109 protein-coding genes, 3 tRNA genes and 1 other RNA gene (1 of these 113 only partly in view) are annotated in these 111,297 nt (G+C 71.2%); 39 read left to right on the forward strand and 74 right to left on the reverse strand.

The genetic code is table 11. The features are described 5' to 3' along the window. Positions 1-241: 241 nt before the first annotated feature. Positions 242-1,306: an IS110 family RNA-guided transposase gene (locus tag ACTMMA_RS10585; protein WP_441188427.1), complete on the forward strand. Its 1,065-nt coding sequence runs from the start codon at positions 242-244 to the stop codon at positions 1,304-1,306. A gap of 14 nt (positions 1,307-1,320) precedes the next feature. Further along, positions 1,321-2,352 carry a Gfo/Idh/MocA family protein gene (locus tag ACTMMA_RS10590; RefSeq protein WP_441190094.1) on the forward strand — a complete coding sequence of 344 codons (1,032 nt, stop codon included), beginning with the start codon at positions 1,321-1,323 and terminating at the stop codon, positions 2,350-2,352. 133 nt (positions 2,353-2,485) lie between these two features. On the opposite strand, the gene mutM is transcribed toward ACTMMA_RS10590, so the two are convergent. From mutM to ACTMMA_RS10635, 9 genes are all read right to left on the reverse strand, one after another. Next, entirely contained in the window at positions 2,486-3,382 is an 897-nt protein-coding gene (mutM, locus tag ACTMMA_RS10595) for a bifunctional DNA-formamidopyrimidine glycosylase/DNA-(apurinic or apyrimidinic site) lyase (RefSeq protein WP_441190095.1), read from the reverse strand. 15 nt (positions 3,383-3,397) lie between these two features. Then, complete coding sequence (gene rnc / locus ACTMMA_RS10600) at positions 3,398-4,144, reverse strand: ribonuclease III (RefSeq protein ID WP_441190096.1); 747 nt, start codon at positions 4,142-4,144, stop codon at positions 3,398-3,400. A gap of 17 nt (positions 4,145-4,161) precedes the next feature. After that, positions 4,162-4,356 (reverse strand): 50S ribosomal protein L32, encoded by a 195-nt coding sequence (gene rpmF, locus ACTMMA_RS10605; protein ID WP_441190097.1) that lies wholly within the window; start codon positions 4,354-4,356, stop codon positions 4,162-4,164. Position 4,357: 1 nt separating this feature from the next. After that, positions 4,358-4,966 carry a YceD family protein gene (locus ACTMMA_RS10610; protein WP_441190098.1) on the reverse strand — a complete coding sequence of 203 codons (609 nt, stop codon included), beginning with the start codon at positions 4,964-4,966 and terminating at the stop codon, positions 4,358-4,360. 188 nt (positions 4,967-5,154) lie between these two features. Then, a complete protein-coding gene (gene coaD, locus ACTMMA_RS10615; protein WP_441190099.1) occupies positions 5,155-5,667 on the reverse strand; it encodes a pantetheine-phosphate adenylyltransferase in 513 nt (170 codons plus the stop codon). Between the two features lie 36 nt (positions 5,668-5,703). Continuing rightward, positions 5,704-6,267, reverse strand: a complete 564-nt coding sequence (locus ACTMMA_RS10620; protein ID WP_441190100.1) for a hemerythrin domain-containing protein — start codon at positions 6,265-6,267, stop codon at positions 5,704-5,706. 13 nt (positions 6,268-6,280) lie between these two features. Then, the gene (gene rsmD, locus ACTMMA_RS10625; RefSeq protein WP_441190101.1) at positions 6,281-6,850 is read right to left on the reverse strand and encodes a 16S rRNA (guanine(966)-N(2))-methyltransferase RsmD; all 570 of its coding nucleotides are present in this window, start codon (positions 6,848-6,850) and stop codon (positions 6,281-6,283) included. 4 nt (positions 6,851-6,854) lie between these two features. Continuing rightward, positions 6,855-9,251 carry an ATP-dependent DNA helicase RecG gene (locus ACTMMA_RS10630; protein WP_441190102.1) on the reverse strand — a complete coding sequence of 799 codons (2,397 nt, stop codon included), beginning with the start codon at positions 9,249-9,251 and terminating at the stop codon, positions 6,855-6,857. After that, positions 9,251-11,074, reverse strand: coding sequence for a DAK2 domain-containing protein (locus ACTMMA_RS10635; RefSeq protein WP_441190103.1), 1,824 nt, complete (start codon positions 11,072-11,074; stop codon positions 9,251-9,253). The genes ACTMMA_RS10630 and ACTMMA_RS10635 overlap by 1 nt, the downstream gene beginning before the upstream one ends. Before the next feature lie 205 nt (positions 11,075-11,279). Between ACTMMA_RS10635 and rpmB the strand changes: the two genes are divergently transcribed. Beyond that, a complete protein-coding gene (gene rpmB, locus ACTMMA_RS10640) occupies positions 11,280-11,465 on the forward strand; it encodes a 50S ribosomal protein L28 (RefSeq protein ID WP_441190104.1) in 186 nt (61 codons plus the stop codon). A gap of 67 nt (positions 11,466-11,532) precedes the next feature. Here the strand turns inward: rpmB and thiL are convergent, their stop codons facing one another. Next, positions 11,533-12,717 carry a thiamine-phosphate kinase gene (thiL, locus tag ACTMMA_RS10645; RefSeq protein ID WP_441190105.1) on the reverse strand — a complete coding sequence of 395 codons (1,185 nt, stop codon included), beginning with the start codon at positions 12,715-12,717 and terminating at the stop codon, positions 11,533-11,535. A 48-nt stretch (positions 12,718-12,765) separates the two neighbouring features. Between thiL and ACTMMA_RS10650 the strand changes: the two genes are divergently transcribed. Continuing rightward, positions 12,766-12,999, forward strand: coding sequence for an Lrp/AsnC ligand binding domain-containing protein (locus ACTMMA_RS10650; RefSeq protein ID WP_441190106.1), 234 nt, complete (start codon positions 12,766-12,768; stop codon positions 12,997-12,999). Continuing rightward, positions 12,978-13,457 carry a DUF3515 family protein gene (locus ACTMMA_RS10655; protein ID WP_441190107.1) on the forward strand — a complete coding sequence of 160 codons (480 nt, stop codon included), beginning with the start codon at positions 12,978-12,980 and terminating at the stop codon, positions 13,455-13,457. The genes ACTMMA_RS10650 and ACTMMA_RS10655 overlap by 22 nt, the downstream gene beginning before the upstream one ends. A gap of 18 nt (positions 13,458-13,475) precedes the next feature. Here ACTMMA_RS10655 and ACTMMA_RS10660 read toward each other — a convergent pair whose 3' ends face one another. From ACTMMA_RS10660 to ACTMMA_RS10670, 3 genes are all read right to left on the reverse strand, one after another. Beyond that, positions 13,476-14,618 carry a D-alanine--D-alanine ligase family protein gene (locus ACTMMA_RS10660; RefSeq protein ID WP_441190108.1) on the reverse strand — a complete coding sequence of 381 codons (1,143 nt, stop codon included), beginning with the start codon at positions 14,616-14,618 and terminating at the stop codon, positions 13,476-13,478. A 221-nt stretch (positions 14,619-14,839) separates the two neighbouring features. Continuing rightward, positions 14,840-15,841, reverse strand: a complete 1,002-nt coding sequence (locus tag ACTMMA_RS10665) for an NAD(P)H-dependent glycerol-3-phosphate dehydrogenase (RefSeq protein WP_441190109.1) — start codon at positions 15,839-15,841, stop codon at positions 14,840-14,842. Further along, a complete protein-coding gene (locus ACTMMA_RS10670) occupies positions 15,838-16,584 on the reverse strand; it encodes a lysophospholipid acyltransferase family protein (RefSeq protein ID WP_441190110.1) in 747 nt (248 codons plus the stop codon). Before ACTMMA_RS10670 ends, ACTMMA_RS10665 begins: the two co-directional genes overlap by 4 nt. A gap of 46 nt (positions 16,585-16,630) precedes the next feature. Between ACTMMA_RS10670 and cofC the strand changes: the two genes are divergently transcribed. Together cofC and ACTMMA_RS10680 are read left to right on the forward strand one after the other, a co-directional pair. After that, positions 16,631-17,347 carry a 2-phospho-L-lactate guanylyltransferase gene (gene cofC, locus ACTMMA_RS10675; RefSeq protein ID WP_441190111.1) on the forward strand — a complete coding sequence of 239 codons (717 nt, stop codon included), beginning with the start codon at positions 16,631-16,633 and terminating at the stop codon, positions 17,345-17,347. 9 nt (positions 17,348-17,356) lie between these two features. Beyond that, entirely contained in the window at positions 17,357-17,590 is a 234-nt protein-coding gene (locus ACTMMA_RS10680) for a hypothetical protein (RefSeq protein ID WP_441190112.1), read from the forward strand. Positions 17,591-17,633: 43 nt separating this feature from the next. On the opposite strand, the gene ACTMMA_RS10685 is transcribed toward ACTMMA_RS10680, so the two are convergent. The 7 genes from ACTMMA_RS10685 to clpS all read right to left on the reverse strand — a co-directional run bounded on the left by ACTMMA_RS10685 (position 17,634) and on the right by clpS (position 22,318). Continuing rightward, complete coding sequence (locus ACTMMA_RS10685) at positions 17,634-18,515, reverse strand: HU family DNA-binding protein (RefSeq protein WP_441190113.1); 882 nt, start codon at positions 18,513-18,515, stop codon at positions 17,634-17,636. 250 nt (positions 18,516-18,765) lie between these two features. Further along, positions 18,766-18,838 (reverse strand) — tRNA-Glu (locus ACTMMA_RS10690). Positions 18,839-18,923: 85 nt separating this feature from the next. Beyond that, positions 18,924-18,995: transfer RNA gene (locus ACTMMA_RS10695), tRNA-Gln, on the reverse strand. 47 nt (positions 18,996-19,042) lie between these two features. Continuing rightward, positions 19,043-19,885, reverse strand: coding sequence for an HAD family hydrolase (locus tag ACTMMA_RS10700; RefSeq protein WP_441190114.1), 843 nt, complete (start codon positions 19,883-19,885; stop codon positions 19,043-19,045). Continuing rightward, positions 19,882-21,435: a glutamate--tRNA ligase gene (gene gltX / locus ACTMMA_RS10705; protein ID WP_441190115.1), complete on the reverse strand. Its 1,554-nt coding sequence runs from the start codon at positions 21,433-21,435 to the stop codon at positions 19,882-19,884. The genes ACTMMA_RS10700 and gltX overlap by 4 nt, the downstream gene beginning before the upstream one ends. 36 nt (positions 21,436-21,471) lie before the next feature. Then, entirely contained in the window at positions 21,472-22,056 is a 585-nt protein-coding gene (locus tag ACTMMA_RS10710; RefSeq protein WP_441190116.1) for a DUF2017 family protein, read from the reverse strand. A 1-nt stretch (position 22,057) separates the two neighbouring features. Further along, positions 22,058-22,318, reverse strand: a complete 261-nt coding sequence (clpS, locus tag ACTMMA_RS10715) for an ATP-dependent Clp protease adapter ClpS (RefSeq protein WP_441190222.1) — start codon at positions 22,316-22,318, stop codon at positions 22,058-22,060. A gap of 162 nt (positions 22,319-22,480) precedes the next feature. On the opposite strand from clpS, the gene ACTMMA_RS10720 reads away from it, so the two are divergent. From ACTMMA_RS10720 to ACTMMA_RS10740, 5 genes are all read left to right on the forward strand, one after another. Beyond that, positions 22,481-23,779: a nicotinate phosphoribosyltransferase gene (locus ACTMMA_RS10720; protein ID WP_441190223.1), complete on the forward strand. Its 1,299-nt coding sequence runs from the start codon at positions 22,481-22,483 to the stop codon at positions 23,777-23,779. Positions 23,780-23,935: 156 nt separating this feature from the next. Continuing rightward, a complete protein-coding gene (locus tag ACTMMA_RS10725) occupies positions 23,936-24,517 on the forward strand; it encodes a DUF6318 family protein (protein WP_441190117.1) in 582 nt (193 codons plus the stop codon). Beyond that, positions 24,510-25,403: a hypothetical protein gene (locus ACTMMA_RS10730; protein ID WP_441190118.1), complete on the forward strand. Its 894-nt coding sequence runs from the start codon at positions 24,510-24,512 to the stop codon at positions 25,401-25,403. The genes ACTMMA_RS10725 and ACTMMA_RS10730 overlap by 8 nt, the downstream gene beginning before the upstream one ends. 118 nt (positions 25,404-25,521) lie before the next feature. Next, complete coding sequence (locus ACTMMA_RS10735) at positions 25,522-26,904, forward strand: HNH endonuclease signature motif containing protein (RefSeq protein ID WP_441190119.1); 1,383 nt, start codon at positions 25,522-25,524, stop codon at positions 26,902-26,904. Positions 26,905-27,030: 126 nt separating this feature from the next. Next, a complete protein-coding gene (locus ACTMMA_RS10740; protein ID WP_441190120.1) occupies positions 27,031-27,606 on the forward strand; it encodes an isochorismatase family protein in 576 nt (191 codons plus the stop codon). Positions 27,607-27,670: 64 nt separating this feature from the next. Here ACTMMA_RS10740 and ACTMMA_RS10745 read toward each other — a convergent pair whose 3' ends face one another. The 3 genes from ACTMMA_RS10745 to ACTMMA_RS10755 form a co-directional block, all read right to left on the reverse strand. Continuing rightward, positions 27,671-28,081 (reverse strand): TSUP family transporter, encoded by a 411-nt coding sequence (locus ACTMMA_RS10745; RefSeq protein WP_441190121.1) that lies wholly within the window; start codon positions 28,079-28,081, stop codon positions 27,671-27,673. Between the two features lie 303 nt (positions 28,082-28,384). After that, positions 28,385-28,567 carry a DUF8730 family Cys-rich protein gene (locus tag ACTMMA_RS10750; RefSeq protein WP_441190224.1) on the reverse strand — a complete coding sequence of 61 codons (183 nt, stop codon included), beginning with the start codon at positions 28,565-28,567 and terminating at the stop codon, positions 28,385-28,387. A gap of 130 nt (positions 28,568-28,697) precedes the next feature. Then, positions 28,698-30,092 (reverse strand): rhodanese-like domain-containing protein, encoded by a 1,395-nt coding sequence (locus ACTMMA_RS10755; protein WP_441190122.1) that lies wholly within the window; start codon positions 30,090-30,092, stop codon positions 28,698-28,700. Positions 30,093-30,203: 111 nt separating this feature from the next. Here ACTMMA_RS10755 and ACTMMA_RS10760 point away from each other — a divergent pair, with 111 nt between their 5' ends. Then, on the forward strand, positions 30,204-30,470 hold the full coding sequence (locus ACTMMA_RS10760) for a metal-sensitive transcriptional regulator (RefSeq protein WP_441190123.1): 267 nt from the start codon (positions 30,204-30,206) through the stop codon (positions 30,468-30,470). A gap of 95 nt (positions 30,471-30,565) precedes the next feature. On the opposite strand, the gene ACTMMA_RS10765 is transcribed toward ACTMMA_RS10760, so the two are convergent. Next, positions 30,566-31,870: a homogentisate 1,2-dioxygenase gene (locus ACTMMA_RS10765; protein ID WP_441190124.1), complete on the reverse strand. Its 1,305-nt coding sequence runs from the start codon at positions 31,868-31,870 to the stop codon at positions 30,566-30,568. A 91-nt stretch (positions 31,871-31,961) separates the two neighbouring features. Here ACTMMA_RS10765 and ACTMMA_RS10770 point away from each other — a divergent pair, with 91 nt between their 5' ends. Beyond that, positions 31,962-32,867, forward strand: a complete 906-nt coding sequence (locus tag ACTMMA_RS10770) for a hypothetical protein (protein ID WP_441190125.1) — start codon at positions 31,962-31,964, stop codon at positions 32,865-32,867. A 79-nt stretch (positions 32,868-32,946) separates the two neighbouring features. Further along, positions 32,947-34,155 (forward strand): fumarylacetoacetase, encoded by a 1,209-nt coding sequence (gene fahA, locus ACTMMA_RS10775; RefSeq protein ID WP_441190126.1) that lies wholly within the window; start codon positions 32,947-32,949, stop codon positions 34,153-34,155. A 9-nt stretch (positions 34,156-34,164) separates the two neighbouring features. Here fahA and ACTMMA_RS10780 read toward each other — a convergent pair whose 3' ends face one another. Further along, on the reverse strand, positions 34,165-35,043 hold the full coding sequence (locus ACTMMA_RS10780; RefSeq protein WP_441190127.1) for an RDD family protein: 879 nt from the start codon (positions 35,041-35,043) through the stop codon (positions 34,165-34,167). 51 nt (positions 35,044-35,094) lie between these two features. Then, a complete protein-coding gene (locus ACTMMA_RS10785) occupies positions 35,095-35,712 on the reverse strand; it encodes an HIT family protein (RefSeq protein WP_441190128.1) in 618 nt (205 codons plus the stop codon). A 42-nt stretch (positions 35,713-35,754) separates the two neighbouring features. Between ACTMMA_RS10785 and ACTMMA_RS10790 the strand changes: the two genes are divergently transcribed. Further along, positions 35,755-37,095, forward strand: a complete 1,341-nt coding sequence (locus tag ACTMMA_RS10790) for a M20/M25/M40 family metallo-hydrolase (RefSeq protein ID WP_441190129.1) — start codon at positions 35,755-35,757, stop codon at positions 37,093-37,095. Beyond that, entirely contained in the window at positions 37,092-38,603 is a 1,512-nt protein-coding gene (locus ACTMMA_RS10795) for an MFS transporter (RefSeq protein WP_441190130.1), read from the forward strand. Before ACTMMA_RS10790 ends, ACTMMA_RS10795 begins: the two co-directional genes overlap by 4 nt. 146 nt (positions 38,604-38,749) lie before the next feature. Here the strand turns inward: ACTMMA_RS10795 and hppD are convergent, their stop codons facing one another. After that, the gene (hppD, locus tag ACTMMA_RS10800) at positions 38,750-39,967 is read right to left on the reverse strand and encodes a 4-hydroxyphenylpyruvate dioxygenase (RefSeq protein ID WP_441190131.1); all 1,218 of its coding nucleotides are present in this window, start codon (positions 39,965-39,967) and stop codon (positions 38,750-38,752) included. 109 nt (positions 39,968-40,076) lie between these two features. On the opposite strand from hppD, the gene ACTMMA_RS10805 reads away from it, so the two are divergent. Beyond that, positions 40,077-40,550: an Lrp/AsnC family transcriptional regulator gene (locus tag ACTMMA_RS10805; protein ID WP_441190132.1), complete on the forward strand. Its 474-nt coding sequence runs from the start codon at positions 40,077-40,079 to the stop codon at positions 40,548-40,550. 93 nt (positions 40,551-40,643) lie between these two features. Here ACTMMA_RS10805 and ACTMMA_RS10810 read toward each other — a convergent pair whose 3' ends face one another. The 3 genes from ACTMMA_RS10810 to ACTMMA_RS10820 all read right to left on the reverse strand — a co-directional run bounded on the left by ACTMMA_RS10810 (position 40,644) and on the right by ACTMMA_RS10820 (position 44,418). Further along, positions 40,644-41,291 carry an IclR family transcriptional regulator gene (locus tag ACTMMA_RS10810; RefSeq protein ID WP_441190133.1) on the reverse strand — a complete coding sequence of 216 codons (648 nt, stop codon included), beginning with the start codon at positions 41,289-41,291 and terminating at the stop codon, positions 40,644-40,646. Positions 41,292-41,313: 22 nt separating this feature from the next. Beyond that, positions 41,314-42,582 carry a serpin family protein gene (locus tag ACTMMA_RS10815; protein ID WP_441190134.1) on the reverse strand — a complete coding sequence of 423 codons (1,269 nt, stop codon included), beginning with the start codon at positions 42,580-42,582 and terminating at the stop codon, positions 41,314-41,316. Between the two features lie 81 nt (positions 42,583-42,663). Further along, complete coding sequence (locus tag ACTMMA_RS10820; RefSeq protein WP_441190135.1) at positions 42,664-44,418, reverse strand: DEAD/DEAH box helicase; 1,755 nt, start codon at positions 44,416-44,418, stop codon at positions 42,664-42,666. A gap of 133 nt (positions 44,419-44,551) precedes the next feature. Here ACTMMA_RS10820 and ACTMMA_RS10825 point away from each other — a divergent pair, with 133 nt between their 5' ends. After that, positions 44,552-44,914: a DUF3039 domain-containing protein gene (locus ACTMMA_RS10825; RefSeq protein WP_441190136.1), complete on the forward strand. Its 363-nt coding sequence runs from the start codon at positions 44,552-44,554 to the stop codon at positions 44,912-44,914. Positions 44,915-44,955: 41 nt separating this feature from the next. Here ACTMMA_RS10825 and ACTMMA_RS10830 read toward each other — a convergent pair whose 3' ends face one another. The 3 genes from ACTMMA_RS10830 to ACTMMA_RS10840 form a co-directional block, all read right to left on the reverse strand. Beyond that, positions 44,956-45,531 (reverse strand): YqgE/AlgH family protein, encoded by a 576-nt coding sequence (locus tag ACTMMA_RS10830; RefSeq protein WP_441190138.1) that lies wholly within the window; start codon positions 45,529-45,531, stop codon positions 44,956-44,958. Further along, on the reverse strand, positions 45,528-45,863 hold the full coding sequence (locus tag ACTMMA_RS10835) for a VanZ family protein (protein ID WP_441190139.1): 336 nt from the start codon (positions 45,861-45,863) through the stop codon (positions 45,528-45,530). The genes ACTMMA_RS10830 and ACTMMA_RS10835 overlap by 4 nt, the downstream gene beginning before the upstream one ends. A 104-nt stretch (positions 45,864-45,967) precedes the next feature. Then, positions 45,968-47,386: an NAD-dependent malic enzyme gene (locus ACTMMA_RS10840; protein ID WP_441190140.1), complete on the reverse strand. Its 1,419-nt coding sequence runs from the start codon at positions 47,384-47,386 to the stop codon at positions 45,968-45,970. A gap of 60 nt (positions 47,387-47,446) precedes the next feature. Between ACTMMA_RS10840 and trxA the strand changes: the two genes are divergently transcribed. Beyond that, on the forward strand, positions 47,447-47,827 hold the full coding sequence (trxA, locus tag ACTMMA_RS10845) for a thioredoxin (protein WP_441190141.1): 381 nt from the start codon (positions 47,447-47,449) through the stop codon (positions 47,825-47,827). 477 nt (positions 47,828-48,304) lie between these two features. Here trxA and ACTMMA_RS10850 read toward each other — a convergent pair whose 3' ends face one another. From ACTMMA_RS10850 to ACTMMA_RS10885, 8 genes are read right to left on the reverse strand one after another with little or no spacing between them, the layout of a single operon-like run. Further along, entirely contained in the window at positions 48,305-49,546 is a 1,242-nt protein-coding gene (locus tag ACTMMA_RS10850) for a M20 family metallo-hydrolase (RefSeq protein ID WP_441190142.1), read from the reverse strand. After that, positions 49,543-50,439 (reverse strand): ribokinase, encoded by an 897-nt coding sequence (locus ACTMMA_RS10855; protein WP_441190143.1) that lies wholly within the window; start codon positions 50,437-50,439, stop codon positions 49,543-49,545. Before ACTMMA_RS10855 ends, ACTMMA_RS10850 begins: the two co-directional genes overlap by 4 nt. After that, positions 50,436-51,380: a nucleoside hydrolase gene (locus ACTMMA_RS10860; RefSeq protein WP_441190144.1), complete on the reverse strand. Its 945-nt coding sequence runs from the start codon at positions 51,378-51,380 to the stop codon at positions 50,436-50,438. Before ACTMMA_RS10860 ends, ACTMMA_RS10855 begins: the two co-directional genes overlap by 4 nt. Further along, complete coding sequence (locus ACTMMA_RS10865) at positions 51,377-52,129, reverse strand: glutamine amidotransferase (RefSeq protein WP_441190145.1); 753 nt, start codon at positions 52,127-52,129, stop codon at positions 51,377-51,379. Before ACTMMA_RS10865 ends, ACTMMA_RS10860 begins: the two co-directional genes overlap by 4 nt. Positions 52,130-52,144: 15 nt before the next feature. Then, on the reverse strand, positions 52,145-53,215 hold the full coding sequence (locus ACTMMA_RS10870) for a phosphotriesterase family protein (RefSeq protein WP_441190146.1): 1,071 nt from the start codon (positions 53,213-53,215) through the stop codon (positions 52,145-52,147). Further along, complete coding sequence (locus ACTMMA_RS10875) at positions 53,212-54,213, reverse strand: ABC transporter permease (protein WP_441190147.1); 1,002 nt, start codon at positions 54,211-54,213, stop codon at positions 53,212-53,214. The genes ACTMMA_RS10870 and ACTMMA_RS10875 overlap by 4 nt, the downstream gene beginning before the upstream one ends. A gap of 7 nt (positions 54,214-54,220) precedes the next feature. Continuing rightward, on the reverse strand, positions 54,221-54,955 hold the full coding sequence (locus ACTMMA_RS10880; protein WP_022920498.1) for an ATP-binding cassette domain-containing protein: 735 nt from the start codon (positions 54,953-54,955) through the stop codon (positions 54,221-54,223). Positions 54,956-54,993: 38 nt separating this feature from the next. Next, on the reverse strand, positions 54,994-55,812 hold the full coding sequence (locus tag ACTMMA_RS10885) for a substrate-binding domain-containing protein (protein WP_441190148.1): 819 nt from the start codon (positions 55,810-55,812) through the stop codon (positions 54,994-54,996). A gap of 321 nt (positions 55,813-56,133) precedes the next feature. Between ACTMMA_RS10885 and ACTMMA_RS10890 the strand changes: the two genes are divergently transcribed. Then, positions 56,134-57,132 (forward strand): LacI family DNA-binding transcriptional regulator, encoded by a 999-nt coding sequence (locus ACTMMA_RS10890; protein WP_441190149.1) that lies wholly within the window; start codon positions 56,134-56,136, stop codon positions 57,130-57,132. A gap of 394 nt (positions 57,133-57,526) precedes the next feature. Here ACTMMA_RS10890 and ssrA read toward each other — a convergent pair. Beyond that, positions 57,527-57,893, reverse strand: a transfer-messenger RNA (tmRNA) gene (gene ssrA / locus ACTMMA_RS10895). A gap of 127 nt (positions 57,894-58,020) precedes the next feature. Between ssrA and ACTMMA_RS10900 the strand changes: the two genes are divergently transcribed. Further along, complete coding sequence (locus ACTMMA_RS10900) at positions 58,021-58,458, forward strand: hypothetical protein (RefSeq protein WP_441190150.1); 438 nt, start codon at positions 58,021-58,023, stop codon at positions 58,456-58,458. Between the two features lie 71 nt (positions 58,459-58,529). Here ACTMMA_RS10900 and ACTMMA_RS10905 read toward each other — a convergent pair. Together ACTMMA_RS10905 and ACTMMA_RS10910 are read right to left on the reverse strand one after the other, a co-directional pair. Then, positions 58,530-58,604, reverse strand: a tRNA-Gly gene (locus tag ACTMMA_RS10905). A 60-nt stretch (positions 58,605-58,664) separates the two neighbouring features. Next, a complete protein-coding gene (locus tag ACTMMA_RS10910; protein ID WP_441190151.1) occupies positions 58,665-59,084 on the reverse strand; it encodes a CBS domain-containing protein in 420 nt (139 codons plus the stop codon). A gap of 145 nt (positions 59,085-59,229) precedes the next feature. On the opposite strand from ACTMMA_RS10910, the gene smpB reads away from it, so the two are divergent. Further along, positions 59,230-59,706 (forward strand): SsrA-binding protein SmpB, encoded by a 477-nt coding sequence (smpB, locus tag ACTMMA_RS10915; RefSeq protein WP_441190152.1) that lies wholly within the window; start codon positions 59,230-59,232, stop codon positions 59,704-59,706. A 1-nt stretch (position 59,707) separates the two neighbouring features. On the opposite strand, the gene ACTMMA_RS10920 is transcribed toward smpB, so the two are convergent. From ACTMMA_RS10920 to ftsE, 3 genes are read right to left on the reverse strand one after another with little or no spacing between them, the layout of a single operon-like run. Beyond that, positions 59,708-61,429, reverse strand: a complete 1,722-nt coding sequence (locus tag ACTMMA_RS10920; RefSeq protein WP_441190153.1) for a peptidoglycan DD-metalloendopeptidase family protein — start codon at positions 61,427-61,429, stop codon at positions 59,708-59,710. 11 nt (positions 61,430-61,440) lie between these two features. After that, positions 61,441-62,364 carry a permease-like cell division protein FtsX gene (gene ftsX, locus ACTMMA_RS10925; protein WP_441190154.1) on the reverse strand — a complete coding sequence of 308 codons (924 nt, stop codon included), beginning with the start codon at positions 62,362-62,364 and terminating at the stop codon, positions 61,441-61,443. Next, complete coding sequence (gene ftsE, locus ACTMMA_RS10930) at positions 62,361-63,056, reverse strand: cell division ATP-binding protein FtsE (RefSeq protein ID WP_441190155.1); 696 nt, start codon at positions 63,054-63,056, stop codon at positions 62,361-62,363. Before ftsE ends, ftsX begins: the two co-directional genes overlap by 4 nt. 156 nt (positions 63,057-63,212) lie before the next feature. Here ftsE and ACTMMA_RS10935 point away from each other — a divergent pair, with 156 nt between their 5' ends. From ACTMMA_RS10935 to ACTMMA_RS10945, 3 genes are all read left to right on the forward strand, one after another. Continuing rightward, complete coding sequence (locus ACTMMA_RS10935; RefSeq protein WP_441190156.1) at positions 63,213-64,526, forward strand: type III PLP-dependent enzyme domain-containing protein; 1,314 nt, start codon at positions 63,213-63,215, stop codon at positions 64,524-64,526. After that, the gene (locus tag ACTMMA_RS10940) at positions 64,523-65,821 is read left to right on the forward strand and encodes a D-arabinono-1,4-lactone oxidase (protein ID WP_441190157.1); all 1,299 of its coding nucleotides are present in this window, start codon (positions 64,523-64,525) and stop codon (positions 65,819-65,821) included. Before ACTMMA_RS10935 ends, ACTMMA_RS10940 begins: the two co-directional genes overlap by 4 nt. A 225-nt stretch (positions 65,822-66,046) precedes the next feature. Further along, the gene (locus ACTMMA_RS10945; RefSeq protein WP_441190158.1) at positions 66,047-67,567 is read left to right on the forward strand and encodes a M28 family peptidase; all 1,521 of its coding nucleotides are present in this window, start codon (positions 66,047-66,049) and stop codon (positions 67,565-67,567) included. A 394-nt stretch (positions 67,568-67,961) separates the two neighbouring features. Here the strand turns inward: ACTMMA_RS10945 and ACTMMA_RS10950 are convergent, their stop codons facing one another. Both ACTMMA_RS10950 and prfB read right to left on the reverse strand, forming a co-directional pair. Beyond that, positions 67,962-69,467: an aldehyde dehydrogenase family protein gene (locus ACTMMA_RS10950; protein WP_441190159.1), complete on the reverse strand. Its 1,506-nt coding sequence runs from the start codon at positions 69,465-69,467 to the stop codon at positions 67,962-67,964. A gap of 7 nt (positions 69,468-69,474) precedes the next feature. Continuing rightward, entirely contained in the window at positions 69,475-70,584 is a 1,110-nt protein-coding gene (gene prfB / locus ACTMMA_RS10955) for a peptide chain release factor 2 (protein WP_441190160.1), read from the reverse strand. Between the two features lie 65 nt (positions 70,585-70,649). On the opposite strand from prfB, the gene ACTMMA_RS10960 reads away from it, so the two are divergent. Then, complete coding sequence (locus tag ACTMMA_RS10960; RefSeq protein WP_441190161.1) at positions 70,650-71,192, forward strand: DinB family protein; 543 nt, start codon at positions 70,650-70,652, stop codon at positions 71,190-71,192. Between the two features lie 52 nt (positions 71,193-71,244). On the opposite strand, the gene ACTMMA_RS10965 is transcribed toward ACTMMA_RS10960, so the two are convergent. After that, positions 71,245-72,741: a beta/alpha barrel domain-containing protein gene (locus ACTMMA_RS10965; RefSeq protein ID WP_441190162.1), complete on the reverse strand. Its 1,497-nt coding sequence runs from the start codon at positions 72,739-72,741 to the stop codon at positions 71,245-71,247. A gap of 184 nt (positions 72,742-72,925) precedes the next feature. Between ACTMMA_RS10965 and ACTMMA_RS10970 the strand changes: the two genes are divergently transcribed. Then, complete coding sequence (locus ACTMMA_RS10970; RefSeq protein ID WP_441190163.1) at positions 72,926-73,657, forward strand: arsenate-mycothiol transferase ArsC; 732 nt, start codon at positions 72,926-72,928, stop codon at positions 73,655-73,657. 100 nt (positions 73,658-73,757) lie between these two features. Here ACTMMA_RS10970 and ACTMMA_RS10975 read toward each other — a convergent pair whose 3' ends face one another. The 7 genes from ACTMMA_RS10975 to ACTMMA_RS11005 form a co-directional block, all read right to left on the reverse strand. Then, on the reverse strand, positions 73,758-74,240 hold the full coding sequence (locus ACTMMA_RS10975) for a pilus assembly protein TadG-related protein (protein ID WP_441190164.1): 483 nt from the start codon (positions 74,238-74,240) through the stop codon (positions 73,758-73,760). Beyond that, a complete protein-coding gene (locus ACTMMA_RS10980) occupies positions 74,224-74,625 on the reverse strand; it encodes a pilus assembly protein (protein ID WP_441190165.1) in 402 nt (133 codons plus the stop codon). Before ACTMMA_RS10980 ends, ACTMMA_RS10975 begins: the two co-directional genes overlap by 17 nt. 137 nt (positions 74,626-74,762) lie before the next feature. Beyond that, on the reverse strand, positions 74,763-75,158 hold the full coding sequence (locus ACTMMA_RS10985) for a TadE family protein (protein WP_441190166.1): 396 nt from the start codon (positions 75,156-75,158) through the stop codon (positions 74,763-74,765). Next, the gene (locus ACTMMA_RS10990) at positions 75,155-75,385 is read right to left on the reverse strand and encodes a hypothetical protein (RefSeq protein WP_441190167.1); all 231 of its coding nucleotides are present in this window, start codon (positions 75,383-75,385) and stop codon (positions 75,155-75,157) included. Before ACTMMA_RS10990 ends, ACTMMA_RS10985 begins: the two co-directional genes overlap by 4 nt. A 90-nt stretch (positions 75,386-75,475) precedes the next feature. Further along, positions 75,476-76,408 (reverse strand): type II secretion system F family protein, encoded by a 933-nt coding sequence (locus ACTMMA_RS10995; RefSeq protein ID WP_441190168.1) that lies wholly within the window; start codon positions 76,406-76,408, stop codon positions 75,476-75,478. Next, on the reverse strand, positions 76,405-77,271 hold the full coding sequence (locus ACTMMA_RS11000; RefSeq protein ID WP_441190169.1) for a type II secretion system F family protein: 867 nt from the start codon (positions 77,269-77,271) through the stop codon (positions 76,405-76,407). The genes ACTMMA_RS10995 and ACTMMA_RS11000 overlap by 4 nt, the downstream gene beginning before the upstream one ends. Next, a complete protein-coding gene (locus tag ACTMMA_RS11005) occupies positions 77,271-78,503 on the reverse strand; it encodes a TadA family conjugal transfer-associated ATPase (protein WP_441190170.1) in 1,233 nt (410 codons plus the stop codon). Before ACTMMA_RS11005 ends, ACTMMA_RS11000 begins: the two co-directional genes overlap by 1 nt. Before the next feature lie 217 nt (positions 78,504-78,720). Between ACTMMA_RS11005 and ACTMMA_RS11010 the strand changes: the two genes are divergently transcribed. Next, entirely contained in the window at positions 78,721-82,449 is a 3,729-nt protein-coding gene (locus ACTMMA_RS11010; protein ID WP_441190225.1) for an FtsK/SpoIIIE domain-containing protein, read from the forward strand. Positions 82,450-82,501: 52 nt separating this feature from the next. Here the strand turns inward: ACTMMA_RS11010 and ACTMMA_RS11015 are convergent, their stop codons facing one another. Genes ACTMMA_RS11015 through ACTMMA_RS11025 form a run of 3 tightly spaced genes read right to left on the reverse strand, consistent with a single transcriptional unit; the run spans position 82,502 to position 84,440 of the window. Next, positions 82,502-82,921 carry a hypothetical protein gene (locus ACTMMA_RS11015; protein ID WP_441190171.1) on the reverse strand — a complete coding sequence of 140 codons (420 nt, stop codon included), beginning with the start codon at positions 82,919-82,921 and terminating at the stop codon, positions 82,502-82,504. Next, a complete protein-coding gene (locus ACTMMA_RS11020) occupies positions 82,918-83,595 on the reverse strand; it encodes a GNAT family N-acetyltransferase (RefSeq protein ID WP_441190172.1) in 678 nt (225 codons plus the stop codon). Before ACTMMA_RS11020 ends, ACTMMA_RS11015 begins: the two co-directional genes overlap by 4 nt. Before the next feature lie 53 nt (positions 83,596-83,648). Then, entirely contained in the window at positions 83,649-84,440 is a 792-nt protein-coding gene (locus tag ACTMMA_RS11025) for a GNAT family N-acetyltransferase (RefSeq protein ID WP_441190173.1), read from the reverse strand. A 47-nt stretch (positions 84,441-84,487) separates the two neighbouring features. Between ACTMMA_RS11025 and ACTMMA_RS11030 the strand changes: the two genes are divergently transcribed. After that, positions 84,488-85,105: a PGPGW domain-containing protein gene (locus tag ACTMMA_RS11030; RefSeq protein ID WP_441190174.1), complete on the forward strand. Its 618-nt coding sequence runs from the start codon at positions 84,488-84,490 to the stop codon at positions 85,103-85,105. Here ACTMMA_RS11030 and ACTMMA_RS11035 read toward each other — a convergent pair. The 4 genes from ACTMMA_RS11035 to ACTMMA_RS11050 form a co-directional block, all read right to left on the reverse strand. After that, the gene (locus tag ACTMMA_RS11035) at positions 85,096-85,659 is read right to left on the reverse strand and encodes a P-loop NTPase family protein (RefSeq protein WP_441190175.1); all 564 of its coding nucleotides are present in this window, start codon (positions 85,657-85,659) and stop codon (positions 85,096-85,098) included. The two genes, ACTMMA_RS11030 and ACTMMA_RS11035, sit on opposite strands and share 10 nt — an antisense overlap. A 36-nt stretch (positions 85,660-85,695) precedes the next feature. After that, on the reverse strand, positions 85,696-86,265 hold the full coding sequence (locus ACTMMA_RS11040) for a Uma2 family endonuclease (protein ID WP_441190176.1): 570 nt from the start codon (positions 86,263-86,265) through the stop codon (positions 85,696-85,698). Between the two features lie 94 nt (positions 86,266-86,359). Continuing rightward, positions 86,360-87,883, reverse strand: a complete 1,524-nt coding sequence (gene miaB, locus ACTMMA_RS11045) for a tRNA (N6-isopentenyl adenosine(37)-C2)-methylthiotransferase MiaB (RefSeq protein WP_441190177.1) — start codon at positions 87,881-87,883, stop codon at positions 86,360-86,362. Positions 87,884-87,987: 104 nt separating this feature from the next. Then, the gene (locus ACTMMA_RS11050) at positions 87,988-88,725 is read right to left on the reverse strand and encodes a YoaK family protein (RefSeq protein WP_441190178.1); all 738 of its coding nucleotides are present in this window, start codon (positions 88,723-88,725) and stop codon (positions 87,988-87,990) included. Between the two features lie 132 nt (positions 88,726-88,857). On the opposite strand from ACTMMA_RS11050, the gene ACTMMA_RS11055 reads away from it, so the two are divergent. Further along, positions 88,858-89,412 carry a DUF5709 domain-containing protein gene (locus ACTMMA_RS11055; RefSeq protein ID WP_441190179.1) on the forward strand — a complete coding sequence of 185 codons (555 nt, stop codon included), beginning with the start codon at positions 88,858-88,860 and terminating at the stop codon, positions 89,410-89,412. Between the two features lie 53 nt (positions 89,413-89,465). Here the strand turns inward: ACTMMA_RS11055 and ACTMMA_RS11060 are convergent, their stop codons facing one another. Together ACTMMA_RS11060 and recA are read right to left on the reverse strand one after the other, a co-directional pair. Then, entirely contained in the window at positions 89,466-90,104 is a 639-nt protein-coding gene (locus ACTMMA_RS11060) for a regulatory protein RecX (RefSeq protein WP_441190181.1), read from the reverse strand. Then, the gene (gene recA, locus ACTMMA_RS11065; RefSeq protein ID WP_441190182.1) at positions 90,104-91,210 is read right to left on the reverse strand and encodes a recombinase RecA; all 1,107 of its coding nucleotides are present in this window, start codon (positions 91,208-91,210) and stop codon (positions 90,104-90,106) included. The genes ACTMMA_RS11060 and recA overlap by 1 nt, the downstream gene beginning before the upstream one ends. A gap of 263 nt (positions 91,211-91,473) precedes the next feature. On the opposite strand from recA, the gene ACTMMA_RS11070 reads away from it, so the two are divergent. The 3 genes from ACTMMA_RS11070 to ACTMMA_RS11080 all read left to right on the forward strand — a co-directional run bounded on the left by ACTMMA_RS11070 (position 91,474) and on the right by ACTMMA_RS11080 (position 94,751). Beyond that, entirely contained in the window at positions 91,474-92,256 is a 783-nt protein-coding gene (locus tag ACTMMA_RS11070; RefSeq protein ID WP_441190183.1) for a YwiC-like family protein, read from the forward strand. A 112-nt stretch (positions 92,257-92,368) separates the two neighbouring features. Continuing rightward, positions 92,369-93,640, forward strand: coding sequence for an aspartate kinase (locus ACTMMA_RS11075; protein ID WP_441190184.1), 1,272 nt, complete (start codon positions 92,369-92,371; stop codon positions 93,638-93,640). Between the two features lies 1 nt (position 93,641). Further along, positions 93,642-94,751: an aspartate-semialdehyde dehydrogenase gene (locus tag ACTMMA_RS11080; RefSeq protein WP_441190185.1), complete on the forward strand. Its 1,110-nt coding sequence runs from the start codon at positions 93,642-93,644 to the stop codon at positions 94,749-94,751. Positions 94,752-94,993: 242 nt separating this feature from the next. Here ACTMMA_RS11080 and ACTMMA_RS11085 read toward each other — a convergent pair whose 3' ends face one another. The 5 genes from ACTMMA_RS11085 to ACTMMA_RS11105 form a co-directional block, all read right to left on the reverse strand. Next, positions 94,994-95,530, reverse strand: coding sequence for a hypothetical protein (locus ACTMMA_RS11085; RefSeq protein WP_441190186.1), 537 nt, complete (start codon positions 95,528-95,530; stop codon positions 94,994-94,996). A gap of 32 nt (positions 95,531-95,562) precedes the next feature. Continuing rightward, positions 95,563-96,054, reverse strand: coding sequence for a maleylpyruvate isomerase mycothiol-dependent enzyme family protein (locus ACTMMA_RS11090; RefSeq protein WP_441190187.1), 492 nt, complete (start codon positions 96,052-96,054; stop codon positions 95,563-95,565). 43 nt (positions 96,055-96,097) lie between these two features. Then, entirely contained in the window at positions 96,098-96,271 is a 174-nt protein-coding gene (locus tag ACTMMA_RS11095; protein WP_441190188.1) for a maleylpyruvate isomerase N-terminal domain-containing protein, read from the reverse strand. 95 nt (positions 96,272-96,366) lie between these two features. Continuing rightward, the gene (locus ACTMMA_RS11100) at positions 96,367-96,588 is read right to left on the reverse strand and encodes a DUF3046 domain-containing protein (RefSeq protein WP_441190189.1); all 222 of its coding nucleotides are present in this window, start codon (positions 96,586-96,588) and stop codon (positions 96,367-96,369) included. Between the two features lie 24 nt (positions 96,589-96,612). Beyond that, positions 96,613-97,530, reverse strand: coding sequence for an AEC family transporter (locus ACTMMA_RS11105; RefSeq protein WP_441190190.1), 918 nt, complete (start codon positions 97,528-97,530; stop codon positions 96,613-96,615). Between the two features lie 85 nt (positions 97,531-97,615). Between ACTMMA_RS11105 and ACTMMA_RS11110 the strand changes: the two genes are divergently transcribed. After that, the gene (locus ACTMMA_RS11110) at positions 97,616-99,598 is read left to right on the forward strand and encodes a carboxyl transferase domain-containing protein (RefSeq protein ID WP_441190191.1); all 1,983 of its coding nucleotides are present in this window, start codon (positions 97,616-97,618) and stop codon (positions 99,596-99,598) included. Positions 99,599-100,315: 717 nt separating this feature from the next. On the opposite strand, the gene ACTMMA_RS11115 is transcribed toward ACTMMA_RS11110, so the two are convergent. Continuing rightward, positions 100,316-102,262: an ABC transporter ATP-binding protein gene (locus ACTMMA_RS11115; RefSeq protein ID WP_441190192.1), complete on the reverse strand. Its 1,947-nt coding sequence runs from the start codon at positions 102,260-102,262 to the stop codon at positions 100,316-100,318. Continuing rightward, positions 102,259-104,256: an ABC transporter transmembrane domain-containing protein gene (locus ACTMMA_RS11120; RefSeq protein ID WP_441190193.1), complete on the reverse strand. Its 1,998-nt coding sequence runs from the start codon at positions 104,254-104,256 to the stop codon at positions 102,259-102,261. Before ACTMMA_RS11120 ends, ACTMMA_RS11115 begins: the two co-directional genes overlap by 4 nt. 131 nt (positions 104,257-104,387) lie before the next feature. Here ACTMMA_RS11120 and ACTMMA_RS11125 point away from each other — a divergent pair, with 131 nt between their 5' ends. Then, complete coding sequence (locus ACTMMA_RS11125; RefSeq protein ID WP_441190194.1) at positions 104,388-104,588, forward strand: hypothetical protein; 201 nt, start codon at positions 104,388-104,390, stop codon at positions 104,586-104,588. Between the two features lie 109 nt (positions 104,589-104,697). Further along, positions 104,698-109,758 (forward strand): Lhr family ATP-dependent helicase, encoded by a 5,061-nt coding sequence (locus ACTMMA_RS11130; RefSeq protein ID WP_441190195.1) that lies wholly within the window; start codon positions 104,698-104,700, stop codon positions 109,756-109,758. Between the two features lie 53 nt (positions 109,759-109,811). Here the strand turns inward: ACTMMA_RS11130 and ACTMMA_RS11135 are convergent, their stop codons facing one another. Beyond that, positions 109,812-110,384 carry an LURP-one-related/scramblase family protein gene (locus ACTMMA_RS11135; protein WP_441190196.1) on the reverse strand — a complete coding sequence of 191 codons (573 nt, stop codon included), beginning with the start codon at positions 110,382-110,384 and terminating at the stop codon, positions 109,812-109,814. Positions 110,385-110,422: 38 nt separating this feature from the next. Between ACTMMA_RS11135 and ACTMMA_RS11140 the strand changes: the two genes are divergently transcribed. Then, a complete protein-coding gene (locus ACTMMA_RS11140; RefSeq protein WP_441190197.1) occupies positions 110,423-110,866 on the forward strand; it encodes an NUDIX domain-containing protein in 444 nt (147 codons plus the stop codon). Positions 110,867-110,870: 4 nt separating this feature from the next. Then, positions 110,871-111,297, forward strand: partial view of a DMT family transporter gene (locus tag ACTMMA_RS11145; protein WP_441190198.1) — the start only. 509 nt of this gene lie beyond the right edge of the window; only the first 427 of its 936 coding nucleotides appear in the window; its start codon is at positions 110,871-110,873; its stop codon lies beyond the right edge, outside the window.

Consider the following 111,297-nt stretch of genomic DNA (forward strand, 5'->3'; position numbering starts at 1 on the left):
TCAGTGTCAGGGTGATGGCACCGCACTGGTTGCGGTGGTTGGATCCTGATCACCTGGTGTCTGGCTCATAGGTTCGCTGTCGCTCGCTCGCGGGTTGACCAGCATGGGTTTTGCCGGCACCAGGTGTGACGGACCGGCCGGCGTGACTTGATAGGAGCGTGGTCTCGCCCCGACTGAGATGTGTCCGCCGACCGGTCCAACCGTCCACTCACTGATCAAGGTGAAAGAGGAGGCAACCGCCATGGTTGTTGTTGGAGCCGATGTGCACAAGTCCACCCACACTTTCGTCGCCGTCGACGAGGTCGGCCGCAAGCTGGGCCAACTGAAAGTCGAGGCCACGTCCAAGGGGCATCTGAAGGCGTTGGCGTGGGCCCGGCGCGAGTTCGGGACCGAGCTGACCTGGGCGATCGAGGACTGTCGGCACCTGTCCGCGAGGCTGGAGCGGGACCTGCTGTCCGCGGGCCAGCTCGTGGTGCGGGTCCCGCCGAAGATGATGGCCCAGGTCCGGGCCAGCGCCCGCACCCGGGGCAAGTCCGACCCGATCGACGCACTGGCTGTGGCGCAGGCGTACCTGCGTGAGCCACACCTGCCGGTCGCCTCCCATGACGAGGTGTCCCGGACCGCCAAGCTGCTGACCGACCGGCGAGATGCGCTGGTCAAGACCCGCACGCAGCGGATCAACGCCTTGCTGTGGCGGGTGCACGAGCTGGACCCCGAGCACGCTCCCAAGCCCCGGTCGCTGGACCTGGCCAAGCACCAGGACGCGTTGAAGGCGTGGCTGGTCACCCAGGAGGGGATCGTGGCCGCCCTGGCGCTGGAGGAGCTTGAGGACGTCATCGAGCTCACGGCACGGATCAAGGCCAAGGAGAAGGAGCTGACCGCGCACGCGAAAGAGCACGCCCCCTCCCTGGTCGCGATGGACGGCTGCGCCGGGCTGACCGCGGCCAAACTGCTCGGGGAGTCCGCCGGCATCACCCGCTTCAAGAGCGAGGCCGCGTTCGCCCGGCACGCGGGAGCGGCGCCGATCCCGGTCTGGTCCGGACGCACCGACGGGCGGGTCCGGATGACCCGCTCGGGCAACCGTCAGCTCAACTGCGCCCTGCACCGCATCGCCATCACCCAGGTCCGGCTCAAAGGATCCCTCGGGCAGGCGTACTACGAGAAGAAGAAGGCCGAGGGCATGTCCAACCGTGAAGCCCTGCGCTGCCTGAAACGACGCCTGGTCCGCACCGTCTTCAACCTCCTGACCACCGACCACAACACCCACACCACCGTCGAACCGACTTGCCAAACGGCAGCGGCTTGACATAGGAGAAACCCGTGGACACCACCGTCACCTATCAGCCGATCATGGGCCGCCCGGTCCGGTGGGGCCTCCTGGCCGCCGGCACCATCGCGAACGCCCTGGCCGAGACCATCCGCGCCAGCGAGGGCGGGCTGCTGGTCGCCGTGGCTGCGCGCGACGGGCGGCGGGCCGCCGGGTTCGCCCACCGGCACGGCATCCCGCGTTCCTACGAGGGCTATGACGGGCTCCTGTCCGACCAGGAGGTGGACGCCGTCTACATCTCCTCGACCCATCCCTTCCACGCCGAGCAGGCGCTGGCCTGCATCGCCGCCGGCAAGCACGTGCTGGTCGAGAAGCCCCTGGCCCTGACGGTCAAGGACACCGAGGCGGTCCGCGACGCGGCGCGCTCCCGTGGGGTCCTGGCGATGGAGGCAATGTGGACCCGGTGCCTGCCCCTCGTGCGGGACATCGTCGAGCGGGTGCGGCGCGGCGAGATCGGCGTGCCGAGGTCCTTCACGGCCGCGTTCACGGTGCCCTTCCCCTATGACGAGACCCACCGCCTGTTCGACCTGGGCAACGGCGGTGGGGCCCTGCTCGACCTGGGCGTCTACCCGGTGACGCTCGCCCACCTCCTGCTCGGCCACCCTCATGACCTCCAGGTCCTGGGCTCGGTCGCCCCCACCGGCGCCGACGACCACGTCGCCCTGCAGTGGATGACCCAGGAGGGCGCGATCGCCCAGGTGCTCTGCGACTCGCAGGGTCATGGCCGCTCCCGCACGGTGATCCGTGGGTCGGAGGGCTGGATCGAGGTGCACGGCCAGGTCAACGACCCCGAGTCGTTCACCATCCACCGCAGCGGCGACGACGCCGAGGGCGAGTGGGTGCCTGGCCCGCGCGAGGGCTATCTGCACGAGGTCGACGAGTTCCACCGCTGCCTGCGCGAGGGCCTCCTGGAGTCTCCGCTGGTCCCGCACGCCGACACCGTGGCCATCATGACGATCATGGAGAGCGCACGCCGCGAGCTCGGGGTGCGCTACCCCCAGGAGGACGAGCCGCTACACACGTGAGGCCCACCACGTGGAGGACCGGGCCCATCCGGGCAGCAGATGGCGGCCCGCTCCGCCGAGGCCCTGGCCGAGCTCACCGGCCGGCAGCTGGTGACGCCGCCGGGCTCCTGGGCCGCGTGCCCGCCGCGCGCACTCAGCCCCGCCGCACCCGCGGACGGGGCTGGCAGGTGGGGCAGAAGTGCGAGGAACGGTTCGCGAACTCCTCGCGCCGGATAGGCGTGCCGCACCGCGCGCACGGCCGGCCCGCCTGCCCGTAGGCGTTCAGCGACCGGTCGAAGTAGACGCTCGCGCCGTTGACGTTGACGTAGAGGGCGTCGAAGCTGGTCCCGCCCTGCCCCAGCGCCTCGAGCATCACGTCGGTGGCGTGGCCCAGCAGACGGCCCAGTGCGGGCTTGGTCAGGGCCGAGGCCGGACGGCGGCCGTGCACGCCGGCGCGCCAGAGCGCCTCGTCGGCGTAGATGTTGCCCACGCCGCTGACGACGGTCTGGTCGAGCAGGACGCGCTTGACCTCGCTGTCCTTGGACTTCATCCGGCGTGCCGTGGCGGCCAGGTCGAACGACGGCTCGAGCGGGTCGGGGGCGATGTGCAGGACGGGCTCCGGTATGCCGTGCCCATGGGCGGTCCGCGCGTGCCGGTCCGGGTGCAGCTCGGCCAGCGCGAGACCGCCGAAGGTGCGCTGGTCGACGAAGCGCAGCTGGGGACCGTCGTCGGCGAAGTCGAAGGAGGCATGCAGGTGCTTCTCCCGGGGAGCGTTGGCCGCCTCGACGAGGAGCTGGCCGCTCATCCCCAGGTGGACGACCAGGGCGTGGGGGTCGTCGTGGGGCGGGTCCAGCACGAGCCAGAGATATTTGCCGCGCCGGTCGGCGTCCAGGATGGTGGCCCCCTCGACCCTGGCCATGAGGTCGGCCGGTCCCGCGAGGTGGCGGCGGGCGACGCGGGCCCCGGAGAGGATCGCGCGGGAGATGGTGCGGCCGACGACGTGGTCGGTCAGTCCGCGGCGGACGACCTCGACCTCGGGGAGCTCGGGCACGGGGAGAGCTGAGGCTCAGGCCGGGCCGGCGCCGGGCGTGGCGGTGGGCTCGACCGCGACGACCTTGGCGGCGCGCTCGGTCAGCGTGTTCCACGCCGACTCGGCGGCCCGCTGCTCGGCCAGCTTCTTGTTGCGGCCCACGCCGTGGCCGACGACCTCGCCGTCGACGAGCGCCTCGGCGGTGAAGGTCTTGTCGTGGTCGGGCCCCTCGGACCGGACCTGATACTCCGGCGCCCCCAGGTCACCCTGCGCGGCGACCTCCTGCAGGGAGGTCTTCCAGTCCAGGGCGGCGCCGAGCGAGGCGCTGCGGTGCATCAGCGGGTCCAGGAGGTGGTGGACCAGTGCGGTGGCGGCGGGCAGCCCCACCGACAGGTAGACGCACCCGATGACCGCCTCCATGGTGTCGGCGAGGATCGAGTTCTTGTCCCGCCCGCCGGTGGCCTCCTCGCCCTTGCCCAGACGCACGTAGTCACCGAGCTCGAGCACCCTGGCCACCTCGGCCAGGGCACGGGAGTTGACCACCGCCGCCCGCAGCTTGGCCAGCCGCCCCTCGGGCAGGTCCGGGTGCGCGGTGAAGAGGGTGTCGGTGACGACCAGCCCCAGCACGGCGTCGCCGAGGAACTCGAGGCGCTCGTTGTGGGGCAGCCCGTCGTTCTCGTAGGAGAACGAGCGGTGCGTCAGGGCACGCAGAAGCAGCGCCTCGTCGCAGGGCCCTCCGACGACCTCGGCGAGGTGGTCGTTGAGCTCGGCGGCGGGGCGCATGCGTCGCGGGGGTTCGGTCAGCCCTGGTGCTCGGTGCGCTCGGCGGTCGCGTAGTGGCGACCGTTGTAGGAGCCGCACGAGGGGCAGGCCTGGTGCGGGGTGCGCACGGCCTGGCACTGCGGGCAGGTCGACAGCGCGATCGGCGCGGCCTTCCAGTTGGAGCGGCGGCTACGGGTGTTCGAGCGGGACATCTTCCGCTTGGGAACGGCCACGTCAATTCCTCTTCTCGTCGTCGGTCCGCAGGGAGTCCGAGGCGAGCTCGGTCAGCGCGGACCACCGGGGGTCGATCACGTCATGGTGGTGCTCCGGGTCGTCCGCCAGGCGGGCCCCGCAGTGGGGGCACAGCCCTGGACAGTCGTCCTGGCACACCGGCTGGAAGGGCAGGGCGGTCACGACCGCGTCCCGCACGACCTCTTCGAGGTCCATCAGGTCGCCGTCGAGCTCGTACTGCTCGTCCTCGTCGGTCTGGTCATCCTTGCCACGAGCGCCGTGCCCGGCCACCTTCTGGTGGTGGGCCGCCCGCTCGGGATAGGCGAACAGTTCCTGGAAGCCGACCTCGAGGTCCTCCTCGAGCTCGTCCAGGCACCGCACGCACACCCCGCTCGCCAGGGCCGAGACCGTTCCCGTCGCCAGCACGCCCTCGACGACCGACTCCATCCGCAGCTCCATCTCGACCTGCTGGCCGGGCTGGATGCCGATGACATCGGTGCCGATGCGCTCCGGAGCCTGGAAGGACCACGAGAGCTCCTTCATGGTGCCCGGTCGCCGGACCAGCTCCCGGGTGTCGACCACCCAGGTGCGCTCCTGCTCGTGCGCAGCCATGATTCAACGTCCTCGTGTGCCGTGGGGCTGGGGAACGGTCCGGTCCCATCGCGAGACGTCGCGTGGAATCGAAACCGACGCACCAGCGTAGCCGAGCAGGTGCCTCCGACTCAAACCCGCGAGTCACCGGCACAGGGACCGACCCGGTGCCTGGCTCGAGCCCGCCCGAGCCCGTTCGGGCCTGCCGCTCAGCCCGCCGCCGAACCTCGGGGCTCGAGCTCCTCCAGCGCGGCCAGGACCACGTCCGGCACCATGCCGGTGATGTCGCCGCCGTAGCGGTGCACCTCCTTGACCAGCGAGCTGGACACGTGCTCCAGCGTCGGGTCGCCGGGCAGGAAGACGGTCTCCACGCCGGTGAGGTGCTTGTTCATCCGGGCCATGGGCATCTCGTAGGCGAAGTCGGTGCCGCCCCGCAGCCCCTTGACGATCGCGGTGGCGCCCACGTCGCGGCAGACGTCGACGAGCAGCCGGCCCGCGAAGGCCTCGACCCGGACGCGGTCGCGCAGCTCCTCCGGCAGGGAGGCGTGGATGAGCTCGATCCGCCGGGGCACCTCGAAGGTGCCGTTCTTGGCCGGGTTGTGCAGCACCGCGACCACGACCTCGTCGAAGAGGGTCGCGGCGCGCTCCACCACATCGAGGTGTCCGTGCGTGACCGGGTCGAAGGAGCCGGGGCACACGCAGCGTCGGGTGAGCGTCCTCATACCCCGGAGCCTAGTGGGGCACCGCTCCCCCGCCGGTCAGGACTTCTTCTCCTCCGACTCCTCGGTCGGCAGCAGGCCCTCCTTGTGGGCGCGAGCGACGAGCTTCTTGACGTTGGTGATGGTCCCGGGGTTGGCGTCGAGCTGCTCGCTGCGCACCTGCAGGAAGGCGCTGCCCAGGTCGCGACGGTCGGCCTCGCTGACCTCCTCGCGGGCGGGGTTGAGGATGGTGAGCTCCTCCTCGGTGAGGTGGTGCTGGAGGACCTCGTTCATCTTCTCGACGGCGTCGTCGAACTTCTGCGTGTCCGTGCCCTTGCATTCCAGCAGCGCCAGGAGGGCCTCGTTGATCTCGGCGTGCTCCTCCTCGCCGTGCTCGACCTCCTCCCCCGTGATGGCGTCCTTGTGGCGCAGCCGCGGGTAGACCTTCTGCTCCTCCGCCTCACCGTGCGCGACCAGCACGTCCGCGAAGGCCTGGCGCGCCGACTCACGGTCCGAGCTGGCGTCACGCATCTCGCGCATGAGGGTCTCGAAGAGGCGGTGGTCGTCGAGGATCAGGTCGATGACGTCGCCGGAGGCAGGACGGGGGATCGGGTATGCGGTCATGCCCCCGATCCTGTCAGCGCACCGGAGGTTCGGCGAGGTGGATCGCCGTCTCGCCGTAGGTGCGCGTGTCCAGGTGCTCGAGCCCTTCGGGCCAGGTGGGGCGGGGCGACCTCGAGCTGCGCTCGACGAGGACCAGCGCGTCGGGGCCCAGCCAGCCGCCGGTCACCAGCGCGCCCAGCACCTGCGCCAGGTCAGGGTCGCCGAGCGGGTAGGGCGGGTCCATCAGCACCAGGTCGTAGGGATCGCCCTCGTTGCCCCCGGCCAGCAGCCGCTCCACGGCCCCGGTGCGCACGTCGAGGTCGTCCGCCAGCCCGAGTTCGGTGCCGTTGCGGGTGATGAGCGCCGCGGTCGGGCGGTGCTTCTCGACCGCCAGCAGATGGCCGGCGCCCCGGGAGAGGGCTTCCAGACCGAGCGCGCCCGAGCCGGCGTAGAGGTCGAGGACCCGCGCGCCGTCGAGGTCGAGCAGCGCCTGGACCCTGGAGAAGATCGCCTCCCGGACCCGGTCGGTGGTGGGGCGGGTGGCGGCCCCGCGCGGGGTGGCGATGGTGCGTCCGCCGGCGGTGCCGGCGATGATCCGGGTCACGGGATCAGCCCCTCTCCAGGAAGGCCGCGCGTTCGGCGTCGAGCCGGTCCAGCTCGCGCCGCAGCGCGGGGTGGTCGGTGAGCTCGGGGTCGGACTCCACCGTGGCCCAGGCCGCCTCGTGGGCGGTGACGATGAGCTCCTCGTCCCGGGCGAGGCGCAGGAAGCGCAGCCCGCTGCGCATGCCGCTCTGGCTCGCGCCGAGGACGTCGCCCTCCCGACGGGCTTCCAGGTCGAGGCGCGCCAGCTCGAAGCCGTCGGTCGTGGCGGCCACCGCCTGGAGGCGCTCCCCCGCCCCGGGGTCGCCTTCGGCCCCCTGCGTCACGAGCAGGCAGAGGCCGGGCTTGCCACCTCGACCGACGCGGCCGCGCAGCTGGTGCAGCTGGGAGATGCCGAAGCGGTCGGCGTCCAGGACGACCATCGTGGTGGCGTTGGGCACGTCGACGCCGACCTCGATGACCGTGGTGGCGACCAGCACGTCGATGCCGCCGGCCGCGAACTCGCGCATGACGGCGTCCTTCTCCTCCCCGCTCATCCGTCCGTGGAGGCTGGCGATCCGCAGGCTGCTCGTGGCGGGCAGTGCGTCGAGCGCCCGCGCGACCTGGTGGACGCCGTGCAGCTGCGGACCTCCGCCGCCGGCACCACCGGCGTCCTCGTCGAAGAGGGCTAGGGTCTCCTGCGGCGAGCCCGTGCCCGCGACCGGCAGGTCCGTTGGCCGGTGGTCCGCTGGCCGGTGGTCCGCTGGCCGGTGGTCCGCGGCCCGCTGGTTCGCGGCCCGCTGGTTCGCGGCCCGCTGGTCGGCCGCCTGCAGGTCTGCGACGGAGAGCGTCTCGGTCTGCACCTGGGTCGGGCCGCCCGGCCCGACGGTGGCCCCGTAGGGCAGGTCGGGATCGTCCTCCTCGCCGATACGGGGACAGACGACGTAGACCTGCCCGCCCTTGCCGACCTCCTCGGCCACCCGGACCCAGGTGCGCTCGATCCAGGCAGGCTTGTCCGCCGTGACGACGTGCGTGGCGATCGGCTGACGCCCGGCGGGCAGCTCCCGCAGGGTGGAGGTCGTCATGTCGCCGTAGACCGTCATCGCCACGGTGCGCGGGATGGGCGTCGCGGTCATGACCAGCACGTGCGGGGAGAGCTCGGCCTTGGCCCGGAGCGCGTCGCGCTGCTCGACGCCGAAGCGGTGCTGTTCGTCCACGACGACGAGGCCGAGCTCGGCGAACTGGACGGTGTCCTGGATCAGGGCGTGGGTGCCCACCACGATGCCGGCCTCCCCGGACGCCGCCATCAGGAGGTTGGCCTTGCGCTCGGCCGCGGACTGGCTGCCGGTGAGGAGCGCCACCCGGGTGCCGTGCTCCATACCCCCGAGCATCCCGCCCTCGGCGATCGGGCCGAGCATGGCGGTGATCGCGCGGTGGTGCTGGGCGGCCAGGACCTCGGTGGGCGCCAGCAGCGCGGCCTGACCCCCGCCGTCGACGACGGCGAGCATCGCCAGCAGCGCCAGCACCGTCTTGCCGGAGCCGACCTCGCCCTGGAGGAGCCGGTGCATCGGGACCGTCCGGGCCAGGTCCGAGCGCAGCTCGCCCAGCACGTCCTGCTGCCCGGCGGTGAGCTCGAAGGGCAGGCGGACCAGCAGCGCGTCCACGAGCCCGCCCTCGACGGGCTGGCGGTCCTTGGCCGGGGTGGCGTCCTCGGCCAGCCGGGCGCGGGCCAGCGCGGCCTGGATCACGAAGGCCTCCTGGAACTTCAGCCGCCACCGGCCCTTGCGGTGCTCCTCCTCGGTCTGCGGGCGGTGGACCATCTCGTAGGCCTCCCGCAGGCCTGGCAGCCCGTGCCGCATCCGCACGGTCCTCGGCAGCGGGTCGGGCAGGTCGTCCAGGGCGTGCAGGACCAGGTCGAGCAGGTCGCCGTGGACGATCGGGGTCAGCTTGGGGGTGGCCGGGTAGACGGGGACGAGCCCACCCAGCAGCCAGCCGCCCGAGGACTTCCCGGAGGGGTCGTTGAGGACGGCATAGTCCGGATGGGTCAGCTGGAGGTTGTGCCCGTAGGTCCCGATCTGGCCCGAACAGACCACGCGTGCGCCGGGCACGAGCCGGTCCTGGTGGCCGAAGGGCTTGAAGAAGGTCAGCTGCAGGGTGCCGCCCGACTCGTCCGCGACGGTGACGACCAGCATCTTGCCGCGCCGCGAGCGCATCTGCCTCGTCGTGGCGCTCTGGACGGTGCCGACCACCACGACGTCCTCCCCGTGGGGCAGGTCGCGGAAGGCCTCGGGCCGGCTGGCGTCGAGATACTTGCGCGGCAGGAAGTCCAGCAGGTCACCGACGGTGCGGAAGCCCCGGGTGTCCTCCAGCTTCTTGGCACCGGCCCCCACGATGCTGCGCAGACGGGAGTCCAGGTCGAAGGCCATTACTCCACCCCGAGCAGGTAGGGATAGGTGGGTTGGCCGCCGTCGATCCTCAGCACCTCGATCCCGGGGTGGCGTCCCTCCAGGTCGGCCAGCGCCGGCCCGAGCTCCTCGGCCGTTGCGCCCTCGCCGCCGACCACGGTGAGGACCTCCGCGTCCTCGTGGAGGAGCAGGTCCAGCACCGTGGCCGCCACCGGCCTCAGCTCGTCGCCGACGGCCGCGATGCCCGCGTCGACGATGCCCAGCCACTGACCCCGGCGGCACGGCCCCACAGGGGTCTCCGCGTCCCGCTCGGCCCGGGTCAGCGCGCCCGGGCGGCAGGCGCGCGCAGCCTCGGTCATGTCGTGGACGGTGCGCTCGACCGGGGAGCCGGGGTCGAGCACGGCGAGCGCCGCCAGGCCCTGCACCAGGTGGGCGGTCGGGACGACATGGACCCGCAAGCCCTCCCGCGCCGCCTCCTGGGCTGCCGCGTTGGCGACCATGACGGTGTCGGAGTCGTTGGGCAGGACGATCACGTCCTTGGACCCGCTGGCCCACATGGCGGCCAGCAGCTGCCCGGCCGACGCCCGGCGGCGCGGGCCGGAGGGCACGACCTGGGCGCCGGCCACCGCGAGCAGCGCCTGCACCCCGTCGCCGAGCCCGCACGCCACGACGGTCAGCGCCGGCGAGGCAGGGGCGGCCGGTCCGTCCACGGGGTCCTCGATCTCGGCACCGTCCTTGAGGGAGGTCATCCGCACCTGCTCGACGAGGCCGGCGAAGGTCCCCGCCTCCACCGCCACGCGAGGGTCGTCGGTGTGGACGTGGACCCGGTAGTCCGCCGGCCCGCCGGCGACGACCACCGAGCTGCCGAGCCGGGCCAGGTGGGCGCGGAGCCGCTCGGCCCGGACCGGATCGGTGCCGGTGAGGAGATACATCACCTCGACCTCATCGTCGTCGCCCCCGTGTCCCTCGTGACCGTCGTGTCCCTCGTGACCGTCGTGCCCGTCGTCACCCCCGGGGGCCTCGTGCGCGCCGCACCGCTGGGCACCGTTCGGGTCCAGGGCGCCCGGCCCGGCTCCCCGTGATCCGACGAGCTCACCGGTGGACCCGCTGACGCCGCCCTCCTCGGATCCCGACACGTTCACCTCCCACCAGGTGGGGATGTCGTCCAGGGTCAGGTGCGGCCGCTCCTCGAGCACCGCCTCCAGAGCCTCGATCACCAGGACCAGCCCGGCGCCGCCGGCGTCCACGACTCCGGCGACCTCCAGCGCAGGGAGCTGCCTCGGGGTCCGGGCCAGCGCTTCGCGCGCCCGGTCCAGCGCCTCGCTGACGGTGTGCAGGACGTTGAGCTCGGTGTCCTTGTCCCCCAGCGGGTGGCCGCGCTCCACGGCCTCGCGGGCTCCCTGTCCCGCAGCCCGCGCCACCGTGAGGATCGTGCCTTCGACCGGCTCGGCCAGGGCGTCCCAGGCGGTCTGCGCGGCGGTCTCGAAAGCCTCCGCCAGCTCGGCGGGTCCGGCTTCCTCCACGTCCGGCCCGACCGCATCCGCCAGCCCGCGGGTCAACTGCGCCAGGATGATGCCCGAGTTGCCCCGCGCCGCCAGGAGCATGCCCCGGGCGATCAGCGCGAGACCCTGGTCGAGGCGCTCGGTGCCGGCACCCAGCTCGAACTGGCCCCGCACGAACTCCAGCGAGCCGTCGATCGTGAGGTACATGTTGGTGCCCGTGTCACCGTCCGCCACGGGGAAGACGTTCAGCGCGTCGATCCGCTCGCGGGCGCCGGCCAGGACGAGCCGGGCGGTCACCGCCCAGCGGCGGGCGGTGACGAGGTCGAGCACAGGGACGGGCACTCCCCTAACCTAGCCGTTGACCGGGACGATCCCGTGGACTCTCCACAGGCTCACGGTCTGGTCATGACGCGTCGGGACGGCCTCGGCCTGCAGATTTTGGCGGGGGCGGGGCGTCCGGTACGCTAGTCCGGTTGCCTGGCGGCACTCCTGCAGTAGCCCCGGCACCACCGACCAGTATTCATCGAACCGACACCAGGAGAACACCGTGGCTGCCACTTGCGACGTCTGCGGCAAGGGACCGAGCTTCGGTCACAGCATCTCGCACTCGCACCGCCGGACCAAGCGCCGTTGGAACCCCAACATCCAGCGCGTTCGGGCCATGGTCGGCGCGACCCCCAAGCGGATGAACGTCTGCACCTCCTGCCTCAAGGCGGGCAAGGTCACCCGCTGACCTGTCGGGTCACCCGACCCGCGCACGACGAGGAGCCGGCCATGTGGTCGGCTCCTTTGTTGTGCTCTCAGCCGCCGAAGTGGTCCCAGCCGCCGCTACGCGGGTCGAGCCGGCGACCCATCCACCAGACGCCCGGTGACAGATCAGCGTCCGGGCCGACCATGTCGCCCGTCGCGGGACGTGCGTCCTGACCCGCGGGTCCGGTGACGGCGCCCAGCACGGTCCAGCCCGGGGGCACCGCGTCACGAGAGGGGAAGGTGGCGAGCAGCTCGTGCTCCTCTCCCCCGCGCAGCACCTGCTCCACCGCCTCGTCCGGAGCGAGCGCGGGGGTGAGCTGGGCCGAGAGCTGCTCCACCGCATACCGGTCCAGATGGATGCAGACCCCGCTGGCCCGGGCGATGCGGTCTGCGTCGCGGACCAGTCCGTCGGACACGTCGATCATCGAGGTCGCACCTGCCCGTGCCGCCGCCGGTCCCTGCGCCAGGTCGGTGACCGGGCGTCGGTGGTGCTCCAACGCTCGCTGGGCGGAGGTCTCCTGCGAGGCCGTGACACCCTTCTCGAGCAGGCGCCACCCCGCGCCGGACCGGCCGAGCGGGCCGGAGACGGCCAGCACGTCGCCGCGGCGGGCGCCCGACCTCAGCACCGGACCGGACAGGCCCTCGGGCAGCTCCCCCAGGGCCGTCACCGAGACGGCGAGGGTGCCCGGGACCGCGGAGGACAGGTCGCCGCCGACCACCGGGACCAGCGCCCGGCCGGCGGCCCAGGCGATCCCCTCGGTCAGCTCCCGGGCCCAGGCCAACGGCAGGTCGTCCGGAGCGACGAGCGTCAGCAGCAGCCCGGTCCCCCGACCACCCATGGAGGCGAGGTCGGCGAGGTTCTGGGTCACGACCTTGATCCCGACGTCGCGGGCGGTCGACCAGCCGTGCTTCCAGTCCCGGCCCACGACCATGGTGTCGGTGGTGGCCAGGACAGCTCCCGAACGCACCTGGAGCAGGGCGGTGTCGTCGCCGGGGCCGACCTGCACCCCGTCGACGGGCAGCCCCTCGAGCGCGGCGAAGACCTCACGCAGCACGCCCGCCTCGCCGGCCCCCGCCAGGGAGGGTTCGCCGGCCCCCGCCAGGGAGGGTCCCGAGGGGTCCTGACCAGGGTCGCGCCCTGGGGCCGAGTCCGCGGACTGATCGGCGTCACGATCAGGGTCGGCGTCGCGATCAGGGTCGTCGTCGCGATCAGGGTCGTCGTCGTGGTGCTGCACGCCAGCACGGTAGCCTGCCCACCAGGTCAGCCGCAGAAGGAGTCAACCGTGATCAAGGCCTACATCCTGGTACAGACCGAGGTCGGCGCGTCCGCCGCGGTGACCCGGGCCATCGCCGAGCTGCCCGGGGTCCAGTCCGCCGAGGACGTCGCCGGCCCCTACGACGTCATCGCCGTGGTCACCGCCCCCACCGTCCAGGCCCTGGGCCGCGAGGTGCTGGCCAACGTCCAGGCCGTCCCCCGCATCACCCGCACGACCACATGCACCGTCGTCGAGTTCTGAGACCTCCGCTCGCGCTGACCGCCCTGGCCGCCCCCGCCGTCCTGCTGGCCGGCTGCGGCCAGGACGCGGTCAGGGCCACCCCCTTCGAGCAGTCCGAATCCCCCGCCTGCCAGGCGGTCGCCGAGTTGTGGCCCGCCACCGTCGGTGATCTCGCGGGTAGGATCACCGCCGTGCAGTCCACGGGCGTCGCGGCCTGGGGTGACCCGCCCATCGTGGCCCGGTGCGGCAAGACCCCGCCCGGTCCCACGGAGGACCCGTGCATCGACGTCGACGGCGTGGACTGGGTGGCCACGGAGCTGGACGACGGGACGATGTTCACGACCTACGGCCGGTCGCCGGCGGTCGAGGTGCTCGTGCCGGAGGTCTACGACTCGGCCCCGATGTGGCTGCCGGCCTTCGGTGACGCGGTCGAGACGATCCCGCAGACCTTGGGCGAGTGCAGCTCGGTCTTCGACTAGACGCGCGGTGGACGCGCGTCAGCGCAGGCCGAGCGGGCGCTCCAGCGCCAGGGCGATGAGCTCGTCGATCAGCTCGGGATAGGTCAGGCCGGAGGCGGCCCACACCTGGGGATACATGGAGAAGGGGGTGAACCCCGGCATCGTGTTGATCTCGTTGATCACGACCCGCTCGTCCTCGGTCACGAAGCAGTCGACCCGCGCCAGGCCCTCGCAGCCCGCCGCCTCGAAGGCGGTGGCCGCGATGTGCCGCATCTCCTGCCGCACCCGCTCGCTGACCTCGGCCGGCACCTGGATGCGGACGCTGTCCTCGTCGAGGTACTTGGCCTCGAAGTCGTAGAACTCGTGGCCCCCGCCCAGGACGGTGACCTCGCCGCAGTCGCTGATGCGAGGCGGCTCCGCACCACGGCCCTGGAGCACGCCGCACTCGACCTCGCGACCGACGATGCCCTGCTCCACCAGGACCTTGGGGTCGTGGGTACGGGCCTTCTCGATGGCCGGTTCGAGCTCGTCAGGGCCGTCGACCTTGACCACGCCGACCGAGGATCCTGCCCTGGCGGGCTTGACGAAGACGGGGAACTGGAGGGAGGTGGCCGCGTCGAGGCAGGCCGCGCGGTCGCGGTGCCAGTCGACGTCGGTGATGACGGTATAGGGCCCCACCGCGAGCCCCGCCGAGGCGAAGATCAGCTTCATGATGTGCTTGTCCATCATCGCAGCCGAGGCCAGCACGCCGCAGCCCACGTAGCGGATGTCGGCCAGCTCCAGGAAGCCCTGGATGGTGCCGTCCTCACCGAACGGGCCGTGCAGCAGGGGGAAGACCACGTCGACGGGACCGAGGTCCTCCCTGGTGCCGTCGTCACCGACGACACGCAGGTCGTGGTCCAGACCACCCAGCGGGACGACCACGCGGCGGCCGGTGTTGGGCACCGCGGGCAGTCGCCCGTCGCGGATCTCCAGGGCATGGGGGTCGTCGTCGACGAGCACCCAGCGACCCTCGCGGGTGATCCCGATCGGGACCACGTCATAGCGCTCGCGGTCGATGGCACGCAGCACGCTCGCGGCCGTGGCGCACGAGATGGCGTGCTCGTCCGACCGGCCGCCGAAGACGAGGGCCACGCGGACGCGGGAACCCTCAGGACTGTGGGAGGTGGGCTGGGTGTTCATCGCCGATGAGCCTAGTAGTCCGACGGAGGCCGCGGCGGGAGGGACGCGCAGGGAGCACCGTCTGCGGGCGTCCGCTCCACGGGACCGACCCCCCTCGACACGGCCCCTACGGGTTTGCTCGCTGTCAGCGAGCAAACCCGTAGGGGCCCACGACCTCGTCGAACCGCTGGCGCCGCGCGATGGCCGACCTCGGGGCTCCGGTGGGCGTGGGAAGCCCCGCCTCAGCCCCGCTCGTGCTTGCGGGCCCGGGACATCAGCGCGCCGGTCAGCTCGGCGGGGGTCGCGCGGCCGCCGACCACTGCGGCCACGCCCTGGCAGATGGGCATGTCGACGCCGTTCCGGGCGGCCAGCTCCACCACCGAGCCGCAGGACTTGACGCCCTCCGCCGTCTGGTGCGGCCGGGCCAGAACCTCGGCGATGGTGGCCCCCTCCCCCAGCGCGACGCCGACCTGGTGGTTGCGGGACAGCGGGGACATGCAGGTGGCGATCAGGTCGCCCACCCCGGCGAGCCCCATGAGGGTGGCCGGGTCTGCGCCCAGGGCCTGCCCGAGCCGCGCGATCTCGGCCAGACCCCGGGTGATGAGCGAGGACTTGGTGTTGTCGCCATAGCCCAGCCCCTCGGCCATGCCCACGGCGAGCGCGATGACGTTCTTGACCGCCCCACCGATCTCGGCGCCGACGACGTCGGTCTGGGTGTAGGGACGGAAGTAGGGCTGGGCCACCTGCGCCGCGACCTGCTCCGCCGCGTCGTAGTCGGTGCAGGCCACCACGCTGGCGGCGGGCTGTCGCTGGGCGATCTCGCGGCTGAGGTTGGGGCCGGAGACCACGACGATCCGCTCGCGCTCGATCCCGGAGGCCTCGATGACCTCGCTCATCCGCTGGCCGGTGCCCAGCTCGATGCCCTTCATCAGGGAGACGACCAAAGCGTCGCGCGGGATCTGAGAGCCCCAGTCGCGCAGGTTGTCGCGCAGGCTCTGCGAGGGCACGGCCAGCACCGCCAGGCCCGCCCCTTCGGCCGCCGCCCCGGGGTCGGTGGTGGCTCGCACGCTGGCGGGCAGCTCGATCTCGTGGAGGTAGTCAGGATTGCGGTGCTCCTCGTTGATCCCGCGCGCGACCTCGTCGCGCCGGGCCCAGAGGGTGACCTGCTCCAGCTCCCCGTCGGCCAGGATCTGGGCGAAGGCGGTGCCCCAGCTGCCCGCCCCGAAGACGGCTGCCCGGGTCACTTCTGCCCCTTGGCCCGGCGCCCCTCGCCAGGCTTCATCACGTAGGGCGTCTCCGGCGGGGTCTCGCCCCGCAGCTCGGCCACGAGGTCGGTGATGGCCGCCATGACGCGCGCGGTCGCCTCGACCTGCGCCGCGGGGTCGTCGGCGCGGTCGTAGAGATCGCTGAGGTCCACGGGCGGGCCGGCCTTGACCTTCTGCACCGGCCGCTTGAGCAGGTTTCCGGGACGACGGGCGTAGCGGTCGAGGACCTCCTGGGCACCCCAGGTGCCAATGGGCAGCACGGGCACGCGGCTCGCGAGCGCGAGTCGGCCCACGCCGGACTTGGCCTTCATCGGCCACATGTCGGGGTCACGGGTGAGGGTCCCCTCGGGCATGATCGCGATGCACTTGCCTTCGTCCAGGGCCTGCCTCGCCTCGACGAGGGCCCCACCGGCACGTGAGGTGGCCCGGTGGACCGGCACCTGCTCCAGGTGCAGCAGGGCCTTGCCCAGCAGCGGCACCTTGAACAGCCCGGACTTGGCCAGGAAGAACGGCGCCCGGCCATGGTCGACGAGGAAGTGGGCCATCATGAAGACGTCCACCTCGGAGTAGTGGTTGGCCGAGGCGATGAACCCCCCGGTCGGCGGCACGTGCTCCCCGCCGGACCACTGACGCCGCGTGGCGGCCATCAGCAGCGGCCGGACGGTGCCGATGACGACGTGATAGGACCACGGCAGCTTCTGGGCGATGGGCGTGCGCTTCACGCAATCATCTTGTCACCCGGGGCGGCCGGTGGGCGAGGATGTCGGGGTGAGCAGCGAGCCGGCACCTCCTCCCGGAGCCACCTCCTCGTCCCGACCCGGGGGGTATGGGGTGCGCTGGCACCTCGTGCTCCCCGTCAAGGAGGTCTCCCTCGCCAAGTCGCGCCTGGCCCCTCCTGCGCCCCTCTCCCGCCCGGACCTGGCCCGGGCCGTGGCCCGGGACACCCTCGAGGCCGTCTGCGCGGCGCTCGACCCGGCCCAGCTCGTCGTGGTGACCTCCGACGAGCAGGCCCGACGCGCGGCGGAGGACCTCGGTGCGCACGTGGTGCCGGACCCGGGAAGGGGGCTGAACGCCGCGATCACCGCGGGCTGGCGCGCCGACGTGCACCGCGACGAGGCCCGTCCCGACGGTGATGGTCCGTCCCACGGCTGGGCTGCGCTGCTGGGAGACCTGCCCGCGGTGCGGCCGGCGGACCTGCGCGAGGCGCTGGCGGCGTGCGCCGCATACCCGAGCGCCGTGGTGCCGGACGCGGAGGGGACGGGGACGGTGCTGCTGACCGGGACCGTCGGCGAGCCGCTGCCGCTGTTCGGGCCGGGCTCGGCGGAGCGTCACGCGGCGGCCGGGGCCGTGCGGCTGGAGCTCGACCTGCCCCGGCTGCGGCAGGACGTCGACACCTGGGCCGACCTGGAGACGGCGCTCGAGCTGGGGGTCGGGCGGCACACCGCGGCAGCCCTGGCCGCCGCGGCCCAGGACGGACGCGCATAGGCTGGCGCCATGCAGGCCAGCGTGCACACCTTCGACCCGGACAGCGGCGCGGGCAGCGTGCTGCTCGACACGGGGCGGCTGCTCCCCTTCGACGCCGACGTCTTCGGGGCTTCCGGCCTGCGCCACCTGCGTGTGGGGCAGCGCGTCAGCGTCGAGGCGAGCGAGGACGACCCCGAGACGACCGGGGCGCACCTGACCCGGCTGTGGATCGTCGGGATCGGCGAGGGCGAGCAGATCCGCTGAGGGGAGCCCCTGGGCGGGGAGACCCGTCACCGGGGCGGGCCGGTCAGCCTTTCTTGCCCTTCTTGCCGGACTTCTTGTCGCCCTTCTTGGCCTTGCCCTTGTCCTTGGACTTGGCGTCCTTCGACTTCTTGCCCTCGGAGTCCTTGCCCTTCTTCCCCTTACCCTTCTTGGCGTCCTTGGCGTCGGCGGCCGGGGCGTCGTCCTTCACGCGGGCCAGCTCGGCCTTCTTGGCCGACAGGATCTTCTGGGTGATCTCCTCGCCGCTGGTCATCAGCCGACCGCTGGCCGGGGCCGGGATGGTCGGCGCGGGCGCGGGCTCCTCGACCCGGGCGGCGCGGACGGTCGTGGGCGTGCCGGAGACCCCCTTCTTGCCCGCGGCGGTCTTCGCCGCAGCCGAGGTGGTGCTGGCCACCCGCTTGGCGGTGGTCTTCTTCGCCGCCGAGGGCTGAGCGCTGCGGCGGACGCTGCTGGGAGTCCCGGCCCCGCCGGCCCCGCCAGAGGCCCGGGAACCGCTGGCCCGGGAGTCGGACGGCGCGGACCCGGCCGTGGACCCGGCTGAGGACCCGGCCGTCGCAGCACGACCGGCAGGAGCAGGCACGCTGCCGTCGCTGCCCACCCGGGCGCCGGCCAGACCCTCCTTGGGCAGCTTGGCCGGCTCGGTCACGACATCCTTGAAGTAGGCGCCGGGGCGGAAGCGCGGGGACACCGTCGCGGCGATCGGCACGGCCTCACCGGTGCGCGGGTTGCGGCCGGTCCGGGCCGCGCGCTCGACCCGCTCGAAGGTGCCGAACCCGCTGATCCCGATCGATCCCCCCGCGGCCACCTCCCGCATGACGACATCGGCCAGCGCCTCGACGGCGACGGTGGCTGCGACCCTCCCTCCGAGGCGGGGCGCCAGTGCTTCGATCAGGTCTGCCTTGTTCACGCGCTGCTCCTGTCCGGAAAGGTCGCGGCGACATCAGGGGTGTGTGCCGATGCCCTAACGCTACGCCCCGTAGGAGACACTGTCGATGTGGCACATCACATGCCGCACATCACATCCGGCGAGCCCGCGGAGTCGAGAACGCCTCCGGGACCGGCCCGGGACCCACGGCGCCCGAGCCCTCGGGAGCCAGATGAGCCGGGCAGACGCAGAACGGCCCCCACCAGATGGTGGGGGCCGTTCTCACACGACGTAGCCCCGACGGGATTCGAACCCGCGCTACCGCCTTGAGAGGGCGGCGTGCTAGGCCACTACACAACGGGGCCGTGTGGGTGACGCGTGAAGCGCCGACGAGAAACCGTACCTGATCAGGTGGCCCTCTGCGAAATCGGCCCGGAGACCGATCAAGCGCTGGGGTACCAGGACTCGAACCTAGACTAACTGAACCAGAATCAGTCGTGCTGCCAATTACACCATACCCCAAGGGGTATCTCCGGACCGTTTCCGAGCCGGTGACACGAGGAGATACCTTACCGTGCTCGGGCCGTGGACCCAAATCCCGGGGCACCGGCGTGCAGCAGGGCCGCGACCGCCTCGTCGACGCGGGTGAAGGGCGCCAGGCCACGGCTCTCGGCGAGGTCCAGATCGGCCTGCGAGACCGCATACCCGTCCCTGAGCACCCAGGCTCCCCCGAGGCCGGCGTCGATGGCCGCGACGGGGTCGACGTCGAGCTCGTCACCGACGTAGGCGACCGTCGAAGGGTCCCGGTCGATGAGCTCGCAGCCGTGGTGGAAGACCTCGGGCGCCGGCTTGCCGATGCCCAGCGAGTCCTTGGTCACCAGGGGCACGGACCGGGCCTGGAGCAGCTCGTCCAGGCGGCAGCGGCGCAGCTTGTCCCTGGTGATGTCGACACCGGCGTTGGTCAGGAGCGCCACGGGGATCCCGGCCTCCCACGCCGCCTCCAGCGCGGGCAGGACGTCCTCGAAGACGGTGATGCCGTCCATCAGACCGGTGTCGAAGTGGTCCCGCCAGCGCGCACCGTGCTCGTCCTCGAAGTCCACCTCGAGCCAGGTCGCCAGGTCCGCGACGCGGCGGCTGCGCATCGTCTCCAGGTCGTGCTCCCCGCGGGTGTAGGCGCGGAAATGACCGCCCGGGTCGTCGCGGTAGCGCCTGCCGACGGAGCCCAGGCGGCCGGGATCGGCGTCGGGCCAGACCGCCAGGGTGGCGGCCGTGGCGGCCCGGTGCATGGCCTCTCGCGTCGTCAGGAGGGTGTCGTCGATGTCGAGCAGCAGGCCGGCGAGCCCCGAGGGCGGCAGGACCGCCCGGCCCTGCCGTCCGTGCCGTGCCGTCGGCCGCGGACCGGCCTCGGTCACACCTCGGCCCGCAGGCGACGCAGCCGGGCCAGGGTCTCGTCCTTGCCGAGGATCTCCATCGACTCGAACAGCGGCGGGCTGATCCGCTGGCCGGAGACCGCGGTGCGGAGGGGACCGAAGGCGAAGCGGGGCTTGAGCCCCATACCCTCGATCAGTGCGACGCGCAGAGCCTCCTCGATGCGCTCGGTCTTCCACTCCACTCCCCCGCCCAGGGGGTCCGGCAGCGCACCAGAGATCTCGTCGAGGGCGGCGATGGCGGCGTCGAGGACGGCCGGGGCGTCGTCCTTGAGCTTGGCGCGGGCGTCGTCGGCGATCGGCAGGGCGTCACCGCGCAGGTAGAAGGGCGCCACCAGCGGGACGGCCTCGGAGAGCACCTGGATCCGCGTCTGGATCAGGTCGGCGATCTCCTTGAGGACGGCGAGCTCGCCCATGTCGGACTGGGGCCCGAGGACGCCCGCCTCGCGCAGCACCGGCAGCAGTCGGGAGGTGAACTCGGCCAACGAGAGTCGCCGGATGTGGTCGCCGTTGATGGACTCGGCCTTCTTCTGGTCCCACCGCGCGGGGTTGGGGTTGACGTCACGCACGTCGAAGGCCTCCACGAGGTGCTGCGGCTCGAAGATGTCGCGATCGGGGCCGATCGCCCAGCCCAGCAGCGCCAGGTAGTTGATCATGCCCTCGCGGATGAAGCCGCGGTCGCGGTGCAGGAAGAGGTTGGACTGGGGGTCGCGCTTGGAGAGCTTCTTGCTGCCCTCCCCCAGCACCAGCGGCAGGTGGGCGAAGGTGGGCACGCGCTCGGCCACCCCGATCTCGATGAGGGCGCGGTAGAGCGCGATCTGGCGCGGGGTCGAGGAGAGCAGGTCCTCGCCACGGATGACGTGGGTGATCCGCATCATCGCGTCGTCGACCGGGTTGACCAGGGTGTAGAGCGGCTGGCCGTTGCCCCGCACGATCACGAAGTCGGGCACCGAGCCCGCCTTGAAGGTGACCTCGCCACGGACGAGGTCGTAGAAGGTGATGTCCTCGTCGGGCATCCGCAGGCGCAGCACGGGCTCGCGGCCCTCGGCGCGGAAGGCGTCCTTCTGCTCGTCGGTCAGGTCCCGGTCGTGGTTGTCGTAGCCGAGCTTGACGTCGCGCCCGGCCGCCTTGTGGCGCTCCTCGACCTCCTCGGGCGTGCTGAAGGACTCGTAGGCCAGACCGGCCTCCAGGAGCTTGTCGGCAACCTCGCGGTGCAGGTGAGCGCGCTCGCTCTGCCGGTAGGGACCGTAGTCGCCACCCACACCGGGGCCCTCGTCGTAGTCCAGGCCCAGCCAGTCCAGGGCGTCGACGATCTGGTCCATCGACTCCTGGCTGTCGCGCGCGGCGTCGGTGTCCTCGATGCGGAAGACGAGGGTGCCGCCATGGTGCCGGGCGAAGGCCCAGTTGAACAGCGCCGTGCGGGCCAGGCCCACGTGCGGCGTGCCGGTGGGGCTGGGGCAGAAGCGGGCGCGGACGGCCGGGCCGGTGACCTCGTCGTGCTCGGTCTGGGAGGTGGGGGCGGAGTGAGTGGTCATGATGGGGCCAAGACTACTGGGCGGGTATGGGGCGGCTCACCTGCTCATGAGGGCCGACGTCACCGACTCCTGGAGCCAGGAGAGGAAGTCGTAGTAGGCCATCTTCTGCGCCGTGCCCGGGTCGAGCTCGATCTCGCCGACCAGGGCGGCCTCGAGCTCGGCGTGCAGGCGCTCGGAGTCCTCGTCGGTGCGCAGGCCGAGGCGCTCCCCCAGGATCAGGCGGGCGTCGGTCAGGGCGATCGCCAGGGCACGGCCCTGGTCGAGGTCGAGCTCCACCTTGGGCGGGGTGGCCGCCTGGAGCGCCTCGATCGCGGTGCTGATGGTCGCGGCCTTGCGGGAGCGCAGCCCGTGCTCGGTGAGGCGACGGAACTCCGCCGCCTGCTCGGCGTCGTCGCGGGAGGCGGGCGGCAGGAGCCGGGCCAGGGCCGGGTCCGAGGGCTCCTCCGGGTCGACCTCGTCACCCAGGCCGGCCACGAGGTCCAGGAAGGGGTCGCCGGTGTCCGGGCGCTCGGGGGCGACGAAGTCGCGGGTCAGGCGCAGGACGTGGACGACGACCTCGATCTCCTCGGCGTCGAAGCTGGCGACCAGACGGCCGCGACGCTGACGGAAGGCGGTGGCCATCTCAGTCGTCCTTCTGGAAGGTCGCCCAGAGCCCGTAGCCGTGCATCGCCTCGGTGTCGGCCTCGCACTTTTCGCGGGCGCCGGTGGAGACGACCGCACGACCCTTGGTGTGGACGTCCATCATCAGCGCCTCGGCCTTCTCGCGCGGGTAGCCGAAGTGCGTCTGGAAGACCCAGGTGACGTAGGACATGAGGTTGACCGGGTCGTTCCAGACCAGCGTGACCCAGGGGGTGTCCGCCTCGGGCCGGTCGAGCACGGCCACGCTGCTTCGTCGCTCGGGCGTGGTCTCGGGGCCGTCGGGCGGGCCGGGCGGTCCGGGGGGCGGCGGCAGGTCGATGGGCACCCGACCACTGTAGGCGGACCGGGGTGAGGGATGCGCGGACCCGGCGGTGCCGCATACCCGCAGGACTAGGCTGTGGCCGTGATCACCCCCACCTCGCTGCTGACGGACCACTACGAGCTGACGATGATCCAGGCGGCCCTCGCCAGCGGTCACGCGGATCGCCCCTGCGTCTTCGAGGCGTTCGCGCGACGGCTGCCCGACGGTCGGCGTTATGGCGTCGTCGCCGGGATCGGGCGTGCGCTGGAGGGGCTGCGCGACTTCAGGTTCGGCGAGGAGGAGCTCGCCTTCCTGCGCGAGACCAAGGTGGTCGACGAGCGGACGCTGGAGTGGTTGGCGGGCTACCGCTTCTCCGGGGATATCTGGGGGTATGCGGAAGGGGAGATCTACTTTCCCGGCTCACCTCTGCTCGTGGTCGAGTCGACCTTCGCCGAGGGGGTGGTGCTGGAGACGATGATCCTGTCGATGCTCAACCACGACTCCGCCGTGGCCTCGGCGGCCTCGCGGATGACGGCGGCCGCGGACGGCCGGCCGTGCATCGAGATGGGGTCCCGGCGCACGCACGAGGGGGCGGCGGTGGCCAGCGCACGTGCGGCGTACATCGCGGGCTTCGCGTCGACGTCGAACCTGGAGGCAGGGCGGCGCTACGGCGTGCCGACGATGGGGACGGCTGCGCACTCCTACACGCTGCTGCACGAGGACGAGCGGGAGGCCTTCGCGAACCAGCTCGAGAGCCTGGGCCTGTCGACGACGCTGCTGGTGGACACCTATGACGTGACGGCCGCGGTCGAGCTGGCCGTGGAGCTCGGGGGGCCGGAGCTGGGCGGGGTGCGGCTGGACAGCGGCGACCTGGTGTCGCAGGCCCACGAGGTGCGGCGACAGCTGGACGGGCTGGGGGCGAAGGACACGCGGATCGTCGTGACCTCGGACCTGGACGAGTATGCGATCGCCGCGCTGCAGGCGGCGCCGGTGGACGCCTATGGCGTCGGGACGCGGGTGGTGACCGGGTCCGGCCATCCGGCGGCCGGGATGGTCTACAAGCTGGTGAGCCGCGCGAACGACGAGGGCGTCATGGAGGGCGTGGCCAAGGCGAGCAAGGACAAAAGCTCGGTGGGCGGGCGCAAGTATGCGCTGCGTCGTCGTAATGCCGGTGGCGTGGCCCAGGCCGAGATCATCGGGATCAACGAGCAGCCGGACGACGACGGCGACGACCGGCAGCTGCTGGTGCCGCTGGTGGAGAAGGGCGAGGTCGTGGCTGCCACGGACGCCCAGACCGCCAAGGAGCACCACGAGATGGCGCGGGCGGAGCTGCCGCTGAAGGCGCTGCGGCTGTCCCACGGCGAGCCGGCGATCCCCACGCGCTACCTGGACGACTGGAGCTGAGCCGCAGGGTTTTCCACATCCCTGGGAACGGTTGGATCCTTACCAATCCTTTACCTGTGGACAACGGGATCTTGAGGTTTGCTGGGGCAGACTGGCGTGGACAGATGCCTGCCCGTGGCAGAGCCGGGTGGGCGCCGCTGCCAGGAGGGGTAGTCAGTGAGACTGACCGCGATCGTTGCTGCCGTGGTGAGCCTGGGGGTGCTGGCCGGATGCCAGCCCGAGGCCAAGCCGTCCGCACCGCCCACGAGTGAGCCTGCGCTCACCACGTCGACGCCTGCGGTGACGTCGGAGCCGGCTCCGACGACTGAGGCTCCCGCGCCGACGACAGAAGAGGTGGAGGTGACGAGTGAGCCGGAGGCTGGGGCACCTGAGATGCCTGAGGAGGCGCTCGAACCAACTGAGGCTGGGGCGGATCAGTTCGTAAGACACTGGATCAGCACTTTCAATTACGCCTACCACCATGGCGAGCCAGAGTTGATGGACCCACTTCAAGCAGAAGGATGCGCATCCTGCGAGGGCCTCGCTGGTCTCCTCAAAGAGCCGAGCACGGAGTCCCGTTACCTAACGTTGCACGAGACCACACCGATCGCCTTACCGGGTTCGGCCACAGTTGAAGCCGACATCACGCAGGCGGCTACCGCGAAATCGAAGGAAACCTCTGCGACTGCGGTCTTTGAACTAGTCCATGAGGACGATCGGTGGCTCGTCGCCGAAATCATGGTTGCGAAGAATGCTTGACATCCTTTTTGCTGCGACCGTGATGGGATCCACCGATCCTCCCTGCGACGATGAGGACGGTGGATTCGTCTCGTGCGTCGAAGACGGAGGCGGTGCGTACGTTGGTTTATCGCAGGAGAAGACCTACGCTCTAGCTGCGACCTACCCACCGGGCAACAATGCCGCGAACCCTGTTCTGTGGTACGAGTTTGTGGCGGTGATTGCATGCGACGGGAACACACCTGCGCAACCTCGCCTAGAGATCTGCGGATCCGCAATCCAGTACTGCGAGACGTTTGCCCCCGAGTCCCCTGGGCCCCACTCCCTCGTCTATCGACGTATCGCTGACAGCGAAGGGCCCGTGAGCGGCTGGGATCTCGTAGGGCAGACATGCTTCACGCCTTCGGTTCCAGCCAGGTCCGGCGAACCGGCCCAGGAACTGACGGAGGCGATGATCATCAACGCCTTCCACCGGACCGACTTCGCACTCCCCCAGACCATTCTGGAACCGCCCGGTGGGCGAACGCTGGTCAACCTGCCCGTCTACTTCGAGCTGTCCTGGCCCGAGGCTGGGTTCCAGCCGGACGAGGTCGACACCACGACCCTCGCCGGGCACGAGGTGCGCATCCGACCGACCCTCGTGGGGATCTCCTACGTCACTGGTGACGGGACGACGATCGGACCCACCACGGACATGGGCGGCCCGTATCCGGGAGGCAGCATCACCCACACCTACACCGCCAAGGCTGCCGGGCTGAACCCCTACATCAGCGTCGAGTACGGCGGCGAGGTGAGCGTCGACGGAGGCGAGTGGCGCTCCATACCCGCAACCGCAACGGTCGAGGGCCCCACCACCACCCTTGAGGTGCTCACCTCCAGGAACCGGCTCTACAGCGACAACGGCTGACGATCAGGGTCACCTCCGGAGGATGCCTCCCGGTGGCGGAGGCCGTGTCGGACGATCGCATTTCCGCAGGTCAAGAGCGTGGGACAGGTCTGTCAGTGGTCCCTGGTTGAGTGTCTACATGGAGCCAGAGATCGCACCGCCGTTCGCCTCGGAGGCGGACCGTGCGCTGCTGGCCGCCATCGAGGCGGAGCAGCTGGCGATGCTCAACGACGGCTCATACCCCAGCGACGACGAGCGTGACGAGCTGTGGGCGGAGGTCCGGCTGTCGCTGACCGAGGAAACCCCCGGCCTGCCGGGTGAAGAGGTGTCAGCAGGTCTGGAAGCAGCGTCCCGGGGACTGGGCCAGGCGCAGACCACGACCCGGGAGCGGGCACAGATCTTCGACCAAGGCATCCGGGCCGCCCTCGAGACGATGGGCAGGCTCCGGAGCGACCTCGACGGGGTCGTGTTCGCCATGGCGTGGGAGGCATCGGAGCGGGGGTTGCACACCGAGGTCGGGCTCTCCTTGAGCGACTGGCTCCGGGTCCGCTGCCCGTGGCTGCCGCCCGGAGACGCGGTCAAGGTGGGGCAGATCGTCAACGCCGCTGGCACGCACTGGGGCAGGCCGCTGGCCGAGGAGGTCGCGGCCGGTCGGATCCCGCTGCACCGGGCCTCGCAGGTCGCGCGGACGATGCTGCGACTCGCACCTTCGCTCGACCCGGACCAGCAGGAGGCCTACGCCTCGATCAGCATCACCGCCGCCGGCAACGGAAGCCTCAGCGATCGGGACCTCGGCATCGTGTGCGCCAAGCTGGTCCAGGATCTCCTGGACGCCAAGGACCCAGGCGCCAGAGAGCGGGCCGCTCACCAGCTGCGGTCGGTCACGAGCAGACGGCTCGGCGACGGCTTGACCCGCTTCAGCATCGACGCACCCGATGAGCACGCAGCCACGCTCGAGGGGCTGTTCTCCTCCTCGCTCGCTGCGCCTGAGCCCACGCCCGACGAGGCGGACGAGCGCTCGGCGCCGATGCGCAAGTTCGACGCGCTCATGAAGGTCGTCGATCGTGGACTCTCCAACCCCGGCGGAGCGCCGTCGACCGGGCGCTCGACAGTGATCCTCACGATCCCCTTCGACCCGGACAAGGGCCAGCCCAGCGGACCGGGGATCACCGCTGCCGGGATGATCGTCTCCGCGATGACCGCGGGCCTGATCGCCTGCAAGGGAGAGATCACGCCGGTCTGGCTGTCCGAGGACGGGCAACCGCTCAAACTCGGCAGAGACGCCCGCTACGCCACACCAGGCCAGTGGAAAGCCCTCGTGGCCCGCGACCAGCACTGCTCCTTCCCCGGATGCACCGTGCCCCCACAGTGGTGCGACTCCCATCACATCACCTGGTGGTGCCGCGGTGGCGAGACCGACGTGGATGACATGGCCCTCCTGTGCGGCCAGCACCACACCTTGGTGCACCTCAACGACCTCACCGCGACGGTCTCCGGGGGCTCCGTCATCTGGCACGTCTGACGACCCTGCTCCGCACCCGGCCACTCACCGGTCGGGTGCTCGGCATGCCACAACCCAGCTCCGTGAGCCTCCGGACGTGTGGCGACGGACTCCACTTTCCCCGCGATACCGCATACCCTCCAGAGCATGCGCACCGCACTGATCGTCGTCGATGTCCAGAACGACTTCTGCGAGGGCGGCAACCTCGCGGTCGAAGGAGGAGCAGGTGTCGCCCGCCGCATCACCGAGCATCTCGCGGAGCACGGTGACAGCTACGACGCAGTCGTCGCGACCGCCGACTGGCACATCGACCCGGGCAGCCACTGGTCGGACGAGCCGGACTACCGAGACTCCTGGCCGGTGCACTGTGAGGCCGGGACCATCGGCGCCGAGTTCCACCCCGGTCTCGCCGGCGCACTGGACCACGTGCAGGCGGTCTTCCGCAAGGGTGAGTACGAAGCTGCCTACAGCGGGTTCGAGGGTGTCACCGAGGACGACGGCCGCAAGGTCACGCTGCAGGAATGGCTGGCCGAGCACCAGATCGAGGCGGCGGAGGTATGCGGCATCGCCACCGACTACTGCGTCCGCGCCACCGCGCTCGACGCCTCCGCCGCAGGACTGAGCACCACGGTCCTGACCCACCTCACCGCCGGCGTGGCTCCGGACTCCACCGAGGCCACGCTCGTCGAGCTCGACAAGGCTGGCATCACCGTCGCGTCGTGAGCTTGCTCCCCGGAAGTCGGCACCCGAGAGCCACCGGTCCAGCCTTTACAGCAATGACCTGCCTTCACAGCAATGAGATGAGGGCGCTGACGAGCGTGTAGAGACCGATGGCCACGTTGAGGGCCGCGAACCCGAGGGTGAGCTGTCGCGGTTTGGCACGGGAGGCGACCCGGCCGCCGAGGAGGCTGCCGACGACGGTGGCCACGGTGAAGACACCCACGAGGGAGCAGTCGATCTCGAGCGCCGAGCCCCCGCTGCCCGGACCGAGCCGCGCCAGAAGGGCCGTGGCGCTGTTGATCGCGATGACCAGCAGCGACGTCCCCACAGCCACCGGCATCGAATGACCCAGCGCCAGCACCAGCGCCGGGACCAGGATGAAGCCTCCACCCACGCCGAAGAATCCCGTCAGCAGGCCTACGATCGTCGCTGCGACGAGGACCTTCAGGACACGGGGCAGCCGCAGCGCAGCGGCCACAGGGTGAGCATCGGATCCGGATCGACACCGCCGGCCTCTCCGGAACTGGAGCCACTCGACCTGCGAGAACTCCGCAGCGCCCGGGCGTGTGGCACCAGGGCGAAGATCGAGCTGATCCCACGATGAGCAGCGAGCTGGTGACCGCGACCCCCGGATCGAGGCCCAGGAGATGGACCAGGGAGGGGACCGTGAGCAGCGATCCACCCCCGCCCAGGGCGCCGAGCGTGAGCCCGATGATCAGGCCGAGGGGGACGGCTGCGACCAGCATCGCGCTGCCTCGTCAGGGATCGGGGTCGGCCTGCGTCAGCGACCGAAGAGCTTGCTGAGGAAGCCACCCCCGCTGGCGGCCGCCTCGCGCTTCTCGGCCTCGCTGTGACCGGTGCAGCGGTTGGCCCGGGGCACCCCGGACATGACCTGGTCGACGTGCTGGCCGCAGCCGGCCCAGGTGGTCTTGCCGCAGATCTTGCAGTTGAGGGCTCGGCTAATGATGAATCTCCTTGGATGTGGTTGGTGCGGGTGTGCGGTGGGTGATGGTGACGCCCAGGTTGTGCCTGGGCGTGCCGGACCAGGGGCGGACCTCTCGTCCACCCCGTCCGGCCGGGCCGAGCCCGGCGGGTCAGTCGTTGGGCACCAGGGGCAGGCCGGCGGCCTCGGCGTTGCCGAAGCTGTCGTCGACGGCGACCACGTGCTTGCCTGCCGCGGCGAGGACGGAGGCTGCGACGCTGGCGCGATAGCCGCCGGCGCAGTGCACCCAGAGCTCGCCCTCGGGGACGTCGTCCATCCGGCGCAGGATGTCGTGGATCGGGATGTTGACGGCGCCCTCGATGTGGCTCTCGTCGAACTCCTGCGCCCGGCGGACGTCCAGGACCTGGACGGTCCGGTGGTGGCGCACCTGCGACAGGTCGCCGAACTTGGCGACGTCGAAGCGTCCGAGCTCGTCGTCGGTCCACTCCTCCGGCGTGCCGGTGGCGGCACCCTCGAGCTCGTCGATGCCGATCCGGACCAGCTCGCGCTGGGCCTCGGCGACCTGCTCCGGGGTGTCACCGAGCAGCGTGAGCGGCGTGCCCCACGGGATCAGCCAGCCGAGATAGGTCGAGAACTGACCGTCGATCCCGAAGTTGAGGGTCCCTGTGACGTGCCCGGCGGCGAAGGCGGTGCGGTTGCGCAGGTCGACGACCCACTCCCCCGCCTGGATACGCTCGGCGAGGACGTCCTTGTCCGCCGGCTCGGGCGGGGTCAGCTCCACGCCGTCCGGACCTGCCGAGTTGGCCAGCCCCATGTGGGCGTAGTACGCCGGGTAGGCGTCGAGCCCGGCCAACGTCTGCTCCACCCACGTCTCCTCATCGAGCGAGTAGGCCGGGTTCTGCCGCACCTCCTGCTCGATGGTCGACGCCGTGACGCCGTCGCTGGACCCTGCGGAGCAGAACGAACCGAAACCGTGGGTGGGCAGCACCTCGGCGTGCCCCGGCAGCTCGTCCTTGAGGCGCTGCGCGGATGCGTACTGGTGGTGGACCAGCTCGTGGGTGTGCGCCGGACCGAGCAGGTCGGGGCGGCCGGTCGAACCGAACAGCAGCGACCCGCCGGTGAAGACACCGACCGCCTCTCCACGGGAGCTGAGCGCGTAGGACAGGTGGGTCAGGGTGTGGCCGGGAGTGTGGATGACCTTGATCGTCATCGCCGGGGAGACCTCGATGACGTCGCCGTCCCGCACCCCGACCCGCTCGAAGGACACGGGGTCGTCCGCGTTCACGTGGTATGCGGCACCCGTCACCTCGGCGAGCGCCAGGCCACCGGTGACGTAGTCGTTGTGGATGTGCGTCTCGAAGACGTGCGTGATCCGCACGCCGGCCTCCTCGGCCAGCTGCAGCACCCGGTCGATGTCACGCTGCGGGTCAACCACGACCGCCACCTCACCGTCGTGCGCCAGGTAGCTGCGGTCGCCAAGGCTGGGGGTGTCGATGATCTCCACAGTGACGCCGTGGTCGGCAGGGGCGGTGGTCTGCGAATCCATGTGCTCCAGTGTCCTCTCCGCGGGAAGTTTCTGTCGAACAATACCCCTGGGGGTATCTTCCAGAAGCCTAGCACACGCCCGGCCATACCCCCCTCGGTATATGATGTCGGCATGGTCACTCTGAACCCGGACGACATGACTGCCGTCGTCAACCGCCTCAAGCGCGCCCAGGGCCAACTCGGCGGCGTCATCCGCCTCATCGAGGAGGGCCGCGACTGCAAGGACGTGGTCACCCAGCTCGCCGCAGCCAGCAAGGCCCTCGACCGCGCCGGCTTCGCCATCGTGGCCAGCGGCCTGCGCACCTGCATGGACAACCCCGAAGGCGCCACCCCGGCCGACCAGCAGGCCATGGAGAAGCTCTTCCTGACCCTGGCCTGACGCCTGCCCAGGCGCAGGGCCTGCCCGGACGAGTCCCCCAGCGTCGGACCGCGGTGGCGACGTGAACACTCACGTCGCCACCGCGGGCTGCCTGTTCAGCTGGTCGAGAAGACCTCGTCCTCGCCCGGCCTGTCGCCCTCGGCGGCCAGCCCGCGACCCCACGACCCGGCGTACTGCCCGTCGTCGACCGCGCGCCCGGCCTCGCCCAGCTCCAGCGGCCGGAAGGTGTCGACCATGACGGCGGTCTCGTCGAAGTAGTCGACCCCGATCGACTTCTCCGTCGCGCCCGGCTGTGGCCCGTGGGCGTGCCCGCCCGGGTGCACCGAGATCGAGCCCTTGCCGATCCCCGAGCCCTTGCGCGCCTCGTAGTCGCCGTCGACGTAGAACATGATCTCGTCGGAGTCCACGTTGGAGTGGTAGTACGGCACCGGGATCGCCAGCGGGTGGTAGTCCACCTTCCGAGGCACGAAGTTGCAGATCACGAAGTTGTAGCCCTCGAAGACCTGGTGCACGGGCGGCGGCTGGTGCACCCGCCCGGTGATCGGCTCGTAGTCGGCGATGTTGAACACGTAGGGATACAGGCAGCCGTCCCAGCCCACCACGTCGAAGGGGTGGTAGGGATAGGTGTAGATCGTCCCGACCATCCCCCCGGTCGAGTGCTCACCCCCACCCCGGTGCTTGATGTAGACCTCGGTGTGCTCGGCCGGATCGGCGCCCAGGTCCTCCGCCAGCAGCGGACCCTCCGGGCTGCGGAAGTCCCGCTCGCAGTAGGGGGCGTGCTCCAGCAGCTGCCCGAACTTGGACAGATAGCGCTTCGGCGGCCCGATGTGGCTGTTCGCCTCGATGCAGTAGGCCCGCAGCGGCTCGGTGAAGCCCTCGTTGCCGGCCACCCGCGGGATCCACCGGTGCGTCGTGGCCCGCGGGATCATCACGTAGTCGCCCTGCCCGACCTCGAAGGCGCCGAAGATCGTCTCGACCCTGGCCCCGCCCCGCTCGATGTAGACGCACTCGTCCCCGATGCCGTTGCGGTAGTAGGGGCTCGGGGTGTCCGCGACCACGTAGAGCAGGCGGACGTCGCCGTTGCCGAGCACGAGCCGGCGGCCCGTGACCACGTCCACCCCGGTCTCCAGCCCGGTCTCGGAGGACTCGTCCACGAACAGGTCGTGCAGCTTCAGGTGACGGGGCAGCAGCGGGTGGTTGGCCACGGTGTCCATGTCACCCAGGTCCCACACCTTCGCGTCGGCGATCGCCGAGGGGATGTTGCGGTGGTAGAGCAGGCTGCTGTCGGAGGAGAAACCCTCCTCCCCCATCAGCTCCTCGTAGTAGAGCCCACCCTCGGGCGTGCGGTGCTGCGTGTGCCGCTTCGGCGGCACGTTGCCCATGCTCTGGTAGTAGGCCATGCGTGCTCCAGTCTGCTCGTCTCCGCTGGACGCGTCCGCTATCCGGACGACGGTGTCCTCTCTCTCGTCACGATGCAGTACCGTGCCGAGCATGTCAACGACGCCGGCACCACGCTCCCTGCTGACCCGCCTGGTCGACGACGCCGCCGTCTTTCCGCCCGCCAGCCTGAGCGTCCCGGACGCCTGGTCCGCGCACCTCGCGCTCCGCGCCGGACGGTATGGGGATCTGCTGGGTCCTCTTCTCGTCGCCGCCGCCGGTGCGTCCGACCTCGTCGCAGCAGCGGCGGCCGCGCCGCGGGCGGAGGACCTGGAGACCGGGACCGGTCACGGCGCCCGGCCGATCGAAGTCGGCGTGATCGCCAGGCCCGGCGTGCCGGTCGAGGACCTCCTGTCCGCGGTCAGCACCATCGAGGCCTCCCCCCAGCTCGTCGTCGCCGGTGTCGAGCTCGCCCACGACGCGGAGGGCTCGTGGCGCGCCGCCCTCGACCTGCCGCTGCCGGTCGCGGTCGAGGTGGGCCGGGACGGGGCCGCGCAGGCCGCGGCGCTGGACGGCATCGTCACCGCCACGGAGGCCCGCGACGAGCCCGTGCTGGCCAAGCTGAGGACGCAGTCGACCCCGCAGGCGCCCGTCCCCACCGCCCGTGAGCTGGCGGAGTTCCTGTGCGCGGTGGGCTCACGAAAGCTCTCGTTCAAGCTCACCGGTGGTCTCCACCACGCCGTGGCGGGCGAGCGCGTGCGTCCCGACGGGGGCACCGAGCTCCAGCACGGGGTCCTCAACGTGATCGCGGCGACGCACTACCTCGTGGACGGTGCTGATCTGCCCGGCCTGGAGTCCGTGCTCGCCCTGCAGGACGCCGACAGTCTCGCTGCCATGGCACGCCACCTCGACGAGACGGCCGTGCGGGAGCTGCGCAGGGCCTTCGTCTCCTTCGGCTGCTGCACCGTCACCGACCCGCTCGACGAGCTCACCGACCTGGGCCTGGTCGCCCGCCCCTGACGCGGGGACTTCGGCGACCCTGGCACCCACGACCCAAGACCGACCTGGCACCGTCACCGCATACCGACGAAGGAGCATGATGACCGACGCGCCCCTCGCACTGCCTGCCGACCACCCCTACGGGCCCCACCACCTCCCCTACGGCGCCATCGGCGTCGGCGACGAGGTCCACCTGGCCGTCCGCATCGGCGACCACGCCCTGGACCTCGCCACCGCCGCCGCACGGACTCCCTGGGCCGCCGAGCTGGCCGAGCCCACCCTCAACGCCTTCCTCGAGCTCGGCCCCCGGGCCTGGGCCGGGCTGCGCAGCTGGCTGCAGGAGCGCCTCGGCGACGAGGCCGGCCGGGCCGAGCTGGGCCAGCACCTGCACGCTCTCGACGGGCTCACCCTGCACCTGCCCTTCCGGGTGGCGGACTACGTCGACTTCTACGCCAGCGAGCAGCACGCCTCCAACGTCGGATCGATCTTCCGCCCTGACGGCGACGCCCTGACCCCGAACTGGAAGCACCTGCCGATCGGCTATCACGGCCGCAGCTCGACCGTCGTGGTCAGCGGCACCGACATCGTCCGGCCCACCGGCCAGCGCAAGACCCCTGCCGACCCCGCCCCGGTGTTCGGCCCGAGCATCAAGCTGGACATCGAGGCCGAGCTCGGCTTCGTCGTCGGCGGCTCCACGCCGGTCGGGAGCCGGGTCAGCGTCGACGAGGCCGCCGACCATCTCTTCGGCATCGCCCTGTTCAACGACTGGTCCGCCCGGGACATCCAGGCCTGGGAGTACGTCCCCCTCGGCCCGTTCCTGGGCAAGAGCTTCGCCTCCTCGATCGCCGCCTGGATCACCCCGATGGCTGCGCTCGAGTCGGCCAGGGTCGACCTGCCCGCGCAGGATCCCGAGCCGCTGCCCTACCTCCAGGGCTCCGACGGCTCGCTCTTCGGCCTGGACCTGACCATGGAGGTCCGCCTCAACGGCACGGTGATCTCCCGCCCGCCCTACGCGACGATGTACTGGTCCCCCACCCAGATGCTGGCCCACATGACGGTCAACGGTGCGGCGCTGACCAGCGGCGACCTCTTCGCCTCGGGCACGACGTCGGGCGACGACGTGGCCCAGCGGGGCAGCCTCCTGGAGCTGACCTGGAACGGCTCGGAGCCGCTCACGCTGGAGGACGGCAGCACCCGCACCTTCCTCGAGGACGGGGACACGGTGACGATCACCGCCACCGCTCCCGGCCCCGACGGCACGACCCTCGCCCTGGGCGAGGTCAGCGGCACCATCCGCCCGGCCGGCTGAGGAGCCTCGTCAGCGCTTCCTGACGACGTTGCTCCGTGCGGCCTTGTCGTGGAGAGCCTGACGCTTGTCGTCCCACAGCGGCCAGAGGCCGTTGACGAGCGCGAAGATCGAGCCGATCGTGTTGATCAGCTGCGGCAGGTTCCAGATCGCCGCCCGGATCGCCGACGGGCCCCACTGCAGGTTGCCCGCGGCCTCCCGCAGCCGGACCCGCAGGCCCAGCGCGAGCTTGCCCAGGGTGCCCCCGAGCAGGGTGGTCAGGACGGTCTCGTAGACCAGGCCGAACACGACCGAGGCGATCGTGATCCGGAAGAAGCCCTGGGCCAGGTCCGGCGGCATCGACAGGACGGCCGACGGGTCGGCGATGGCCTCGCCATAGCGTGCCCAGAAGTCCGGGATGCCGCTGATCATCGGTGACAGGAGGGCGACGACGGCGGCGAGGAGGATCGAGTCGATGATCCGGGCGAGCAGCCGCATACCCCAGCCGGCCAGCGGCTGACCGTCGGGCGTGCGGTCACGCGGACCGCCCTGCGTCTGGTAGCCCTGCCCCGGCATCGGCTGCCACTGCTGCTGGCCCCACTGCCCGTCCGCAGGCTGCTGTCCCCAGCCCTGCTGCTGACCGGGCTGCTGCGCAGGCTGCTGCCCGTACTGCTGACCAGGCTGCTGGCCCCAACCCTGCTGGCCCCACTGCTGCTGACCTGGGGCCTCGCCCCACGTCTGCGCGCCGCTCTCGGCCCCCTGCGCGGCGCCGTCGGCCTGCAGGTTGCGACCCGCCTGCTCCAGGTTGGGCTTCTGCTTCGGGCTGACGTGGTTGGTCCACTGCACGCCGTCCCAGTAGCGAAGGTTCTGCTCGTTCTCCGGGTCGTCGTACCACCCTGCTTGCTGGCTCATTCCCCCATCGTCGCACGCCGACGGCTCAGGGGCGCCGGTCTGTGCACACCCTCAGCCTTCCGGCAGCTGTCCACCGACCCGCTGGACGAGCTCGGCCGCCCACAGCCGCGCATCCGCACGGACCTCCTCCGTCGCTCGGCCCGGCAGCAGGTCGTCCCAGTGCGACAGGAATGTCCCCCGCAGCTGGAGCATCCCGGTCGGTCTCGCGTAGAGCCACCAGTGCAGGTGCTCACCGCCGTCGCCCCAGCGCGCCACCTGGATCCGGGGTATGGAGAGGCTCGCCCGGGCGGCGTCCTCGATGGCCGTGAGCAGCTCACCCTGGCGGGCCGCCTCCGCCGCGGTGAGATCACCGAGGTCGGCGTGCCGCCGGGGCATGAGGAAGGCCGCGAAGGGCAGCGACGAGTCCAGCCCGGCCCCGACGTAGAACAGGTCGTCCCACCACACCGCTCCCCCGGCCTGCGGGTCCAGACCGGTCGCGCAGCTGCGGCAGTCGACCCCTCCCGCACCGTGACGGTCGGGCTCGACCTCGGCCGGCGGCTCCAGCGGCTTGGGCGTCAGCGTCCCGGTCCAGGGCCAGCTCGACCACTGCTGCAGGTCGCTCTCCCGATAGCCGTCGGCCTCCAGGGCTGCGGACACACGGGCGTACCACTGGGCTGGTGTCTCTGGCATGGCGTCCACCCTAGGACCCGACCCGCCGGTAACCTCCCGCTCATGGCCAGCCCCCACCAGCACCGGGCCGTGAGCAGCCTCCAGGCTCTCGTCCAGGTCCCGTCCGTCTCCCACCCGGACCCTGCCCTCGTGGACACGGCCGCCTTCGACCAGCTCCTGGACGTCCTGCGCGAGCGCTACCCGCTGATCCACGAGCGCCTCGAGGTGACCCGCCACAGCGGGCACGCGCTCCTGATCCGGTGGGCCGGCTCCTCCTCGGACCGGCCCGTGGTGCTCATGGCCCACCTGGACGTCGTCCCCGTCGAGGGCCAGGGCGGATGGACGCATCCGCCCTTCGGCGCCGAGATCCACGACGGGATGGTCCATGGCCGCGGCACCCTCGACGACAAGGGCCAGCTGGTGACGATATGCGAGGCGGTCGAGGGCCTGCTCGCCGACGGCTTCGTCCCCGCCCAGGACGTGTGGCTGTCCTTCGGCTGCGACGAGGAGGTGTCGGGCGGCTCCGCCCCCGAGGCCGTCCGGCTCCTGCGCGAGCGCGGGGTGCGGCCGTGGTTCGTCCTCGACGAGGGCGGCGCCGTCGCCCACGGCGCCTTCCCCGGCGTCCGGGCGCCCGTCGCGGTCGTGGGAGTCGCCGAGAAGGGCACCACCGACGTCCGCCTCGTCGCCCAGGGCCGTGGCGGTCACGCCTCCACCCCGGCCCGCAGGGGCCCGACCTGGCGGATCGCCCGTGCCATCCAGCGCATCGAGGCCCACCCGATGCCCGCCTCCCTCCCCGACGCGACCGTGGAGCTGCTGACGCGGCTCGCCCCGCACCTGCCTGCACCTCTGCGTTCCCTGATGTCCCGCGCCGACAGGCTCCGCCCCGCACTCACCCGCGCGCTGCTGGCCGCGGGCCCCGAGCCCGCCGCCATGGCCCGCACGACCGTCGCCGCGACGACGCTGCGGGGCAGCCCGGCGCACAACGTGATCGCCACCCGCGCCGAGGCCGGCCTCAACATCCGGGTCGCGGTGACCGACACCGTGGAGGACGTCCTCACCCACCTCCGCAGGACGGTCAAGGACCCCGAGGTGAGCATCGAGGTCCTGGACGCCGGCGCCCCCAGCCCCGTGTCCCCATACCTGGACGAGCCCGCCTTCGACCTGATCACCGGCGCGGTCGAAGAGGTCTTCCCCGACGCGATCGTCTCCCCCTACGTGATGATGGCCGCGACCGACTCGCGGCACTTCACCGCCATCTGCGATCGGGTCTACCGCTTCGCCCCGCTGCGGATGACCAAGGAGCAGCGCGAGAGCATCCACTCCTACGACGAGCGGGTCGGCTGCCAGGACCTGGTCGACGGCGTCGCCTGGACCCGCCTCCTCCTCGAAAGGCTCCCCCGATGACGCACCACGAGAGCTCGGGCCAGGGCCCGGCGTCGACCCGGCCCGACAACTCCCGCGGAGGCCTGCCCGCTCCCGTCACGGGCCTGGCCACCGTCGTCGGCTTCCTGGTCCTGGTCGAGTTCGCCAGCGGCATCCTCCAGGGCTACTACACCCCGATCTACCCCCAGATCGCCGAGCACCTGAGCATCCACGAGGGCGACCTCAACTGGGCCGAGGCGGCCCAGCTGGTCGTCTCGGCCCTGTGCATCCCCCTGCTGTCGCGCCTGGCCGACATGATCGGCCACAAGCGCGTCCTCCTCATCTCCACCGCCGTCACCGCCCTGGGCTCGTGGATCCTGGCCTTCGCCCCCTCCCTGACGACCTTCATCATCGGCTGGGCGATCCAGGGCGCCTACGTCATCTGGCTGCCGATCGAGGTCGCACTTATCCACCGCCGCACCCGCCGCAGCGGCCGCCAGGAGCTGCTGACCCGGCGCGGCGCGGCCGTGCTGGTCGGCGCGCTGGAGCTGTCGGTCATCATCGGCGCCCTCGCCAGCGGCGTGCTCGTCTCGAGCATGGGGATGAACCTGCTCCTCGCCGTCCCGGCGATGGTGGTCACGGCGGTCTTCTTCGTCATCCTCTTCGGCATCGAGCAGGCGCCGGGCGACGACCGCGACGCGGCCTTCGACCTCGGTGGCCTCGCCCTGATCTCCCTGGCCCTCGTCGTCCTCATGGCCGGCCTGGTCCAGCTGAGGCTCTCCGGCCCCGCAGATCTCCTGGCCTGGGTGACGATCCTGGCCTCCCTGCCGGTCTTCTGGTGGTTCGTGCGCTACGAGCTCGCCCACCCCCAGCCGGTCCTGGACGTGCGCATGGTCGCCTCCCCCGGCCAGTGGCCGGTCCAGCTGACCGCGTTCCTCTTCGGCATGCCGGTGCTGGGCGCCCAGCTGCCCCTGTCCACCTTCGCCCAGGCCGACCCGGAGCAGCGCGGCTACGGCCTCGGCGCCGAGCCGGCCTTCATGTCGGTGCTCATCGGGATCTACGTCATCTCGATGGCGGTGGGTGCCTTCAGCCTGCCCCTGACCACCCGGCTCGTGGGCGGCACCCGACGCGCGCTGATCCTGTCCTGCCTGCTCATCGGCATCGGCTACGCCCTCTGGCTGTTTTTCAACGAGCACACCTGGCAGGCCCTGCTCAACATGGCCGTCGCCGGCCTCGGCTCCGGCGCGCTCGTCGCGGCCCTGCCCGCCGCGGCGGCCGCGGCCGCACCGCCGGAGCGCACCGGGATCGCCACCGGCCTGACCAATGGCACCAAGACCGTCGGGGGCGCGATCGCCTCGGCGATCTTCGCCATCGCCCTGACCGCCACCGGCTCGTTGGAGGGCCCGCAGGAGGTGGCGCCCTTCGCGGGCTATCTGACGGTATGGGGCGTCTGCTCGGCGGCCGCCTTCCTCGCCGCCGTGGTCCTCCTGGCCGCCCCGAAGGAGTCCTTCGACGACTCCAGGATCAGGGAGCGACCCACGGTGGTCTGAGGAGACGGGAAGCCCATACCCCCTGGGGTCGGACGTGTGGGGCGAGGGGAGCCCCATACCCCCGCCCTCGGGACGTCGCGGCTCAGCGGGGCGGCCCGCCCCCTTCCGGGGACGGGCCGCCTGGCTGTGTGGCTGGAGGGCTGGCCTCAGAGGTTGCCGCGCTTGTCCTGCTCGCGCTCGATCGCCTCGAAGAGGGCCTTGAAGTTGCCCTTGCCGAAGCCGAGCGAGCCGTGGCGCTCGATCAGCTCGAAGAAGACCGTCGGACGGTCCTGCACCGGGCGGGTGAAGATCTGCAGCAGGTAGCCGTCCTCGTCGCGGTCGACGAGGATGCCGCGGCTCTGCAGCTCCTCGATCGGGACGCGGACCTTGCCGATGCGCTCGCGCAGCTCGGGGTCCTCGTAGTAGGAGTCCGGAGTCTCGAGGAACTCGATGCCGTTGGCGCGCATGTGGTCGACCGTGGACAGGATGTCGTTGGTCGCCAGGGCCAGGTGCTGGGCGCCGGGGCCGCGGTAGAACTCGAGGTACTCGTCGATCTGGGACTTCTTCTTGGCCACGGCCGGCTCGTTCAGCGGGAACTTCACGCGGTGGTTGCCGTTGGCCACGACCTTGGACATCAGGGCGGAGTAGTCGGTGGCGATGTCGTCGCCGATGAACTCGGCCATGTTCACGAAGCCCATGACCTTGTTGTAGAACTCGACCCACTCGTCCATCTTGCCCAGCTCGACGTTGCCGACGATATGGTCCAGGGCCTGGAAGAGACGCTTGGGCTCGCCCTCGCGCTTGGTGTAGGTGGAGTCCTTCTCGACGTAGCCGGGCAGGTAGGGGCCGGTGTAGCCGTAGCCCTCGCCCTTGCGCTGCACGAGTGTGTGGCGGGTCTCGCCGTAGGTGGCGATGGCGGCGATCCGGACCTTGCCGTGCTCGTCCTCCATGTCCTCGGGCTCCTGGAGGACGGTGGCGCCGATGGAGCGGGCGTGCTCGATGCACTTGTCGACGTCCGGGACCTCGAGGGAGATGTCGATGACGCCGTCGCCGTGGCGGCGGACGTGGTCGTGCAGCTGGCTCTCGGGGTCGACGCCGCCCTTGATGATGAACTTGATCGAGCCGGCCTTGAGGACGAAGGCCTTGTGGTCGCGGTTGCCGGTCTCGGGGCCGGAGTAGCCGATCAGGTCCATCCCGAAGGCGGACTGGTAGTAGTGCGCGGTCTGGGTGGCGTTGCCCACCGCGAAGACGATGGCGTCCCAGCCGGTCACCGGGAAGACGTCGGTGGACTCGTCGTAGGGCACCAGGCCCACGAGCTGCTTGAGCTGGTCGAGCTCGAGGTTGGCCTCGCGCTCCTGGTCGGTGAGGACGGCGGTGTCAGTCATACGCCCGAGGGTGGCGGTCCGGGGGTATGTGGTGCAAGTCACCGTGGCCACGGTGATCACCCTGCACAGATTGACCTGCCCTGGAGCAGGTCTGGTAGACAATCTGTCCATGACTGGCGTGATCGACGACCTGGATGCCCGGCTGCTGACCCTCCTCGACGAGGAGCCCGGTATCGGCGTCCTGGGCGCCTCGCGACGCTTGGGCGTGGCCCGGGGGACGGTGCAGAGCCGGCTGGACAAGCTCCTGGACCGTGGGGTGATCCGCACCTTCGCCCCGCAGCTGGACCCGGCCGCCCTGGGCTATCCGGTGACGGCCTTCTGCACCCTGGAGATCCGGCAGGGCACCGGGGGCGGGCCGGTCGTCGACCACGTGCTGGCCATCCCCGAGGTGCTGGAGGCCCACACCATCACCGGCTCGGGGGACCTCATGATCCGGGTGGTGGCCAGGGACAACGCCGACCTGCAGCGGGTCATCGACGAGGTGGTCGCCCACCCGATGGTGGACCGGTCCTCGACGGTGATCTGCCTGTCGACGCGGATCCCGCACCGCACCCTCCCGCTGGTGCAGCAGGCGGCCGGCTGAGGCTCAGCGCCGTGGGGACCCGCATCATCGCGCGGCGCCGACGATGATCGCCGACAGGACCATGCCGCTGACCACCCGGCTGGTCAGGTGCGCCTAGCCGTTGGTCACCGCGCGGCCGATGGCGCCGGCCGCCGCGAGCACCGCGTTGGAGACGGCGTCGTCGAGCGCGGTGGTGGAGACCACCCCGACCGAGGCCTCCAGGCCGGGGACGCCGGGGACCGGCGCGGCCAGCCCGTGCGCGCCCTGCTGGAGCTCCCCGGAGGTGACGACGGGTGCACCGGTCCCCCGGCGCGCCTCAAGGATCGCCCGGCCGGCCGCGCCCAGCGTGAGCGGGTGCCGGCTGCCGACGCGGTAGGAGATGTGGAAGTCGGTCCAGCTGGGCTCCACCACCGCGAGCGCCAGCGCCTGCTCCCCCTCGGCCACGGTGAGGTGGGCGGTCGCGCCGACCTGGTCGGCCAGCTCACGCAGGACCGGTCTGGCCGCCTCGACGAGCATGGGCCGCACCGCCAGCTGGAGCCGGGTCACGCCCAGGCCCAGGCGGACCCGCCCGTCGGAGCCGCGCGTCACGAAGTCCCGCGCCTCGAGCGTCGCGACGAGCCGGTAGACGACCGCGCGTCCCACGCCGAGCTCGCCGGCCAGCTCGGTGATCGTCATGCCCCGGACGTGCCCGGGCGCGCCGAGGTGCAGCAGCACCTGCAGGCCCCGGTCCAGGGTCTGCGCGGTCTCCGGGCGTGGCTCCATCCCGGCAGGGTAGCCGGGCCTCTCAGCCGCGGGGGTCGGACACCCGGGCCAGCACGAGCGGCCAGCCGCTCGAGGTCGCCGATAGACGGACGAGGTAGGGCCGGTCGAAGGTCAGGACCAGCGGGTCCTGCGGCGGGGCCGCGCCCGCTTCCGCCCAGATCTCGGTGACGACGGCAGCGACGGTCCCCTCCTCGTCGACCTTCAGCACGCCCTGCTGGGCGGCCTGGGAGATGAAGAGGGGCTCGGCGCTGCTGATCTGCGGGAGCCCGCCGGGGGCCAGGAGGTCCGGAGCCGCCTCGGAGAGGAAGGGCTCTAGGTCGACCGCGGTCGTCAAGTCGGCCCGGGGCAGGCCCAGCAGCACCTCGGTGGTCGCGCCGTCGCCGCAGCCCAGGTCGGCGACGATGCCGGCGAGCTGCTCCGGTGTCAGGGCCTCGGGGGCCGTGCCCTCCGGCGGCAGGACGAAGTCGGCGACGACCTCCCCGCCCTGGTAGGGAAGCCGGACGGCCCTCCAGCCGTCCACCTCCGCCACGCACCGCCGGGCCAGCTGGTGCATGGTCTTGACCGGCACCACCCGGCCGTCGCCGAGGGTGAAGTCGACGTCCGTGGTCACCTCGGCCTGGAAGGGCCGCTCCCACCGGGCGGCCAGGACGAGGGCGTTCTGCCACACCAGGCGCAGCTCGGGATCGGGCTCGATCGCCGACTCCTTGACGAGCCCGCCGGACTCCCTGCGCACCCAGGCGTCCAGGACCTCCTTCCCCTCTTCCGATCCGAGGTCCGTGGAGGTGAGGCCCACCCCATACCCGGCGGAGAGACGGTCGAGGTAGCCCTGCTCGATCTGGGCCCGGTCGTCGACCGTCACCTGGTTGGCGAGGTGGACCAGGGTCGTCTCCGGCAGCTCGTCCTTGGCGGCCAGGGCCGGGTCTCCATCGAGCGGCTGCAGGTCGGCCAGGAGCGCGTTGACGGCGTCCGTGCGGTCCTGGCCGCTGGCTCCGAGCAACGCGTCGAGCTGCGTGGCGGCCGCCCCGGCGGCCCCCTCGCCGACCATCGAGAGCGCCACCTGGGCGCCGGCCGGCGAGGCGACGGCGTTGCCGGGGTCGGCCGTCCGCAGGATCTGCAGCCCCATCACGTCCGCGGCCGAGACCACCGCCGGCAGGGCCGTCGCCGACCGGGGATCCACCTCCGTCCTCGGCTTGGCGCCGGTGAGGTCCTCGCCCGCCGCGCGCCCGCAGGCGGAGAGAGCGAGCATGGACACCGCCCCGAGGACGAGGAGCCGTATGGTCGTTCGCTTCATGCGCGTGAGACTACCGACGGGGGCCTGCGGTTCCGTCTTTCGTCGCGCTCTTCGCGTCGAGCCCCGACCCGGCGCTCGGCGTCATCGCCGACCGACGAACCAGTTGCGGATCTTCTCGATCCTGGCCTGGACCTGCTCGGAGGACGCGGTGGCCAGCTCCGGCCCCCCGCAGGTGCGGCGCAGCTCGGCATGGACGACGGCGTGCGGCTGGCCCTTCTTCTGGGCATAGGCGGACACCAGCTTGTTGAGCTCCTTGCGGTGCTCGGCCAGGGCTCGGTGCGCAGACACGGCTGCGGCACGCTCCTTGCCACCGCCACGAGAGACCTGCTTCTTCTGACGCTCCCGCAGGACGTGGGCGACCTGGTCGGGCTCGAGGAGACCCGGCAGGCCGAGATACTCCTCCTCGTCCTCCGACCCGGGCAGCCCGCCGAGGCCGAACTGCTCGGCGTCGAAGAGCACGTGGTCGAACTCGGCCGCGGAGTGCAGCGCCTCGAACGACCCCTCGAGATCGTCGCTGGCCCCCTCCTGGGCGTTGGCCGCCGCCAGGAGTCCGTCCTCCTCGGACCAGAGCTGCTCCTCGTCGTCCTGATGGCGCGGCTTGTTGAGGGCGTGGTCGCGCTCGACCTCCATGGAGCCGGCATGGCCCAGGATGGGGGCGACGCTGGGCAGGAAGACCGAGGCCGTCTCGCCTCGCCGGCGGGCACGCACGAAACGGCCGATCGCCTGGGCGAAGAAGAGGGGCGTCGAGGTCGAGGTGGCGTAGACCCCGACGCACAGGCGCGGCACGTCCACCCCCTCGGAGACCATGCGGACGGCGACCATCCAGCGAGAGGTCCCCTCGGCATACTGCTCGATCTTGGCCGAGGCCCCGGCGTCGTCGGAGAGCACGACGGTCGGCTTCTCCCCCGTGATGGCCTCGAGCTGGCGCGCGTAGGCCCGGGCGCTGCTCTGGTCGGTCGCGATGACCAGGCCGCCGGCGTCCTCGACATGACGCCGCACCTCGCTGAGCCGCTTGTCCGCCGCCGCGAGCACCGACGGCACCCAGTCGCCGGCGGGGTCGAGCGCGGTCCGCCAGGCCTGCTTGGTCACGTCCTTGGTCAGCGGCTCCCCCAGCCGGGCCTCGATCTCGTCGCCCACCCGGGTCCGCCAGCGCATCGTCCCGCCGTAGGCCAGGAACAGGACCGGGCGCACGACCCCGTCCCGGAGAGCCTCCGCATACCCGTAGGTGTAGTCGGCCGAGGAGCGCAGGACGCCCTCGTGGTCCATCTCGTAGCGCACGAACGGGATGGCCGCCGTGTCGGAGCGGAACGGGGTCCCGGTCAGCGACAGCCGCCGCGTCGCCGGCTCGAAGGCGTCCCGGATCGCCTCGCCCCAGGACAGCGCGTCGCCGCCGTGGTGGACCTCGTCGAGGATGACCAGGGTGCGCGCCGCCTCGGTGCGCGCGCGGTGCAGCAGCGGCTTGCTCGCGACGCCCGCATAGGTCACCGCGACCCCGTCGAAGTCGGCGCCGTGCCGCCCCTGCGCGTTGGCGAAGCGCGGGTCGATGCGGATGCCGACCTTCGCCGCCGCCTCGGCCCACTGGACCTTGAGGTGCTCGGTCGGGGCCACGATGGTGATGCGGGTGATCTCTCCCCGCTCCAGGAGCTCGGTGGCCACGCGCAGCGCGAAGGTGGTCTTGCCGGCCCCCGGGGTGGCGACGGCCAGGAAGTCGCGGGGGCGCTCGGTCAGGTAGCGCTCGAGAGCCTCGGCCTGCCAGGCCCGCAGCTTGCCGGCGGTTCCCCAGGCCGCTCGCTCCGGGTAGGCGGGAGACAGGTGGGAGGCTGCAGAGATCGACATGGCCGACCCAGGATAGGTGCTTTTTCGGGACGACTCACCCGGCGCGGCGACGCGCCGCGCCGACCTGCGGGGCGTGGTATGGCGTGTCCCTCACCCCGGGTGCGCGGCCGCTTCCCTCCCTACACTGGGGGCCATGAGCCTGCACATGTCCGACCAGCCCCTGGACGCCCCCGAGGCGCCCGCCCAGCCCTCCACGCAGACCGCACTGCTCGAGCGCGAGGACACCCGGGTCGAGGAGGACCTGCAGGAGCCCGGCGATCACGAACGCTTCTCCCACTACGTCCGCAAGGAGAAGATCCTGGAGAGCGCGCTGAGCGGCTCCCCCGTCATCGCCCTGTGCGGCAAGGTCTGGGTGCCCGGCCGCGACCCCCAGAAGTTCCCGGTCTGCCCGATGTGCAAGGAGATCTACGACGGCCTCCGCGACCCCCAGGACGGCGGCCCAGGATCGGGTGGGTCCGGCGGGTCTGGCTCGGGTGGGTCCGGCGGCGACGCCTGACTCCCCCGACTCCCGACCGGCGACACACTCTGCTCGTCAGCTCAGTTGAGCTCCGGGCTGTCCGTGTAGGTCGTCACCAGCGAGACGCTCGAGCGCTGCCGCAGCAGCACCTCGCGCCACAGGTCACCGGTGTCGTCGTGGAAGGGGTCGCGCGGCTCGCGCGGCACGACATACCAGGCGCCCTGCCGGATCTCGGTGTCCAGCTGGCCCGGCCCCCAGCCGGCATAGCCGACGAAGATCCGGAACGCTCCGAGCTCCGGCACGACCAGCGGCGCCGGCGCGTCGAGGTCGACCAGCCCGATGCCGCCGAAGAGCAGCTGGGTCCCCAGCGGCGCGTCACCCTCGTGCCCGGGCAGGCTGACCAGACCCATCGCCGTGTCCATCCCTACCGGTCCCCCGCGGAAGATCACTCCCGGAGCGGTGACGAAGGGCTGCCACTGCGGCAGAACGGCGTCGACCTGGGCCTCGAGGGGGTCGTTGAGCACCAGCCCGTGGGCTCCCTCGTCGTCATGGTGCAGGACGAGCACCACCGACCTCTCGAACGGATCACCCGTCAACGGCGTCGCCACGAGCAGGCTCCCGGTCACCTCGCCGGTCGGCTGCTGGGGCGTGCTCATGGCTCCATCATCGCCGACCGGGGTCGACGTGCACGGCGGACCACCTCGACGAGCAGGACCCCGACCAGGATGCCGACGAGATTGGCCACGGTGTCCAGCACGTCCGGCATCCGCAGCGGAGCGACCCAGGACTGCACCAGCTCGCTGACGAGGGCGTGCCCCACCATGGCCGCCACCAGCCATCGGGCACGGAGCGCCCAGGCTAGCGCCGCGGGGACACCGAAGCCGAGCAGATGGTTGACCTTGTCCAACCGGGAGACCGCCTCGGGCCCGGGGACGGTGTCGGCATAGAGGCCGTAGAGCTGCACCCCGACCAGCACGACGAGCACCACCCACCAGAGCGTGCGGGCACGCTCCGCACGCCCGAGCGCCGCACGGCCGAGCGCCGCACGGCCGACGACGCCGCTGCGAGCCTCCCCGCCCGGCTCCCCCGAGGTCAGGAGACCGTCTCCCCCCGGAGCTCACGTGCCGTGGTCTCGACGGCCCGCGCGACTGCCTTGGTGGCCTCCGGGTTGAACACGCTGGGGATGATGTAGGTCGGGTTGAGCTCCTCCGGCGTCACCACGTCGGCCAGGGCGCTGGCCGCGGCGAGCAGGAGCTGGTCGTCGATGTGGTCGGTCGCGGCGTCGAGCAGTCCGCGGAAGACGCCGGGGAAGACCAGGACGTTGTTGATCTGGTTGGCGAAGTCGCTCCGCCCGGTCGCCACGACCTTGGCGTGCTTGCCGGCATCGACCGGGTCCACCTCCGGGACCGGGTTGGCCATCGCGAAGACGATCGCGTCCTCGTTCATCTGCGCGATGTCCTCGCCGGTGAGGATGTTGCCCGCCGAGACTCCGATGAAGACGTCCGCCCCGACCAGCGCCTCCTTCAGCGTCCCGGTCTCCATGGCCTGGTTGGTCTGGCTGGCGATCCACGCCAGGTTGCCGTTGCGGCCCGAGACGACGTCGGAGCGGCGAGAGTGGATGACGCCGTTGACGTCGGCGACGACGAGGTCGCGGGCGCCGGCCAGCAGGAGCAGCCGGATGATGGCCGACCCGGCGGCCCCGGCCCCCGACATGACGATCTTGACGTCGTCGATCTCCCTTTCCACCACGCGCAGCGCGTTCTTGAGGGCGGCCAGCGCGACGATCGCGGTGCCGTGCTGGTCGTCGTGGAAGACGGGGATGTCCAGCTCCTCGCGCAGGCGCTGCTCGATGTAGAAGCAGCGGGGCGCCGAGATGTCCTCCAGATTGATGCCCGCGAAGCCTGGCGCCAACGCCTTGACGATCCGCACGATCTCGTCGGCGTCGTGGGCGTCCAGGCAGATCGGGAAGGCGTCGATGTCGGCGAACCTCTTGAACAGCGCGGCCTTGCCCTCCATCACGGGCAACGCCGCGAGCGGGCCGATGTTGCCCAGGCCGAGGACCGCCGTGCCGTCGGTGACGACGGCCACCGTGTTGCGCTTGATCGTCAGGCTGCGGGCGTCCTCGGGGTTCTGCGCGATCGCCTGGCAGATCTTGGCCACGCCTGGGGTGTAGACCAGGGACAGGTCGTCGCGGTTGCGGATCGGCAGCTTGGACTTCACCTCGAGCTTGCCGCCGAGGTGGGCCAGGAAGGTGCGATCGCTGACCCGCCCGATCTCCACGCCCTCCACGGTGGCGATCGCCTCGACCACCTCGGCGGCGTGCCCGGTCCCCCGGGTCGCGATGGTCAGGTCCGCCTGGAGCCGCTCCGTGCCGGACTCGCTGATGTCCACCGCCGTCACCATGCCGCCGACGTCCGAGACCGCGGTGGTGATCTCGCTGACCGCCGTGATGCGGGCCGGGAGCTCGAGACGGACGGTGATGGAGTTGGACACGGAGGGCACGGGGCTCATGACTTCCATTGTCCCGCATCGGGCGGAATGCCTCGGACACCTCGGGGCGTTGAGCCTGGCATGACCACTGTGAACCTGACCGCAGAGACGTTCGAGCAGACCGTCACCGGCAACGACATCGTCCTGGTGGACTGGTGGGCCGAGTGGTGCGGACCCTGCAAGATGTTCGCCCCCATCTACGACAAGGCCGCCGACCAGCACGGGGACGTCGTCTTCGGCAAGGTCGACACCGAGGACCAGCAGGCCCTGGCCGCCGGCGCGGGCATCACCTCGATCCCCACGATCATGGCCTTCAAGGAGGGCGTCCTCGTCTTCCGCCAGTCCGGCGCGCTGCCGGGCCGCGACCTCGACTCGGTCATCGAGCAGGTCAAGGCCCTCGACATGGACGAGGTCCGCGCCAAGATGGCCGCGCAGTCCGGCGACGCCGGCACCCAGGCCTGAGCACACGGCATACCTCCCCTCCACCTCCTGCCGGACGAGGAGGGGAGGGTATGCGGAAGGCCCTCACCCGATCCGGGTGAGGGCCTTCTGGCTGACGCGCGACGACCCGCACAGCGTGAGACACGAGAGTGGAGGTGGCGGGAAACGTGCCTGTATCGCTCTGACCTGCGGAGATATGGGCCTCAAGCAGCGTGTGCCAGTTCTGAGACAGGTCTGAAGGGTGCTTCTGCTCACTTTTGCCCCGACGCCGCTGCAGCCGAGGCTCGACTGCCACTGCCCTACCAGCGACGGCTATGCAGACACCTCCAGCACCGCCGACGACGTCGGGTTACACGTGTGCCACATCGCAGTGCAGCAGTCCAGCAGAGCCTGCGAAGCTGTAAGAGCGGCACGTCGCCGTGCAGTTCTGCCAGCTCACAGAGCCTGCTCCGTACGCGGCCCGAACGACGACGGCGGGCATACCACTCCCCCGTGGGTTCAGAGTGCTTGGTCGCGCAGACGTACAGCTTCGGCGAGGACGTCAACGCCGTGCCCGATGTCCACCAGGTCGGTCCACTCCTCGGGGCAATGGCTTCGTCCTGCTCGTGAGGGCACGAAGATCATCGCGCTTGGCATCATCGCAGACATCTCGACGCTGTCGTGCGTAGCACCTGAATACACGCGGAGTGCCTCGTGCCCAACGTTTGCTGCTGCGGCGATGGCGAGGTTCGAGAGGGCCTCATCCATCACCGCGGGAGCATCCGTCTTCCACATCAACTCGGAAAGGGTGCGGTGTCGTGCGTCCAGTTCGGGCACTGTCTGGGCGAACGCTCGCTGCAGCTCGTAGAGCTGCCTCTCGTCGGGACTTCTGAACTCTCCTGTGACTCGAGCATCTTCGGAGATGGTGTTGGTCAACGGACTGGTTGTGGTGACTGCACCGACCGTGCCGACGGTGTCGGTGCCGCTGGCCGCTATGCGTTGCACCGCCAGGACAGCGTCAGCGGCGCAACAGAGCGCATCTGCTCGTGTCGTCATGGGTGTCGTGCCTGCGTGGTCGCGGCGTCCCTGCACTTCGAGCGCGAAGGTGCTGATGCCGCACACGCGAGTGACGACACCGACACTCGCTCCCGCTTCCTCGAGGTGGGGGCCTTGCTCGATGTGGAGCTCGAGGTAAGCGGCGACGTCTCGACGGTCCCAGCGGGCGGATGCGACACGATCCGGTGAGCGTCCACCGGCGGCCATGAGCTCGGCCAACGTCCGGCCCTCGTCGTCCGTGGCGCCCAGCGCCTCTGCTCCAAGCGTCCCTGCGACGGCTCGCGATCCCACCAGCTTGACCCCTTGGGGATTGCCTTCTTCGTTGGAGAAGTCGACAACTCTCAATCCGTGCCGCAGCCGGACGTCTGAGCGCTGCAGTACGCGGATCACCTCGAGTGCACCCACCACCCCGACGATGCCGTCGAAACGGCCACCGCCAGGCACTGTGTCGCTGTGGCTGCCGATCACGATGTCCGGCGCATTCGGGTCTTGACCCTCTAGGCGACCAATCACGTTGCCGACTGGGTCGGTGGAGACCGAGAGTCCTAGAGCCCGCATCTGTCCGTGGATCCAGTCGCGCGCAGCCGCGTCCTGCTCGCTGAAGCCGGTGCGGGACCAGCCGGGCAGATCGCTGTCCACGAGCGTTGACAGGTGGGCGATGCCGTCGCTGACCCATTGAGTGTCCGCGCTGTTGAGGGCGCTCATACCGGGTTCCGGCTCGACATCTGGGCACCGTGGAAGGTGGTGCTCTCTGCCGCGAGCGCGACGGCCCGACGGGTCGCGGTCACGAGGTCGCTGCCTTGGCTGAGTCCGTAAGCCAGTACGCCGCAGAACACGTCGCCAGCTCCGCTGGTGTCGACGGTATTCACGGTCGGGGCAGGGACGTGCGTAGCTGCTCCGTCAACGGTCTGGAACACGGCCGCGCCCAGGGCGCCGAGCGTTACGACGACGGCGCCGCGGTACTCTAGCCCGCTGACGCAGTCCGTTACCTCATCGAGGGTCGTGGGCACCTCTCGGCCGGTGAGCTGCGCTAGCTCGGACTGGTTGGGCACCAGAATGTCGGTCAGCGGCAGGACGGAGGCGAGTCGATCTGCCGACATCATGGGCGCCGGATTGAGCACAAAAGTGCGCCGTGGGTTCTGCTCGGCAGCGGCCCGAACCGTCTCAAGCGGCACCTCGAGCTGGCACAGCACCACAGGTGCCTCGATCTCGGCCAGGACCTCGTCGACGTGCTCGGTGGAGAGCAGCGCGTTGGCGCCCGGGTTGACCACGATCAGGTTCTCTCCGGAGTCGTCGACGATCACGGTGGCCGTCCCCGTCGGGGCCTGGGTCAGGTGCGTCCCGGAGATGTCGACCCCGTGGCTACGTAGGCTCTCCCGCATCGTCTCGCCGGCCGAGTCCCGGCCCAGGGCACCGATGAAGTGCACCTTCCCTCCGTCGGCCGCGGCGGCTACCGCCTGATTCGCTCCCTTCCCACCGGGGGTGACGCTGCTGCCGCTGGCGAGCATCGTCTCCCCCGGCGAAGGCACACGACGCACCCGAAGCGTGGTGTCGAGGTTCGCCGACCCAACGACAATGACATCAGCCCGCTGAGTCACGCGGCAGCCCCGAGCTTGTCGAGGGCCTCAAGCACGATGCGCCAGTAGCCGTCTCGATCAAGGACCGTGGCGACCTGGGCGTTGGGGGCCTGGTCGGGGTAACGCTCGTGCAGATCCACCACGGTGGTGCCGCGGGTCCATCGGCCCTCAAGCTCGACAGCGAGGAACGCCTCGCGCCAGGTCACAACCCCGGGGTCGATGAGGGCCACGATCGTGCACGGGTCGTGAACCGGCGGCGCGTCGAACTCCCAGACCTTGCGGTAGGAATCGCCGAAGAAGCCCATCCAGCCAGCGCAGATCTGACCGACGCTGTGTTGCATGTCAGACATGCGCTGGACGACCTCCGGGGTGGCCAGTGCCTGGTGCGTCAGGTTCAGGCCGATCATGCGGACCGGCACGCCGGTCCGGAGCACGACGTCGAGGGCCTCGGGGTCGGCGTAGGTGTTGAACTCCGCCGTCGGAGTGTGGTTCCCGCGTTCGGTGGAACCGCCCATGAAAATGATCTCGTCAATGCGCGGGGTGAGCTCGGGATGCTGCTGGAGCAGGCGGGCCATGTTGGTCATCGGCCCGGTGACTGCCAGCGTGACCTTCTCCTCCGAGTCACGCAGGACATCGGCGAGCAGTTCGACCGCGTCCTGGGCGACCACCTCCATACCCGGCTCCGGCAGGTCCGGCCCGTCCAGACCGGAGACACCGTGGACGTAGTTGCCGAGGGCCAGCTCGCCGGTCAACGGCCCGGAAGCACCCTTCGCGACGGGCATGTGCGTCGCGCCGGCCAGCGTCAAGATTCGCAGGGCGTTACGAGTGGCGTCCTCGACCGAGCAGTTGCCGAAGCAGGTGGTCACCGCCTTCAAGTCAAGCGTCGGGGAAGCCACGGCTAGGAGCAGGGCGAGGGCGTCGTCGTGCCCGGGGTCGCAGTCGATGATCAGGGGGCGCGTCATCGGATCTCCTCACCGGCGAGCCAGCGCAGCATTCCACCCACGAGGGGGGCGAAGCCGTCCCAGTCCAGGAACGGCTGGGGGCACCAGTGCGGGCCGATGTCGGTGGACCACGCGAGGCTGCGTCCCCGCCCGACGCTCTGGGTGGCCAGGAGGACGTCCTGCCCCACCGTGGCGATGACGTCGGCACCCTCCTTGGCGTGGACCTCGTTGTAGCCGAGCAGATGCGGCGCCCCGTGCACCAGACCGGTAAGCGGATGGTCGGTCTGCGCGACCGAGACCTCGGCCCCCTCGGGCGCCTCGATGCGGTCATCGCAGGTCAACATCGTGACCGGCAGCACGTCCGCGAGCGGGCTGCGGGCGAAGTTGGCCACCGCGTTGATGCCCTGGAAGCTGAGGTAGCCGCCGGCCATCATGAGCCCGCCCCCGGCGTTGGTCCATTCGACCAGGGCCTTGAGGGAGTTGGCGCTGCGTTCGCCCTTGCCCCACGTCTCGGGGGTCAGGACGAACGAGTTGTACCCGATGTCGGAGATGATCACCACGTCGTAGGCGGACAAGGCCTCCACGGTGCGGGGGAATCTGGCTGGCACGTCGTGGCCGTACATCTGCTCGACCTCGATCCCCTGGGAAGCGGCCGCCTTGATGAAGGCGTCAGCGCCGGTGTCGAACGTGGTGCTGGTGAAGATGTCGAAACCCTTTTGGTGGGTCTCGTGGACGACCCAGCTTTCGCCAGCCAAGAGCACGCGCGGCATGAGTTCTCCTTTGTCTTAGGTGGATCTGCCCATGAACAGGGCTTGGGGGTTATGGACGAGCAACCGGTCGGTGACCTGAGGGGTCAGTCCGTGTCGGTGCAGGCGCGGAACGAAGTACTGGAGGATGTGGCCGTAACCGGGACCGCCATGGGCGCGCAGAAGCGACTTGAGGAAGATGTCCTGGGAGATGAGCAGCTGGTCGGTCCACCCGCGCTCGACCAGGCGGGTCAGCCAGGCGGCGTTCTCCTCGTCTGAAGGACATTGCACGCCTTGGTCGGCGTAGAAGACCTCCATGCCGATCATGTCGTACTGGACCCACGCGCCACGGCGTAGCAGCTCCTCCTGGTAGGCCAAGTCGGCGCCTGAAGGACCCATGTGACACAGCACAACCCGCTCGGGGGGCACGCCGTGCGCCTCGGCGACGTCGAGCACCTCGTGACCTCGCTTGAACCAGGCCGGCAGGTGCACCTGCACCGGTAGACCGACCTCTCGCTGGGCGAGGAAGGCCCCGGCAAGGCTGCGTCGCTCAGGTTCGGGGAACTCGGCGCCGACGCCGATCTCGCCGATGATGCCGGGCCGGGCGCCACCGTGACCTTCTTGAAGGTCCTCCAGGATCTGTTCGGCGATGGCGTGCGCGTCAAGGTGCCGCATCTGCGGCGGATGACTCGGCGCGAGGTAGTAGCCGGTGCCGGCCACGATGTGCACGCCGCTGCGCTCGCTCACCGTGCGCAGGTCGCGCAGACGGCGCCCGGAGTTCATGCTGGTCGTGTCGATGATGGTGCGCCCGCCCAGGCTGCGGTATCGCTCGACCTCGGCGACCGCCAGGCCGATGTCGTCCAGGCGACAGTTGTCCAGGTTGCCGAAAGGGTCGTGCCTGAGGTCCCACAGGATGTCTTCGGACACGGGGTGCTTGGCGTACGCCTGAGGGTCCCAGCCGCGCGCGCTGGTGGTGTGCGCCCAGGACGTGACGTCGTTGAGGACGTGCTCGTGCGTGAGGGTGACGCCCATGTCCTGGACCGGGATCGGCCCCCGGACGGTGACGACCTGGGCCTCTGGCTGCGCGGAGGCGAGGTCCGCTGTGGTCACTTCCGTGTCCCGGAGAACCGCCCAAAGAGCTTGGTGTTCATCAAGATGGCCAGGACCAGGATGAGCCCTTGGACGATGGGCACCCAATACACGTCGACGCGCAGCAGGACCAAACCGTTGCTGATGATGCCCAGGGTCAGGGCTCCGATGGCCGAGCCGATGACCGAGCCTCGGCCTCCCATCAGACTGGTGCCACCGAGCACGACCGCCGTGATGACCTCGAGCTCGAACATGGTGCCCGAGTTCGGTGATCCACTGGCCAGGCGGGCAGCGGTGATGACGCCGGCGAGTGCCGCGGCGAACCCGGTGAGCGCCAGAACCCCCATTTGGATCTTGCGGATGTCAACACCGGCACGGCGAAGGGACTCGGCGTTGGATCCGACCGCGATGACGTATCGACCGAAGCGGGTGTGGTTGAAGACGTACCAAGCAAGGACGACTGCTGCAATGGCGATCCAGGTCGGGGTGTAGAGCCCCAGCAGCTTCCCCTGCCCGATCGGCAGGAGGAAGGTCGACGCGATTGGCGTGCTGTATCCCTCGGTGACGAACAGTGCCAAACCGCGGAAGGCCGTCAGCGCGGCAAGGGTGACGATGAAGGACTGCATACGGCCGTAGGCCGCGAGCGCGCCGTTGACCATCCCCACGACCAGTCCGAGCACGAGCGTGCCCAGGAGGGCGACCACCGGGTTGCCGGTGGCTGCCCACATTCCGAGCAACGCGGCGGACAGGCCGAGCACGGAGCCCACCGACAGATCGATCTGGCCGGTGGTGATGACGAAGGTCATCGCCATCGCCACGATCACCGTGGGCGCGATCTGGCGCAGGACGTTGACGAGGTTGTCGGCGGTGAGGAAGGCGTCCGCACGGACGGAGAAGAAGAGGAAGAGCAGGACGAAGACGACAGTGATGGACAGGACGCCAAAGTGGCGGCTGACAAAGGTCAAGAGGTGTCGCTCGCGCTTTCCTGGGGTGGGCACGGTGCTGGTGGTGGTCGTCACGAGGCGCTCACTTTCCCATCATGGCGGTGACCAGTTCGGTCAGATCGGTCTCGGCGGGGTCGAGCTCGCGGTGCAGCACGCCCTCGTACAGGACCACGAAGCGGTCGCACACTTCGAAGAGGTCCTGCAGGCGGTGAGTGATCAGCACGACGCTGACGCCGCGCGCTGAGACGTCGCGGATCAGCTGCAGCACCATCTCGACCTCCTTGGCCGCCAGTGCAGCGGTCGGCTCGTCGAGCACCAGGACCTTGGGGTCGAAGGTGACCGCCCGGGCGATGGCGATCGCTTGCCGCTGCCCTCCGGACATGTTCCCGACCTCCTGAGAGGTGTCCGAGATCCGGATGTGCAGCTTCTTGAGATCCTCAGCAGCTTCCGCGTGCATGCGGCCGTGGTCCAGACGTCGGCTCCACGGCTGGTAGATCTCGCGGCCCAGGAACAGGTTGGCCGCGACGTCGAGGTCGTTGCACAGGGCCAGGTCCTGGTACACCATCTCGATGCCCGCGGAGCGGGCCGCCCGCGGCCCCGAACCGGTCATCTCCTCACCGTCGACGAGAATGCGGCCGGAGTCGGGCGTGACAGCCCCAGCCAGCATCTTCATCAGGGTGGACTTGCCGGCGCCGTTGTCACCGACGAGGCCGATGACCTCACCGGGGGCGACCCGGAGGTTGACGCCCCTGAGCACCGACAGGGCACCGAACTTCTTGCGGATGTCCACCATCTCTACACGAGCAGTGGGTGTCATGGGTTCAACCTCCGGGTCGTTAGGCATCGGGACGGGGATCAGTTGAAGATCGACCGGTACTCCTCGACGTTCTCCTGGGTCACGATGTCGATCGGGACATCGATGAACCCCTTGGGCTCGGCTCCGTCGAGAATCGCCTCGAGCTCGGTGACCGCCTCCACACCCTCCTGACGGGGGTTCTGCTGGATGACGGCATGAACCAGTCCGCTGTCGATACCAGCAATGACCTCCTTGGTCAGGTCCCAGCCGACGATCACCGTGTCGCTGTCGGTGCTCAGCGCCGAGACGGCACCGACCGTGGCCGGCTCACCCGTGGTGTAGACGAAATCCAGGTCAGGCTGGGCGGTGACCAGGTTCTGGGCCGCGGTCGCAGCCTTCTCCTGCACGTTGTCGCCGTTGACGCTCTGGGTGTACTCGGCACCGGCCGCGTCGATCACCTCGCGGAAGCTGTCCTCGCGCTGGTTCTGGATGAAGGAGTTCTTGGCATCAACCACGCCGTAGCTCTTGCCCTCGGCCATGCCGTTCTCAATCAACCACTCGGCCGCCTCCTTGCCTGCAGCCTCGTTGTCGACACCCACGAACGTGTCCACGTTGTCCAGCTGTGCGTCGATGGCGACGACCGGGATGTCCTGGTCGCGGGCGGCGTCAACCGCGGGCTTGACGCCGTTGACGTCAATCGCGACGACGATGATCCCGTCGACCCCCTGGCTGACGAAGTTCTCGATGTCGCTGCTCTGCCGTGCCGAGTCGTTGTTGGCGTTGGCAATCGTCAGCTCACAGCCGAGCTCGTCAGCGGCCTCCTGGGCACCCTCGTTCATCTGGGTGAAGAAGATCGCGGTCTGGTTGATCTGCGTCATGCCGATCGTGCAGGAATCGGACGAGCCGTTGTCACTCCCTGCGGCGGCGTCGGGGGTGGTCGGCTCCTCGTTCCCGGTGCTACATGCAGCCAGGAGCGTCGTAGCCATTGCTGCGGCGGCGAGGGCGGTGAGACGGGGACTGGTCGTTGTCATGATGCCTCCATGCGGGATCCTCGGAAAACGTTTACCGAGCGGGTGGTGGACACGTTAGCCTGTCCACCACCCCCCTTGGCAAGAGGTCGCCTCGCTGGATTCGGTCACGATTCGGTCACGAGACACAGAGGCGCAGGGGTGACGACAGAACGAGGCAAGGAGGGGCGAATGCCTGGCAAGCGGGTCACGATCAGGGACGTCGCCGCCCACGCGGGGGTCTCTCTAGCGACGGCGTCCAGGGCTCTCAGCGGAACTCGCCCGATGTCCGAGGAGTTGCGATCCCGTGTCATGGCCAGCGCCGCGGAGCTCAACTACCAGGTGAACCTTCTGGGGCGGGCGCTGCGCCAGCAGCGCCACCCCGTAGTGGGTCTCAGCGTGCCCGACCTGGAGAACCCGTTCTTCGCATCCCTCACCGAACACATGAGCCGTACGATGCGAGCCGCAGGCTTCGAGCTACTGGTCTCCAGCGCTGGAGGGTCGGTTGAGGCCGAGGCGGAGGGCGTGCGCGCCTTTCTCGGGCGCCAGGTCCACGCCGTCGTGATCATCGCGTGTGACGAGGTGGAAAGCGCGGAGACCGTCCAGTTTGCATCTGCGACAGCTCTGACGATTCAGTTCGACCGCAGGGTCGAAGGAGCCCCGGCGACGTTTGTCGGTTGCGACAACCGGTACGGCATGGACCTCATCGCCGAGCACATCCACAAGGCCAACCCACCAGCCGAGGAAGTCATCTTCGTTGGAGCTGGCGCTAAGTCATCGTCGGCGAGAGAGCGTCTGCAGGGCTTTGAGCAGCACTTCCCCCGCGCCCGTACCATGCTCGGGACCTTCACGCTGGCCTGGGGAATCGCGGCAGCGGAGCAACTCATCGACGAGGGGACGCGCAACGCAACTCTCGTAGCTGCGGCAGACATCATCGCTCTAGGCCTGATCTCGGGACTGCGCAGCCACGGCATCCGCGTCCCTGAGGACTTCCGCGTGATCGGCTTCGACGGCATCGGGCCGGCCGCCTTCGCCCATCCCCCGCTCACCACCGTGCGCCAACCCGTCGACGACATGTGCGAGTCGATCCTTGAACTAGTCCGTGGGAACTCCGACGATCTCGATCGAGGGACATCGCCCCATGGCAAACAAGTGCTGCATTTTGAACCGACGCTGGTCCTTGGCAGTTGAATCCGCGACAGCGCATCGCATCGGTCTGAGATCTCTGGCGCAGGCCGGACTAACCTGCAGCCAGGCACAGCGCCGGCCCGCCGTGAGGTTGCGCGACTCCCCCGCCAGCAGTATCGGCCCGGCCCCCGCTTCGCAAACCGCAGTTACGAGCACCTGCCTGTTGGTGCGAGCCACACCGGCCGTATCACCAGCCCAACCGCCGGGTTCTTTGATGCGCGAGTTACCCACCGCCCAGAGCGCCAGATCCTGTGACAACTGTGTGCCAGATCGTTGGCTGGAACCGGGAATCCTGACCGAGTCCGCGGCAGCCACCCGGCCTCCACGCCTGGCGATATCCGCACCGTTGTGCGGATCTCGGCTCTACTAAGGAGGCACTGCACAGCGTGAGACACGAGAGTGGAGGTGGCGGGAATTGAACCCGCGTCCGTTACCGGGAAATCAGGGCTTCTCCGGGTGCAGTGCGCCAAGGATTTTCTCGGCCCCAGGGCTCGCGCGCACACGTTCCCTGACAGGCCCAGTCGAGTTGGAGTCCCGCACGATCCCCCGACATGACCGTGCAGCAAGTTTCCTAGCTGATGCCAGGCACTGAGTCGGAAACTAGCTCAGGCTGACAGACTTCGGGCTCGCTCAGGCGGCGAGGGCGAAGTCGCTGCGCTTGGAGTTGGCAGCTATTGGTTTCGCAAGGAGCGTTGACGAGATGACCTTGCATCCTCGACCCGCTTCCCCTGAAGTGCCGTGCAACGTCGAAACCGATCACCCCCATGGGGTGCCTCACGCTGTGCAGTTGTCGAACTTCGTGCCGCAGCTCGCGGCGGACTGTCCAGTCTAGTCGGTCAACGCGGTCCTGGTCCACGGCATTCCATCCCCTCCCCGTTAGGGTCGGGGATCATGAGCGCCCACCCGCAGACCGGCCCCTCGGGCCCGACCTCCGCCGGACCCGAGCCGCTGGCGATCATGATCGCCTCGATGGCCGGCGCACTCGTCCTGATCGGCGTCGTCCTGGCCGTCCTCGGTGCAGAGCTGGTGGCGCCGCCCACCTGGGTCCTGCTCGTCCTCGGTCTCGCCTGCGCGGCCGCGCTGGCCATCGTCGTGCTCATGCCCGTGCCACGGGCGATCCCTGGCCAGCCCGTCCGGGCACGCGTGCTGACCACCTGCATCCTGAGGGTCACGGTCCTGGAGGCGCCGGCCATCCTCGGGCTGGCCCTGACCATCCTGGGCGATCCGATGAGCCTGCTGACCTACCTGCTCCCCGCGATGTTCAGCCTCGTCGGCATCTGGCTGTTCGCCCGCCCGTCGGTCGTCCGCGCCCGCCTCGAGCGCGCCTGACCGCGGCACCGGGCCAGCTCGCCCGGGCACGACGAAGGCCCGGTCCTGATGGACCGGGCCTTCGTGACGATTGGAGCGGGCGGCACGTATCGCACGTGCGTCTTCCCTCTGGAAGAGGGCTGTTCTGCTAACTGAACTACACCCGCAGAACCCCTAAATTTACCGGAGGGTAGGCCTCGGGCCAAATCGAGGGATGGCTCGGTGTGTCAGCCGCGGCCGTAGACCATCTTGACGAAGTGGGCGATCTTGTCCTCGGAGACGTTCTTGGCGAGGTCGGACTCGCTGATCATCCCGACGACCTGGTCGCCGTCCATGACGGGCAGGCGCTTGATCTGCTGGTCGCCCATGATGTCCACGATCCGGTCCACGTCCTCGTCCGGGGAGACGGTGGAGACGATGCCCTGGGCCAGCTCGCCCACGCGCATCTCGCCCAGGCTGCGGCCGTCGGCCACCGCGTTCACGACGATGTCGCGGTCGGTGATGATGCCGGCGAGGGAGCCGTCGGCGGTCACGACCGGCAGGGCACCGACGCCGTGGTCACGCATGAGGGCAGCCGCGTCGACCGGGGACTGGTCCTCGCTCAGGACCTGGGCACCCTGGGACATGATCTCGCGAGCGGTAGCCATGAAGAACTCCTTGGGGAGGGGGTATGCGGTCTCTCTCACCCTGCCCCCCTCCCCCACCTCCCGGCAACCGGAGCCGCGCGGGAGGGAGGGACTGCCGGAAACTCGCGCGACCGCATACCCTCCCCTCGCCTAGACTGGGTTGGCCATGCCCAAGGAAACCGGACGCAAGCTCATCGCGAGCAACAAGAAGGCCCGACACGAGTACCTCATCGAGGACACCGTCGAGGCCGGTCTCGTGCTGACCGGGACCGAGGTGAAGTCGCTGCGGATGGGCCGGGCCTCGCTCATCGACGGCTACGCGACCGCCTACAACGGCGAGCTGTGGCTCGAGGGCGTGCACATCCCGGAGTACATCAACGGCAACTGGACCAACCACGCCGCGCGTCGCCGCCGCAAGCTGCTCCTGCACCGCGAGCAGATCGACAAGATGCTGGCCAAGGCCGAGCAGGCGGGGCACACCATCGTGCCGCTGTCGCTCTACTTCAAGGACGGGCGCGCCAAGGTCGAGATCGCCCTGGCCAAGGGCAAGAAGCTCCACGACAAGCGTCAGACGCTGCGTGAGCGGCAGGACCGCCGCGAGGCCGAGCGGGCGATGTCAGCCCACCTGAAGAAGCACGGCTGACCTACAGCCAGTTCCTCGGGTTGACCGGGGTGCCGTTCTCCCGGGTCTCGAAGTGCAGGTGGCAGCCGGTCGAGGAGCCGGTCGTGCCCTCGTAGCCGACGATCTGGCCGCGCGAGACCGACTGGCCGGAGGAGACCGCGAAGCTCTCCAGGTGCAGGTAGGCGGTGGTGAGGTTCACCCCGCGCATGACGCCGTGGTCGACCACGACGTAGTTGCCGCGGCTGCCGTCGTAGAGGGTGCCGTAGACGACGCCATCCGCCGCCGCCCGGATGGGCGTGCCGCAGGGGGCGCCGAAGTCGAGGCCCGAGTGCAGCAGCCAGATCCCCAGCACCGGGTGAAGGCGCATCCCGAACTCGCTGGTCGTCGGCGCGTTGATGGGATAGGACAGCGAGCCTGAGGGCTGCGCCGGTGCCGGTGCAGGTGCAGGTGCCGGCGCGGGTGCCGGGGCAGGGGCGGGAGCGGGAGCGGGACGGCTCTGGCGCGACGCGGCCAGCTCGCGCTCGCGCCGGTCGGCCTCCTCCGTGGCCTGACGCGCGGCCTCGGCCTCCCGGGCGGCCTGGTCGGCCCGCCGCTGTGCCTCGGCTTGCTTCTCGGCGTCACGGAGCCGCTGCGCCTCGGCGGCCAGCGCCTGCTGGCGGCGGGCCTCTCGCTCGGCAGCGCGCTGGCGGGCGGCCTCCGCCTCGGCCTCCTTGCGGGCAGCTTCTTCAGCTGCCTTGCGCCGGGCCTCCTCGGCGGCCTTGCGGCGGGCCTCCTCCTCGGCGATCCGCTTCAGCTCGGCCTTCTCCTCTACCTTGAGCCCGTGGCGGGCGCTGGCCAGCTCGGCCAGCTCGGCCTCGAGGTCGGCGGACCGCTGCTGCTCGGCGGCCAGCTCCTCGGTGACCCGGGCCTTCTCCTCCTCGAGGGAGGCCTTGGCCCTGGCCTGCTCTGCCTCCAGCGCCTCCAGCTCGGTCTTGGCCGCGTCGGCGGCCGCCCGGGCCTGGTCCTTGGCGATCACGTTGGCCTCGGCCTTGGCCAGCAGGTAGGCGATGTCGTTGCGGACGCCGGCGAGCCGGTCCTGCTCGACCACGGCCTCCGCCTCCGCGGTGGCCAGCGCCCGGATCTGCTGGTCCTGGACCCGCAGCACGGTGCGTGCCATGGCCATCCGGTCGACCGCGTCGGCCTCCCCGGACAGGAGCTCGAGGGTGGTGGCGAGCGACCCCATACCCCCCTGCTTGTAGCTGTCGCGCGCGATCGCGCCGACGGTCGCCCGCCCCTCGGCCTGGTCGGCCTCGTTGGCCTTGAGGCTCTCCTCGATGGCGGCCTCGTCGGCGCGCGCCAGGGCCAGCTCGTTCTCGATCCGGGCGGCCTCGGCCTCGGCGTCGGCGAGGTCCGCCTCCGCCTCTGACAGCACGATCCGGGCGCTCTCGACCTGGGCGACCGTCTCGCGCAGGCGGGCATCCGCCTCGACCAGCTGGTCGTGCGTGTGCTCCAGGTCCTCGCCCAGCTGGTCGGCCTGGTCGGCCGAGCGGTCCTTGGCCTGCTCGGTGCTGTCCTGCTGCTTCTCGACCTCGCGGATCCGGTCCCGGATGTCCTCGAGCTCCCCGGCGAACGCGGGGCCGGCGACGAGCGCCCCGGCCAGGGCGAGGCCGACCGCGGGACGGAGGCGGCGGCGCAACGACCCTGCGGCGCGGACCGTGGGGACGAGCTCGGGCCGGGGTGCGTTCGGCTGCTGGTGCTGGGACATGGTGCTTCTCCTCAAACCCTGACATGGCGGTGCAGGGCCATCCAGGCGGTGACGACGGCCAGCAGGAGCGCCCCGCCGACTAGGAAGGGGGTGAGCAACCACAGGTCGCGCTCACTCACGAGGCTGATGAGTCCGCTGCTTCCGGCGAGCAGGTCGGACAGGAATCCTGTGATGCCGTAGCGGACCGTTGCCCACAGCAGACCGATCGCGAGACCGGCGCCGATCAGGGCCGCGAGCGCGGTCTCGATGATGAAGGGCAGGTGGATCGAGAAGGCCGAGGCGCCGACCATTCGCTGGATCGCCGTCTCCCGGCGACGGGTCCAGGCCGTCAGCCGGATCGTGGTCGAGATGAGCAGCACCGCGCAGACCACCATCGCCACGGCCAGCGCGAGCGCCCCGACCGACAGCGCGCCCAGAAAGGTGAAGAGCTTGTCCACGACCTCGCGCTGGTCCTCGACGCTCTCCACGCCCGGAGCTCCTTCGAAGGCCTGGCGGATCACGTCGTACTTGCTCGGGTCGGACAGGTTGACCCGGTAGGACTCGGGGATCGCCTCCTGCGGGATCGAGTCCAGCACGGGGCTGTTGCGGAACTGCTCGCGGAAGCGGTCGTAGGCCTCCTGGTTGGTCTCGAAGAAGTGCTCGGTCACGAGCGGTTCGAGCCCGTCGAGGTCGGCACCGATCTGGTCGATCTGCTCCTGGGTCGCGGCGCCGTCGGCGCACGAGGCCACCTCGGTGGCGTCCGGGGTGCACAGGAAGATCGAGACCTGGACCTTGTCGTACCAGTAGCCCTTGGCCGTGTTGACCTGCTGCTGGGCCAGCAGACCGACGCCGAGGAAGAAGAGCGAGACCATCGTCACCAGGACGACGGAGACGAACATCGACAGGTTGCGGCGCAGCCCGTTGCCGACCTCGCCGATCAGGAAGCCGGGCCTCACTGCGCGACCACCTCGCGGTAGCCGCCGCCGGCCTGATCGCGGATGACCTGTCCGTCCTGCAGCTGGACGACCCGCTTGCGGAACTGGTCGACGATCGTCGTGTCGTGCGTGGCCATCAGCACGGTCGTGCCGGCGCGGTTGATCCGCTCCAGGATCGCCACGATCTCCGAGCTGGTGTCGGGGTCGAGGTTGCCGGTGGGCTCGTCGGCGAGCAGGATCGGCGGCTTGTTGACCATCGCGCGGGCGATGGCGACCCGCTGCTGCTCTCCGCCGGAGAGCTCGTGCGGGAGGCGTTTGCCCTTGTCCTCGAGGCCCACGAGGGCGAGGGTCTCCGGCACCCGCTGGCGGATCTCGTGCCGCCCGGCGCCCAGCACCTGGAGCACGTAGGCGACGTTCTGGTGGACCGTCTTGCCCGACAGCAGCCTGAAGTCCTGGAAGACGGTGCCGATCTGGCGCCGCAGGATGTGGACCCGCCGGTGCGGCAGCTGCCCCAGGTCGTGGCCCGCGACGAGGACCCGACCGGCCGTCGGCTCGTGCTCGAGGATGATCAGGCGCAGGAGCGAGCTCTTGCCCGAGCCCGACTGGCCGACGACGAAGCAGAACTCCCCGCGGGTGACGTCCAGGTCGAGGTCGCGCAGCGCCCAGGGATCACCCTTGGCGTAACGCAGACTGACGTTCTCGAGCGTGATCATGGAGGGGGGACGGCTCCGGTGCAGGGGGGACGGTCGTGAATCACGGTAACGGATGTGACTGGTGAGACCAAGGATTTGGCGGGTGAACCGTCCGTGGCACGGGATCCTGGGAGGCCGCCACCGTCCGCCCCTGCCGCACGCCACTACAGTCGAGACGTGCTCCTGCGACCCGTCTCCCCCACCGCCGTCGCCGACCGTCGCTGGGACGTGCCGCAGACCTACTGGCCGGCGCTGACGGCCGCCGTCCAGGGGCGTGCCCTGCCGGTGGCCACCCTCGACGCGGACGCGCTCGAGCTCAACGCAGCCGACCTGGTCGCCCGCGCCGAGGGCATGCCGATCCGGGTCGCGAGCAAGTCCGTGCGGTCCCGGCCCGTCATCGAGGCGGTCCTGGGCCTGCCCGGGTTCCGCGGGATCCTCGCCTACACCCTCGCCGAGGCGGTCTGGGCGTCGTCCTGGTGCGAGGACGTGGTGATGGGCTACCCGACGGCCGACCGCGCGGCCCTGGCAGCACTCGTCGCCGACGGCCGAGCCTGCGAGCGCGTGACCCTCATGATCGACTCGGTCGACCACCTGGACCTGGTCGACGAGGTCGCCGCGCCGGGCCGCCGCCCCGAGGTGCGGGTCGCCATCGACCTCGACCTGGCCTACGACCCGCCGCGCGCCTCGCGGCTCACCGGCCGCGTCGGCGTCTACCGCTCACCGATCGCCACCGCGGAGGCCGCCCGGGACCTCGCGCGGCTGATCCTCGCCCGTCCTGGCTTCCGGCTGGTCGGGGGGATGGGGTATGAGGCTCAGCTCGCCGGGGTGGGTGACGCCCTCCCGTCTGGGGCCGGTCCGCTGGGTCGGCTCCGCACCTCTGCCGCGGCGGCCCGCACCCTGGTCGTGCGTCGCCTCCAGGCGGGCTCCTGGCTCGATGTGCTGGAGCGCCGGGCGGCGATGGTCGGGGCGATCACCGAGGTGGCGGGCGAGCTGGAGTTCGTCAACGGCGGCGGCACGGGGTCGGTCCACCTGACCAGGCAGGACCCCAGCGTCACCGAGATCGCGGCAGGCAGCGGCCTGTTCGGCCCGACCCTCTTCGACGCCTATCGCGCGTTCCGCCCCGCCCCGGCCGCGGCCTTCGCGCTGCCCGTGGTGCGCCGACCCTCCCCGGACATCGCCACCGTCCTGGGCGGCGGGTGGATCGCCTCCGGTCCGGCCGGCGCCAGCCGGGTGCCCGTCCCGGTCTGGCCCGAAGAGGTCGCGCTGGTCCCCAACGAGGGCGCCGGCGAGGTGCAGACCCCGCTGCGCGGACCGGGTGCCCGGGACCTCGCCGTGGGCGACCTCACCTGGTGGCGCCACGCCAAGGCCGGCGAGCTGTGCGAGCACGTCGACGAGCTCGTCGTCGTCCGCAGCAACACCGGCGCGAACCACCCGTTCGTCGTCGAGGACGTCGTGCCCACCTACCGGGGCGAGGTAAAGGCCTTCCTGTGAACGAGCACTGGCGCAACTGGTCCGGATCGGTGACGGCCCGCCCCGTCCGGGTCCAACGGCCCGCCACCGAGGACGAGGTCGTCGACGTGGTGGTGCGTGCGCGGGACGAGGGAGTGCGCGTCAAGCCGGTCGGTGCCGGACACTCCTTCTCTCCGATCGCCCACGCCCCCGGCGTGCAGGTGGACCTCGACGGCCTGACCGGGGTGGTCGAGGCCGACCGGACCCGTCGCCAGGTGACGCTGCGCGCCGGGACCCGGCTGCACTCCATACCCTCCCTCCTCGAGCCTTTCGGCCTGGCCATGGCCAACCTCGGGGACATCGACCGGCAGACCATCTCCGGAGCCGTCTCGACCGGGACCCACGGCACCGGCCTGGCCTTCGGCGGCATCGCGACCCAGGTGGTCGGGCTGCGCCTGGTCGACGGGGGCGGGACCGTCCGCACCTATCACGAGCAGGACCCCGAGCTGGCCGGGGCGGTCGTCGGCCTCGGCGCGCTCGGCGTGGTCACCGAGCTCACCCTGCAGTGCGTGGACGCCTTCGATCTGGAGGCCGTGGAGCGTCCCGAGCCCTTGCCCCACGTGCTGGAGACCTTCGTGGAGCGCTGCGGGCAGGAGGACCACCTGGAGTTCTACTGGTTCCCGCACACGGACGTCGCGCTGACCAAGACCAACACCCGGCGCCCGCACGGGGCGAGGCTGCGTCCGCTCACCCGGCGTCAGCGCGCCGTCGACGACGACCTGCTCGCCAACGGCCTCTACTCCCTCACCTGCCGGCTCGGCCGGCGGCTCCCCCGCACCGTGCCGGCCATCAACCGGGTCGCCACCTCGCTCGTGGGGGACCGCGAGTTCAGCGACCGCTCCCACCGCGTCTTCACCACCTCCCGCAAGGTCCGCTTCCACGAGACCGAATGGGCGGTCCCGCTGGAGGCGTTGCCCACCGTCCAGCGCGAGATCGCGGCGATGATCGACCGTCTCGGGCTGCGCGTCAGCTTCCCCCTGGAGTTCCGCGCCGCAGCCGCCGACGACCTGTGGCTGTCCACCGCGCACGGCAGGCGCAGCGGCTACGTCGCGGCGCACCGGTTCGTCCAGGAGTCCCCCGACGACTACTTCCGGGCCGTCCGCGACATCGCCCTGGCCCACGACGGGCGCCCGCACTGGGGCAAGATGCACGATCTCGACCATGCCACGCTGGCCGCCGCCTATCCCCGGATGCGCGACTTCCTGGCGCTGCGGGACACGCTCGACCCTGACCGCGTCTTCGGCAACGACTACCTGGCCCGGGTCCTCGCCGGCTGAGACGGGGGCGGGCGCGTCGGCTGCGCCCAGCCTCACGCCACTCGAGCAGTGCACGGGGCTCCGAAGGTCAAGAGAGCCCCAAGGGAAGGTAAAGGTTTCACCAAGAAGTCCCTCTGCGCTGGCCCCTGCCCCGGGCCGCGCCTAGGTTCGGCGATGGAGCACAACGCCCCACTTCACCTCCGCTCCACTTCACCTCCCCACTTCACCGTCGAAGGAGACGTCCACGTGAAGAGCGCACGCACCATCGCCGCCGGAGCAGTCACCGCTCTCGCCCTGGCCGGCCTGTCCGCCCCCGCCGTCGCCAAGCCCGGCAACAACGGCAACCCCAACAACGCCAAGAAGATCGCCAAGGCCGTCACGGTCGACGCCGTCATGGACCACCTGGAGGCCTTCCAGGCCATCGCCGACGAGCACGGCGACCGGGCGGCCGGCAACCCCGGCTACGAGGCCAGCGCGCAGTACGTCGAGTCGGTCCTGCAGGGCGCCGGCTACGAGACCGAGCGCCAGTACTTCACCTTCGAGCGGGAGACCGTGCTGGCCGAGTCGCTGGTCCAGAACTCCCCCACCCAGCGCGACATCGACGCCATCGTGATGGCCTACAGCCCCAACACCCCCGAGGGCGGCATCACCGCCAACCTCGCCGCCCCCTCCGGCAGCGCCCTGGGCTGCGACGCCGCCGCCTACGAGGGCGCCGACCTCACCGGCCAGATCGCCCTGGTGAGCCGCGGCGAGTGCGCCTTCTCTGCCAAGGCCCTGGCCGCCGCGGCTGTCGGTGCAGAGGCCATCGTGGTCTACAACAACGCCCCCGGCGCCCTGAACGGCACCCTCGGCGGCCCCGGTGACTACGTGCCTGCCGCGGGCATCACCCAGGCCGACGGCCAGGCGCTGCTGGCCGACATGGCCTCCGGCCCCGTCAGCGTGACGCTGGACCTGCAGGTGCTCGTCGAGGAGGTCGACACCTTCAACATCTTCGCCGAGACCGCCAAGGGCCGCGCCGACAACGTGGTCATGGCGGGTGCCCACCTGGACGGCGTCGATGGCGGACCAGGCATCAACGACAACGGCTCCGGTTCGGCGGCGCTCCTGGAGACCGCTGTCCAGCTGGCCAAGGTCAACAAGCTCAACAACCAGGTCCGCTTCGCCTGGTGGGGTGCCGAGGAGCACGGTCTGCTCGGCTCCTGGCACTACATCGAGGACCTCTACGCCAACGACCCGGCGGCGCTGGAGGACATCGCGACCTACCTCAACTTCGACATGGTCGCCTCGCCCAACCACATCATCGGGGTCTACGACGCCGACCAGTCGACCTACGAGGCTCCTGTCGACGTGCCCGAGGGCTCCATCGAGACCGAGGCGGTCTTCACGGACTGGTTCGACTCCATCGGCCAGCCCTGGGTGGACACCCCGTTCTCGGGTCGCTCGGACTACCAGCCCTTCATCACGGTCGGCATCCCGGCCTCGGGCCTGTTCACCGGCGCGGACGGCAGCAAGACGGCCGAGGAGGTCGCGCTGTTCGGCGGCACCGAGGGCATCATGTACGACCCGAACTATCACACCCCCGCCGACGACATCGACAACATCAACGTCGAGGCGCTCGACATCATGAGCGACGCCATCGCCGTCGCGACCCTGTCGCTGGCGCAGGACACCTCGGCGGTCAACGGCGAGCGCAGCGCCGGCAAGTCCGGCAAGCCGCACCCGCAGGGACCCGTCACCGGGCACGACCACGAGGAGGCCGCCGCCTGACCGGCTGACTTCTCGGCCTGCTGGCGACGCGGGTGGTCCTTCGCACGGGGAGGCCACCCGCGTCGTCGCGTCCCAGGGGATGAGACCTGAGTCAGGGCGACGCCAGGGCGGGGAGGGGACGTCGAGACGACGCACGTCGAGAGGGTCAGGACTCGTCGTCGATGGTCAGGACTCGTCGACGAGGGTTAGGACTCGTCGTCGAGGGTTAGGACGCGTCCTCGAGGGTCAGGACGCGTCGTCGAGGCGACGGCCGCTGATCGTCAGCCGGATAGTGATCCGTCAGCCGGAAAGAGCCGGACGAGGGTTCACCATCCGGCCGACGGTCCGGAACAGTCGGCGGTGGCGACGGACGCGCAGTTGCCGCGAGAGCAGTTGGCGGTGGAGGCGGTCGAGGCTACGGGCGACGGAGCAGCCGCCGCGGGAGGGTGCCGGCCCCGGAAAGAATCCTGGCCGGCAGCGCCGAGCCCAGCACCGAGCGGGACATCGGCGCCATGAACCGGCGGACCACGGTGCGCTTCCACGAGGGGAAGGGCGGGTAGGCCACCGACAAGGTGTCCGGCCGCAGCGGCTTGGTCAGGACCGACCGGTGGTGGCTGAGCTCCTCGATCGAGGCCCGCCCCAGATAACGCCCCATCCCCGAGGTGCCCACGCCACCGAAGGGCAGACCGGGCACGGTCAGGTGGATCAGCGGTGCGCCGTGGGCCAGGCCGCCGGAGACGGTCTGCTCCTCGAAGGCCCGACGCGTCCTCGGGTCGTCGCTGAAGACGTAGAGGGCCAGCGGGCGCTCGTGCGCGCCGATGTGCGCGATCGCGGCGTCCGCGTCGGCGACCGTCACCACGGGCAGGATCGGGCCGAAGATCTCCTCGGCCATCAGGTCACAGTCCGCAGGTGGGTCGACCACCACGGTCGGCGCCAGGTAGTTGCGGTCGGCCCGGTCATGGCCTCCCCCGAGGACGACCCTGCCTGCGGCGCCATCCCCGCCGGCTCCCTCGAGCAGCGCCACGAGCCGCTCGTGCTGGCGCTCGTCCAGGATCCGACCGTAGTCGGGGCTGGCCGCCGGGTCGGTGCCGAAGAACTCGGTCACCGCCTCTCCCAGTGCCGCCACCAGGGCGTCCCGGGCGTCCTGCGTGACCAGGACGTAGTCGGGCGCGATGCAGGTCTGTCCGGCGTTGGTGAACTTGCCCCAGGCGATCCGCCGGGCCGCGGTCTCCGGGTCCACGGTGCCGTCCACGAAGGTGGGCGACTTGCCGCCCAGCTCCAGCGTGACCGGCGTGAGGTGCTCGGCCGCGGCCCGCATGACGATCCGGCCGACCCGCGGGGAGCCGGTGAAGAAGATGTGGTCGAAGCGCTCGGTCAGCAGCGCGGTGGTCTCCTCCACGCCGCCGGTCACGACCTGGACCGCCTCGGCCGGCAGGCACTCCCCCACCAACCGCTCCAGCGTCGCGGCCACCCTCGGGGTGAGCTCGCTGGGCTTGACCAGCACGGTGTTGCCGGCCGCGAGCGCCCCGGCGAGCGGGTTGAGCAGCAGCTGGACCGGATAGTTCCACGGCGCGATCACCAGCACCACGCCCTTGGGCTGCAACTGGATCTCGGCGCTTCCCGGCAGGAGCATCGCCGGCAGCGGCACCGTGCGCGCGGCGGTCCACTCCTCCAGGTGCGCCAGGAGGTCGTCGATCTCCTGCACCACCTGGGACAGCTCGGTGACCCTGACCTCCAGGGCGGGCTTGCCCACGTCGGCGCGGACGGCCTCGGTCAGCTCCTCCTCGTGGTCCACGACCAGCGCCCGCAGGGCGCGCAGCTGGGCGCGGCGCCAGCCCAGGTCGCGGGTGACCCCGTCGGTGACGGTGCGGCGCAGGGTGGCGACGCGAGCCGCATACCCTCCGGAGGCCTGCGAGCTCATGGCCGGATCAGTCTTCCTTCTCCGCGGAGCGCTTCCAGCGGATGCCCGCCTCGATGAAGTCGTCGATGTCGCCGTCGAGCACGGCGGCTGTCGAGCCGACCTCGTGACCGGTGCGCAGGTCCTTGACCATCTGGTAGGGGTGCAGAACGTAGGAGCGCATCTGGTCGCCCCAGCTGGCCTTGACGTCGCCGGCCATCTCCTTGCGGGCGGCGTCCTCCTCCTGCTTCTTGAGCAGCAGCAGGCGCGACTGGAGCACGCGCAGGGCGGCGGCGCGGTTCTGGATCTGGCTCTTCTCGTTCTGCATCGACACGACGGTGCCGGTCGGGATGTGCGTCATGCGGACGGCGGAGTCGGTGGTGTTGACCGACTGGCCGCCGGGCCCGGAGGAGCGGAAGACGTCGATCTTCAGGTCCGACTCGGGGATCTCGATGGTGTCGGTCGTCTCGATGAGCGGGATCACCTCGACGGCGGCGAAGCTGGTCTGGCGGCGACCCTGGTTGTCGAAGGGGCTGATGCGGACCAGTCGGTGGGTGCCGGCCTCGACCGCGAGCGTGCCGAAGGCGTAGGGCGCCTTGACCTCGAAGGTGGCCGACTTCAGGCCGGCCTCCTCGGCGTAGGAGGTGTCCAGGACCGCGGTCGCGTAGTCGTTGCGCTCGGCCCACCGCAGATACATGCGCATCAGCATCTCGGCGAAGTCGGCCGCATCGACGCCGCCGGCGCCGGCGCGGATGGTGACCACGGCCTCCCGCTCGTCGTACTCCCCGTTGAGCAGGGTGCGGACCTCGAGCTGCTCGACGTCCTTCTTCAGCTTGCCCAGGTCGCGCTCGGCCTCCTGGAGGGTCTCGGCATCGTCCTCCTCCTGACCCAGCTCGACGAGAGCCTCGAGGTCGTCGATGCGGGAGTCCATGCCGGTGACGCGGTCGTGCTCGGCCTTGGCGCGCGAGAGCGAGGAGGTGACCTGCTGGGCCTTCTCGACGTCGTCCCACAGGTCGGGGGCCGAGGCCTGCGCCTCCAGCTCGGTCATCTGCGCCTGCAGCTTGTCGAGGTCGGTCACATCACGCACCGACGCCATCGTCGAGCGAAGGTTCTTGATCTCGTTGTCGAAGTCCACAGCCACGAGGATCAAGACTACGCGACGAAATGCGGTCGACCCCTGTCCGCGGTCGGGCATACCCTCCAGGCATGACCGAGACACAGCTGGACGACCAGGGCCGCACCGAGCCCCCGCTGGCCGCCGACGAGGCAGCCACCCTCACCGGTTTCCTCGACTTCCAGCGCGGGACGCTGGAGTGGAGGACGCGCGGCCTGAGCGAGGAGGACCTGCGCCGCTCCCTCGAAGGACACCCCAGCGGTATGACGTTGGGTGGCCTCCTCAAGCACCTCGCCTACGTCGAGGACTACTGGTTCTCCGAGGTGGTCGGTGGCCGGGAGGACGTCCAGCCCTGGGCCGGCGTGGACTGGGAGGCCGACAACGACTGGGAGTGGCACTCGGCCGCCGAGGACACCGCCGCGGACCTGCGGGCCCTGTGGGAGGCCTCGGTCGAGCGCTCCCGCGCCGTGGTGGCCGACCGGCTCGGCGACCTGGGCGCCACCTCACCGGCGTGGGGCGGACGCGCCGACGTCTCGCTGCGGTGGGTGCTGACCCACATGATCGAGGAGTACGCCCGCCACAACGGGCACGCCGACCTGCTGCGCGAGGTCATCGACGGCCAGACGGGCGAGTAGCCCCCTCCCGGTCCGGCGGCGCCCACAGCCAGAGCCACGCCGGAGCGCGCCCTCAGGCCACGGACAGGCGGGTCGCCGGCAAGGCCTCCTGCAGGTAGGTCAGCGCCTCGACCGCCGACCAGCCCTGCGGGTGGCGCTGGATCAGCACCTCCGCCCCCGCCAGGTCCTGGCCGAGGGTGACGAGCGTGACCTCGTCGTAGCCGTCCTTGCGGTGCTGCCCGAGCCCGATGTTGGCCATCAGCCCGTTGCACAGGCACTTGCGTCCCTCGGTCTCCTCCAGGGAGCCACCCTTCTTCAGATACATGTGGACCGGCTCGGAGGCGCATCGGTAGCCGACCTCGCCGTCCTCGCGCTCGTAGGGCTGACGCAGGTAGGAGAGATCGCAGAGGCGAGGGCGTGCCTCATACACCTCCACCTGGCTGGCGCTGCCCTCCAGGGTGGCGACCTTGAAGGGGAAGCCGGTGGGGCTGGCGCGCGGGTCGTTGCGCACGGTCAGGCTCTGGCCGCGCAGCTCGCCGAGCAGCTGGCCGCGTGCGGCGGTGGTGATGCCGGAGTCGAGGGAGAGCGCGAAGATGGTGCCGACCTGGACGCCGACGGCGCCGGCCTCGATGGCCGAGGCGACCTGCTCGGGCGTGCCGTAGGCGCCGGCCATCCAGAAAGGCAGCCCCAGGGCGGCCATCTTGGCCAGGTCGGCCTCGTCGCGCGCCCCGTAGACGGGGTCGCCGGCCTCGTCGAGCTGGAGCTTGCCGCGTGGCGGCGCGGAGTGACCGCCGGCCGGGGGACGCTCGACGACGAAGCCGTCGGGGCGGATGTCCGGGTCGCGATGCAGGTAGGAGGCGAGCTGGTCGACCGAGACGATCGCCAGGAAGTCGGGGCGCTCGAGCGTGGGCAGGTCCTCGCCGAGCAGGTCGAGGGGGTCGACCTCGATGTAGCGGCGCATCTTGCCGCCGGCCACGTCGGCGCTGATCCGCCCGACCTGCCCGGCCGAGATCGCACGCAGCAGCGCGGGGATCTCGCGCGGGATGCCCGCGCCCATCAGGACGTAGTCGACGCCGGCCAGCACCGCGCCCAGGAGGGCGGTCGGGGTGGCCATCTGCACCTTCTCCAGGCAGTTGATGCCCACCACTCCCCCGTGCCCCTCCTTGGCCAGCCAGACCTCGGCGAAGTTGCCGACGACGGCCAGCTCCTGACCGGCGCGCGCGGTCTCGAGGGTCAGCTTGGGGATCGGCTTGTATGGGGTGTCCGGCGCCTTGCCGCCCTCGATGAAGTATTTGTCGAGCACCCGCTCGGCCATGGCCTGGCTCGGGAAGTGGGCCAGGGCGCGGCGGTAGTGGCCGCCGGGGTCGCCGTCCTGCAGGACGCGGGAGATGACGGCGTCCATCGCGGTGCCGGAGACGACGCCGAGGTGGCCGGCCTCGGAGACCGAGCGCGCGAGGCGCCAGCCGGAGACGGCCACCCCCATGCCGCCCTGGATGACCACGGGGCGGGGTCGCCCCTGCCGGTCGAGGGCGGGGCTGGTGTTAGCGAGCTCGAGGGGGGAAACGGCCATGCGGGTGTTGTCACCTTCGTGGTCGGGGAACCTACGTAACCGTAGGTTTCGGTCGCGTAGGTTACGGTACCGTAAGCGGCCGCCGGGGGGCGAGCCGCGCAGCCAGGGGGCGAGCCGGGCCCCATCCTGGCGGCCCCTTGCGTACACTTGGTGTTAACCACCCGTTCACCTTCAGGAGTGCGGTATGGAACTGTCGAGCACCGTCTACGAGAGCGTCTTCGCGCGGGTCACCGACCAGCTGGTCCACCGCTTCGGCAACACCTTCAGCCGGGAGCAGGTCGAGACCGTCGTCCGGCAGGGCCGCGCCCAGATGGAGGCCGGGAGCCACCACCCCGAGTTCATCCCGTCCCTGATCGAGCACTGGGCCCGCGACATCCTCACCGAGGGGGCGCGGGATGAGCACCGCACCGTCCGCCCGGTCCCCGAGGTCGTCTTCGTGTGCGAGCACAACGCCGGCCGCTCCCAGCTGGCCGCCGCGCTGGCCGAGCACCTCTCCGGCGAGCACCTCGACGTGCGCTCCGCCGGGGTCTCCCCCGAGCGGCCCGAGCCCAACCCCGCCGTCGTCCAGGTGCTGGCCGAGCGCGGCGTCGAGCTGGAGTGCTCCTATCCCGCCCCGGACGAGCACGACGCCGCCGACGCCGCCGACGTCCTCGTGCTGATGGGCGTGCCGGACAACCCAGGCATCGCCACCCACCGCACGGTCACCTGGAAGATCGCCGACCCGCACCACGCGAGCGTCGAGGTCGTCCGCGAGATCGCCGCCGACGTCGAGCGCCACGTGCGCGAGCTGCTCATCCAGCTCGAGGTCCCGCTGGTCGAGGCCTCCCCCGTCATCACCCCCATGGCCGCGCCGCAGCCCGCCGAGTCAGGCGTCCAGGCCCGCGAGCACGTGACCGCCACCGTCACCACCCCCTGAGCGACCTGCGACACGGTCTGCTCCCCACCGGCGACACGGTCTGCTCCTGACCGCCGACACGGTCTGCTCCTGACCGGCGACACGCTCTGCCTGCCGCCGGTCAGGGTTCGAGGTCGCTGCGCGCTCGGCTCACGACCGTGATGGTGACCCCGTCGCCGAAGGCACGCAGCACCGAGCTGATGAGCGGGATCTTCGCGGACCCCACCACCTCGACCACGGCCGTGCGCCCGTCAGGAGTGCCCGTGCAGGGACCTAACCGCCAGGAGGTCAATCGTGAGGGCATTGTGCGTGATGCCAGGTGCTCCGCGGCCGATTCCGCCACCAGATGGTCGTCGATAACGATCCCGTCCCCGAGCCCATGGTCGTAGACCTGCTCCTCGGCAAGTGCGTCGCTCGCGGCGAGCGCAGCGGCATCTGCCGCGTCGAGCAGGTGGATGCGGCTCAGCTGGACCGAAGTCACGCCGACGACGCCCAGCACCAGGGTCAGAACGATCGCGACCAGCCCCACGAGCAGGACGCTGATCTGTCCCTGATCCGATCCGCCGTGGGCGCTTCCGCCCCGAGCCTCACTCCCGGAACTCATCGACACCCTCCAGATGGTGAGCGGTGAGCGTGACCGACGTCGGGACGACGCCGTTCATGAAGTCAGGGATCAGCGGCAGCTCCACCGTCACGCGAGAGTCCACCGACACGCCGCTTCCCGGCGCGAGGCAGTCGCCGCCCACGCAGGAGAGGCTGACAGAACCCTCGACATCGCTGAAACCGTGGGCCGAGAAGACCAGGCCTGCCGCCGCGTGACCACGCCCCGAGGCCTCTCCCGCCTCCTGCGCCGTCACGAACGCCCGCCCGGCCTCCCTGGCTGCCGCCGTCGCCGCGTAGGCGCCCGCCTGAACACGGGCCAGGGTCCCGACCAGGTAGAACAACGGGGCCACGAGCAGCACGAGCAGAAAGGCCACCTCGACGAGCATCGATCCTCGGTCGGCAGCGCGCGCCCAGGACCTCAGGGAGGAGAGCCGCCCCTGCCCGCCACTGCCGCCCGGCCTCTCGTCGTCGCCCTCCCGGACCTCGCCGCACTGACGACCCACTCCAACCAGGCCACAGAGTTTCACTGGTCCTCCGCGAAGGCTTGGCCCACCACCCTCATCTTCCCGCCCGGGCCGAACGGCCCGACCACCGGAAGATTCATGGTGGCCTCGACCTCGACGACCGCGATGCCGCTCGCGTCCGTGCGGTGAGCCGTGACACTCACCCCACGGGCACCGGACAGGCTGGACCCGAGCAGCTCCCGAGCCCGCTGGGCCCCGTCGGCCGGGCCGAGGTCCGCCCTGGCGCCGTGCCGTGCCCCCTCGATGACGTGGGCGGTGGCGGTGTTGCGCACGTGCAGCGCGAACCCGAGCTGCACCGCCGCCAGCAGGATGACGGTGACGAGCCCGGCCAGCAGGGCAAACTCCGACGTCGCGGCACCCCGTTCGGGGTCCAGCTTCACCGGCCGAGTGCTCACGGGCCTCCGACGCTGCTGATCGCGTCGGAGAAGAGACCGGTGAGCAGCGGCTCGGCCACGAACCACAGGGCGGCGACGAGTCCCGCGGTCATGATGGTGATCAGCACCCAGCCGGGGACGTCGCCGCGCTCAGGTTCCCTGGCCCAGGCCCGCAGCCGCGATGACAGGCGGGGCCCCAGTGAAGAGAGGGGGACGGTGGATCGGTGTCGAACGTGCGTGCGCCGCATGGTGGCGCTCCTTTCCTCTTGGTGATCTGTTGCGGGTGGTTGGTCATCGGTCGTTGACGGTGATGGGTCGAGAGCTCGTCGGGATGATCCTCAGAGCGCGATGCGCAGCATGGAGGCCCCCGGGAACACGGCGAACAGGACGGTGACGGGCAGCACGAGGAAGACGACCGGGACCATCATCGAGATCTCCCGCTTCCCGCCTTCCTCGATGAGGGCCTGACGTGCTGCCTCTCGCGCGTCCGCCGCCTGCGCGCGCAGCACCTCCCCCAGCGGGGTCCCGCGCTGGATGGCGACGACCAGCCCGTCGACGAAGCGGACGATCGGCCCGAGGCCGGTGCGGTCGCTGAGCCCCAGCAGCGCCTCCGGCAGGCTGGCGCCGGTCCGGGCCTGGACCAGGCACAGCTGCAGCTCGGCGGAGAGCTCTCCTCGCGAGAGTCGGGTCACCCGCTCGAGCGCCTGCACGGTCCCTTCTCCGGCGGTGACCGAGAGAGCGAGCAGCTCGGCGATCGCCGGGAACTCGGTCATGATCAAGCGCTCCCGCCGCGCTGCGGCACGACTCAGCATCTCGTCCCTGGCGACGACTCCGCCGAGGAAGGCGCAGCCGATGATGATGACCAGCGCCACGATGCTCGCACCACGGGTCCACCACAGCGCCGACCCGAGCCCCGCCGTGACGACTGCGGCGGCGAGGCCCCACAGAAACTGCCGGATCCGGAAGGCCTCCACGTCGGGCGCGAGGCCTGCGCGCAACAGCCGTGCGCGGACCGAGTCCTCCCCGCCCAGCATCCGGTCCAGGAGCGCCGCCCCACGACGCGTCAGCGGCGCCACGAGGTTCACGGCCCGGCGAGACTCGGTGATCTCCGCCGCCAGCAGCCTGGAGCGTCGGGGCGCCCGGTCCAGGTAGGGCTCGATCCGGTCCGCGAGCTGCACCCGCCGGTTGAACGGCAGCCGAACCCAGACCAGCCACAGGCCCAGGGCAAGCGTGAGCCCCAGGAGCCCCGCCCAGATCTGATGAGGAGTCACCGCAGCACCCTCTGCTCCTCGGGAAGCCGCCCGATCGCGATCATCACCCGGTAGGCCACGACCGTCAGCACGGCACCGCCGGCCAGCACGGCCGTCCCGGTGGGGGTGCTGTAGGCGTCGAGGGTGCTCCCACGGGTGGCCAGGAGCAGCAGCACCGCCCACGGTGCGGCCATCGCCAGGCGGGCCGCGTTGACCGTCCACGACTGGCGCGCCTCGAGCTCGGCCCGCGCCCGCGCGTCCTCGCGGAGGAAGGAGGAGAGCGTCCGCAGCACCTTGCCCAGGTCGTTGCCTCCCACGTCCCTGGCGATCCGCAACGCCTCGACCAACCTGTCGGCCACGGGGTCGGACAGACGCTCCTTGAGACGGTCCAAGGACTCGGAGAACCGCCCGGTGGCGCGATAGTCGTGGGCGAACTCCACGAACTGGGGGCGTAGCTCGGAGGGTCCACGCTCGCCCAGCTGGACCAATGCCTCGGGCAGCGCCAGGCCGGCGCGGACCGCGGAGTGGACGTGGTCGATCACGTCCGGCCAGACATCCCTGAGCTGACCGCGCCGGGAGCGGGCCCGCGCGCGGACGTAAGCGATCGGCGCGCAGGCCGCCATGACGGCGAAGCAGACGCTGATCGGCAGGACGGATGTCACGGCATATCCCAGTCCGAGAACGAGGAGACCGAGCAGGGCAGAGCTGGCCAGCAGGCCTCCCGGTCCCAGACCTCGGATGCCGGCCAGCATGATCTCGTCGGCGAGCCGGTCGAGCCAACGGCGGTGCGCACGGATCGGCGGACGGACCTCACGTGGCCAGAAGGACCACCAGATGCTCGCGAGGCCCAGCCCCATCATCAGGCCCAGGGCCGCGCCCTCCATCAGTCACCTCCGAGGAGGTCGCGCAGGTCGAAGCCCGCTCTGTCGAATCTCTCGGTATGCGGTGGGAAACCGTCTGCGCGCACCAGCTCCTGAGACCTGTGGTCCAGGGTGAAGATGTCGGCCATCTCGACCACGTCCCCTTCCGCACGTCCCGGGAGGGCGACGATCTCCCGGACCCGGCGACGCCCGTCGGCCTCGAGCCCGAGCTGGACCACGAGGTCGATCGACGAGGCAACCGTCGGGACGACGAAGGTGCTGGCGACGTTGTTGCCCGCGAGCAACGGCAGGGTGCACATCTTCGTGACGGCCTCGCGGGCGCTGTTGGCGTGGATCGTGCACATCCCCGGAAGACCGCTGTTCAAGGCGATCAGCAGGTCCAGGCTCTCTTCCTGGCGGACCTCCCCGACGATGATCCGGCTGGGGCGCATGCGCAGCGCTTCTTTGACGAGGCGTCGCAACGGGATCTCGCCCGTGCCCTCCAGGCTGGGCTGCCGGCACTGCATCGCCGCCACATCCCTGAGGTTCACCTTGAGCTCAAAGACCTCTTCGCAGGTCACGACCCTCTCGTGGGCCGGGATGGCCGCGGCGAGGCAGTTGAGCATCGTGGTCTTGCCGGCCTGGGTCGACCCCGCGACCAGGATGTTCAGACCGGCGCTGACCGCAGCCTCGAGGAAGCGCGCGGCGGCGGCCGGGAGGCTGCCGAGCCGCACGAGGTCGTCCAGCTCGTCCGCCGCGACGACGAACTTGCGAATGTTGACGGCCCAGTGCCTGCGGGTGATGTCGGGGATCGCCACGTGCAAGCGGCTGCCGTCCGGCAGGGACGCGTCCACGAACGGGCTGCTCAGATCGACCCGCCGACCGGAGCTGCGGAGCATCCGCTCGACGAGGTCGTGGACCTGCTCCTCGGTCAGGAGCGTGGGGGTCAGCTCCGACCGGCCATGCCTGGCCACGAAGACCTTGCTGGGTTCGTTGATCCAGATCTCCTCGACCGATGGGTCGTCCAGATAGGTCTGCAGAGGACCGAACCCGGCCACCGACTCGATCAGCGCCCGCTGCGCGTCACGCCGGTCAGGCAGCTGGAGCGTCCCGGTGATGAGGGCCCGGTCCTCGTAGTCGTCGAGCACCTCGTCGATGAGGCGCCGCACCTCGATGTCATCCCTGGTGGGGTCGAGACGTCGACGCCGGATGAGCTCGCGAACATCGTCCTCGAGCAGCTCCAGTCCTGCCTGCATCTTTCCCGGCCCTCCCCGCGGAAACGTCTGGTGATGCTGGATCGCCCCTGTCGACAGCCCCTGCCGACCACGAGCCATGGCACCAGTCCTCGGCGCCCCTGTAAAGAGACTTTGCCAAATCCTGACCAAACGCGTACCAAGCCTGTGGACAACCGCAACCTGTGGACAACATCCGCGCCCCGATCCCTTTCTCGCGCACCATGACCGGGTGAAGATCATGGTGACCGTCCCGGACCGGACGGAGGTCAAGCACCTGGTCGTCCGAGCACCGGACGACGCGACGGCGGCCGAGGTCCTGTCCCGCTCGGGTGGGCCCGTGTCCCGCCCCTCCTGGGACGGTCCTGGCCTCGTGCACGGGGCCAGCCTGGAGCGCACCGCAGGCGCCGAGCGACAACCTCTGGCCTCGATCGTGGTCGTGTCCGGACCGGACGCCGGTCGCAGCGCCCCTTTGGGTCCCGGCCGGTGGACAACCGTGGGGCGCGCCCCGGGCTGCGACCTCAGCGTCCAGGACACGACCATGTCCAGGACCCACCTCCGCGTCAGGCTCGAGCGGGATCGCTTCCACGTCCAGGACCTCGGTTCTACCAACGGGACGAAGGAAAGCTCGGGCGCCTCCCACGACAGCTGGGCACCCGGCACCGAGCTGCTGGCCGGATCGACCCGTCTCGCCCTGGTGAGCCAGACCCCACCACCCCTTGCCGCAGAGGTGGTGGCCGGCCGGAAGACGGTCCAACCCTGGCAGCGCCCCGAGCCTCGCCCCCGCACGGTCGAGCTGGCCACCCCGGTCAGGCCCCTTCCCCGCACCGTCCGTGCCCCGAGCGCGTGGAGCTGGAGCCTCCCCCTGGTCATCGGGGTCACCGTCGCACTCGTCCTGAGGATGCCGTGGCTGCTCCTCTTCGGTCTCCTCGGACCGGCCATGATCTTCGGCCAGTACCTCGGCGACCGTCGATCCTCCCGGCTCGAGCACCGGGCGGCCCTGTCCGCCCACGCCGAGGAGGTGGCGCACCACCATCGTCGCCGTCACGAGGCGCTGCGGGATGAGCTCGACACGCGGCGGGAACGCGATCCGGGAGTCCTGGGGATCCGAGGTGCTTTGGTCCCGGAGCCGTCGACCCAGCTGTGGGCACGCTCTGCGGAGCGGCCCCGGATAGTCCTGGGCGAGGGCACGGTGGCGTCGCAGATCCTGGTCGACGGCGTGCCCCTGCCCCTCGAGCATGCTCCCGTGACCCTGACCCTGGGAGAGCCGCTCGTCGTGGTGGGTCCCCCGGTCGTCCGGGACGCTGCCGTGCGCTCCTGGATCCTGCAGCTCGCCACCGGCCACTCCCCCGAGACACTCGCCCTGGTCGTGGACCCCGGCGACCCGCCGGCGGGCTGGGACCTGCTCGCCTGGCTGCCGCATACCCGTCCGTGCGGAAGCCGGCACAGCCCCGACGCACGAGACGCCACCCAGATCTGCTGGGGGCACGACCTGCTCCTCGTCGACGACGTCCGCCAGGCGCCGCCGGATCTGCCGCGGGTGATCCTGGAGAGCCGGTGGCGAGGGGTCCTGCGCCGACCGGGCGAGCAGGATCTCGTCTTCGTCCCGACCCTTCTGTCGCACACCATGGCCCGAGCGTTCGCCAGGCGTCTCGCGCCGCTGACCGACCGCGCCCCGACGGACTCGGCCGCCGTCGGCCCGGTGACCCTCGGAGGTCTCCTGCCCTGGCCGGCCCGCCCCGACCAGACGGGATGGGCCTCGGACGAGGTGACCCTGCGGGTGCCGGTCGGGACGGACGCGACGGGCGCGGCGGTCCACCTGGACCTGGCCGCGGACGGCCCCCACGCCCTCGTGGCGGGCACGACCGGTTCCGGGAAGTCCGAGCTGCTGCGCACGCTGGCCACCGGCTTGGCGCTGCGGAACCGTCCGGATCGGCTGAGCTTCCTCTTCATCGACTACAAGGGGGGAAGCAGTCTGGGCGAGTGCGCAACCCTGCCGCACTCGACGGGTCTGGTGACCGACCTCGACCCCCATCTGGCGTCCCGCGTGCTGGTCTCCCTCCAGGCCGAGCTGCGGCGCAGGGAGGCTGTGCTGGCCGCCAGCGGCGTGCGGGACGTGCGCGACTACTCCGGCGAGGACCTGCCCCGTCTGGTCGTGATGATCGACGAGTTTCGAGTCCTCCGCGAAGAGCTGCCCGCCTTTCTCGACGGCCTCATCAGGCTCGCCGCGGTGGGTCGCAGCCTGGGCCTCCACCTCGTGCTCGCGACCCAGCGCCCCGCGGGAGTCGTCACCTCCGACCTGCGGGCCAACGTCAACCTGCGCATCGCCCTGCGCCTGCGGGACGAGTCCGACAGCAGGGACGTCATCGAGACCCCGGATGCCGCCCACCTGCCGCAGGGGCGTCCCGGGGCGGCCCTGGTGCGGACGGGCTCAGCGCCGCCGAGGGCCTTCCAGGTCGCGCCGGCCGCTCCTCCGCTCCCGCCGGCGACCGGCACCGAGTGGTCCGTCCAGGAGGTGTCCGACGTGTGGGAGGGGCTCCGCGTGCTCCACTCGCCCGTGCCTGGCGCCAGCGCCGCCGAGAGCGGGCTGGGTGGGCTCCCTCGCCTGCTGCAGGATGCGGCAACCTCCGCGGGTATGCGGTCACGCGCCGTCTGGTTGCCCGCCCTCCCCGAGCGCATCCCGGCTCTGGATGCGGAGCTGGCCAACCCCCGGGCCTGGGCGTTGGCGGACCGGCCCGAGCTCCAGTCTCGCGAGGAGCTGCTCTGGGACGGGACGAACCACGTCGGGATCGTCGGCTCGGCACGCAGCGGCCGGAGCACCGCCCTCGCCGCGCTGCTGCGGTCGGCCGGTCCGGTCTGGGTCTACGTGCTCGACCCCGGACGTGGCCTGGAGACCTGCGGCATGCGTCAGCACCCAGGCCTGCGGGCGTGGGTAGGACCTGACGAACGTGCCCACGGCCTGAGGGTCCTGGACGTCCTGAGCGAGCTGATCGACGCCCGGCTCGCCGGCGCCGACCCACGCCTCGAGCCTGTGGTCACGGTGGTCGACGGCTGGGACCGGTGGGTGGATGAGCTGGCCGAGGTCGAGGGCGGTCGCGGGGTCGAGCTCAGCCTCCGGCTGCTCCGCGACGGACCGGCGGCCGGCGTGCACTGCCTGGTGAGCGGGGACCGGTCGCTGCTGCTCGGCAAGGTGGCCGCGACCCTTCCCGAGACCTGGGCGCTGCGTCTCAACGACCCCGGCGACCTCACCCTCAGCGGACTGCGCCGCGACCAGATCCCGGTGGATCCTCCGCCAGGGCGGCTCGTCCGGCTGCGGGACGGCGTCGTCGCCCAGGTCGTCCTGCCGGAGGACGAGACCTCCTGGTCGAAGGCAGATCCTCCCCCGGGCACGCCCCCGCCCGAGGTCCGGCCGCTACCACGGGAGCTGGGGCCCGGAGGAGCCTGGGCCGTGGGCGGCGACGACGCAGCACCGATGGCTCCCCTCGGCGGTTCCGTGATCGTGCTGGGACCGCCCCGGTCAGGAGTCTCCTCAGCACTGCGGCTGCTCGCCGGACCCGCCGCGTCCTCCCCGCATGAGCCCAGGGACGGGCAGGTCCTGGTGCCCGGACCCGGATCGTGGGCGGACGCCGACCTGGCTCGGGCGCTGGCCGCCGATCCGCACACCGTGATCGTCGACGAGGCCCATCTCCTGGCCGGGTCCGCGACCGAGGACCTCATCCTCGACTGGGCCCGGCGCACCGACGGTCGGTTGGTCGTCGGGGCCGAGCTGGAGGCCGCGAGCAGTCAGTTCCGTGGCTTGGTCCCCCACCTGGCCAGGCACCGCCGGGGCATCATCCTGCAGCCCTCGGCACCCCGGGACGGCCACCTCCTCGGCCTCGCCGTCCCCACCGGAGATGTGTCGGTCCCCGGTCGTGGCGTGCTCGTGGACCGGGGACGGGCCGTGCGGATCCACCTGGGGAGGGTGGCCTGAGCTGCGACAGACGCCCGGAAGGACCCGGAGGAGGATCTTGGCGCCGCGCAGATCAGTCGTCGCCGAGCCGCCCCATCAGCAACACGGAGGCGATGGTGGCGACCGCCCCGACGAGGACGAGCACGGCCAGCCACCAGGGCGCGAACTGGAACATCGCGATGCCCAGCGGGATGAAGATGAAGTTGAAGGCGATCGCCGGCGCCTGCGCCCGCGGGTGCCGCTCCCACAGGCCCTTGGCCGTGTAGGCCAGGCCCAGGATGAAGATGACGATCGTCACGATCGACATGATCACGATCATCAGGTCCGTGCCGGCCCCGATCATCAGCTCGTAGAGATAGAAGACGACGATCCCGACGAGCACCAGCGCCTCGAGGGCGACCAGCCCTGCGGCGACGCGACCGGCGAGCGCCTCGCGCGGCGTCGGGTCCGTGGTGGCGTTGCGGTGCGTCTTCGGGGCGGGTGAGGTGCTCACGCGGACTCTTCCTCGTCGATGGGGGTATGCGGTGTCGCGGGGTGCCCTGCCCCCGCGGCTTCCGTGCTCCGCGGCTCGGGCAGGGCGCGTGCCAGGCGGCGCCTGAGCTCTGCGCGCACGGCCGCCCACTCGGCGGCCACGATCGAGTAGACGGCCGTGTCCCTGACCGTGCCGTCGGGCAGCACCATGTGCTGGCGCAGGATGCCGTCCAGCTTGGCGCCGAGACGCTCGATCGCCTGCCGGGAGCGGTGGTTGAGCCAGTGGGTGCGGAACTCCACCGCGTGGCAGCCCAGCGTCTCGAAGGCGTGGGTGAGCAGGAGCAGCTTGGCCTCGGCGTTGATCCCGGTGCGCTGGGCGGAGGCCGCGAGCCAGGTCGAGCCGATCTCGAGGCGGCGGTGGGCCTCCTCGACGTTCATGAAGGTGGTCATCCCGACGATCTCGCCCTGGTCGCCGTCGCGCCTGATCGTGAACGGCAGCATCCGCCCCTGCCGGTGCAGGTCCAGACGGCGCTCGATCTCCGCGGCCATCCCCTCGGGGCGGGGCACCGAGGTGAAGGTCAGCTCCCACAGCCGACCGTCCAGCGCCGCCTTCGCGGCACCGTCGACGTCGTCGACCGACAGCGGCGTCAGCGCGACGAGCTCACCGGTGAGGGTGACGGGTTGGGTGAAGGACACGCGCCCATCGTAGGTCGCCCGACACAACACCCCTGACAGTCACGTCTGCACCATCACGTGGCCGGAGCCGGCCACGGCGGAAGGCCACGGGTTGCGAAGTCGAGAGCCACCTCATACCCGAGCCGTCGGTAGAGCCGCACCGCCGGTGCGTTGGCGGTGTAGACCCCGAGCGTGCAGACGCCGCGCTCCTCGATCTCGCGCGAGGTCAGAGCTTCGGTGACCGCCGCCCCGAGGCCCCGTCCGCGCTGGTCGGCGTGCACCACGATGCCCGCCAGGTGCGCGACCCCGGTGGCCAGTCGATGGACCGAGCCGATGGCCAGGAGCTGCCCTTCGTCGTCGCGGGCGCCGACCCACCGGGTGGCCAGGCCCCTCCCAGGGAAGCCCTCGAAGTCCGGGTTGTGCGCCCGGCCGAAGGTCGAGATCTCCTCGGCGTCGAGCGTGTCGTCCAGCTCGATCAGCCCCACCTCGCTGGCAGGCTGCTCGGGGAGGCGGTCGATCCACAGGAAGCTCCAGAGCCCTGGTCGGTCCAGCGCCGCCCCGCCAGGTGCCCGCAGGACCGCCCCGGGCGAGGTGGAGAACCACTCGATCCGCACCCCTCGATCGGCGGCGAGGCCGGAGAGCATCGCCAGCGCGGACGACTCGTCAGCAGCCCCTGGCTCGAACGCCCTGCCTGCCCGGGGAAAGGCGCCGCCGCCCCAGTGACCGGAGGGCCGCCACGGACCCACATAGGCCCAGCCCGCGTCGGAGGCCACCGCCAGGCAGCGGTCGTCGGTCGCGAGACGGACCACGGGCGACCCGCCGGAGGCCCGCAGCAGTTCGTCACGGTCGACGGGGCGCCAGGTCACCAGGAGAGCCTGTCACAACGTCGGTACCCTCGCCTACAGTTGTCGTCATGTCCGAGTATGCCGCAGGTGCCGCCAAGCGAGTCCTGCTCGAGGCGCTCGGCTGGACCGTCCTGGTCATCGGCATCCTGGCCCTCTTCCTGCCCGGACCGGGCCTGCTGCTGACCTTCGCCGGCCTGGCGATCCTGTCCACGCAGTACGCCTGGGCCAAGCGGTGGACCCACCCGGTCAAGATGAAGGCGCTGCGCGGCGCGGCCGAGGGCGTGGAGACTCCCTTCCGCATCTTCCTCTCGAGCGTGGGTGCCCTGTGCCTGGTGGCGGTGGGCGTCGTGTGGCTCCTGTCCCCACCCGCCCCGGGCTGGTGGCCCCTGCGCGAGGACTGGTGGCTCTTCGGCGGACGCCCGGTGGCCATCACCATGCTGGTCTCCAGCGCGATCGCGGTCGGGCTGCTGATCTACAGCGTGCACCGCTTCTTCGGCAAGCCCGAGGCCGTGGCCGAGATCGACCGCATGGACGCGCGCTACAAGGAGGAGCTGGCCATCAGCGAGCATCTCGAGGCGATGGAGGCCAGGACCGAGGCGCAGGAGGCGCGCAGGGTGGCCGACCGCTCCACCAGGGCTGCCCGCCAGGAGGCGAATCGCGCCGACCCCACGACCGGTCAGGTCTGAGCTGCGACCACCTCGGCGAGCAGTGCCTCCAGCTGTCGAGGGTGCGTCAGCCTGAGCACGGGCAGCCCCGACGGGGCGCTCTCCCAGACGCGGATCCGCTCCGTCTTGCGCCGGTAGCTGCGAAAGTGCCACAGGATGATCGAGTCCCGGGACAGGACCTGGCGTGCGGACTCGACGTTGCCGTTGCAGATGGGCTGGCGCGTGATCCATCGCGTTCCCGTGCGCCGCAGGAGGCGGGCCAGGCTCAGCCGGCGGGGATAGTCGAGGGCCACCATCACCTGCGCCCGCGGGAGCACCAGGTCGGCCCACTTGCCGTAGGCGGAGTCCAGCACCCACCGCTCCCCCGCGACGATCCCTTCGGCGATCTGGCGCTGCTCCTGCAGCGGACGCTCGACCCAGCCCGGCAGCCAGCCCACCTCCTCGTCGACCAGGTGCGAGGGCAGCCCCAGCGCGACGCCGAGCAGCACCGCAGCGGTCGACTTGCCTGATCCGGTCACCCCGTAGAGCAGCACGCGGTCGGCGCGGAGGACGTCCTCCGCGGTGGCTGCGGGCATCCCCCCATCCTGCCCGAAAGGCTCAGCTTTCCGGGCCTACGCACGATCAGAAAGCCATCGCGGCGGCAGCAGATCGCCGACCCTCAGCGTCAGGTCGACCGGTTCGACGACCCTCAGCTCCTCATCACGACTCACGTGATGCTCGAGGACGTAGGCACCGTCGACGAGCCGCCACACCCACACCGACAGATCCTCGGGGTCCACGACCCAGTAGTGCGGACACCCCGCACGCTCCAGGAGCTCCCGCTTCTGCACCAGGTCGCGCCGGCGGGTCGAGGAGGAGAGCACCTCCACCGCCAGCGCCGGGGCGCCGTGCACACCGTCGTCCCGGAGCTGGTCGAAGGTCGCCACCACCACGTCCGGCTGGATCACCGTGCGAGGCGAGAGGTGGACGTCGATCGGAGCCGGAAAGACATCCAGGTCCGGCCCGGCGGCCTCAAGCAGCCGCGCCACGAGCCGTCCGACCAACCGTTGATGGATGGTCCGGGGAGACGGCGTCATGACCAGCTCGCCGTCCAGCAGCTCCCACCGCACGCGTTCGTCACGGTCGCGCTCCCGCTCCAGGTCCGCGACCGTGTAGATCCCGATGACGTTCTCGACCGTCATGCTCACCATGGTGCCCCCTCCTGGCCATGAGCACCAGCATCGCCGATCGGCGCGAGCCACCTCAGGAGGTGTCCACAGAGGTCCGCGCCGTCAATCAGTCGACGAGCGAGCAGGCTGGGGCGCTCACCTCGCGCTGCGGCGGCGCACCGATCGTCGGTATGCCGAGGCTCACCGCGGGCTTCTTCGTCGCCCCCGGGGTGCTCCCCTCCTGAAGCGCCGCCCAGGCGTCACCGCCTCGGGTGCGGCGCACCGCATACACCCCGCCCTGGACGCCGGAGTCGGCGACGAGGTGGTGGGGCGCGCCATAGGTGACCGACACGGTGACCATGTCGCCGGGACGAGGGACCTCGGCCCCCTCGGGCACCGCGAAGTGGACGAGTCGGTTGTCGCGGGCACGGCCGGACATCCGCTGGGTCTCGGCGTCCTTGCGCCCCTCACCGGGGGCGACGAGCACCTCGACCTCGCGACCCTCGAGCTCACGGTTGCCGGCCCAGGAGACCTCCTCCTGCACCTCGATGAGGCGGTCGAAGCGATCCTGGACGACCTCCTTGGGCACCTGTCCGTCCATCTCGGCGGCGGGGGTGCCGGGGCGGATGGAGTATTGGAAGGTGAAGGCGCTGGAGAAGCGGGAGGCGCGCACGACGTCGAGGGTGCCCTGGAAGTCCTCCTCGGTCTCGCCCGGGAAGCCGACGATGATGTCGGTGGTGATCGCCGCGTCGGGGATCTGGGCGCGGACCTTGTCGAGGATCCCGAGGAACTTCTCGCTGCGGTAGGACCGGCGCATCGCCTTCAGGATCCGGTCGGAGCCGGACTGCAGCGGCATGTGCAGGCTGGGCATCACGTTGGGCGTCTCGGCCATGGCGGCGATGACGTCGTCGGTGAAGGCGGCCGGGTGGGGGCTGGTGAAGCGGACCCGCTCCAGCCCCTCGATCTCGCCGCACGCGCGCAGCAGCTTGCCGAAGGCCAGCCGGTCGCCGAACTCGACGCCATAGGTGTTGACGTTCTGGCCTAGCAGGGTGACCTCGACGACGCCCTGGGCGACGAGCGCCTCCACCTCGGCCAGGATCTCCCCGGGCCGGCGGTCCTTCTCCTTGCCACGCAGCGCGGGCACGATGCAGAAGGTGCAGGTGTTGTTGCAGCCGACGGAGATGGAGACCCAGCCGGAGTATGCGGAGTCTCGCCTCGTCGGCAGGGTGCTGGGGAAGGTCTCGAGCGCCTCGAGGATCTCGACCTCGGCCTGCTTGTTGTGCCGGGCACGGTCCAGCAGCGCCGGGAGGGAGCCGACGTTGTGGGTGCCGAAGACGACGTCCACCCAGGGGGCACGCTCGACGATCGTCGAGCGGTCCTTCTGGGCCAGGCAGCCGCCCACGGCGATCTGCAGGTCAGGGTTCTTCAACTTGGCGGGGCGCAGCTGGCCCAGGTTGCCGTAGAGCTTGTTCGCGGCGTTCTCGCGGACCGCGCAGGTGTTGAAGACGACGACGTCGGCCACATCGGGGCGGCTGTCGCCCGGCAGGCTGGCCAGGTCGACATAGCCGGCCGTCTCGAGCAGGCCGGCCAGGCGTTCGGAGTCGTGGACGTTCATCTGGCACCCGTGGGTGCGCACGTCGTAGGTCTTCACAGGGCTCTCTTCGGATCCTTCGGGGTGTTCATCGCGCGCCTTCCAGGGTAACCGCCGCGGGCACGGTCACCGAGCCGCCGGACGGTCACCCATCCGTCGAACGGTCACCGCCCCGGACGACGGAGCAGCGGCGGGACGGCCATGACCAGGAGCAGCACGGCCGGCACGAGCAGGACGGTGAACCCCAACCACAGATAGCCCAGGGCTCCCATCACCCCGCCGAGGAAGAACTGGACCACCAGCAGGCTGAGCATCGACAGCTTGCCCAGGTCGGCCCGCACGGGATCGGCGTCGACCAGCCGGTTGCGGTAGAGGCCCTTGCCCAGCTCGATCCCGATGTCGGTGACCATGCCGGTCACGTGGGTGGTCCGGATGGTGGCGTCGGACACCTTGGTGATCAGGGCATTCTGCTGGCCCATGACGAAACCGAGGGCGGCCACGAGCAGCCACTCCCTCGCCCCGGAGACCACCACGTCGGCCAGCCCGCCGATGAGCAGCACGAGCATCGCCTCGGAGAGCAGCACCAGGGCGAAGCGTCGGTCGTGCCAACGTGGGCGCCGGCGGGCCCAGTTGAACTGGAGCGCGCAGGCCATGGCCCCCATCAGGAAGAACGCCACGGCCACCACACCGAGCCCGACCAGGGTCCACCCGCCCAGCACCAGCTGGTCGGCGATGCTGGCCGTGATCCCGGTCATGTGCGAGGTGTAGAAGCCCACCGCCACGAAACCCACGGAGTTCAGCACGCCGGCGACCCAGGCGAGGTGGTAGGCCAGACGCCGGTTCACCTGCTGGTTGCGCACGGGGCCGGCCAACTCCAGGAGCTGGCCCAGGGCAGAGGTCACGCCCCCACCCCATCACATCGGAGCCGCCGCCCGTCGGGCACCTGAGGTGGTGCAGCACACAGCAACCCGACCGTCGACTCCGCACCTGCCGGGATAGGGTGGGAGGACGACGTGAGCAGCAAAGGAGCAGCCATGAGCGAGCATGTGGACCGCGAGTCGATCGGTGACGAATACGGCGTCTGGAGCGTCGACGACGAGGACCAGCTGCAGCCCGAGGACACCCTGGACGGCCAGGGCGACGTCATGGACCGCGGCTTCGTGGCCCCCGACCGTCTGCACGGATCGCTCGCCCACGGCGTCACCCGCGAGGAGATGTCCCGCGAGGAGACGATCGAGCAGCGCATCCGGCAGGAGGAGCCCGACCCCTACTCCGCCTACGGCGCCCCGGAGAACGAGTCCGGCATGGACGAGGACGACGGGATGATCGGCGGTGACGACCCCGACGCCATCCGCGCCGAGCTGGACTACTACGGCGGTGGTGGATCCACCCGGGTCGGCCGGCTCATCGCCCCGGACGAGGGCCTGGCTCCGGACACCGAGGCCCGCATGCTCGCCCGGGAGGGCCGGGCCACCAGCTGGGACTCCCCCGAGGAGTCGGCGATGCACTACGTCGACGGCGATGACGAGGGCGAGCTCACCGAGGCCGAGTGGGAGCCCTCCGACCGTCGGGCCGACGAGGACGAGTAGCCCCACGAGCAGCCCCGACGACCTCCCCGAGGGGCGCCGCCGGGTCGCGCGCGTCAGTCCCTGCCGTGCTCGGGAAGTCCGTCCAGCGCCTCGCGGATGACCTGGTAGGCCACCCCGGATCCGTAGCCTTTACGGGCCAGGAAGCCGGCCAGCCTGCGGTTCTGGACCTCGCGGTCCAGCCCGCGCATCGTGCGGATCCGGCGGGCGACCAGCTCGCGGGCCTGCTCCTTCTCCCGCTCGGGATCGATCTCCTCCAGCGCCGCGTCGATCACGTCGTCGGCCACGCCCTTGGTGCGCAGCTCGTGACGCAGCGCGGATGAGGCCAGGCCCTTGGTCTCCTGCTTGGAGCGGACGTACATCTCCACGTAGGCCTCGTCGTCGACGAGGCCTACCTCGGCCATCCGGTCCAGCACCCGGGCCGCGACCTGGGGGTCGGTCCCCCGGTCGCGCAGCTTGTCCTCGAGCTGGCGACGCGTGCGCGGACCCATCGCCAGCTGGCGCAGCACGATCTTGCGAGCGATCGAGTGCGGGTCCGGCTCCCCGTCACCGCCGCCTGATCCGCGGGCCGCGCCACCCGCTCCCGGGGCACCGTCGGCACGGCCAGCCTGGGGCCGCAGCCCGGAGGCGCTGGCGGCGGCCTCGGCAGCCGCCAGCGCCTCACGTGCAGCAGACAGCCGGTCTGCGGCGGACATCAGAAGTCGACCGAGACCTCACCGGTGACCGGGTCCACCCCGGCCGGCAGGTCCTCGGCGGCGACGGGACGGACGCCGATCCCCAGCTTGGTCTTGATCTTGGAGTCGATCTCGTCGGCCAGGTCCGGGTTGTCCTTGAGGAACTGTCGGGCGTTCTCCTTGCCCTGCCCCATCTGGTCGCCCTCGTAGGTGTACCAGGCTCCGGACTTGCGCACGAAGCCGTGCTCCACGCCCATGTCGATCAGGCCGCCCTCACGGGAGATGCCCTGGCCGTAGAGGATGTCGAACTCGGCCTGCTTGAACGGCGGGGACACCTTGTTCTTGACGATCTTGGCCCGGGTCCGGTTGCCGACCGCGTCGGTGCCGTCCTTGAGGGTCTCGATCCGGCGCACGTCGATGCGGACCGAGGCGTAGAACTTCAGCGCCTTACCACCGGTCGTGGTCTCCGGGGAGCCGAACATCACGCCGATCTTCTCGCGCAGCTGGTTGATGAAGATCGCGGTCGTGCCGGTGTTGGACAGGGCACCGGTGATCTTGCGCAGCGCCTGGGACATGAGGCGGGCCTGCAGACCGACGTGGCTGTCCCCCATCTCACCCTCGATCTCGGCACGGGGCACCAGCGCGGCGACCGAGTCGATCACGATGATGTCCAGGGCGCCCGAGCGGATCAGCATGTCCGCGATCTCCAGGGCCTGCTCACCCGTGTCGGGCTGGCTGACCAGCAGCGCGTCGGTGTCCACGCCCAGCTTCTTGGCGTACTCCGGGTCGAGGGCGTGCTCCGCGTCGATGAAGGCCGCGATCCCGCCCGCCTTCTGCGCGTTGGCCACGGCGTGCAGGGCGACCGTGGTCTTACCGCTGCTCTCCGGGCCGTAGATCTCCACCACCCGGCCGCGGGGCAGCCCGCCGACCCCGAGGGCGACGTCGAGCGCGATGGACCCCGTGGGGATGATCTGGATCGGCGGACGGTCGTCGTCGCCGAGGCGCATGACCGAGCCCTTGCCGTGCTGCTTCTCGATCTGGGCCATCACGGTGTCGAGCGCCCGCAGCTTGTCGCTGTTGGTCGTGCCGGCGCCGTTGCGCGGCGCCGTCTTGGTGGCTGTCGCCATGTCTGCTCCTTCGTCTGGTGGTGGGTCGCGCCTACCTTCGACCGACCTCCGGCCGCCGACCCCTCCATGAAGAGGGACATCTCGACCGTGTCTGCGTCAGACGCTAGGTGCCCCCACCGACAGACCCACCCCCACGGACCGAGACCTGTGGAGAAGGGCCACCGAGAGCGGCACCATGTGGACAACCGTAATCGAAAATCTGTACGACTGATCACCGACACGCCGCCGTCCGTGTCCGAACACGCGTTTTCTACGATGGTGACGTGAGCACCACGGCGGACCCCCGCGCCACCCCTCCGGCGCGTCGCCGCCAGCGGCGCTCCCCCGGCTGGGTGCCCAACCAGCACGGGGCCTGGGCCATGCTCGCCGCACCGCTCCTCGTGGGCGCCATCGCCTCCGGCCCCCGACCCTCCCACCTGCTGCTCGGCGCCTTCTGGTTCGCCGGCTACTTCGCCTTCTTCGCCACCACGCTGTGGCTCAAGGCCCGGCGCCGGCCGCGCTACCTGCCACCGGTGCGGGCCTACGCGATCCTGGCAGCACTCCTCGGAGTTCTCGTGCTCGTCGTGACCCCCGGCCTCCTGCGCTGGGTGCCGGCCTTCCTCATACCTCTCGGTGTCGGCGTGACCGCCTCGGCCACCCGGCACGAGCGCGCGCTCCTCAGCGGCCTGGCCACCACGGTGGGCTCGTGCCTGATGACGCTGGTCGCCTACGACCTCGGTGGCGGCACCGACTGGACCCACGCCGCCCAGCTCACCGCGGTGCTGGCGGGCTACTTCGCCGGGACGGTCTTCTACGTCAAGAGCGCGATCCGGGAGCGGGGGAACCGGACCTTCCTGCTGGTCTCGGTGGCCTTCCACCTCGCCCTCGCGGTCCTGGCGCCGGTGCTGCTCCCTTCCCCGGACGGCTGGATCCTCGGCCTGGTCGGCCTCGCGCTGACCGCCCGGGCGGCGGTGATCCCGCCCCTGGGCTGGAGCCCTGCCCGCCTCGGGATCGGCGAGATCCTGGCCATCGTCGTGGTCTCCGTCGTGGCGCTCCTGACCCTCTGAGGGCCGCTCACCCGCACGGCAGCCCTACACTGTCCGGCAAGCACCCTCCGGGAGGACACCGCCGTCGACCCGAGCCACCGACCCTTCGGGGTCAGACCCACAGGAAGCACCCATGGCTCTGCTCGTGATGAAGTTCGGCGGGTCGTCCGTCTCGGACGCCGCCGCGATGCGCCGCGTCGCCCAGCGCGTGGTGGCGACCCAGCGCGCCGGCAACAAGGTCGCCGTCGTGGTCTCCGCCATGGGCGACACCACCGACGACCTGCTCGACACCGCCGAGGAGGTCAGCCCCGGCCCCAAGCCCGCCCGTGAGATGGACATGCTCCTGTCCGCCGGCGAGCGCATCTCCATGGCGCTGCTGGCGATGGCGATCCACGAGCTGGGCGTGCCTGCCAAGAGCTTCACCGGCGCCCAGGCCGGCATGCGCACCGACGCCGAGCACGGCCGCGCGCGGCTGCTGGACGTGCAGCCCGGCCGCGTTCGCGCCACCCTCGACGAGGGCGGCGTGGCGATCGTGGCCGGCTTCCAGGGGATCTCGACCGACGACGACATCACCACCCTGGGACGCGGCGGCTCCGACACGACCGCCGTCGCGCTCGCGGCGGCCCTCGACGCCGACGTCTGCGAGATCTACACCGACGTCGACGGCCTCTACACCGCCGACCCCCGCATCGTCCCCAGCGCCCGCCGCGTCACCCGCATCACCATCGAGGAGACCCTCGAGATGGCGGCCCACGGCGCCAAGATCCTGCACCTGCGCGCGGTCGAGTACGCCCGCCGCTTCACCGTCCCGCTCCACGTCCGCAGCAGCTTCTCCGACAAGGAGGGCACCTGGATCCTGGTCGGCAGACCCCTCACGGAGGACACCATGGAAGAGCCCATCATCTCCGGCATCGCCCACGACAGCTCGCTGGGCAAGATCACCGCGGTCGGCATCCCCGACCGTCCTGGCGCGGCCGCCAGCGTCGTCGGCGCGGTGGCCCGGGCCGGCGTCTCGATCGACATGATCGTCCAGAACGTCTCGACCTCCGACGCGCACACCTCCGACCTGTCCTTCACCCTGCCGGAGACCGACGGCGCGACCGCCGTGGCTGCGGTGCGGGCCCTCCAGGCCGAGATGGGCTTCGCCGACGTGCTCTACACCAGCCACGTGGGCAAGCTCTCGCTCGTCGGTGCGGGCATGCGCTCCAACCCCTCGGTCGCCTCGAAGCTCTTCGCGGCCCTGGCGGACGCAGGGGTCAACATCGAGATGATCAGCACCTCCGAGATCCGTATCTCGGTGATCTGCGACCAGTCCGACCTCGAGGACGCCGTGCGCGCCGTGCACACCGCCTTCGAGCTCGACGCCGAGGAAGCGGCCGTGGTCTACGGCGGGACGGGGCGCTGACATGACCACTCCCCAGCCCCGCACCCACCTGCACGTCGCCCTGGTCGGCGCCACCGGCCAGGTCGGCTCGGTCATGCGCCGTCTCCTGTCCGAGCGCGCCTTCCCCGTCGCCTCGGTGCGCTACCTGGCCTCCTCCCGCTCCGCCGGCACCGAGCTCCCGTGGGACGGCTCGGCCAACGGCATCGACGGGTATGAGGCAGCTCGCCAGATCCTCGTCGAGGACGTGGCGACGGCGGACCTCACCGGCATCGACGTGGCCCTCTTCTCTGCGGGCGCGACCGCGTCGCGCGCCCACGCCGAGCGCTTCGCCGAGGCCGGCATCGTCGTCATCGACAACTCTTCGGCCTGGCGCAACGACGCCTCGATCCCGCTGGTCGTCAGCGAGGTCAACCCCGACGACCTGGAGCTGGCCCTCGGCGAGGGCGGGACCCGCATCGTGGCCAACCCCAACTGCACGACGATGGCCGCGATGCCGGTCCTGCGTCCCTTGCACGAGGAGGCCGGTCTGGAGCGGCTCCGCGTGGCGACCTACCAGGCCGTCTCCGGCTCCGGCCTCGCCGGCGTCAGCGAGCTCGGCGGCCAGGTCCGTGCGGGCGTGGCCTCCAGCACCCCGATCGAGGACCTCACCCACGACGGCGGCGCGGTGCAGCTGCCCGAGCCCGCCACCTACGTCGCCCCGATCGCGTTCAACGTGGTCCCGGTGGCCGGTGACGTGGTCGAGGACAGCGAGACCTCCGAGGAGGTCAAGCTGCGCAACGAGTCCCGCAAGATCCTCGGCATCCCCGAGCTGCTCGTCTCCGGCACCTGCGTGCGCGTGCCGGTGTTCTCCGGCCACAGCCTGGCGATCCACGCGGAGTTCGGCTCCCCGATCACGCCGGAGCGGGCGACCGAGCTGCTCGCCGGCGCTCCCGGCGTCCAGGTCGTCGACGTCCCCACGCCGCTGACCGCGGCCGGCAGGGACGCCTCCTTCGTGGGGCGCATCCGCACCGACCAGTCCGTCCCGGACGGTCGCGGGCTCGTGCTCTTCGTCTCCAACGACAACCTGCGCAAGGGTGCCGCCCTCAACGCGGTGCAGATCGCAGAGGTCCTGCTGGAGCGCGGCCTGGTCTGAGCGCCGCACCTGTCATGCGAGTCCTGTCATGCGAATGCGGTCCTGCGGTTTTCGTGTCATAGCGCGAAAACCGCAGGACCGCAGGTGCAGGACCGCAGGTGCGCAGGACCGGGGATGCACGACACATCCTCAGGCCTGGGGCGACGGCCAGGCCGGCTGGATCGCCGCTAGATCGCCGACTCAATCGTCTGGTCGATCGTCTGGTCGATCGTCGGGTCCGCCAGGCGCGTCGGTTGCGAGGGTCAGCCGTTGCGGTAGTCCAGCGCCCCCGGACCGGACTGGTCCTGGGCGGGCTGCTGCGGGGCCGAGGGGGCCGTGGGGGCCTGCGGGGTCGTCCCGGCAGCGCCACCGGGAGCAGCAGCGCCGCCGCCCAGGGCACCACGGATCTGCTCGATCATCGCCTGCTCCTCCGGCGCCACGCCGTCGGAGGCGTTGGCCACGCGGTCGGCGGCGGCGAGGATCACGTCGCGGTAGCCGGCAGCCTGCTGGGGCGCCTTGGCCTGCAGGACCTGCATCGACTGCCCCAGCTCGGACAGGACCGTCTGCTGGACCTCTTCGCGGCTGCCGGTCGGCGGGGTCGGCAAGCCCCCCTCGCGCAGGAGCTCCTGGACCCCGGCCGGGGCCTCCTGGAAGGCCTTGGAGCCGGCCATCGACTCCTTGAACATCGCGAAGAAACCAGGGTCGGCCTGGGAGACCAGGGCGATGGCCCCGAAGGCGGAGCGGCGGACCATGTCCTGCTCGTCGTCGGTCAGTGCTACGGCGTTCGTATTCTCGGTCATGGCCCCGAGTCTTGCGCGGCTCCGGAGGTCTGTCATCCGGAAGATGGCCCGGGCGAGCCGGCCCCGGGGCCCTCGATCAGGCTGCGTGCCCGTTCCACGCCCGGCCCGTCCAGGTGGTCCAGGGCGGCGCTCCGCCGGGTGAGCGCGAGCAGGATCGCCATGACCGGCCCCTCGACCAACGGACCCTCCCCGTGCTCCCACCCGGCATCGACCGCCCGCAGCCGCACCGCGGCCAGCCGATCGGTCACGGGCATCCGGAAGCGCGCCGGCAGCCCGAGCACGAGGTCGGCCGTGCGGGCGGCGACCTCCGGGTCCGCCTCGAGCCCCCGTCCCAGGGCCAGCGAGATGTCGTGGTGGTGGACGAGGACGTCGATGAGCATGTTCTCGTCGGTGGTCCCGATCGGGTGACGGTGGTGGCCCACCAGACCGGCGACCTCCTCCACGAGCTGCTCGGGGGTGCGGGCGGCGGCCCAGCGCCGGGCCAGCGCGCTCGTCGCCCGTTCGATGTCGCCACGGGCCCTCACGACCTCGGTCAGGGTGGAGGGCAGGCTCGACGGGCGAGCGGCGTCACGGTGCCAGACGAGGTGACCCGCGACGTCCTTGACGGTTCCAGCCGGAGCACAAGGAAGGCCGGTCCCAGTCCCGCGGCCCCAGTGACGCGAGCAGGTCCGCCGTGCGCCGCCTCTGGGCGTCCGCCGCGTCCCAGAGCTGGTCGGTGGTGAGCCTCGGCGTCGTGGTCATCGCGTCCTCCTGGCGCTGGTCGATGACCGGACACTACAACCGTAGTGCCACGCGCACAAGACCCCGCCGCTCAGGCCCGGGCGACGGACCCGGGCTCAGTGACGCTTCTTCGGCTCCGGCAGGTGATGCTGCTCCGGGGGCACCTCGAGCTCCAGCACGATCGCCTCCCACACCCGCCGCACCGGCTCCCCCTCCTCGATCGCCGCGGCCGCGGTGCGGTTGTCGAGCTGACCCAGCACGTGCGAGTCGGCGACGATCGCCGCATACCCGCGCCCGAAGGCCCGCTCCATCAAGGTCCAGAACTCGCTCAGCCGCACCGCGCCACCCTAGCCGTCGCGAGGTCAGCCGCCACCGAGCAGGGCCACGATGAGCAGCATCGCCGGCATCGCCAGGAGCGTGGTGGCGAAGACGCCGTCGCGCGCGAGCGACTCGGCGCGGCCGTAGGCCACCGCCAGGATGAAGACATTCTGCGCCGTCGGGAGCGCGGACATGACGATCGCGGCCAGCACCTCGGTGGCCCCCAGGCCCAGGACCGGTCCGGCCACGAGCCCGGCCACCAGCGGCATCAGCCCCAGCTTGAGCAGGACGATGACGCCCAGCTCGGCCAGGTTGTCCTTGCCGCGGGGCATCGGCGAGAGGCGCAGCGAGATCCCGAAGGCCAGCAGCATCCCCGGGATCGCCAGGCCACCGATGAGCTCCAGCGGGGCCCGGACCATCGACGGCAGGGTGACACCCGTCAGGGCGACCACGAGCCCGGCGACCGAGCCGATGGTCAGCGGGTTGGTGAACGGCGAGCGCAGGAGGCGACGCACGGACACCCGGCCGCTGCCGCTGGCGTCCAGGGCCGCGAGCCAGGACGGCTGCAGGACCAGCAGCTGCATGAGGATCACCGGCGCGGCCCACTGCGGGTCGCCGAGGACGTAGATCGCGATGGGCAGACCCAGGTTGTTGGAGTTGACGTAGCTGACCGTCATGCCGCCCATGACCGAGTGGGTCACGCCTCGGCGCAGCACGAGACGGGCGAAGGCCAGGTATGCGGCTGCCGTCACCACCACCGCGCTCACCGTCGCGACGAGGAAGCCGGAGAAGAGGACCCGGACCTCGGAGTCGGCCACGACGAGGAAGAGCAGCGCGGGAGAGCCGACCCAGAAGGTCAGCCGGGCCATCACCTGCTGCTCGGCGCGACCGAAGAGACCGGAGTGCGCGAGCAGCCACCCGACCAGGACCACCGCCCCGATCAGCCAGAAACCTTGCAGCACGGCGACCACGGAAGTTCATTATCCGCGCCCCGCCCGGCCCTGCGGCGATGAGGGTCGACACCCCCGTCGCTGCTAATCTGCGCGGATGAGCAACCCCCGGGGGGCCACGACCGACAGCCCCGACCACGAGGACGAGTACCTCACCGGCGACGGTGGCGTCACGGCCGAGCTGGTGGACCGCCGACCGGTGGTCCCGCGCACGGTGCACAACCTCTACGAGACCCGTCCCGGGCTCAACCCCACGGAGGCGATCCGGACCTTCCTGGAGTCGGTCAACCTCCAGGAGCGCCACGGCCACCTGCGCGTCGTGGACGACCTCGTCGGGCTGCAGCGCCGCGTCGGGGACCGGATCGAGCGCTACAAGGACAAGCTGCTCAACGCCGAGACCAAGAGCGGGACGACCGAGTCGGCCAAGTTCGGGATCGGCCACTTCGACGGCGAGCGCGCCGTGGTCTACGTCGTGGACTGGTCCTTCTTCGCCGGGTCGCTCGGCGAGGTGGCCGGGGAGAAGTTCGTCCAGGCCGCCGAGCTGGCCGAGCGCGAGAAGCTGCCGCTGATCAGCATGGGCGCCTCCTCGGGGGTCCGCCAGCACGAGAACGTGCTGGGCCTGATCCAGATGCAGCGCATGGCGGCCGCGGCCAACAAGTTCCAGCACACCACCAACCGGCCCTACATCTCGGTGCTCGCCGGGCAGGTCTGGGGCGGGATGTCGGCCAGCGCCGTCCCGGTCGCCGACCTCGTCGTGGCGCTGGAGGGCACCGACTACGGCTTCGCCGGACGCCGGGTCATCGAGACCTTCGAGGGCAAGCCGGTCCCCCGCGGCATGCAGAGCGCCGAGGCCAACTACCTGGACCGCAACGTCGACGTCCTGCTCAAGGACGTGCCCGAGCTGATCCACTACATCGGTCGTCTGCTGGCCTCCGGGCGCTCGGGCAAGAAGCTGCGCGTCGGCCGGCCCCGCGGCGACGTCCACGCCACCTCACGGCAGATGATCGCCGGTCCCGAGGGCTTCTCCGCAGCCCTGTGGGACCACCAGGTGGCCGAGGAGTCGGTCGACCTGCCCCGCGACCGTCGGGACCGCGGCATCGAGGTGCTCCGCGACGCCCTGATGGCGCGCTACAACGAGATCGCCGCGGGCGCGTCCCGGCTCGACTCGGAGTTCCTCATCCAGTCGGTCTTCGACAGCGCGGTGCCGCTCTACAACCACGTGCGCTTCGAGGACGAGAAGCGTTATCCCAACATCATCGCCGCCCTGGCCAGCCTGGACGGCCAGTCCTTCATGGTGATCGGCGACCAGCCCTCCTACACCATCTCCGGGGGCTACGTGGGCAAGCGCCCACCCAACCCCAGCCCGGAGGACTTCGAGTTCGCCGTGCGGATGATGGAGGCGGCCGAGCGTTGGGAGATCCCCATCGTCTTCCTCACCGACACCCTCGGCGCGCTGCCCACGATGGCGGCCGAGCGCCGGGGCCAGTCCCGCGCGATCGCGCAGAGCATCAAGAAGTCCGCCTCCCATCCCTACCCCACCGTGTCTGTGATCACCGGAGCGATGGGCAGCGGCGGAGGCCTGGCGACGACGCCCTTCGGCCGCGAGACGGTCATGCTCGACAGCGCCCTGGGCTTCGTGTCCGAGCCCCGCTCGACGGCGACGATCCTCTACAACGAGGCCAACCCCACCGTGGACCAGGTCGCGATGACGCTGGAGACGATGAAGGCCTCGGCCGACGACCTGCGGGCCCAGGGCCTGGTCGACACGATCGTGCACGACGGGGACCACCCCTGGGCCACGGCCCACGAGCTGCGGATGGCCATCGTCGACGGCTACAACAAGCAGCACGGTCTCACGCCGCGCCGCCTGCGGCAGAAGGCCGACGAGCGGCTGCGTCCCCGCACGCTGGGACGCCTGGCCACCGACCGTCCGGCCCTGGCCAGCGAGCTGGAGCCGGCGCTCGAGCAGACCTCCGAGGAGACCGTCGCCGAGCAGCCCGTCGACGAGCGGACCACCGACGGGCAGCCCACCCGGGAGCAGTCCATCACGGACAGCCCGGGCGGGGAGCCGACCCGCTGAGCCTGCCAGGTCCCTACTTCCCGGCCTGCTCCTCGATGACGGCGGCGGCGATGCTTCCCACCTCGGGTGCGAAGGCGTAGACCTTCCCCGGCATCGTCCTGCGAGACCCACCAGCGGCCGCGCAGGTGGGTCGCCCGCCCCTCCTGCCCCTCGGGCCACCAGTCGGCGGTGAGCACGGCTTCGGTATGCAGCTCCGCCGCGTAGTCCTTCACGCTCGCCTCGTCGGCGGCCTGGAAGCGCGGCTCCCGGGCGAGGCCCGCCTCGACCTCCTCCCGGTCCGGCGCGCCCGGCCGCGCCATCTCGGCGCACGTCGAAGGCAGGTCGCCCGGAAGCATCAGGGTGAAGATCCGCTCGTCGCCCGTGGTGCGCTGCACCTCCTTGATCTCGGTGGCCCCGTCCGGCACCCAGGCCGGCAGGATCTGGCGGGCCGATCCCTGGCCGAGGTCGTCGAACTCGTAGCTCTCTTGTCGTAGGTGTCCGACCCGGGCAGGGAAACGTCCTCGCAGGCGGTGGTCGTGGCTACCGCGCCCACGAGGGCGGTCAGCAGCAGGAGACGTCGGACGGTGCGCGTGGAATCACTCATGCCTACGACCGTAGGAAGCCCCACCCGCCCCGGTCGTCGACCCACGGCATGGCCCTGGCCGCGCCGGCTGCGACCTCGGCATGAGTCCCCGCGGGCTCCTCCTACGACCGGGCGCCCGGGCACGAGAGCTCCGGTCAGCTGGTCCAGGCGCGCCAGAGCGCGGCGTACTCCCCGTCGGCGTCCATCAGCTCGGCATGGCTGCCCAGCTCGACGATGCGCCCGTCCTGCACGACCGCGATCCGGTCGGCGTCGTGGGCGGTGTGCAGACGGTGGGCGATGGCCACCACGGTGCGCCCGGTCAGGAGCGCGTTCATGGAGCCCTCAAGGTGACGGGCGGTCCGCGGGTCGATCAGCGAGGTCGCCTCGTCCAGCACCAGGGTGTGCGGGTCCGCCAGGATGAGCCGGGCCAGGGCGATCTGCTGGGCCTGGGCGGGCGTGAGCGCGTGGTGCCCGGAGCCGAGCACGGTCTCCAGACCGCGAGGCAGGCCCCGCACCCAGGCGTCGGCCCCCACGGTGGCGAGGGCACGCCATACCCCCTCCTCCCCGGAGCCCTCACGCGCGAGCTCGACGTTGTCACTCACGCTGCCCCGGAAGACGTGGTGCTCCTGGGTGACGAGCGCGACCTCGCGGCGCAGCACCTCCAGCGGCAGGTCGACCAGTTCGACGCCCCCCACCGTGACCGAGCCCTCGCGAGGACCGTGGATGCCGGAGAGCAGCCGGCCCAGCGTGGACTTGCCCGAGCCTGACGGGCCGACGATCGCGAGGCGTTCGCCGGGCACCAGGGCGAGGTCGATCCCGTGGAGGACGTCGGTGCCCTCCCGGTAGGCATAGCGCAGGTCACGACCCACGAGCCGGTCGCCCTGCGGCAGGTCCTCGCCGGGGGTGCGGTCGGGCGGGACCTCGCTGATGCCGAGCAGACGGGTGGTCGAGGCGATGCCGACCTGGAGCCGGTCGATGGTGCCCACGAGCCGGTCGAAGGGGCCGTAGAAGGTCTCGATGTAGAGCATCGCCGCGGTGAGCTGGCCGAGGGTCACCAGGCCGCGCGTGTAGAGCACGGCCCCCAGGGCCAGGGTGATCACCCGGGGCATCGAGAAGGCCATGTCCATGGCGGCGAACAGGATGTTGCGCAGGAAGAGCCCGTAGCGCTCGGCCTGCGCCGAGACCTCGATGTCGTCCACCGCGCTCTGCCGCCGGGCCGGCTGCAGACCGAAGGCCTCGACGGTGCGGGCCCCCTCCACGGTCTCGGTGAGGGTCGTGTTGATCTGGCTGTAGGTCGCGCCCTCGAGCAGATAGGCCGCCGGCGCGTCGCGCAGGTAGCGACGGATCTGCCAGCTCGACAGGGAGGCCGTGACCAGCGTGGGGATGGTCAGCGCCCAGGAGTTGAGGACCATCGCCACGACCGTCAGCACCACGGTGGTGGAGGCGATGATGAACTGCGGCAGCGCCCAGCGCACCGCCCCGCTCATCGACCCGACGTCCCTGGTCACGCGGGTGACCAGGTCTCCGGTGCTGGCGGCCTCGACGGTGCCCAGCGGCAGGCGCAGGACCGCGCGGATGGTGTCCTCGCGCGCCTCGGCCAGCACCCCCTGGCCGAGGATGGCCGCGAGCCACTTGGCCAGGAAGGTCAGCACGGCTCCGGCGACGAGCACGGCCGTGACGAGCAGCACGAAGCGTGACACGGTGCCCTGCCCTGGAGCGCCGTCGGCCTCGACGATGGTGTCCACGAGGCGGCCGAGCAGCATGGGCACCGCCAGGGCGGCGCCGGCGGCGAGCGCGTTGGCGAGGGTGACGACCAGGACCAGTCCGCCCCGGCGACGCAGAAGGCCCCGCAGGTAGGCGACCACGGTCGAGGTCGCGGCCACCGGCAGACCGCGCTCGGGGTCGAGCGCGGTGCCGAGGTGCTCCTGGGCACGGACCCGGCGCAGGGCGTGGCGCTCCCACAGGAGCCGGTGGCGTCGGCGCAGGCCGACGCTGCCCGCGGCGGGCGGGCGCAGCTCGTCCGGGATCACCGGTGGGCCGTCGCCCGCCGCCCGCCAGGTGCGGGAGGACTCCTCGGCGATGCCATGGTCGAGGGCGCTCATGTCCGCACCTCCTCGGTCTCGGGTCGGTTCTCGGAGGGCTGCTCGTCGGCGGGGCCCTGGGACTGTCGGGGTCCGGCAGCGTCCTCGGAAGGCTGCTCGTCCTGCTGGCCGCGCAGCACGGTGGAGCGGTAGCCGCTGTGACCGGCCACCAGCTCGTCGTGGGTGCCGGTGGCGACCACGCGGCCACCCTCGAGGAGGGCGACCTCGTCGGCGTGGTGGAGCAGGAGCGGCGAGGCGGTCATCACCACGGTGGTCCGGCCCCGGCGCAGGCCCGGGAGCCGGTCGGCGATCCGTGCCTCGGTGTGCGCGTCGACCGCCGACGTCGGCTCGACCAGCACCAGCACCGGCGGGTCGGCCGCCAGCGCGCGGGTCAGGACGAGCCGTTGACGCTGGCCGCCGGAGAGGCCACGGCCACGCTCGTCGAGCACGCCCTGCCAGCCGCCGGGCAGGATCTCGAAGACGTCCTCGGCCGCCGCCGCGTGCAGCGCGGCCTCGGCCTGCTCCCGGGTCAGCCGTCCGTGCGGGTCGACCGCGTCCTGCAGGGTCCCGGCGAAGACGTGCGCGCCGGTGTCGCTGACCAGCACCAGCTCACGCGTCTGCTCCAGCGGCAGGTCGGCCAGGTCGGTGCCCGCCAACGTCACGCCCCAGGCCCCCTCGGCGCGGACCCGGTCACGGGCCGCCAGCTCGGCTCGGGCCGCCGCGCGCTCCTTGATCCGGCGCCGCTCCTCACGGCCGGTCGGCTCGTCGTCGTCGTCCTCGTCCGGCGCCGAGGACTCGTCGCCGGGCAGGTAGCGACCGAGGCGGTCCGCCAGCGCCGCGCTGTCGTCAGGGGTGGCGCTGACCACCATCGTCAGCAGCCCGGGTCGCACGCGCAGCCCGGACGCCTCGTCGACGAGCTCGCCGGCGGCCAGGGCGGCCAGCTGGTCTCTGCCCAGCGGCACACGCTCCGGCCACGGGCGCGGGGTGCCGAAGGTGCCGATCGTCTTGCGCGCCGAGACGAAGGAGCGCGTGATCTGCTGGGCCGACTCGAAGACCACGCGGATCGGCTGGACCAGGAAGAGGGCGTAGCCCAGGAAGGTGACCAGCTCACCGATCTGCAGGTCGCCGTCGCGGACCTGCTGCACACCCATGGCCATCAGGGCGACCACGAAGAGTCCGGAGAGCAGCACCCCGACCGCCTCGACGAAGGCCGCCCACGCGCCGGCGCGGACGCCCGCGTGACGGACCCGCTGGCTCTGCCCGGCGTAGTTGTCGCCGAAGATCCGCTCCCCACCGATGCCGCGCAGGATGCGCAGGCCGGCCACGATGTCGGTGGCCATGGAGGTCAGGTCGGAGTCGCGCGAGCGCTCCCTGGTCTGGGCGGCCGAGAGAGGACGCAGCAGCACCGAGGACACGACCACCAGCAGCGGCGCCACGAGGAGCACGACGAGGCCGAGCGGCACCGAGATCTGGAGCACGATGACCGCGACCACCACGTAGGCCACGACGTTGCCGATGAAGTGGGAGACGATCTCCAGGAAGATGCCGAACTGGTCCCCGTCGCTGCCGTTGACGCTGAGCACCTCGCCGGTCGGCACGCGCCGTCGCAGCACGTGGCCGAGGTGGACGCTCTTGTGCGTCACCAGCCTGGTCTGACCGTAGGCGGCGATGAGCCAGGAGCGCACGATCACGGTGTGGTAGACGACCCCCGAGGCAGCCCCCACCACGGTGATCGCCAGGAGGACCAGGCACCACAGCAGGATGCGGGATCCATCGCCGGGGACGATGCCCTCGTCGATGGCGCGACCGAGCACCCACGGCGTCAAGGTCGTCGGCAGGAGCCAGAGCAGGCTCAGCAGGCAGCCGACCACCACCAGGTCCGGCTGCTGGCGGACGAGCCACCACAGGAAACGCCCCGGGCCCCGGGTGTCGGGCACGCCTGACGGGCCTGGGCGCCGATCCTCCTCGTGGGAGGTGCCGGTCCAGGCCGTGACGTGGGGTGGGAAGTCGCGCATGCCGTGGAGAAGACTACGGTCCGGCACCGACATGGCCCAACGGCTTTTCGGACCGGGCTCCAGGTCTGGCACCGCGGCCCCGCCGGGGATGAGAGGATGGACCGGAAGCACCCGCACCGTGGAGGAGAATCGTGAGCTCTCAGCAGGACCTGGCCTGGTGGCAGAAGCTGCTCGTCGCCCTGAAGCTGTGGCGCCCGACCTACATCACCAAGCATCACCACGTGCGTGACGAGGTCGCCCCGACGCCCCCGCCGGTGACCGGTGCCTACGGCAACCGGGTCGACTCCACGACCCGCCGCCGCCTGGTCCCCCAGTCCGGCGACCGCGCCTGACCCAGCCTCACCGCCGACCGCGCTCCTGCACAGGCCGTCCCACCCCTGTCCGCGGTGGCCGACCCTCCTGCGGGGGCGCGTTGTCGGTGCCTGGTGAGACAGTGGCCCAGTGACCTCGCCGGAGCCCACGGTCCTGGACCGCTTTTCCCCCGCCACGCGGGCGTGGTTCGACGCGTCCTTCCCCGGCCCGACCGCCGCCCAGCTGGGAGCCTGGGAGGCCATCAGCCGGGGTGACCACACGCTCGTCGTGGCCCCCACCGGCTCCGGCAAGACCCTCTCGGCCTTCCTGTGGGCCATCGACCGCATCGTCGCCGAGCCCCGTCCCGCCACGCCGTCCTCGGCCAGGCCGTCCTCCGCCCCGTCCTCTGCCCCGCCGCCCTCGGCCACGTCCGCGCGCTGCCGCGTCCTGTACGTCTCCCCGCTGAAGGCCCTCGCGGTCGACGTCGAGCGCAACCTGCGCTCCCCGCTGGTGGGCATCGGTCATGCCGCCACCAGGCTCGGGCTCCCGTCGCCCACCGTCTCCGTCGCCGTCCGGTCCGGGGACACCCCGGCCGCCGAACGCCGCGCGTTCGCCAAGGACGGCGCGGAGATCCTCATCACCACCCCGGAGTCGCTCTTCCTCCTGCTCACCTCCCAGGCCCGCAGCGCCCTCGGCGGGGTGGAGTCGGTGATCATCGACGAGGTGCACGCCGTCGCCGGCACCAAGCGGGGCGCCCACCTCGCGGTCACCCTGGACCGGCTGGACGCGCTCCTGGAGCGCCCGGCCCAGCGGATCGGCCTGTCCGCCACGGTCCGGCCCGTGGAGGAGGTGGCGCGCTACCTCGCCGGGGGCAGGCCGGTCAGCACCGTCCAGCCACCGTCCACCAAGCGGTGGGACCTCGAGGTCGTCGTTCCCGTCCCCGACATGGCCGACCCGGGCGCCACCGAGCGGCCCGACGTCGAGGGCGCCTCCCCCGCCCTACGCTCCGGCCCCGGCAGCACCGCTGGCCCCGCCGCTTCTCCGGACCCAGGCGGCCACGCCGACCCCGGCGGTCACGCCGACCCCGGCGGCCAGGCTCCCGTCGACGACTGGATGGTCGGCCCGGGCCCCGTCCTGCCGGACCTCGACGGTGATGGCGGCAGCAGCGGCAGCAGCGGCAGCAGCGGCGACGCGTGGGCGCCGGCCCCCGACCCCGAGGAACGAGCCTCCATCTGGCCGCACATCGAGCGCCGCATCGCCGACCTGGTCTCGAGCCACACCTCGACGCTGGTCTTCACCAACTCCCGGCGCGTGGCCGAGCGCTTCACCTCCCGCCTCAACGAGGAGTGGGACGAGCGGCAGAGCGACCACGGGGAGGGAGCACCGCATACCGGAGGAAGAGCGCCGGCCCAGGTGATGGCGCAGTCGGGCGCCGGCGGCGCGGCGCCACCGGTCCTCGCCCGGGCCCACCACGGCTCGGTGAGCAAGGAGCAGCGCGCGGTCATCGAGGACGCCCTCAAGACCGGGCAGCTGCCGGCGGTGGTCGCGACCAGCAGCCTCGAGCTCGGCATCGACATGGGGGCGGTCGACCTCGTCGCGCAGGTCGCCAGCCCGCCCAGCGTGGCCTCCGGGCTGCAGCGCGTCGGGCGCGCGGGGCACCAGGTGGGCGCGACCAGCCACGGGGTCTTCTTCCCGACCCACCGCGCCGACCTCGTGCAGACGGCCGTGGTCGTCGAGCGGATGCGGGCCGGGATGATCGAGCAGCTCTCGGTGCTGTCCAACCCCCTCGACGTCCTCGCCCAGCAGGTCGTGGCGATGGTCTCGATGGACGACTGGCCGGTCGCCGACCTCTTCGACCTGGTCCGTCGCTCGGCCTCCTACGCCGCGCTGTCGCGTCCCGTCTTCGAGGCGGTCCTGGACATGCTGGCCGGGCGCTATCCCGGCGAGGACTTCGCCGATCTGCGGCCCCGGATCGTGTGGGACCGCGTCACCGACACCCTCTCGGCGCGGCGCGGGGCGCAGCTGCTCGCGGTCACCTCCGGGGGGACGATCCCCGACCGCGGCCTCTACGCCGTCATGCTCGCCACCGGGGACGGACCCGGTCGACGGGTGGGCGAGCTGGACGAGGAGATGGTCTACGAGTCCCGGGTCGGCGACGTCTTCACCCTCGGGACGACCAGCTGGCGGATCGAGGACATCACCCACGACCAGGTGCTGGTGACGCCTGCCCCGGGACAGATCGGACGTCTCCCCTTCTGGAAGGGCGAGTCCCAGGGGCGGCCGGCCGAGCTCGGGGCGGCGGTGGGTGCCTTCGTGCGCGAGATCGGGGGTATGCAGCACGCCTCCGCCCACTTCGTGCTCACCTCCCCCGAGCGGGGCCTGGACGGATGGGCGGCCGACAACCTCATCACCTATCTCGCCGACCAGCGCGAGGCCACCGGCCACCTCCCCGACGACCGGACGATCGTCGTCGAGCGCTTCCGCGACGAGATCGGCGACTGGCGGGTAGTGGTCCACTCCCCCTGGGGCACACCGGTTCACGCGCCGTGGGCGCTGTGCCTGGCCGCGCGCCTGCGGGAGCGCTACGGCACCGACGTGCAGGCGCTGGCGGCCGACGACGGCATCGTGCTGCGGCTGCCCGACCTCGGCGGCTGGGACGACGAGACGGGCGCGGGCGCCGGCTCGAGGGAAGCCTCCCTCGACGCCGAGATCGCCGAGCTGCTCACCCTCGACCCCGACGAGGTCGCCGACCTGGTGACCCAGGAGATCGGCGGCTCGGCGCTGTTCGCCTCCCGCTTCCGCGAGTGCGCGGCCCGGGCCCTCCTGCTGCCACGCCGCAACCCCGGCAAACGGCAGCCGCTGTGGCAGCAGCGGCAGCGCTCGGCCCAGCTGCTCGAGGTCGCCAGCCGTTACCCGACCTTCCCGATCGTCCTGGAGGCGGTGCGCGAGTGCGTCCAGGACGTCTACGACGTCGAGGCCCTGCGCCGGCTGATGCAGGAGGTGGCCAGGCGGAAGGTGCGGGTCGTCTCGGTGACCGGCGCGACGCCCTCGCCCTTCGCCAGGTCGCTGCTGATGGGCTACATCGCCCAGTTTCTCTACGAGGGCGACTCCCCGCTGGCCGAGCGGCGGGCGGCTGCCCTGTCCCTGGACCCCTCCCTGCTCGCCGAGCTGCTGGGACGCGGCGAAGGGGCGGCCCTGCGCGACCTGCTCGATCCCGTCGTGGTCGCCCAGACCTACGCCGAGCTGCAACGCCTCACCCCGGAGCGTGGCGCCCGGGACGCCGAGGACGTCGTGGACCTGCTGCGGGTGCTGGGCCCCCTGTCCACCCCGGAGGTCATCGAGCGCGCCCGGGAGGAGGCGCGCGACCGGGTCGAGACCTGGCTGACCGGCCTGGTCGACGCCCGCCGCGTCATCGAGGTGCGGATCGCGGGGGAGGACCGGTGGGCCGACGCGCAGGACGCGGCACGACTGCGGGACGCTCTCGGGGTGGCGATGCCCGTCGGGGTGCCGGCCGCTTTCCTCGAGGGCGTCGAGGATCCGCTCGGCGACCTGGTCACGCGCTACGCCCGCACCCACACCCCGTTCCCCCTGGAGGACCTCGCCACGCGGCTGGGCCTGGGCCCGGCCGTCGTCCGGGACGCCGTCGCACGGCAGGTGTCCTCCGGTCGGCTCGTGCAGGGCGCCCTCGCACCTGAGGGCACGGGCAGCGACGACGTCTGCGACGCCGAGGTCCTTCGGCTGCTGCGCCGCCGGTCCTTGGCTTCGCTGCGGCAGGAGGTCGAGCCGGTCCCGCAGTCGACCTACGCGCGCTTCCTGCCGCGCTGGCAGTCGGTCGGGGAGCTGCGCGGGCCCGACGGCGTCCTGCGCGCGGTGGAGCAGCTGGCCGGGGCACGCATGCCGGCCTCGGCGGTCGAGTCGCTGATCCTGCCGGCCCGCGTCCGCGACTACTCCCCCGCCCTCCTGGACGAGCTGATGACCGCCGGCGAGGTCCTGTGGCAGGGGCACGGGTCACTGCCCGGTGACGACGGCTGGGTCTCGCTGCACCTGGCCGACACCGCGCACCTCACGCTCGCGACGCCCCAGGACCTCGCCGCAGGGGACCTCGCCCCGGAGCTCCAGCAGCAGAGCTCCAGCGAGCCCGCCCACGACCCCGACACCGGCGAGGTCCTGGACGGGCCGGCACCTCCCGGCTCCGTCGCCGCCCAGGTGCTCGAGCTCCTCGAGCGCGTCCCCGGGGGCGCCTACTTCTTCCGAGCCGTCTCGGACGCCCTGGGGTCGACCGACGACCAGGAGCTGCTGCATACCGTGTGGGAGCTGGTGTGGTCGGGGCGCGTGAGCGCCGACACCTTCGCGCCGGTGCGGGCGCTCCTGTCGGGCGGACGCAGCGCCCACAAGGCGCGGCGGACCCCGGCCCGCTCGGCCCGGTGGGCGCGCAGCTCGGTGGCGCTCTCCGCCCGGCCCTCACGTCCCGTGATGCCGGCCAGGTCCGGGCCGCCGACCGCGGCCGGGCGCTGGTCACTGCTGCCGCCGGCGGAGACAGACCCGACGGTGCGCGCGCTGGCCACCGCCGAGACGCTGCTGGACCGCTACGGCGTGCTCACCCGCGGCTCCGTCGTCGCCGAGGGCATCGCGGGCGGCTATGCCGGTGTCTACCGTGTCCTGGCCGGCGCGGAGGAGGCGGGGCGCGTGCGACGCGGGTATGTCGTGGAGGGCCTGGGTGCGGCCCAGTTCGGCACGGCCGGGGCGATCGACAGGCTGCGGGCCCTGGACGGGGCGGCGGACGCAGGCCTGGAGGCCGCGGGGCGGGAGCCGGACGTGGTGCTGCTGGCGGCGACCGACCCGGCGAATCCCTTCGGCGCCAGCATCGCCTGGCCAGAGCGTGAGGACGAGGGGCACCGCCCTGGCCGCAAGGCCGGCGCCATGGTGGTGCTTGTCGACGGGTCGCTGCTGCTCTACCTCGAGCGTGGTGGCCGCACCGCCCTGACCTTCCCGCCCCCGGATCACCTGCTGGCAGGTGCCGCCTGGCCGTTGGTGGCCGGCGCCCTCCGCGAGGCCGTCCGCTCCGGGGCGCTGCGCGGCATCACCGTCGCCAAGATCGACGGCGCGCCCGCCCTCGGCTCAGCTGCGCCGTTGGCGGCCGCCCTGGTCGACGCCGGTTTCCACACCGCACCACAGGGGTTACGGCTCAGGACAGGGCCTGCCCGCCGCTGATCGCCGCGACCTGGCACGAGGGCGCCGACACGGTGCGGGAGTGGTCGAACGGCTCAGCTGCTCGAGGACGAGGCGGCGCTGCGCTGGTCCTTGGCCTTCATCAGGTCGATCGCGATCACCACGCCGAGGATGACCTGGCGCAGCCGCGGATCGCTGGTGTGGGCCAGGGAGACGGTGTAGCGCTGGCCGCCCAGGAGCGCGCGGCCCAGGCCTGCCCACTTCTGGGACACGGTGGCCATCGGCTCGTTGCGCACCAGGATCTGGTAGTCGTAGCCCCAGAAGTTGCCCTGCACCTCCAGCCCGTCCCCGGCGTCGGCGGGCAGGAAGGTGATGCGCTTGCGCAGGAACGAGACCTCGCGACGCAGGGTCCCCAGCAGCGCCCCCGAGGCGTCGTGGAGCTCGTAGGTGTCCCGCCCGAAGTTGACCACGTCGACCAGGCGCAGGACCGGGGCGCCGTCGAGCTCGGTGACGAGGAACTCCCGGTTGCCCATGAGCAGGCGTGATCCAAGACCACCCTGGGTGGTGATCCGTCCGACCACCTCGTTGTTCTCGAAGATCTCGAAGTCGTTCTTGAACAGGGAGGTCACCTGGTCCAGGACCAGCTCCCTCGCGTCGATGAGCCCCATGGGGCCTGTCTACCACGCGGGCCCCGTAGGGTGCCGCCATGACCGTGGGCCCGGATCCGCAGAGTGCCGAGCACGAGGTCGCGGTGGCCATCCTCGTCCGGGACGGCCGGACCTTCCTGGCGCACCGGCACCCACGGCGGGAGTGGTATCCCGACTGCTGGGACCTGGTCGGCGGCCACCTCGAGCCCGGCGAGGAGCCCCTGACCGCGCTGCGCCGCGAGTGCCGAGAAGAGATCGGCATCGAGGTGCAGGAGGCACGAGCCCTGCAGCTGCGGTCCTTCGACCCCTCGATCCGGCTGCACGCCTTCCTGGTGACCGCGTGGGACGGGGAGCCGGTCAACCTGGCCCCCCACGAGCACGACGACCTGGGCTGGTTCGGCGCCGCCGACCTGCCCGGACTCACGCTCGCCGACCCGGCCGTCCTGCCGCTGCTGCTGGGCCTCCTGGGTGGCGCGAGCGCCGGGAGCGATGTGGTCGAATAGCGCGGTGACCCGCCCCGCACCCGCTGTGCTCGCCGCGCTCAGCGCCGTGGGCGCCGCGGCCCTGTGGGGCACGACCGGCACCGCCCAGGCCCTGGGACCGGACTCCAGCGATCCAGCCTCCGTCGGCGCGGCCCGCGTGGCTCTCGGGGCGCTCGTCCTCGCACTCCTGGCCTGGCGAACCGGGGCGCTGCCGTCACGGGAGGGGAGCCACGCCCGGGGACTCCTGGCCCGGACCCCCGCGCCCGTGCTCATCGTGCTGGGCGGGCTGACCGTGGCGACTTACCAGGCCTTCTTCTTCCAGGGCGTGGCCCGGGCCGGCGTGGCGGTCGGCACCGTGGTGGCGCTCGGGGTGGCTCCCCTGGCCACCGGCCTGCTCGGACTTCTCCTCGGCGAACGGGTCACGCGGCGGTGGGCCCTGGCGACCGCGGGCG

The organism is Ornithinimicrobium panacihumi, assembly GCF_052073805.1.
GTDB lineage: Bacteria > Actinomycetota > Actinomycetes > Actinomycetales > Dermatophilaceae > Ornithinicoccus > Ornithinicoccus panacihumi.

Excerpts from the sequence above, each read along its gene's own strand:
- ACTMMA_RS10585 (WP_441188427.1), top strand. The coding sequence starts at position 242 with ATGGTTGTTGTTGGAGCCGATGTGCACAAGTCCACCCACACTTTCGTC.
- rnc (WP_441190096.1), bottom strand. The coding sequence starts at position 4,144 with ATGCGCCCCGCCGCCGAGCTCAACGACCACCTCGCCGAGGTCGTCGGA.
- ACTMMA_RS10610 (WP_441190098.1), bottom strand. The coding sequence starts at position 4,966 with ATGGCTGCGCACGAGCAGGAGCGCACCTGGGTGGTCGACACCCGGGAG.
- coaD (WP_441190099.1), bottom strand. The coding sequence starts at position 5,667 with ATGAGGACGCTCACCCGACGCTGCGTGTGCCCCGGCTCCTTCGACCCG.
- ACTMMA_RS10620 (WP_441190100.1), bottom strand. The coding sequence starts at position 6,267 with ATGACCGCATACCCGATCCCCCGTCCTGCCTCCGGCGACGTCATCGAC.
- ACTMMA_RS10630 (WP_441190102.1), bottom strand. The coding sequence starts at position 9,251 with ATGGCCTTCGACCTGGACTCCCGTCTGCGCAGCATCGTGGGGGCCGGT.
- ACTMMA_RS10655 (WP_441190107.1), top strand. The coding sequence starts at position 12,978 with ATGCACCGTCGTCGAGTTCTGAGACCTCCGCTCGCGCTGACCGCCCTG.
- ACTMMA_RS10660 (WP_441190108.1), bottom strand. The coding sequence starts at position 14,618 with ATGAACACCCAGCCCACCTCCCACAGTCCTGAGGGTTCCCGCGTCCGC.
- ACTMMA_RS10680 (WP_441190112.1), top strand. The coding sequence starts at position 17,357 with ATGCAGGCCAGCGTGCACACCTTCGACCCGGACAGCGGCGCGGGCAGC.
- gltX (WP_441190115.1), bottom strand. The coding sequence starts at position 21,435 with ATGACCACTCACTCCGCCCCCACCTCCCAGACCGAGCACGACGAGGTC.
- ACTMMA_RS10710 (WP_441190116.1), bottom strand. The coding sequence starts at position 22,056 with ATGGCCACCGCCTTCCGTCAGCGTCGCGGCCGTCTGGTCGCCAGCTTC.
- ACTMMA_RS10730 (WP_441190118.1), top strand. The coding sequence starts at position 24,510 with ATGCTTGACATCCTTTTTGCTGCGACCGTGATGGGATCCACCGATCCT.
- ACTMMA_RS10735 (WP_441190119.1), top strand. The coding sequence starts at position 25,522 with ATGGAGCCAGAGATCGCACCGCCGTTCGCCTCGGAGGCGGACCGTGCG.
- ACTMMA_RS10740 (WP_441190120.1), top strand. The coding sequence starts at position 27,031 with ATGCGCACCGCACTGATCGTCGTCGATGTCCAGAACGACTTCTGCGAG.
- ACTMMA_RS10755 (WP_441190122.1), bottom strand. The coding sequence starts at position 30,092 with ATGGATTCGCAGACCACCGCCCCTGCCGACCACGGCGTCACTGTGGAG.
- ACTMMA_RS10760 (WP_441190123.1), top strand. The coding sequence starts at position 30,204 with ATGGTCACTCTGAACCCGGACGACATGACTGCCGTCGTCAACCGCCTC.
- ACTMMA_RS10765 (WP_441190124.1), bottom strand. The coding sequence starts at position 31,870 with ATGGCCTACTACCAGAGCATGGGCAACGTGCCGCCGAAGCGGCACACG.
- ACTMMA_RS10770 (WP_441190125.1), top strand. The coding sequence starts at position 31,962 with ATGTCAACGACGCCGGCACCACGCTCCCTGCTGACCCGCCTGGTCGAC.
- fahA (WP_441190126.1), top strand. The coding sequence starts at position 32,947 with ATGACCGACGCGCCCCTCGCACTGCCTGCCGACCACCCCTACGGGCCC.
- ACTMMA_RS10780 (WP_441190127.1), bottom strand. The coding sequence starts at position 35,043 with ATGAGCCAGCAAGCAGGGTGGTACGACGACCCGGAGAACGAGCAGAAC.
- ACTMMA_RS10785 (WP_441190128.1), bottom strand. The coding sequence starts at position 35,712 with ATGCCAGAGACACCAGCCCAGTGGTACGCCCGTGTGTCCGCAGCCCTG.
- ACTMMA_RS10790 (WP_441190129.1), top strand. The coding sequence starts at position 35,755 with ATGGCCAGCCCCCACCAGCACCGGGCCGTGAGCAGCCTCCAGGCTCTC.
- ACTMMA_RS10795 (WP_441190130.1), top strand. The coding sequence starts at position 37,092 with ATGACGCACCACGAGAGCTCGGGCCAGGGCCCGGCGTCGACCCGGCCC.
- hppD (WP_441190131.1), bottom strand. The coding sequence starts at position 39,967 with ATGACTGACACCGCCGTCCTCACCGACCAGGAGCGCGAGGCCAACCTC.
- ACTMMA_RS10805 (WP_441190132.1), top strand. The coding sequence starts at position 40,077 with ATGACTGGCGTGATCGACGACCTGGATGCCCGGCTGCTGACCCTCCTC.
- ACTMMA_RS10810 (WP_441190133.1), bottom strand. The coding sequence starts at position 41,291 with ATGGAGCCACGCCCGGAGACCGCGCAGACCCTGGACCGGGGCCTGCAG.
- ACTMMA_RS10815 (WP_441190134.1), bottom strand. The coding sequence starts at position 42,582 with ATGAAGCGAACGACCATACGGCTCCTCGTCCTCGGGGCGGTGTCCATG.
- ACTMMA_RS10820 (WP_441190135.1), bottom strand. The coding sequence starts at position 44,418 with ATGTCGATCTCTGCAGCCTCCCACCTGTCTCCCGCCTACCCGGAGCGA.
- ACTMMA_RS10825 (WP_441190136.1), top strand. The coding sequence starts at position 44,552 with ATGAGCCTGCACATGTCCGACCAGCCCCTGGACGCCCCCGAGGCGCCC.
- ACTMMA_RS10830 (WP_441190138.1), bottom strand. The coding sequence starts at position 45,531 with ATGAGCACGCCCCAGCAGCCGACCGGCGAGGTGACCGGGAGCCTGCTC.
- ACTMMA_RS10840 (WP_441190140.1), bottom strand. The coding sequence starts at position 47,386 with ATGAGCCCCGTGCCCTCCGTGTCCAACTCCATCACCGTCCGTCTCGAG.
- trxA (WP_441190141.1), top strand. The coding sequence starts at position 47,447 with ATGACCACTGTGAACCTGACCGCAGAGACGTTCGAGCAGACCGTCACC.
- ACTMMA_RS10850 (WP_441190142.1), bottom strand. The coding sequence starts at position 49,546 with ATGAGCGCCCTCAACAGCGCGGACACTCAATGGGTCAGCGACGGCATC.
- ACTMMA_RS10860 (WP_441190144.1), bottom strand. The coding sequence starts at position 51,380 with ATGACGCGCCCCCTGATCATCGACTGCGACCCCGGGCACGACGACGCC.
- ACTMMA_RS10865 (WP_441190145.1), bottom strand. The coding sequence starts at position 52,129 with ATGCCGCGCGTGCTCTTGGCTGGCGAAAGCTGGGTCGTCCACGAGACC.
- ACTMMA_RS10880 (WP_022920498.1), bottom strand. The coding sequence starts at position 54,955 with ATGACACCCACTGCTCGTGTAGAGATGGTGGACATCCGCAAGAAGTTC.
- ACTMMA_RS10885 (WP_441190148.1), bottom strand. The coding sequence starts at position 55,812 with ATGACGCAGATCAACCAGACCGCGATCTTCTTCACCCAGATGAACGAG.
- ACTMMA_RS10890 (WP_441190149.1), top strand. The coding sequence starts at position 56,134 with ATGCCTGGCAAGCGGGTCACGATCAGGGACGTCGCCGCCCACGCGGGG.
- ACTMMA_RS10900 (WP_441190150.1), top strand. The coding sequence starts at position 58,021 with ATGAGCGCCCACCCGCAGACCGGCCCCTCGGGCCCGACCTCCGCCGGA.
- ACTMMA_RS10910 (WP_441190151.1), bottom strand. The coding sequence starts at position 59,084 with ATGGCTACCGCTCGCGAGATCATGTCCCAGGGTGCCCAGGTCCTGAGC.
- smpB (WP_441190152.1), top strand. The coding sequence starts at position 59,230 with ATGCCCAAGGAAACCGGACGCAAGCTCATCGCGAGCAACAAGAAGGCC.
- ACTMMA_RS10920 (WP_441190153.1), bottom strand. The coding sequence starts at position 61,429 with ATGTCCCAGCACCAGCAGCCGAACGCACCCCGGCCCGAGCTCGTCCCC.
- ftsE (WP_441190155.1), bottom strand. The coding sequence starts at position 63,056 with ATGATCACGCTCGAGAACGTCAGTCTGCGTTACGCCAAGGGTGATCCC.
- ACTMMA_RS10950 (WP_441190159.1), bottom strand. The coding sequence starts at position 69,467 with ATGAGCTCGCAGGCCTCCGGAGGGTATGCGGCTCGCGTCGCCACCCTG.
- ACTMMA_RS10960 (WP_441190161.1), top strand. The coding sequence starts at position 70,650 with ATGACCGAGACACAGCTGGACGACCAGGGCCGCACCGAGCCCCCGCTG.
- ACTMMA_RS10965 (WP_441190162.1), bottom strand. The coding sequence starts at position 72,741 with ATGGCCGTTTCCCCCCTCGAGCTCGCTAACACCAGCCCCGCCCTCGAC.
- ACTMMA_RS10970 (WP_441190163.1), top strand. The coding sequence starts at position 72,926 with ATGGAACTGTCGAGCACCGTCTACGAGAGCGTCTTCGCGCGGGTCACC.
- ACTMMA_RS10975 (WP_441190164.1), bottom strand. The coding sequence starts at position 74,240 with ATGAGTTCCGGGAGTGAGGCTCGGGGCGGAAGCGCCCACGGCGGATCG.
- ACTMMA_RS10980 (WP_441190165.1), bottom strand. The coding sequence starts at position 74,625 with ATGCTCGTCGAGGTGGCCTTTCTGCTCGTGCTGCTCGTGGCCCCGTTG.
- ACTMMA_RS10990 (WP_441190167.1), bottom strand. The coding sequence starts at position 75,385 with ATGCGGCGCACGCACGTTCGACACCGATCCACCGTCCCCCTCTCTTCA.
- ACTMMA_RS11000 (WP_441190169.1), bottom strand. The coding sequence starts at position 77,271 with ATGGAGGGCGCGGCCCTGGGCCTGATGATGGGGCTGGGCCTCGCGAGC.
- ACTMMA_RS11005 (WP_441190170.1), bottom strand. The coding sequence starts at position 78,503 with ATGCAGGCAGGACTGGAGCTGCTCGAGGACGATGTTCGCGAGCTCATC.
- ACTMMA_RS11010 (WP_441190225.1), top strand. The coding sequence starts at position 78,721 with ATGGTGACCGTCCCGGACCGGACGGAGGTCAAGCACCTGGTCGTCCGA.
- ACTMMA_RS11030 (WP_441190174.1), top strand. The coding sequence starts at position 84,488 with ATGTCCGAGTATGCCGCAGGTGCCGCCAAGCGAGTCCTGCTCGAGGCG.
- ACTMMA_RS11035 (WP_441190175.1), bottom strand. The coding sequence starts at position 85,659 with ATGCCCGCAGCCACCGCGGAGGACGTCCTCCGCGCCGACCGCGTGCTG.
- ACTMMA_RS11040 (WP_441190176.1), bottom strand. The coding sequence starts at position 86,265 with ATGACGGTCGAGAACGTCATCGGGATCTACACGGTCGCGGACCTGGAG.
- ACTMMA_RS11055 (WP_441190179.1), top strand. The coding sequence starts at position 88,858 with ATGAGCGAGCATGTGGACCGCGAGTCGATCGGTGACGAATACGGCGTC.
- ACTMMA_RS11060 (WP_441190181.1), bottom strand. The coding sequence starts at position 90,104 with ATGTCCGCCGCAGACCGGCTGTCTGCTGCACGTGAGGCGCTGGCGGCT.
- recA (WP_441190182.1), bottom strand. The coding sequence starts at position 91,210 with ATGGCGACAGCCACCAAGACGGCGCCGCGCAACGGCGCCGGCACGACC.
- ACTMMA_RS11075 (WP_441190184.1), top strand. The coding sequence starts at position 92,369 with ATGGCTCTGCTCGTGATGAAGTTCGGCGGGTCGTCCGTCTCGGACGCC.
- ACTMMA_RS11080 (WP_441190185.1), top strand. The coding sequence starts at position 93,642 with ATGACCACTCCCCAGCCCCGCACCCACCTGCACGTCGCCCTGGTCGGC.
- ACTMMA_RS11085 (WP_441190186.1), bottom strand. The coding sequence starts at position 95,530 with ATGACCGAGAATACGAACGCCGTAGCACTGACCGACGACGAGCAGGAC.
- ACTMMA_RS11095 (WP_441190188.1), bottom strand. The coding sequence starts at position 96,271 with ATGACCACGACGCCGAGGCTCACCACCGACCAGCTCTGGGACGCGGCG.
- ACTMMA_RS11110 (WP_441190191.1), top strand. The coding sequence starts at position 97,616 with ATGAGCAACCCCCGGGGGGCCACGACCGACAGCCCCGACCACGAGGAC.
- ACTMMA_RS11115 (WP_441190192.1), bottom strand. The coding sequence starts at position 102,262 with ATGAGCGCCCTCGACCATGGCATCGCCGAGGAGTCCTCCCGCACCTGG.
- ACTMMA_RS11120 (WP_441190193.1), bottom strand. The coding sequence starts at position 104,256 with ATGCGCGACTTCCCACCCCACGTCACGGCCTGGACCGGCACCTCCCAC.
- ACTMMA_RS11135 (WP_441190196.1), bottom strand. The coding sequence starts at position 110,384 with ATGGGGCTCATCGACGCGAGGGAGCTGGTCCTGGACCAGGTGACCTCC.
- ACTMMA_RS11140 (WP_441190197.1), top strand. The coding sequence starts at position 110,423 with ATGACCGTGGGCCCGGATCCGCAGAGTGCCGAGCACGAGGTCGCGGTG.